Here is a 114,402-nt window from a genome sequence, read left to right as displayed (position 1 = left end):
TACGGAAGAACTTTCTCGCTTCTTCTTCGTAGGTAAAAGACCCTTCAAGATCTTGAATATTGTTGTCGATAGGTTTAATTTTTTCACCATTTAAGCGTCCAAACGTTATAGAAATTTCCGTATTTGTGTAATCAACTCCCTGGCTTCGTTCGCAATGCGGAAAGTAGCAAAGTGTTGCCTTTGCATAATAAGGATGTTTGTCATGGACGACTGGCACTGGAATGTTATGTGTATATGTGTCAAACAATTCAGATGTCCCACTTATGACGAACTTAATTTCATTGTCTGAAGTCGAGAGAATATCTTCGATTCGTTTTGGTACAGCTCCGTAACCGAGATAACGAGGATTTTCGCTTTGTTTCCAACTACTAGCTGAGTCAATAATCAATGCTTTTGCAATTTCTCTACTGAACCCGACGATGTGAATCAAATAAGCCAACTTTCTTGATATCCACGGAGCGGCGAACGAAGTTCCCGAAACCAGCGCTGTTCTATCTGGTTCCTGACAGACGCATATAGGCTGATCTTTATCACCGCCGTAGTAGCAGACATCTGGCTTTCCGAAAAACGAGAGCACCGGTCCTTTTCTTGAGTAGGAGCAAGGAGAGCCATCCATTCTCACGGAGTTTACGACAAGAGAGTTGATGGAGTCAGCAGGTGCCCCAATCCTTTTTTCCTTTGAATATTTTTTGTCGTTTGTGCCAGCAATCACAAAAATCACATCGTGCTCTACCTGGATTCTGTCAAGAGCGGAAGCTTCTACAGAGACAAAATTTTCTGGACATTCAAGGAATGATCCGAGTGACAGGTTCCAAACTTTAATTTCAGGAAATTTGATGACAGCTTTTTCGATTTCTCGAACAATCGTGAAGGAGCTAAACTTTCTATCTACTGTGATGCCGACGTGACGGACACGAAAACGTCCACATCCATCATCCATCTCTGGATTTAAGGAAGGACCATCTACGATGATAGAGCTCACTGCAGTCCCATGAGAATAATCACTAGGTACTATAAGTTCAGAGTCAACCTCCACAGTTGCCTTAACCCAATCAGAAAAGTAAACATTGTTGTTAAATGGGGTATCGAGCACACCAATCCATGGTTCACTGCTTGGTAATGGAATCGTTCCGCGGTCGTTTTCAATTCCCATAATTTCGTCATGTGGAATCTCGTTCATATCTTTTATTGCCATTGCAATTAACTGAGGTGCAGTATTGTAGAGAAGTTTGTACTGATCGGGAGTTAAAAGGTAAGTCGATTCATCATAGGTACGAAGATTTAGTTCTGATATTCCAATTTCTCTTAGGAATTCTGTATTGTTAATACCCGTTCCCTTATACAAGGTAACCATAGACGGTTCTTCAATCGATTCCTCAGGGACGTTTAGTTCAAAACATTCAATATGACATACGTCAACGACAAGTCTAGAGAAAGCGCTCCGGGACAAGGGCAAATGATTGAAAGAAGTCTTCTGCTCATTAATCTTTTTCAACTGCTCCGAGGTGACCTCTCCTCCACAAAGTTTATCAATGCAAAGGGCAAGGTTATACAAATCTTTGATAGCAGCTTTGAGAGAGTGTTTGCTTACACAATGAGTAATTACATGCTGTCTAAATTTGCCATTGTCATAAAATCTTACTCCGACGATAGTGTTATTAGATGAACTTGATTCTGATTCGGATAGTAGTCTTCTCACACGGCCGCTTTTCGCAATGATTCTCTCATATCGAATTGCAATAAGGGGTTTGTAATCGTGTTTGAAACCCTCCCAGTATTCCTGTATTTGAGCAAGAGAATTTCTAAGAGTCTTCACTTTTTTTGAAGATACAGTTTTTCGGGTGGGGAGCGATGGCGGACCAGGGCGCGACGAGTTTCGTTTTTGGTTAAAGGTACCTCGTAATTGTAGAATTGCATTACTCATCGTTTCCTCCATTCAACTGTCTAGAGAGCGTACTCTTAGAAATACCTGTGAGCTTCTCCATTTCCCTGATTGTAAATCCTTGTTTTTTCAATATGTCAATATCTATGGTCGCGGAATTTGCGAATTGTTTGTATAGGCGCTTGAGGTAGTCGTATTCGTTTTCTGGATCAGAAAAAGCTATAGCAGATTTAATTATATTCTTTAGGTCGCCTGGAAAAGGGAGGCAGTCAGATAGTGAAAGAATCTTTTTAAAAAGTCTCATGTCCCTACCAACATTTTTGAACTTTGCAAGTAGTTCGATTGTGATGGTTTCTGCAATTTCGATAAGGTCGTCCTGTGAATATCTATCAAAACTCACGCATGCGTCAAACCTTCTGACCAAAGCTCTATCGAAAGCATCGAAGAGATTGGTAGTTGCGATGAGGGCAATGGAGTCATCCAGCCGATCGAGTTCACGTAGGAGGATGGAGGTGGCTCGGCTCATCTCGCGAACGTCGTTGTTGCTGCTTCTATCTAGTGCAAGCGCATCTATCTCATCGAACAATACGATAACCTTTTCCGGGTGCCTAAAACTGGAAATCTCGGAGAATAAAGCGTCGATATTCTTTCCGGTTTGACCAAGCTTGCTATCTATGAGCAGGTCAAAGTCAACCATGAACATATCCCTGTTCAAGATTCGCGCAATTTGTTTAGCAGCTTCGGTCTTGCCTGTGCCAGGAGGTCCCTGGAACAGAAATTTGTTTACTCCAACATTGCCGCGAATGGCATTGGTGATGCCTGAGATGTCCGAAGCGATGACTTCCGGCAAGGGCAACGCCGACACTGCGGGACTTACCGCGCTCAGGAAGCATGGAGCCTCGTCCATCTGAGGGATAAAAGTGTTGACATCGGAGAGAAGAGCCATGATGTATTCGGAGAGCTGTGCATCACCAGCCTTGTCGAATTCCTGCGCGATAGCGAGAGCCTCGGCGCGAAATGCCGGCTCATTTCTCTCCGAATGGTATCGAATCAGATTGATCACGTTTCTTTTCTTCACGGCTTCCTCCTATTTCTTTCTAATTCGAATTGTACAATATGGGACACATATTTACAATATTGAGACACATAAGACTTGACTTTATATATCGAAGGATGTATCTTCATCCTGAGCGATGGTGAGCTGATAGCGTTAAACGTTATTCAGTCGTCAAAAACAAAGCCCCGTGGCAGCGGGGCTCCAGCAGTCTATTGTCGAACAAACGCAACTGACCGTTGCCATTATAAATCTGCTTTCGCGCAGAGGCAACAGGAAGGAGGCACTATGGCTTCCAAAAATCAACATGTAACACGGCGTTCCGACGGAACCTGGCAAGTCAAGACCGAGGGGGCGTCAAGGGCATACCGTGTAACCAACACCCAAGCCGAAGCAATTAGCATCGGTCGAAACGTCAGCCATAATCAAAATAGCGAACTCTACATTCATGGAGTTGACGGAAAGATTAGGGCACGCGACTCGCACGGAAATGATCCTTTTCCTCCTCGTGGGTAAATAGGCACAACGCTCCCATCGCTCGCCCTAGATGGCTTCTTCGTATTAGAGGAGGCCATTTTTACTCAAGGCTTTAGCCTGTTGAGCGTGAGTAACGCTCGAAACATAAAGCCACCCGCTATGCGGGTGGTTGTGATTATGGGTGTTAACTTGCAGAAATGCTCTTCACTCCACTGCGCTGGGGTGGCGCGTTGCTACTCCCTGCCAAGAGAAGCGACTAGATGCCAAAACATGCCAAAGCACGAAGAGTCTTTTCACCGCGTTTATAGCCGCACGCCTGTTTTGACCCAAGCCATGTTGTCAACTTTGTAGTCACCTTGCTTTTTCGGCCCCGAAAACCGGCATAGTAATGCGAGAGTGACGATTCTTTGTAATAGCTCTCTCATTGTGCGAAACAACCACTATCATGGAATCGTAGAAAGCGTACATGCTCGTCTGGGAGGTTTAATAGAAGGCGTAACGGAAAAAGATGTGCTTGTATATATACACAACCCCACCAGGATTCTTTTTCATTACATACGCCGCAAGTATCAGGCTGAAAATTGCAACCTTCAATTAATCGAAGAATCGAGATCCTCTCTTGCAGAAATATCCAATATTCAAATATGATAATATATACTATATTATCAGTATGATTGCTGTATATCTTACCATTGGAGGAAAAACGAAGAAGGACGACCTCATAGAGTTCATGCATGAAAGCGCCGGTCGCATCACCACCAAACAAGTGCGTGAGGCGGGCTTCTCATCGAGCATGTTGCAGCTGCTCGTCTCCCAGGGTGTAGCGATCAAGGAGAGCCGTGGGGTCTTCGCACTCGCGGATACACCGCTAGATGACTTTGCCGTCATCTCGCTTCGCTGGCCGAAGGTCGTCTTTCGTTGCAGTAGCTCGCTCTACCTCCACGGCATGACTGATATCGTGCCGGGTGTGTACGAGGTCTCGCTCCCCCGGGGATACAAGGAAGATGGCATAGTAGGGGAGTTCTCCAACTGCCTTGTCTCGCATGAGGGCAAGGGGCTCTATGGTCTGGGTGTGGTGCAAGGCGAGTCTCCCGCGGGTACACCGCTGCTGTTTCACGACCGCGAACGCAGCATCTGTGACCTTGTGATGGCGCGCAGACGCGGCGAGGCTGACACCCAACTTCTCGGACAGGCCATGAATGCGTACTTTGACTCTCCCGAGAAGGACTTGCCCCAGCTGATGCGCTATGCAAAGGTCATGAACGCAACCGCAGAGATTCAGATGTACTTGGAGGTGCTGTCATGACAATCCTCAGCGATGCAAGCCTGAGAGGTAAAGCGAAGACTCTGGCAAAGGAGCACGGCCTTTCAGCCCAGGAGATCATGCAACGCTATTTCTTCGAGCATCTTCTTATGAGACTAGAGAGGACGCAGTACCGTGAACACTTCGTCATCAAGGGAGGGCTGCTTCTTTCCTCGATGATGGGTGTGGTCCAGCGCACCACCATGGATTTAGATGCGACTATTAGAGCTCTGACGGTGAGTGAAGAGACAGTTGCGGCTGCCATGCGAGATATTTGTTCCATCAACCTGGGAGATGGGATTACCTTTGCGTTCGAGCGAGTAGAGCCCATCCGCAAGGACGACGACTACGGCGGATTGCGTGCGCATCTGACTGCGACATTCGGGCGTATGAGGACGCCATTGAAGGTTGATGTCACGACGGGTGACGTCATCATCCCGAGGGAGATTGAATACCAGTTCCCCACCCTGTTCGGGGAGGGATCGATTCATTTGATATCGTATCCGTTAGAGACGTGTATCGCAGAGAAGTTCGAGGCGGTAGTGAAGCGTGGTGTCGCTACCACGCGTGCCCGAGATCTGTACGACCTCGCCACGCTCGTAAGACTATACGAACAGACGATTGACTGGGAGACGCTGCGGGAGGCTGTACAGCGGACATCTGAGCATCGCGGTTCTTCAGACATTATGAAAGACTATGAGCTTGTTAGTCGAGAGATTGAAGGCTCCGATGTAATTGCCCGCATATGGAGCGCATATACGCGTCTGAATCCATATGCCTCCGCGGTCTCAGTGGTGGATGCCATGGACGCTGTTCGCATAATCGGGGAAAGAGCCAACCTCTGAGGAGCGCATGCGATTAGCGAGGTTTTGTTGCGACGAGGCATGTGAATTTGGAACTCATCTACTCGCGACGATGAAGCTTCACCATAAACAATAGGTATGTAGTCATCCGATGAGCTGAAAGCATCATTTCACCAGCTCATTCATCCTGTTGAGTACATGAAAACGGGCTACGCGATGATCGAGTGGGAGTAGTTGCAACTTAAAATCTCCGCTATTAACATTTTTACGTCTTTATTTTATCCAGTTTGTAGGTGAACAAAGTAGCAACGGGATGGGAGATACAGGAATTCAAGAAGCTCGATCCGCTTGACTAAAGGAGGCGCACTATGAAATTCCATAAGGTAAAGGATGTCTCTGCTTTGGCTGACCTAAAGTTGAGTGTTCAGTTTACCAACGGCACTACAAAAATCTACGATGTGTCTCCACTTATGCAGCGTTTTTCTGCCTTCAGAATACTGGAAGACAAGACTCTGTTCAGAGACGTAAAGGTGGACCAAGGAGGCTATGGTATTGTCTGGAATGACGACCTTGACCTCTCTTGTGATGAGCTGTGGGAAAACGGCGCGGAGGTGACAACGCCTTTCGACGGACTTATATCGTTCTCGGATGCTAGTGAGCTCTGGGACTTGAGCGAATCCACGCTGCGTAAGGCCGTTGCGTACGGTAAGATAGTTCCGGGTGTGGACGCCTGCAAGTATGGGAAACAGTGGATCGTTAACCGCGACGCTGTGTTGCGCGAGTATGGTGATCCGGTCGGTGTATAACTCATGACCTTGCAGGTTTTAAGCGTTGAGTCCGATTGACGAATGCATCCGTCTGGTACTTGGGGAGAAGCATCTGCTAAGACTGCTTCGGCTGAGTCGTGCAAATTCAAATTTGATGGGAGCGCAATCAAGGTGAATGAATTCAATGAATATGTTCGTGAAGTCTTTTCTGTAGCAGGCGATATCGTTATACGATCCATGATGGGCGGATATCTTGTGTATCTTAATGGCAAGTTGATAGGCGATATTGGCGATAATGAACTGTTTTTGAAGAGAACTCCTACATCGGATAGGCTACTTGCTGATTCAGAATTGCGTTATCCGTATGAAGGCTCAAAGACACTAATGCATGTATTTGATAGATTTGAAGATACGGCGCTTGTTCTGGAACTTCTGGATGGTATGTATGCTGAGCTTCCGGAAAAGAAACCCGCGAAAGCCAGAAGAGAAAGATAAATTTGGGAATATAATTCCCAAATTTGACAACATTGAATACCAATGAGAAAACGACCTCCTGTTGCTGGGAGGTCCTTGTATGTATATAAAGCGTGAAATTGAACCAACGATTGACGCAATGCTAAAGCAGGGAAAAGTTGTGCTTGTGACCGGTGCTCGCCAGGTTGGAAAGACAACCGTACTCAAACAGCATCTCGGTAATGACTTTAACTATGTTTCGATGGAAAATCCCAGGGACTATCTTCTTGCCAAAGAGGACGCTGTTCTCTTTTTCGAATCAAAGACCCTTCCGCTTATTATTGATGAAGTGCAGCGCGTGCCAGAGCTCTTCTCGCCGATAAAATGGATCGTTGATCAATCGGAGGAAAAGGGTCGCATTGTACTTACCGGTTTGCAAACATATCATCTTATGAAGGGTGTGAGCGAGTCCCTAGCTGGAAGGATACGGATTTTAGAGATGCCCGGTTTGAGTCTGAGGGAACTCTCCGGTAATTCTTCCAACCCCCATCCTTATATCCCAGAAGTGATGGCCGATTCTTTGAATTCGCCCTTGACGGACGTTTGGAACTTAATTCATCGGGGTTCGATGCCAGAGCTGCAAGATCCCAATATTGATTGGGATCTCTTCTACACTGACTGCGTGGCTACCTATCTTGAGCGCGATGTTCGCGAACTTGTTAGCGTAAAGAACGAAGCAAAGTTTTACAGCTTTATGGTTGCATGTGCAGCAAGGACCGGTCAGCTTCTGAATGCCTCTGATATTGCAAACGCCGTCGACGTGGATCATAAGACGGTCAAAGCTTGGCTCTCAGTTCTTCAGGCTTCCAATATCGTGCGCGTTATCGAACCGTTTTGGCCAAATATCGACAAGCGTCTGACGAAGACCCCGAAGATTTTTTTCATGGATACCGGTCTCGTATGTCATCTAACCAGATGGACGACACCTGATCAGTTGCGAAATGGCGCAGCAGCAGGTCACATCTTTGAGACGTTTGTCGTCTCCGAGATTCTTAAAAGCTTTATGAACTCAGGAAAAAGTCTGCACGATGTCTGGTTCTATCGCGATGCCAAGAAAAGAGAAATTGACCTCGTTATTCGAGATGGGCATATTCTACATCCTGTTGAGGTAAAGGTATCAGCGACAGTGAGAAAGGATGCTGTGAAGAATTTTGTCTGCCTTGAAAACCTTCCCGGTTATGAGGTAGGCTTTGGTCATGTTGTTTGCCAAACTTCAGAGCCATACCTCATCGCACGAACCGTTCAGGCAGTTCCCGTTTGGGGAATCTAATTTTTGCCAAGGTGAAATATTGCTCTGTAATTTTAGGCAGGAAGTGTATACCTGCGCTCAAGTCTTTTATGGTGATAGGCGATAAGAACGTTGGGAAGCAGAAGAATAGACTATGACTGCGTCAAAGATTTTAATACTTGAATACACAACAAATCACTGGTAAACGCGCTGCATAGTGTCCGCAATCACTACTTTATGATTTTGGCGTAAGGCTTTTATAGAAGTGGTGATTGGTAAATTATAATGTAATAAGGGGGGGTGCTACATTTGGATAAAAGAGCAATAGAAATTAGTTCCATTGAAATTATGGCAATCTTGGGATTGTTGATTTGGCTGATAACAATACTTTTAAGACACTATTATTCAATCAATTCAGTTGTACCTATATTTTATTTTACACCCAGTTTTGGAGGGGCGTGGATTGCAACAGCCATGTTAAAACAGCTCTTTAGTCCAGTATTTGGTGAAAGTAAGGCCTTCTCAAATATTGAATTTTCTAAGAAAGTGCTGTTTTGTATATGTGTTTCTGTCATATTCATGTCTTTTATTAACGAGCTATTGCCATGTATTAATACGAGTGCAGTATTTGATTTATACGATGTACTTGCTACGATACTGGCAGAAATCATAGCTTTTAGCATCCCTGTCATTCGGAAAGAAAAGATTTTAATAGAGAATCGTTGATGCTGAGAGATTTGGTGAAACGCGTGATGAAGGTCCTGTTGTCGGATAGATCTCAGATACACGAACCAATAGATGGGCTTCTCGCCCTATCAAGGCTTTCTTGTCTTAATGCGTTTCCAAAGCTACTATGGTTTTAACAGTCTGCCGGAGCCTTTGGCAAGCGCCGGTACGAGAAGGGATCAGGTGCATGAAGAACTAGCGATACTCATAAACCCGAATACACGTAACGTCGCCGACGGCTATTACGGGTGCAGCATCGCTTATTCATGTCTTAACACACGCTAAATAACGATATCTTTGCAGTTAGATATATTCAAAGGTAGATACAGTTGAAGCTCATAATTTGCATGCTGCTCCGCATAGCCTTCGGCAGAACCGAGGTAACATGCAGCTTAATCTATCGAATATTGAATATACCTATCCGTTGGCAGTTGAACCTACTATACGCAATGTGACCGCTACGCTTCCTGCAGGCTGGACTGGTTTTGTCGGCGATAACGGCTCCGGAAAAACAACACTTGCACGTGTTGTGTGCGGCTTTCTGCAGCCTGATGTGGGAGTTGTGAGTCCTTCGCTTTTCTCGACATATTGCGCTCAAAGCACAGAGGAACCTCCGGGCAATCTCGAAGACTTTGCTGTGGCCTACGATCGGGCGGCGATAAAGTTGAGAAATGAGTTGTCCATAGAAGACGAGTGGCCTTGGCGGTATAACACGCTCTCGTGCGGACAGCAGAAGCGACTCCAGGTTGCGTGTGCGTTGTGGTCCGCTCCCGATGTGCTTGTTGTTGATGAGCCCACCAACCATGTAGACGCATCCACTCGGCATGCTTTGTTTACAGCGTTGTCAAAGTTCAAAGGCATTGGAGTACTCATTTCGCATGACCGAGTACTTCTCGACGCACTTTGTTCGCAATGTCTGTTCATAGCAAACGGTACAGCTACCATGCGGCCCGGCGGATATTCACAGGCATTCTCTCAGGTCGCTTTAGAGCGTTCAAGCGCAATTCATGCTCGAGAAATAGCACAAAAAGAAAAGGTACGAACAGAGCGAGAAGCTCAGCGCCGTCGAGAAGAGGCGTCTCGGGTGCAAGCGCGTAGGAGCGGGAAGGGCATTACGAAAAACGATAGCGATGCGAGAGCAAAAAGGCGCCACTACATTATTTCCGGTCAAGACGGGAAGGCAGGCAAATTGTCCGCTCGTATGCAGAGCAGACTTGGAAAAGCTGAGGATGACGTTGCTGACAGTAAGGTTGAAAAACGATATGACGCTCACGTGTGGCTTAACGCCGAGCCGAGTAAGCGAGAGGTCCTTTTTAGGATGGGACCCGGTCGTATTGCCGTTGGTGAATCTTTGCTCAGCTTGCCGGCACTCTTTATTGGAAATACAGATCATATTGGACTTGTTGGAGACAATGGATCTGGTAAGACTACTTTGGTTAAGAAAATTATCGCGAGCATTTCCGCTGATACAAGCCTTATTAACACGAGTCTCATGGACGCAACCTCTGCAAATACGGGTTGCGCCGATACAAAGGTACTGTATATTCCTCAGGAACCGGATATGCTGCAGAAAGAAAAAACGTTGAAGAAGATGAGAGAGCTTTCAAGTGCCCAGCGTGGGCAAGTGCTTTCCATTGTGGCGCAGCTCAACTCAGATCCAGATTGTATTCTTGAGGGAGATACCGTAAGTCCAGGTGAAATGAGAAAGCTCATGCTTGCGTTAGGGATTTTGGAATCACCCGAACTTCTTGTGATGGATGAGCCAACGAATTATCTTGACCTTGGATCCACAGAGGCTCTTGAGCGACTGCTGTCCGTATATCCAGGAGCGCTTTTACTTGTTTCACATGATGCATCATTGGTGAGTTCGGCTACGTCCATAACCTGGAGAATACAAAAGTCAGAGGATGGCTACAAGCTTGTAGTGAATTAGCGTGTTGTCGTATGTCGTAACATACTTCGCGAAGATATGAACGGAGATATGGAGAATCTAAAATTTTCTGATTTATTAAATTTTGTTGTAACATATTAATTTGTTAGAAACTTATATTTTTTGCTTTGACACTGCACCCCTGAAAGGATGTTCTATGAAAAAGCGTCAAATGCTGTTAGCGTGTGTACTTGCGTTGGTACTTTCTGTAACAGGAGTACTTGCTGCGTGTTCTTCAGAAAACAAGGGAGCTGCCAAGGAAAACAAAAGTTCAGCCGGACAGATTGTAGGCGTTTGGGAAGCATACGATATCTATGATCCTAAACAAGGCACCATGGCTGAGGAGGGATACTCTAAGATCAGCGAACAGTTCCAGGCAATATATGCTTTTAATTTTGCTGAGGATGGTACTGGCACGTTTATCCGCTTTGGGGTGCAGAAACCATTTACTTGGACTGCTGACGGTGATGGTAAAATTACGGTTACCCTTGAAGGAACTGCAGGTACTTTTACAGGCAGCATCAATACAAGTACAGGTAGGTTAAGACTTAAGGGTTCGGATGAAACGGATGCTGAGCTTAAGCAAGTTTCAAAAACCGCAGGAGACTACTCAAGTGTTGCCTACGAACCTTTTGACCAGCTGACCAACAAGGGCACCATTCCCCATACGTCTACGTTTAATGACTTAAAAGAAAAGAAATTTGAAATAACTCGAGAGGTTAATAAGACTCTTATTGATACTGAAAAGTTACACATGAGCCTATATGCTGTTGCTCAGGTCCCGGGAACTTCTCAAGAGGGTTACGTTTTTGAGATTATCAATAAGTATTCAGATGTTCTCTATACAGAATTTTGGCTTGGCGACATAACGGGACCTCTCAATGCCAGCGGCAATACGTTTGTAGAGCCTGGCGAGAAATTCTATTTCTTTATACCTAATGTTTCAAAGACTCCAGGATCTCTTGTAGGAATTTCTAATCCAAAAGCCATTTTGACTACTGCTTATAACAGTGCAAAGGACGGTACTGTAACGGAACAAAAGCAGAAAACAGAGCTTGATTTGAACATTCCTCCTAAGTCTGAATAGTGAGCAATCACATTTATAAGCTTGGACTAGCTTCTCTTGCATGGCTCAAACAGCTTGTTGGAGTCTTTGGTAAGTGCCAGCAAGAGAAGGATTAGGTGCATGAAAAACTAGTGATCGGATAAAAGAAACGTGTTCAAGTTTTGAAGTACAGTTCAAAACCTGAGAACTGTGCCAATTATCAATGGCTACTTCTATTTTCAATAAAAGAAGTCAGCACTTGATCATAGGTTATCTCAGCCATTTGTTCCATTCGATTGGCAATCGTCTGATCGTTCCAGCTGGAACAATCTTGGTAAGTTCTTGTGAAGTCCTTAACAAAATCACTCTTTGAATCCTTGAATATTTTTATCTTTTCTTTAAAGTCCAAGGTATCCGCTTTTCCGTTGAGCGATCCTTCAATCATTAAAAGATTGCCAATTAAAATAGATGGAGATGTCCCATTGTCTGGCATTATATGTTCTACTGTTGGCTCCACTAAGGTATAGCCACTTGTATAGAAGTCAGACAACCTACGTAAAGCGTATTTTGCCTTCATATTTTCACTAGATTTAGTAGTTCTTTTCGAAGAATATATGAGTTTCTTATATCCAGCAATGAATTGATCTCTATCAGGATACTTTTCTGCTAGGTTAGCCCTTAACTTAGCTATTAGCTTCAGCGCCCTGTCTCTATCTGTAATTTTATGTAGCTCTCTAGCAAATGAAGAGAATTTCCCCGCATACCTATTGGCCCTGCCTGATGTAACAGATGTGTAAGCAAAGAGAAAATCCTCCAGTATGATGCCGACACTTTCGAGGTCTTTACGTTTAAGTATTGTTCTTTCATACGCATCGAATAAAGCAATCGAAACAATACGTGCTTGACGTATGCCCAATTCAGTATCAATGCGTTTCAAACTGTTTACAAAAGGTATATATGCTTTTTTATTCTTAAAGTATTTGAGATCTGGGTTAACGACTTGTTTGAGTAGGCTAGACGCTTTAACTAAACTCTCAAGAAACTCCTTGTAATCTTTTGTGTTCTTTTTTATTTCTTTTTTAAATGCATCGTACAGCTTATTCTCTGAAGTATTGTTATATCTAGAGCGCCAAAATAGATAATAAAAATCTGCCAATGACACCTGAGTTCCGGCCAAGTTGTTATGTAGTTCATTCCACATATTTGAAGCAAAATCAGAAGGCTCTGTTTCATTCAAAAGTTCAAAAAGTGCATTTTTAACCATATCAACGTTCGATAAAGGTTTTCCTTTGCTATTAAGACTCTCAAACAATCTATAACCTTCGCTTTGGCTGCTGACAACAATCGATATAAATTGAGTATTAAGAACTTGTTTACGTATTGCTTTTAAGATGTCACTATAATCGATTTTATTCAAATTACCTGAATTAAGTTGATTTGACAAATCACTCCTAACCCTCCTCTCTTCAAATGCCTTAAGAAAGAACTGATACGTATTATTAATTGTTTCTTCTTCCTCATTATTTGGTTGACATTGCTTCTCAATGGGAACTTTTCCTAGAGCGATGTTTTTTTGTTGAATTAAATCCGCGAAGTAGGGATCGCTAGTTTTTGTCCTAATAATACGTTGAGGGTCATCATCATCGTTAGATGGAAGTATGTAGTAATCGAAAATTCTACTTGCCTGTTTATTCATTCCAATGTCATTAAATGTTTTTGCAAGTGCTGAAAGAAGAATAGTGATTGTAGTAAGTCTTTGTTGACCATCTATTACATCAAGAAAGGAATCTTTATTATTTGCATCTTGAGGGGCAAACAACATATTTCCAAGGAAATAATTAGATACCATTAATTCGTCATTTTCTATCTGTAAACAATGATACATATCATTAAGATATTGCTTGTAATTCTTTTCCTCCCAAGAATATTCACGTTGAAATCTCGGTATTATTAAACGTGGTCTTGTACTAAAGAAATCATCAAACGACCACAATGACGGTTTAATATCCATGGTATCCCCTTATCGTCTATTTTGGTATATTGTATACATTAATAACACCTTAAAGATGCGTCATTAAATAGTAAGCGCTATACGTTTAATTTCTAGGAAAATCAACGTATTTATTTTTTTGTTAATCATTCTTATATGTTGTAGTGGCTATCCTCCGATATAGCCGGTGATTGCTACGACTAGAGCATTGTCCATTCAGAGTGTTCTATGGGTATCTCCGATGTTTGATCCGTGGTACTTTTTATAGATGCCCAATGCATACCCAATGATGAATAACAGGTTTCGTTACAGGATTGCCAAGGACAGTAGTTGTGAGTCATAGATTCTGCCTGAACTGCTAATGATTCGCGTTTAGGTTCTTCAAATTAAAGAAGCTTCTTGTTTTCACTTTTATTATAAAATTCTTCCGTAACACATGGGGTTGATTATCGCTTTCGGAACTCTGAAGGTGTCATGCCTGTTTCGCGTTTGAATGCGGCAGCAAATTTGCTTGGATTGCTGTACCCAGCTTCACATGCCGCAATCGAAACATGTTTTCCCTGCATGAGTGCTTCCTTGGCTAAGCGGATTCGCTGTCGACGCGCATACGAAGCGACTGTCATGCCGTACATTTTTTGGAAATAACCGTTAAGCGTGGTTGCGGAAATGCCCATATCAGAGGCTATGTCTCGCGCGTCATGAGGCTGGGTGGGTGAGGATTCTATTAGATCGTGTGCTGTCTTTGCCATGTGCAACTGTGCCGGTGTAAGCAACGTTCGCGGCTTAGCCAAGTTGTAGTCGCGACGAGAGAGCGTCCAAAGAAGCTCAAGTACTGCGAGTTTTGCTTGTACCCAATCGCTTGATTGGGCTGCAGAACTCGCACGTTTCATCTGGGCTATAAGCTCCTTGTCACCTGAAAATATTGCCGATGGACCTGCCTGACTCCATGCATAAACTACGTCGTTGCCCGGTTCACGCAAAAGACTGAATTCAGGTTCGTTGAGAACCTCGGTGCATACGAATACTTCGATGCCAACGTATCGTGCAAGGGGATAGCGAAACGAACGAGGCAGCTCGTAGTTTTCATTTGACGTATGAGAGAAGCTCACGCATACATCGGTTTCACTTACCACGGCAACACCTGCGTGAGGGATATCGGTCTCGCAACGACCTTCGATGCAGTAGTTAATTGAAAGCCACTTGTCGGCATCCGAGTTTTTGGTACTTCTCGGAACTGAATTAGTCTTGGTAGCGTTTTTAATATGCTCCACAATATCGTTTCCAGAAAACTGACTTCCTGGCATCATACTTGGACATTCTTCGCATGCAAAATCTACTAAACACACCACAACATGAGGAGAAAGTATATACCCGGTCATCGTACCTTTCCCGATAGGGTCGGAGAGCCTCAGTTCCACCACACGCTCGTTTTGGAAGGAAAGCGTCATACCCTTGCGGATAACTAAATCGGACAGCAAAGAGTTTTTCATAGATTCCTGCCTTGTTTTTCGTTAACAATACATCCGAGATATGGAGCTATTTTAGGATAAATGGAGTTGCATATATCTAACTTCTTGGATATTCTCCTTAATTAACAGGTGTTTAGCAATACATCTTACGTGATTAAAGGAAATAACATGAAACTCAATGAGATGGAAACGGGACAAAAGGGGATAATCACATCCGTTTTGGGAACAGACCGCTTCGTGTCACGCGTAACGGCCATAGGGCTTACCGAAGGTTGTTCCATTGAAATGGTGCAGAATGCCAAACGGAGGCCGCTTCTTGTGTTTGAACGAGACAGTGTGGTTGCCATTGATCGTGCCGATTGCAAAAACATCGAAGTGGAGGTTCTCTCATGAGCTGTGAGGCCTGCGCAAGTGTAAAATCCTCTTGTGAGCACTGCTCGCATGGTTCGGTTGAATTTACGAAACGTGGCGATGCGTGCATAGCGCTTTTAGGGCAGCCGAACTCGGGCAAATCAACCCTGTTCAATGGCCTCACGGGATCTCGTCAGCATGTGGGCAATTGGCCGGGAAAGACGGTTGAACGTAAAGAAGGCGAATTTTGTCGCGGTGATGCAACGTATCAGGTTGTTGATTTGCCCGGTGCTTATGGCCTCGCGGCGAATTCGCCCGAAGAACAGATAACTGCGGATTTTGTGACGTCGGGAGTGGTTGACGTAACCCTTGTGATGGCTGATGCTTCCCAACTTGAGCGCAGCCTGTATATGCTGGCTGACTTTGCCTGTATTGCTCCTGACGCGCCTTGTGTACTTGTACTCAATCTCATGGACGTCGCTGAGCAACAAGGTAAACGCATCAATGCGAAGAAAATTGAGCAGCGCCTTGGCATTCCTGTTGTGCCATTCGTGGCGGCTGAAAGTTCAAATTATGATGTGCTACTTGAGGCTATCGATTGCGCACTGAGCAAGAAGCCTCTTCTCGATACTAAGTTGTTGAACATTGAGATGTCTCACCGTGCTGACACCATCCAAGGGCGTGGTGCGGCAAAGTTTGCGTGGATCGAGAAGATCATTGAGGGCGCCGAGACTGCACCAGAGGCAACTCATACGCTTTCCCGTTTTGACCGCTTAGCCACTGCATCGCGCGCATCAAAACCGCTTGCCATTGCCATGATTTTGGTTGGCTTCGTACTTGCGTTCATTCCGGCGACACCTATCATGCTTTTGGGTGGCGGCATATCCAGTTTGGGTCAAATGGCAGCAGCGGCGCTTATTAATGCAGGGGCTCCGGCGATTCTTGCCAGTATACTTTGGGGTGTTGTTGCCAATAGCTTGTGCTTCGCGGTTATGATGACAGGCTACGTTTTTGGCATTAACCTCGTGTTTCTCGCATATGAGGAATGGGGATACATGGCTCGTATCTCCTATGTGTTTGATGAAACGCTTTCTCGTTTTGGTTTGCAGGGCAAATCGCTCATGCCGTTTCTTATGTGTTTTGGCTGTACCATGGGAGGTGTCTCAGGCGCGCGCGTTATTGACTCATGGGGTCAGCGTATGCTCACGATGATGATGGCTTGGGCTATTCCATGCGGATCTACGTGGGGGATTGTGCCCGTGCTGGCTGTGACTTTCTTTGGTGTAGGGGCTCCGCTTGTAATTGTTGCCATATTCGCGGTAAGCCTGTTGCTTATGTGGCTCATTGGTATTATCTTCGGACCGCATCTTGTTCCCAAAGGAGATCGATCCGGTCTCGTTATGGAGCTTCCGCCCTACCATAAACCACGTGCGAAGAACGTGTTGCGTGGAGCACTTATCAAATGTTGGAGCATGTTCCGCCGTGCATTTAAAGTGGTGGCGGTATTTACATTGGGAATTTGGCTGCTTACCTATACTGCAAGCGGCAACATAGAAGATTCCGCACTTTATGCCATTGGTATAGCGATTGAGCCGGTGACACGTATCTTTGGTATGGGTTGGGAAACATTTACTGCCTGGGTCTGTGCATTGGCCGTCAAAGAGTCGGCTGTGGGAGTATTTTCTGCGTTGTTTGCAGGTGGATCGACTCCTAACGCGGTTATTATGAGTGCCGTTTCAGGTTCAGCGACCGTAGCACCCAACATTGGCGAGCTTATCGCCGCGCGTATCTCGGCGCCAGAAGCGCTTGCATTTATCTTTGCATTTACGTTCAATGTGCCGTGTGCCGCAAGCTGTTCCATGACTGTTGCCGAGGCGCATTCACCAAAGTGGGTTGGTATAACTGCTGCCTTCTATATTTGTTCGGCGCTTCTTTTGGGATGTGCGGCCTACCACGTGGGATTGCTACTGTTTGGATAGACTCGGGAGATGAAGCAGTGGAGCATGTCCAGTGACCAAATCAATATCGCAAAGGCAATTCCGTTTTTGAACCATTTATGATACATGCGTTGTTGTTTTTCTCAGAACATGCTTGGGATCCTTGATAACAAGGTACACGGTCCAGGCCGCAAGGCCTACGATAGCAACGAGAAATCCGAGCATCGCGTCATTGAACATGACCGCAGCATCAACTATCTCGATGAACGGTTCTCCATCTAACAGGCGATACATACCATCGACAAGCCACATAAGCACGGCACCCCAATACATAAGAGCAAGAACGCCAAATCTCATGGAGTTGTCGGGAGCTTTTGCGTACCAAAGTACCGTAGCGACAGCCGCGCATGCAAGTGTAATAGCTAAGGTCATGGTTATGCTGCCTGAACCGTAAGAAGCGTTGTGTGCTTAACCGTATAGTCAGCAACAAGTGTGGTTACGAACCAGACAGTGGTGACGAGAATGGCCATACTCACGCCAACCGTTGCCATTTCACCAAGCATGGCCGGTATTTCTTCCGGAGTATTCATAGCCGTGAGGAAGGGAGGAAACGGTACAACCTCGCCGTGCCACATGTGCTCAATGCAGAGAAGCAACACGCCGCCCCAAAGCATGTTCATGAGCCAGCTCAGTTTGCGTGTCCAGCAGATTCCATGTTGAGAAGGATCTGTCAGCTGGTTGCCTTTGGCATCGACGATGCCTTCTTGCTCTTCCTTCTTCTTAACTTTAGCGCGAATAGCTGTGACTACGACGGCTTCTCCACCGCTGACAAGAAAGCATGCCATGATAGTTCCTCTCTCCTTGGTCTCGCAGAGTAAGTTGTAACACATAATCAATCAGCGACACCATAAGTTGTATACGCAAAACATACGTGCAAACGGAAAACTCTTGATAACAATAATATGCTATTTCAGATGCGAGCGATAGCGAGGGGCGATGGCGGTTGAGACTTAACCGCCATTGCTAGAGTCCGCTCTTTTTTGCTGTGCGGCTCCCTTAGTTAGTTCCGGTGAGTGCCGTGTCGTTTACGTACAATGTGTGTCCGTTAGCAATAACATTTGTTGCAGTACCCGTGAACTCGGTGACGTGGCTGTCTGCTGTCAAAGTCCAAGTACTGTTGGTGTCCAGCGTTACGGTAACGGTGCCAACTTCGGTGGAAACGGTCTGATTAGCGGCGTTAACAATATTGCCGTCAACGTAGCCTTCAAGCGTGGATCCCTCGGTAAGGTTCAGAGCAAGCGTAGAGTTATTTCCAACGAGAACGGCTCCTGTCAAATCCTGTGCCTTAGCGTTGAAGGTGGCCTTGTTGTTGCCGCCATTCCAACCGTCGTCGCAGACAGAAATAAGAACGTTGGCGGTGTCTTCGTTGGTCAACTTGACACCGTTGAGCTCAATGTCAGCGTTTGTATTAGTAACGTGGAACATGTGGCCATTCTTACTGGTAAGCGATCCGCCGGTCATAGCGAAGGTTGAATTACCACTTGCGGCGTCTCCGGACATGGACTGGTAAATCATAATGGTGTCCATGAAGGTTGCGTTGCCGTTGCACTTGGTGTTGTTTGCCGTGAGGTCGCAATCAGTGAGCTCGATGGAGTTCAAACCCTCAATACAAACACCCTCGGAGAGGTTGGAGACAAGTGCAGCGTTAGCAACGTGAATCTCTGCCGTGGAGTAGATGGCCGGAGAACCAAGACCGTTTGAGGTATAGGTACCGCCGTCTACGTAAACCGTTCCGCCACCTCTATCGGTGCGAATAGCTGCAGAAGACTGACCGTTGGTGGTAACCGTTAGATTAGAGGCATTGGTGATGCCACCACCGGTTGTCATAGTGCCGCCAGAGCCGTCGCCGGTTGTCGTGATGATGGAGTCTTTGATGATGACCTTGGTACCATCTCCGTCACCACCGTTGTGACCTCCGTTGCCACCGTAGCTGAAGATGCCGTTGGCACCCTTTGCGTCTGAAGTAACGGTGAGGTTTGTGAGCGTAGTGGTTGAACCTCCCTCAACGAGGACTGCAGCGTTTTTACCGTAGAAGTTGGAGTCGTCTCCGCCATCGGAATCACCGGTCTTGTCGACAGTTGAATTGCTTATAGTCACCTCATCTGCCGTGTTTACAAGAATTGCATTTTCATCAGCAGCAGTACTGGTGAATGCATAGCCATCCAGAATTTCGGCAGCAGTAATCTGTGTGGCACCGGATGCTTTTTTATCAGTTTCTGTGGTAGTTGCAGTTTCATCGTTCGTGGCGGCATTGGTCTTTGCCGTGCAGCCGATAAGGTTAAAAGCCATCAAGGTAGGCAGACCAAGCACTACGTCTCTTCTCGTCCATTTCATAATGAGCGCCTCCTTTGCGTCTCATTTGATGTATGCAAGGAAGTAAGTTTGTTACTTCCTTGCATCTGACGAGGACATAGTAAAAAACGAAGATTGAACAAAGATTGAATTTGCAAAATTTTTAAAAATGATGCTTTACAAGCCTGATTGGAAGCAAAACGGTAAAGGTTACCTTGCCTCCAGAGCAGGAAACTTCAATGCTTCCACCGTGCTTCTCGACAATCGCTTTTGCAATCGAGAGGCCCAATCCATAGTGATGATCCTCACTATTCCGTGCTTCATCAACGCGATAAAAACGGTCAAAAAGATGCTCCAATTTTTCAGGTGGAATCTCTTCACCGTCATTGGTAACGCTGAGAACGGCGTTATGTGCTCGCTTCTGTAGAATCAGGTCAATCTGATTTCCCGTTGTGTGTCTCATGGCATTGTCCAACAATACGGCCACAACTTGCGTAAGCTGATTCTGATTGCCGGTAAGAGTGATTTCCTTTTCAATAGTGCTCTGAAGTGTTTTCCCTCTCTCAAACGCAAGTGTTTCAAAGGCGAGAACCTCTCCTGTAACAACATGGGAGAAGTCAAGTTCTTCCATGGACACTTCTTTATTTTCTGCGCTCGACAGCTCAAGGAGCTGCTCGACCAGCTCGCCCATGCGATTATTCTCATACTGGATATTAGAGAGCCATTCGTTTTTGCCAAGTTCCCGGGACAATATTTCGGCGTTAACACCAATTACTGAAATTGGGGTCTTGAGCTCATGGCTTGCATTCGAGATAAACTGTTTTTGCTTCGTATCGTTTTCTTCCAGAGGGCGGATGATTCGTCCTGCCAGGAACACGGAAATGAAAAACAGTACAACAATGGAAGCTCCTCCTACGATGAGAACATTGCGCATCATCGTTCTGAGGCCGCCTTCCGATACCGTGTTGTCCATAAATGCTACAAGGGTATAGCCGTCTTTCTGACGTGTCACATAAGAGAGATTGTCTTTTCTTCCGGAAGGGTGGCCTTCGTCCAAAATTTGTCGTGCAAGCGTTGTCAGCTCATCATTTGAATAGATTGTTTTTTCTCCATCAAAAACAGAGAGAACGTTTCCGTCAGATGAAAAAGTAACAGAGTAGAACGTGGAAAGTTCGTAGTCTGGCTTGTCTTCCGGAGGCTGATTCTCAGGCTTGTTTTGCGGTTGGTTGTTCGGTTGATTTCCTGTTTGGTTCTCCGGTTTGCTGTCAGCGCGAGACTGACCAGCGGTCTCCGATTTCTGCTGCATTGAATACTGATCGGCATAACGGTTGAGCATGTCCATGTTTTTCTGTCTGATTTCCCGAGAACTGGCAAACAGGATTACGGACAGCGTCACCACGAACAACAGGACAAGCGACACCATAATGGAGAGAATGATTTTTCTTTTGGATTTCCTAAACAGTTTGTTCCCTCAATTCATATCCCAAACCGCGAACGGCTTTGATTTCTACCTTTGAGCCGACAAATGCCAGCTTTTTACGCGTGAAAGACATATACACCTCCACGTTGTTGTATTCAGCGTCGCTTTCAAAACCCCAGATCTTAATGGCAAGCTGGTCGCGCGTCACAATCCGACCGTGGCTTCCAATCATATACTCCAGGATGCGCAATTCTTTCTCGCTCAAGCGAACGCTCTGTCCCGAAGAATTGCAGGTAATCGTTGCGGTTGAAGTATCAAGCGAGAGGTCTCCAAAGTGCAGAACGCTATCTTGAAAGTTAGAGCTTCTCCGCCCTAGAGCGCGTAGGCGGGCGAGAAGTTCTGCGGTATGGAATGGTTTTGTCAGGTAGTCATCGGCACCGTTATCAAGACCCTCGACCTTATCGTCCAGCTGACTTTTTGCCGTCAGCATCAAAATGGGGATGGTGATTCCTTTACTCCGTGCTTTACGAGAGACTTCAAAGCCGTTCATTTTAGGCATCATGACATCAAGGATTGCGATGTCGTACATATTGCTTTCTAGGGCGAGAAGTGCGGATACGCCGTCCGCCATGTGATCGACGTCGTATTTTTCCTGCTTTAAGAGAGCCACAATGGCTGCAGCCATTCTTTTTTCATCTTCAGCTAGAAGGATCCGCATACTATCACCGCCTTTGACATTATGTTACCTAATAAGCGTAAGAATATCTTGGTGATAGTTAGGCAATATATTCCAAGATTCAGATTGAATTTCTTATCTTTTATCAGTCAGAATATCACCTTATCAAAACGGTATTCGTATAATATCAAGTTTATAAGTCCATAAGAACAGTGCAGAATTTTTTGTGCTCATTGAATCTTACATTTACGGCTGTTCTATATTTTTTAGTGTATTTTATTACACAATAGAAGCAGGTAAACGGCTATATAGCTACTATTCGAGTCCCAATTCGTCCCAATTATCAGCATATGAATGTAGCTTATAGGCTTCTGCGGCAGCCTTCGCGAGCATTTCTGCTTCCGGCTTATCGTAGTGGATCTCTGTGACGCTTGAACCTTTATGACCCATCATGCGCTCTATCTTCTCACGCTCAATGCCTAGCTCCCAGTGGGTGAACGTTTGCCACGAATTACGCAGCTTTCCCTTTGGATGATGCTTAACACCAGCATCGCGACAAACCATCTTCCACACACGAAGAAGTCTTCTCTGCGTCATTGGCATACCTTTTGGTCCTTGCAGTATCCATTCATCTTCAGACGCCTGTGCGAGCTCATAAAGACGCGCTCCAAGAGGTCCCGGGACAACAGCCGGATGGATGCTTTGCTTCGTCTTTAATGTATTCACAATCTCATCAGTTTGCGTCCATTGCTTTGTAATAGGTACGACCGCCACAGGCACTTCGTCAAACTCAACGAGTTCAATTTCTGAGTTACGAACCGCTAGAGCTTCCCCGATACGAGGTCCACCAAATGCGGCCAAAATAAACCAAGCTTCAAGGTATGTTCCGCGTAAAGTTGCATAGATCTGACGCAACTCTTCAAGCGTCCAAATTCCAGCATCACGCGTGGTCCCTGCTTTAGGCATGTGGTAGTGTCTTCGAGCAACATCTGCAGAACAGACATCGCGGAGCTCACACTCTGCGTAAATTGCGCCCAGTATAATTCTGACGAAGTGAGCCTGTGATTTGGTTATTTCGTCATACCAACCCTGTACAGTCATTGGACGAACGGTATCGACTGGAAGCGATGACCATCCACGGCTAACGAACACAAGGCGCCACGTGCGTGTGTAATTGGCATACGTCGAGTATGAGATTTCATGGTCGGCGCATCGTTTCTCTAGGCGTGGAAGCACCCACATACCCCATACTTGGCCAAGCGTGGGCGCCGGTGCGTCTTCTGAGTGGTTGAGCCTGAGCGCGGCCAGTCTGTCGTATGCTTGGCGCTTAGTACCGCGCACCGTCTCAGACGCACGCTTATAACCGTCTTTTGTTTCCGACCAATACCGGATACGGTAGCGCTTGTTTTTTTCGATTTCAGTTACGCTACCCCAGTTACTGCGCATTGGTTTTCGTGGCATAATTGTTTCATGCCTCCTTCGGTGGTGGCTGGCTCCCTTGTCGTCTTGGCGGATGTGAGGGAGCTTTTTTGTTGCTTAATTCGCGACCTGGTAGCTAACTTTGCGGTAGAAGACTACTTCTCCGGATGTATCGTCGCCCTTAAACTGGACTACCTCAACAGTGTGGTCGCCAGCCTTCAGTGCATCGCCTGAAAGGTCGATAGACTTCTGAGAATCTCCCATATTGCCTTTTGTATTCTCGATTCCGTCAACATAGATATGCGTTACAGCGGAACGGTCGAGGTCCTTTGTATCGACCTCAATCTGTGTCAGCTGAGTATCTTTCGAGATTGTTAGCTTTGGCACATTGCCATTCTCTGTAGTGCCGGCTGCGGTAGTGAGCATGACAGAGCCTTCTCCGACTTCTGCTTGCTTTGAGCCGTCAAAGTCTTTCTTGGCAGGCGCTTGCTGTTCCTGCTTCGTCTCTGTCTGCGTTGTGCCTTGCGTGCTCTGCTGTGGCGTACCACCGCAAGCCGTGAGAGCCAGCGAGAGTGCTAGTCCCGCGCCGACCATGACAAACTTCTGATACTTCATTTCTTCCCTTTCTCTTAGATTTTGAAATCAAATGGTATGGAGTACCACACCACTTCACCGATGATGGTAATACTTTCTGTGCCTTCTACCGTCTTATCGTAGACCTGAGCATGGAAGGTGGGGTCTTTAGAGTCTGGGATAAGCTCTACGCCGTTTTCCAGTTGCTTAATACGCTTGATGGTCGCGTCATAACCATTCACGCAGACCGCGTACGCTGTTCCATCCACAACGGGAGACTTCTTCTCCGGATCTACTAGCGCATAGCATCCATTTGGTAAGACGTTGTTCATGCTCTCGCCATCAACAGTCAAGAAGAACGCATTAGGATGACGGCGGCGGATTTCAGCCGGACAAAGAACAGTAGTCTCGACTAGATCCATTTTTATAGGAACGCCAGCTGCTATACGGCCAAGGAGGGGGACTTCGACGAATCCGCCATTTCTTTTATTGAGATATTCATCACGTTTCGCTCGCAAATCTTCGTAGTCATAGTCTGTTTCAAATCCTCTGACTGTGTAATGAAGGCCGAGTGTGTTGTATATCTTTTGGACTATCTCAAATCCAGAGCCACTGACTCCACGAGTCAGAACGTTATATACCGTAGTTGGCGGAAGACCAGCGCATTCAGCAAACTTTTTAACACTTCCATAATCATCAATCATAAATTGACGAAGACATTCTTCAATGGTCACTATTACCCCCTCTGGTAATCGATGTTTTCATAATTTACCCAAAATAGAAAATTTTTACAATATGTTGTTGCATAATTACCCAAACGGGTGTATAAACTTACACAGTTACCCAATTGGGTAATACAAAGGAGGTGAAAACATGAATGGTCAGAAGCTACGAGAGCTGAGAAAGGCAAGCGGCAAGACGGTACGTGAAATCTCGTATGAAAGCGGAGTAACGCAAGACACGATTTTTCGTATTGAGCGCGGAGAAAATCCGAACACCGCCGTTACAACCCTACTTGCCATTTGCTCTGCAATCGGTTGCTCAATTACCGACGTTCTCGGCGAGCCAGTAAAGCACTAAGCACTACCAAGCACTACTCGTACCTTGAAAGCTGAATACCAGATACGACGGCACAAACCGGGGGAGCCGGCAGTGTCCTCTATCTGTCACGTTGGCAGCCCTCATAGAAAGAACTGCACTGATTTATCGGAAGTAACTAGAGAAAGGAGCACGTATGCAGAACTCGAACTTTGCGGCTCCGGATGGGCCACTAACGCTTTCAATTTCCGAAGCGTCGGCGATCTCCGGATTCTCGCAGAAAGTAATCCGCACTGCCATCAGGCGTGCAGAGCTTCCGTCGCTTATGCCGCACGGATATGTACGCGGTCGGCGTGTCAGGCGCACAGACCTCTTTAAGTGGATGAAGGAGATGGTGGGATAGATGGACGAGAAGTCAAGTAAGTTGGCAGCAGCCTATATCTATATCGGTATTGCGGCTGTTTCTATTGGCGTGGGCGGTGCGTATGGATGGCCGCTTGGAGCCATTGTTGCCGGTACATGTATCGCGACACTCGGTGTTTTGTACCTGATTACGAAAGAGTAGGAGATCATGACAACCACTAAAAATGCTCTTGCAGTGGGCAAACACCACAAGAGCGTGTCATACGAGCCACCAGCCGATGACAAACCTATTTTACAGCACATAAAAGAGGGGTGCGCCCTTCTTCTTGCTGTACTTGCACTAACGGGAGTACTTCCCGCTTTCTTTCTTTTTATATACGACGCGTTCGGTGTCTATGCCTTCGCTGCTCTTTGTGGCTTAGTGCTTGCCGGTGCCTACTGCTGGAGGGATTAAATGTCTGTAAAGATATCATCGCTTGAGTTGGAAAACGTTAAGCGCATACGTGCCGTCGAGCTTGAGCCGACAAAAGACGGCTTGACTGTCATTGGCGGCAAGAACGCCCAAGGCAAAACGAGCGTACTCGATGCTATTGCATGGGCGCTCGGCGGCGACAAGCTAAAGCCGGATGACCCCAATCGCAAAGGCGGAGCAACACCCGCAAAGCTCCACATTGAGCTTGATAACGGGGTTGTAGTTGAGCGCAAAGGCAAGAACGGCTCGCTCCATGTCACCGACACCATGGGCAAGAAAGCAGGACAGCAACTTCTAAACGATTTTGTCAGTCAGTTGGCACTCAATATTCCGCGCTTCATGAACGGCTCGGACGCCGACAAAGCAACCGCGCTTCTGCAGACGCTTGGCATCGACGCGGAACTCGCAAAGATTGACGGATCTATTCGTGCAACCTTCCAAGATCGTCAGTTGGTAGGTCGCGACGCTAAGTCTAAGCGTGCACATGCGGAAAAGCTCCCACACTACGACGATGCTCCGGAAGAGCCGGTAAGCGCGTCAGAGCTTATACAGGAGCAACAAGCGATTCTTACACGCAATGGCGAGAAGCTTAAGGCTAAGCAGAACGCCGAAGAGACTGCGCGCAAAGCAACGCTCGCCGACGAAGCCGCGAAGACTGCAGTTGAGCGTGTGGACGAGTTAAAGCGACAACTGAAAGAAGCCGAAGCGAAGGCAAATAACCTACGTCTAGATGCGATACAGGCACATCATGACGCAGAAGTACTCGAGAAAAGCACGGCAGAAATCGAGCTTGAGAGCACCGAGGAAATTGAAGCGTCCATTGCAAACATCGAGACGATTAACGAGCGGGTTCGTGGCAATCAGGCGAAAGCAGAAGCAGTAGATGCGGCTACGCAAGCCGAAGCTGAATACGACGCGCTTACCGCAAAGCTCGATGATCTGCGCAATGAGTGCCGGTCTCTGCTCGATGGTGCACCGCTACCATTGCCGGAGCTATCCATTGATGACGACGGAGCGCTTACCTACAAAGACCACACGTGGGGAGATATGAGCGGAGCAGAGCAGTTGGTCGTTGCTACGGCTATTGTGCGCGCTACTAAGCCAGAGTGTGGCTTTGTGTTGGTCGATAAGCTTGAGCAGTTCGACACCGACGAGCTTAAGAAGTTCGGCGAGTGGGCGAAGGGCGAGGGACTGCAGATCATCGGTACTCGCGTGGCCACAGATGACTCATGCACCGTGATTATTGTGGACGGCCGCATTGAGGGCCAAGACCTCGCAGAGCCAGCTCCAAAGACGCCAAAAGCCATCGGATGGGATGGCGCAGAAGAAGCGTCTAAGCCTGCCAAGAAGGCTACCAAGAAGGCAACTGCCACCACCACGCATACATGGAAGGAACTCTAATATGAGTAAATACGATCTTATTTGCGGCGTGCAAAAGACCGCAATCAAAACGCTTATTTATGGCCCTGAAGGTATCGGCAAATCCACCCTTGCCGCGATGTGGCCAAGTCCTGTTTACATTGATATCGAAGCTGGTACAAAGCAGCTCCCCGTTGCACGTCTTCCGCGCCCTACATCTTGGTCGATGCTCTTAGACGAGCTGCGCGAAGTACGCGATGGTGGCGTGAATTGCTCGTCTGTTGTCATCGATACTGCAGATGCAGCAGAGCGCATGTGTGCGGCGCACATCATGGCACGCGACGGTAAGAAAAGTATCGAAGAATGGGGTTACGGGAAAGGTTATACCATCCTTCAAGAGGAATACGGCAAATTGCTTGACCTCTGCTCGGAGATTGTCGAGCACGGACGAAACGTTGTTCTGGTCGGACATTCTGATCTCCGGAAATTTGAGCGTCCCGACGAATCAGGAGCCTATGACCGATTCGAACTGAAGTTGACGAAAAAAGTCTCGCCAATGATCAAAGAGTGGGCGGATATGGTCCTTTTTTGTGACTACAAGACCTACGTCGAGACGACGAAGAGTGGCAAGGCTAAGGCTACCGGTGGACGTCGTATTATCCGCACGACGCACGCGACCACATGGGACGCAAAGAACCGCTTTGGACTGCCCGAAGAGCTGCCCTTGGAGCTTGGCAAGATGCCGAAAGAGCTTGCGGCAGCTATCCCCGATATGATGGCAGACGCAAAGCCACAGGAGAGCGTGAGCGATGCCGTAAAACCTGCTCCGGTTACTACTACCGCAGCACCTAAGAAAGCCGCAGAAACGCCATCACAGCCAGCCACGACACCTACCACCACCACTACTACAGCACCGGCGTATGTGCGTCCAAACTACCCGGCAAGCTTCAGCAATCTTGTTGACCTTATGGCAATCGATCATGTGACAGACGAAGAGCTGCGCTTTAATGTCGGACAGACTGGGAACTACCCGGAAGATTGCGCAGTAGCAGACTACGAACAAGGCTTTGTCGATTACCTCGTGGCAGGATGGCCGACATTCTTAAATCGCATCAAGTCCAATCGTGAGGTCGCACAGGCGAAGTCAATCCCTGTGCCGTTTAAGTAATCCAGCCATAGAAAAAAGGAGAAAAAATCATGGCAGAAGAAGTACGCGCTATCGGATGGGACGAAGAGATCACCGTCGAGAAGGAGCCGGAGTTTGTTCTGCTCGAACCAGGGGAGTATAACTTCACCGTCACAAGTTTCGAGCGGGGGCATTATGACGGTAGCTCAAAGCTTCCGGCGTGTTCAGTCGCAAAGCTGGCGCTTAAATGCTCGAATGGCATTCAGGAGACTACCGTCTTTGTGAATCTGTTCCTTGTATCTAATCAAAAGTGGAAGCTGACACATTTCTTTAAGAGCTGCCGATTGATTGCGGCGGACATGCCGGAAGGCGTTAATTATGCTATGCCGTGGTCGCGTGTCATTGGTGCTCAGGGAAGGGCGCTTATCAAAAATCGTGAATACAACAACAAGCAGTACAACGAGGTCGAGAAGTTCCTTTACGACAATTCGGCCACTACTGCAACTACTGCAACTGTTCCGGCGTATGTCACCGCTCCATCAGTTCCTGCGCCAGTACCAGCACTAGCACCAGCTACAGGCGCGAGTAAGTATGGAGCGTTGTAATCATGGAGCTAAGACCATATCAGGTCGAAGCGGTAGAGTCTGTATTTCGCGAATGGGAGTCCGGTAATCGCCGGACTCTTCTTTCTATGGCAACAGGATGCGGTAAAACTATCTGCTTTGCTGAGATTGTAAAGAGAGTGGCTGCAACAGGTGGCCGCTCTCTTATTCTTGCGCACCGCGGCGAGCTCTTGGAGCAAGCAGCAGACAAGATTCAACGCACATCCGGCCTAGAGTCCGCACTTGAAAAAGCTGAAAGCACATCGCTCAATTCATGGGCGCGTGTCACGGTCGGTTCAGTGCAGACTCTCATGCGACAAGACAGACTTAACGCCTTCGCACCGAACAGATTCGACGCGATCATCGTAGACGAAGCACATCACACGCTAGCGGAAGGCTACATCCGCATCCTCGATCACTTCAAGGGCGCGCGAGTACTAGGGGTTACCGCGACCGCCGACAGGGCAGACAAGAAAGACCTCGGAGAAGTGTACGATTCCATCGCTTTTGAGTATGGCATCGCACAAGCCATCAAGGACGGATATCTTTGCCCGATAGAAGCCGAGATGGTACCGCTTGAGCTGGACGTATCGAGCGTGTCAGTAACGCACGGAGACTACCAAGCGGGACAGCTTGGAGACGCTCTAGAACCATATCTTGACGCTATCGCGGACGCCATGGTTACGCGCTGCCAAGACAGACGCACCGTGGTGTTTCTACCGCTTGTGAGGACCGCAAAGGCGTTTGCCGAGAAGCTCAATGAGCGCGGCCTTATCGTCTGCGAAGTGGACGGACAAAGCGAAGACAGAGAGGAGATCCTCTCAGACTTCAACCGCGGAAAGTATCAGGTACTCTGCAACTCCATGCTGCTCACGGAAGGCTGGGACTGTCCCTCAGTGGACTGTATCGTGTGTCTTCGACCAACCAAGAGTAGGGGGCTATATTGCCTAGATGAACAAACAGAAGTCCTAACGCGTGATGGATGGAAACATGATGTAGAGGTTGGAGAAGAAGTACTAGCTTTTAATACCAAGACGGAAGAAACAAGATTTGTTCCCGCACTTGCTAAAGTACGTAGACCACTTGATGATGACGAATTTTTCTGCTCAATCAACGGACAATCAACCGATATCCGCATAACTAATCACCACCGCATGATCTATGACAACAAGCGCCGCAAAGGATGGAAGATTAAAGAAGCTCAAAATCTTGCTGATATGAGAGATGGTGCCTATATTCCGGTGTGTGGAAATGGAAAGTTTACAGGAGTTCCACTTTCAGATGCAGATCTAACATTCATCGGGTGGGTTATGACTGACGGCTCAATCAATAAGGCAAATGGTCAAATAACCATTACACAAGGTGAGCAACAAAAAAGCTATTGCGAGGAAATCGAACGTTGCATCAAAGAATGTGGATTTAAGTTTACTCGCTCAGTCAGAAAACGCACAAATATTCACTGGAATGCTCACGGAAATTGCGTCATATGGACTATTTCACATGGAAAGCCAAGAGCGACCGATAAAGACAAAACCGGATGGGGACGTCTTGAACCATGGTTGTCAAAAGATATGAGCGAGAAGCTCTATGACATGACACAGCGCCAGTTTGCTGTAATGCTCGAAGCAATTTTCCACGGTGACGGAAACAAGAGCAACACTCTCACCTACGATATCGGAAAGGGTAACAAAACCTTTATCGAAAGATTCCAAGCAATGGCAATACAGCGTGGATACCGTGCAAGTGTTTCAGTAGAAAAGGCCAATGAAGTAAGAAAATGCGATCTTTGGCATATTCACGTTAAAAAGCAAGGTTTTGTAAAAGTCGGTTCCATCTCGGGACAGCATGCTCAATGGACCAAAGAACAACATACTAATGAATCGTGTTGGTGTGTTGAAAACGAGCTAGGAACACTTGTAACACGCAGAAACGGAAAAATTGCTGTTGTAGGTAATTGTCAGATGGTAGGCCGTGGGACTCGATTATCTCCGGAGACGGGCAAAGAGAAGCTTCTTTTGCTCGACTTTCTGTGGATGACCGGACGGCACAATCTGGTGCGCCCGGCGGCGCTATTCGCAACATCTGATGACGTAGCTAAGCGCATTACCGAGATGACACAAGAAGTAGAAGGCGCGGTTGATCTTATGGGAGCCGAGCCAATCGCCGAGCAAGATGTTGCGCTTGAGCGTGAAGCGGCGCTTGCAGCAGAGCTCGCACGAATGCGTAAGCGCAAAGCGAAGTTTGTTGACCCTCTGCAGTATGCGGTAAGCATTTGTGATTTAGATCTACAGACCTTCGAGCCAGCTTTTGAGTGGGAAGAGCGGCCAATCACCAAGAAACAAACAGAACAACTGGAAAAACTCGGTATTGACCCTGAAGGCATAACGCAAGGATATGCGGAGCTTGTACTTGCGAAGGCGCGTGAACGCATCGACGCACATCTTGCGACACCTAAACAGGTGCGCATGTTGGAGCGCAAAGGCTTCCAACATCCGGGGCTTTGGACGTTTGAGCAAGCCAGCCACATGATGAGCCGCTTGGCCATGAACCGCTGGATTGTCCCGCACGATATTGACCCCGCAACGTATGACCCAAACAACTGAAAGGAATAACAATGAACATTGAAATAATGGCTGACGATCTAAGCGACAAAGAGACCATCAAGCTGCACAATTTGGTACGCAAAAATCCTCATCTGAAAGACCTTGTAAAGCTCATTAGCGAAATACAAGGAAAATCGGTTTTTCTATCCGGTCCCATAACCGGGGTAGATGGCTACAAAGACCGCTTCGCAGATGCAGCAGAAGTTATTAAAGCATTAGGCGCAAATACTGTCTTTAATCCTGCTGCAGAAATACCAGACAACACAGAGCGCGAAGAAGCAATGCGTATATGCACTGGCAAGATCATTACAAGTGATTGTGTAATAACGCTCCCCGGCTGGCAAGACTCAGAAGGTGCGTGCTTTGAGTATGTTGCATCTGAAATATGCGGCATAACTCACTACGAGCTGAAAGAACTTATCACCAAGTCAGTCTTGCAGCAGATAAAGGAGGACAAAGGTGACTCTGATGACCGATGAAATCACAACCAAAATCATAGACGAGATCGCAAAGCGCTTTGACGGCGCCTATAGCATCGCAGCAGAATCTATGTCTCAGTATGTACAGACGAAGATAGTGGATTCTTGGCGTTGCTTAGTCATGGTCGGTATAGCGATTATTTTATGTACTGTTTTATCAGTCATCGTACTTCGTATAGGCAATAAATCGCATGACGGCGACGAGGGTTTCTTTTTCGCCGCTTTCGTTTTTCTTGCCGGTATCGCTGGAATTTTTATAGCTGTTTTTATCTTTTCCGCTTTTGATACATACAACTGGATAACCTTCCCGCAGGGGATGCTTATCCACGAGATTTTAGGGAGGTAGGCAATGAGTGGTCACACTACACCTGAGGAGCGTCATAAGGTAGCGGAGCGGCTGCGCAACCTTACTCCAAGTAAGCACGTACACCCTGATTACACACCGTGGTATACAGACATTTGCGGCGCCATTGGCGGTGAAAAAGATTCCTGGCTTGGCATTTCGGCTCTTGCTGAGCGCCTAGCCAACCTCATAGACCCGACATGTGAGCTAGACCTTGATTTTTGCATGGAATACATCGTGTGTCAGTCGTGCGGATATGAGCTACCACATGGTACACATCTTGATGAGACTAAGTACTGTCCCAACTGTGGTTCAAGAGTGGTGGTGAGCAAGGATGAGTGACGAAATGCTTACCAAAGTCATTGATGAGTTATCAAAGCGTCTCGGCACAGCCTACGACATCACGGCGTCAGCCATTGAGCAGTATACGCAGTTGAGAGCCATGCAATCGATATATATCACAGTTATGTTCGGCATATTGCTAATTGTTGCGCTAATCGTTTTTGTCGTTCTTGTTTCATCACGCATCCGCAATGGAGATCCTGGTGATAGCAAACAATTCGCTGCCGCCTTTGTTGCTGCTATAGCCGTCATTCTGCTAATTGTGCTGGTGATTATGGTTTTTCAGCTTCTCGGCTGGTGTTTACATCCTCAAGGCATGCTGGTACAAGAGATTATGCAGGCGGTGAGATGATGACTTTACCACCAGCCCTAGACGTGGCCTGTGGGCCACGGAGCTTTTACTTCGACAAGCAGGACGCGCGCGTACTTAAGTGCGACGCGCATCCGAGACATCTCACGTTGTGCGACGGTCGTGCGCTTGATGTCAGTCCCGATATGGTGGCTGACTTCCGGGAGCTACCTTTCCCGGACGAAAGCTTTAACCTGGTAATTTTCGACCCACCGCATCTTATAGGTAAGCGCGGATGGCGAAGCGACTACTACGGCAGCCTTGATAGTCATACATGGCGCGAGGACTTGGCCAAAGGCTTTCGCGAGTGTCTGCGAGTACTCAAGCCATATGGCGTGCTTGTCTTTAAGTGGTGCGAGTGTGATATCCCACTCAAAGACGTATTGGCACTTTGTCCGGCAAAACCGATTATCGGCAATCGACGCCCTAAAGCGTCTAAGACGCATTGGATACTTTTTATGAGGGAGCCGCAAGAGCAAGCCGCTCTACCGGCAGGGGACTATATCGACAATCAAATACTTGCACTAGCGACGTAGGAGAAGAAAAAGGAGGAGCGATGACAGAAGGTGAATACATCGTTGGTACCGACGGCAACAGCGGGCATTGGCTCACTGACGAACCAATCGTGAGATGTCGAGATTGCAGCCACCAGCATTACAATCCGCTTTGTGGCTATATCTGCGATGGCTTTGGATTCGTAATCCCAGAGGATAATTTAGACGGCTTCTGCGCATGGGGCGAGAGGAAAGAAGATGCGTAGATGTGAAAACTGCGTACATGCAAGATGTTTCCTCGCGCCTGCTCCCGGCCTGCCTGATATATGGCTGTGCAAATCCCGTGGTGACGAAATACTGCTGTTTCCAATTCTACAGGCGCTCACATGTCGAGCGTATGAGAGTCGGTACAAGCTAAGAGTTAAGAAAAGGTGATCACAATAAATGAAAGAACAACATAGAGACCTGCTCGACGCACTCGATGCGATAGATCCTGCGGGACTTAGCTATCAAGAGTGGGTCGATTGCGGAATGGCACTCCACGAATCCGGCTTTACGTGGCAGGACTGGGACGAGTGGAGCCGTCAAGACAGCGCACGCTACCACGAAGGCGAGTGCGAACGTAAATGGAAGAGTTTTGGTAATGGTGTCGAGAGGATTACCTCCGGCACCATTATTCAAATGGCAAGAGAAAGAGGGTGGTATCCATCACAGGGTCCAGTACGAGCCATTGACTGGGACGAGCCAATTATGGTAGGCGGCATTACACCAGACTGGGTAGACGAAGAAGACGTCGATATCAACGGTGGCACGTGGCATCCAGCACGCGAGCTTTCGGACTACTTGCAAACGCTTTTCGACGATTCCGACCATGTATGCTACGTCAACGAAACGTACGAAAAAGACGGTCGGTATATGCCTAAGCGCGGACACTGGGACAGAACCGCCGAGCAGCTCCGCGAGGAACTATCAAAATGCAAAAACGATGATATTGGGGCCGTGCTGGGAGACTGGAACGAGAACGCCGGAGCATGGATTTGCTTTAATCCCATGGACGGTAAAGGACGAGGAAACCAGAACGTCACCGAGTATCGATACGCACTGGTTGAATCAGACACACTTGAAGTAGAGAAGCAACTCGGCATGATCAAGGCGATGAAACTACCGTGTGCGGCAGTCGTCAGCTCCGGACACAAAAGCGTCCATGCTATTGTCAGAATTGATGCGGGATCAGACTACGCGCTCTACAGAAAACGCGTAGAGAAGCTTTACCAATACTGTGCGACACATGGATTTAGTCCCGACACGGCTAATAAAAATCCATCGCGTCTCTCACGTATGCCGGGCATTACGCGCGCAGGAAACCGCCAGAAACTCCTAGAGCTCAACATTGGCTGCAAAGACTGGGACGAGTGGGAAGTATGGATTGACGAGTCTGAAGATGATTTGCCGGACGAGGTGGATTGCTCAGACTGGGACGAGCCTGTAGTGCTCAATGCGCCGCTTATAGGCACCGAGGACGCGGGACTGCTCCGGCAAGGACAGAAGCTTATCGTTACCGGTGATTCCAAGATGGGCAAGTCTTACGCGCTTATCGATTTAGCGGAAGCGGTTTGTACCGGCGGAGACTGGCTTGACATGCCATGCGCTAAGGGAAAGGTACTCTACGTCAATTTGGAGATTGAAGCAGACGAGTTCAGACAGCGTTTGCATACCGTCTGGAATGCACGTCGTGACCATGCTGACGCAGAAAAGATTAACAGTCTGCGTCAAAACTTCTACACATGGAATCTGCGCGGCAAGGCGCGACTTATGAAAGAGCTCACACCGCTTCTTATCCGGCGTGTGCTCAAACATGGTGAATCCGGTACATTCGTGATGATCATTGTTGACCCGGTCTACAAGGTCAACGGCGGAGACGATAACGATTCGCGTATGGTGGCAGAGTTCACGAATGCCATCGACCGTATCACAGAGGAGTGCGGATGCGCTGTAGTTTATGCGCACCATCATCCAAAAGGCACATCAGGACAGAAAAAAGCAATGGACCGTATGAGCGGCTCTGGCGTTTATGCGCGCGACGCAGACTCCATGTGCGACTTCACACCACTTGAGATTCCGGAAGAGTTCAGAAAGACGCATCTTTCCGGCGCTCCGGCGTACCGCGTGTCAATGACGACACGAAGCTTCCCAACACCTCCGGAGAAAAACGTCATCTTCTCGTGGCCGAGGTTTTACCTTGATCCAACAGGGAAGCTGTCGAGGTTCGAGACGGAAGGAGCGGATCCGTTCTCCAAAGCAAAAGAGACACGTAAGAAAGAGAGTAATCGTGTCAAAAAGGAAGCCGCAGAGCTTCTACAGAACGCTTTTGACAAAGCAATAGAAAATGGTTGCGGCGGTGAAGAAGGATACGTCTCAATGGGTGATCTGGTCGAGTATATCGGTACAAGAGATGACGGCGAGAAGCCAAAAGACCGCACTATTCGCGATTGGATCGCTAAAGAGTGGTCTCCGCTTGGTAAAAAGTCCGTTGAGTACATCGGCTACAAAGGAAAAACAAGCACTAAAACCGTCTATTTTGACCGCATGAAAGAAGTTGAAAAAGAGTTCTGGGAAGACGAAAAATAGGCTAGGTGGTGAAGTGCGGCGGCGTCTCTTATATATACGTAGGTGTTACCTACTACTCGTAGTGTCGTATCACTCCTGTGTGAAGGTAGGTCGTATGCACGGATGTGCGCATAAATGCGCGCACATCCTTGTGCGCAAAGCTACAGCATACGCCCCCCCTCACAGCATAAGTAATTAAAAGCCGCCGCCCGATGGCAACAATCAACAAAAATGAAGAAGGTGATTCGCGTTGAAAGACGCAAGAGTAATTCGCGCGTTTCTGCCGATCGATCCTCCGAAGGTGACGCACAACGCGCTCGAAGCATATGTCATTGGTGGAGGACCAAGGAAAGGCAGAGCCGCCATTAGAAAGTCAAACAGGCTCAAGAATGCAGAAGACGAGCTGTGCTCGTGGATACGTGCATCTGTTGGGAAAGACGTAGAGACTCTGCAAAGCCCGCTTAGGCTCACTGTGAGATGGATGTTTCCGGAAAGCATGAAGCACAGAGACGGCGAGCCGCACACAGGAAAGCCTGATATGTCGAATATGTTGAAGACGTTTGAAGACTGTCTCGTGAGATGCAGTGTTATCGATGATGACAGGGGAATTATCGACGAGCATCTCAGCAAAGGCTACGCAAAGACATACGGGATATTCTTCAAAGCTGAGGAAATCAGACGAGATTTTGCAGGTAAAGACGGTGATATGAGATGACAGCGCAAGAATGGTGGGAGGATGTAAGGAATGCGAGTCTGTCAATTTCTTCCGCACGTATCAGGCTAAACGCTATGAGAGAGCCTAGGAGCGCGTCTAATGGCTCTGGAAGTGTTGGAATGACTTCTGACCCGACAGCGAGTATTTCAGCCGCTATAATAAGCGCAGAGGAAGCTCTCGCGCGACTTGTGCGGGAGTTTGAGAAGACGATTGACGATGGTTATAAGGCATGTCATACAATCGGACTTGCCGTCAGTCAGGATGCGGCGCTTGTGATGCAGCTGTATTTTGTGGATGGGAAAAGCTGGAGTGAGACGAGTCGTATCGCGCATATGTCGCGCAGTTCATGTCTTAGGATGCGCAATCAGGTTTTCGAGCTGACAGATGATATAGGAGTGGCGCGGCTCGTGAATGGATGGAGTGGCGTTTAGAAAATTGGAACTGTTTGGTACTAGTTGGAACTGTTTGGAACTTGAAAAGACTAGGAAAAGCGGTATTGTGGTATCGTCAGGTGTGACTGACAGAGAATGACTCGGTAAAGCCCTTGCGGATGCGCAGGGGCTTTTTTCGTATGCAAAGGAGGCGAGTCGATGCCGCGTGGAAATAAGAAGAATCTTAAGACGCCAAGCACAGAAGAAGCACGAGTGCGCGGCCGTAAAGGCGGAAAGGCTTCCGGAAAGGCTCGCCGCGAAAAGAAAGACATGCGCGAGACGTTCTTGGAGATTCTCAATATGCCAATGAAGGCGGGAAAGCTTTCAGACGCCAAGACACTAGAAGGGCTTTTAGCTGCTAAAAATCTACGTGCCGGTCAGAAGATGGCGCTGAAGATTTTGGCGCAGGCACTCGACGGAGATGTGCGCGCTGCCGAGTTCGTCCGCGATACTTCCGGGCAGAAGCCCGTACAACAGATGGAAGTATCCGCCAACGCTAAGGAAGCTAGCGTCGCATTTAAGAGTTTGCTCGACGAGGTAGACAGTGGAGAAGGATAGAGCGCTTGCACACCTCATCAAACAACATCCGGTAAGGCTTGCCCATATGCTTGGCTATGACCTTCTACGCGAAGGACTCCACGACAGATGGATTCGAGATATCGCATACGGCAAGTACGATATGACACTGCAAGCGCATCGTGGTTCATACAAGACGACAAGTCTTGAAGTTGCTTTGTGGGTGATCATGCTTACACAGCCGGATAAGACCGTTGGATTTCTTCGCAAGAGTGAAGCTGATGTGTCAGAGGTCTTCTCAGCGGTTGAAAAGATGCTGCGTGCTGATGTGACGCAATACATCGCCGAGATCATCTACGGACGTCCCGTGAGAGTCACTACAGCGTCATCTACGGAGCTATCGTGCGATATCGCGTGTAATGTCTCAGGTGTGTCGCAAGTCTCGGGGTACGGTATTGGGGGGTCACTTACAGGTAAGCACTGGGACATTGTGTGCACAGATGATATCGTGACGGTGCGTGACAGATACTCGCGAGCAGAGCGTGAGCGTACGAAGCAGGTTTATCGCGAACTGCAAAACGTCAAGAATCGCGGCGGGCGTATCGTCAACACAGGAACACCGTGGCATAAAGACGATGCCTTCCAGTTGATGCCGGAGCCCGTGCGTTGGCCCTGGGATAAGACAGGGCTCGTTACGCAGGAAGAAGCCGAGACGCTTAAGAAGCAGATGACGCACTCACTCTTCGCGGCGAACTATGAGCTGCGGCATGTGGCCGAGGAAGGCGCGGTATTTGAGGGTGAATGTCAGAGCTTTACCGATAAAGAATTGCTTTATGACGGCTTGATGCACGTTGACGCGGCCTATGGCGGCAAGGATGGCACAGCTATTACGTGCATCCAATGGCGAGATAGTGAGCCATACGTTCATGGTGAGCTGTATCGCGAGACGCATGTCGATAAGTGCATGGCACGCATCTTGGAGCTACACCGCGAGCTAAGACTTGGCACGGTGTACATGGAGAAGAACGCGGACAAAGGTTACGTTGCCGACAAGCTTGAAGGTTACAGGTTGCCTGTATCGACTTACCAAGAAACAGAGAATAAATTCATCAAAATCTCAACGTTTGCACGTGGGCAATGGTCGCATCTACACAGGCTCCAAAGCAGTGTCAAAGCATCGCGTGAGTACTGGGACGAAGTAATAGATTTTACCGAGGGAGCAGAGCACGACGATGCGCCAGACTCACTGGCGTGTGCTATCAGGCTTCGTGAGAGCGCACCAATCATCCATCTATTCAAAGGAGGTATCTAGTGGCAGATACTACGGCTAATGCGGCCACGTATGAGCCTACAGGCGGTTATAGGCTTCCGGAAGACGTTACGCTTGACGGTAAGCGTCTAGCGGCTATGCTTACCGATTACATAGCTAACCAAGTTCCACGTCTCGTGTCACTTCGTGATGCGTATGAAGGCAGACACGCCATTCTCAGGCAAAAGGCTAAGGCTGCATATAAGCCTGACAATAAGCTTGTAGCGAACTACGCTAAACAAATCGTGGATTCTATGGTCGGATATTTTCTCGGTGTTCCCATTCGCACTACTGCAGATGATGAAGTTTTCGCACAATACCTTGAAGCATGGAGCGCGGCCAATGATTCCGACGATCTAGACGCAGAGCTTTCTAAGCTTGCTGACATCTACGGCGTTGGCTATGAGTTGATGTGGCGTGACGCTTCTGCTAATGCCCGCTCTGCAACGGTTAATCCGATGAATTGCTTTGTTATTCGTGACGATACCATCGAGAGTAACGTCATCTATGCTGTACGTTTTTGGAAAGATGACAACCGCTACGACGATAAGACAGACACTATACGCGGCACACTCTATGACAATGTTTACGAGACGCCGTTCACCTATTTTGGTGGTTCTGTAAGCTTTGGTGAGCCTGTTATACACGGCTTTTCAGGTGTGCCTGTGGTCGAGTACATCGACAATGAAGAGAGACAAGGGCTTTTTGAAGGCGTAATGTCGCTCATAGACGCTCACGATAAGGCAATTTCGGAAAAAGCAAACGACGTGGAATACTACGCTGATGCATACCTGAAGATTCTCGGCGCAGAGATTGACGAAGCAACGCTGAATTATCTGCGAGACAATCGCATCATCAATTTGAAGTCTCGAGACGGCCAAAACATTGTCATAGACTTCTTATCGAAGCCTGACGCAGATAACACGCAGGAACATCTGATAGACCGTCTAGAGCGGCTTATCTTCACGCTTTCGATGACGTCAGACCTCAGCTCTGAGAGCTTCAACACCAGCTCCGGCATTGCTATTAAGTACCGTCTGTTGGCCATGAGCAACCTTGCTATGGTGAAAGAGCGTAAGTTCCGCCGTTCGCTTTCTAAGCGCTGGAAGTTGCTTTGCGGTTATGCAGGTAACAACAAGCTTTCGCTTGATGCCTGGACTACTGTCCGTGCAACGTTCACACGTAATCTTCCATCGAACCTGCTCGAGGAAACGCAGATTGCGGGCAACCTCTCCGGTATTACGTCCGAGGAGACGCAACTGTCTGTCTTGTCGTGCGTTGATTCGCCGCAGGCTGAAATGCAGCGCATGGCCGACGAACGCGCCGAGCAGGCCGCGCAGTTAGTACCTGCGAGAAGTGACGAAAGTAATCTAATCAAAGCATAGGAGTGTAGATGTCAACTTACTGGCAGCGTCGGCAGAATATGGCAGATGCTGCCATGGAGCGTGACGAACACGCCTTGTCTAAGCGCGTAGAGCAAGTCTATACACGCGAACTGAAAGGGCTTGAGCGTGAGATAGCGAGCTACTATCAGCGCTACGGAGAAGACAACGTCATAGCGTATCGCCGTCTCATGGAGACGATGGACCCTGTAGATCGTGATTTGCTTATCCGAGATTGTGATAAGTTTTTGGCCGTACATCCAGATATGCAGTCTATCGTTGATGTGCGTAAGAGTATCTACAAGCTGAACAGGCTCGAAGGCTTACAAGCGTCTGCACGGGTGCATTTTTACAACGTGACATTTGAAGTGTCTGGGTATGTCGACAAGCATTTGTTGAAACAAAGTCTACGCGGTGCAAACACGGCGGCTGAAGCGATGGGATTTGGCAAATCGTTCTATAACATGGACTCTGACGCGGTCCGCCGTTTCGTTGATACTGTGTGGACGGGTAACACGTCATACTCTCAGCGCATTTGGGATAACACGGAAACCCTCGCGTCTTACGTGTCGCAGGACATGGCGAAGGCATTCGCTCGCGGTGATTCGTACCAGCGAATCGCGAAGGCGCTCGAGAAGCGCTTTGTGGACGTTCCACAGTCATCGCTCATGCGCTTGGTTTATACCGAGGGAACCTACGTATCACGCATGGCACAAGCTGAAGAGCTGAAGCGTGAAGGCTTTGACTCTTATACCATACAGGCTGTACATGATGGCAGGACATGTGAACAGTGCCATGGTGTCGAAGGTAAGACGTTTCGCTTTGAGGATATGCAGGTGGGCGTGAACTTCCCGCCACTCCATCCATACTGCAGATGTCAGATTGCGCCAGCTGTTGACGATTGGGACGCATGGCAACAGAAGCAGGAGGAGTTTGGCCAAAGGCAAAAACTAGCTCGAGTTGAGGAGAACGAAGCTTTCGTTAAAGCTAAGAAAGGTGGTAAAAACCGCTATAGCGTTAATTACAAGAGAGTTAATACGAAGGAGTACCACGATAAGTTTGGACAGTTGCCAGTCCCTAAGCCAGTACAAGAGCAGTTGTATATTCAGACTGGTCGTATGCTACAAGAGTTGGATGGAACACCTTATGAAAGACTTGTCGCTCTTGATGCTAGAACAGGAGATTTAGTAGCTGATACTTATTCTCATGAACTTGTTAAGCTAGCGGCAAATTTCAATAAAGATGAATTAAAGATAGTTCGGAAACATAAGAACGGCATTGTTCTTTTACATAACCATCCGGGTGATTCTTATCCGTCGCTTTCTGATATTTATTCTGCAATGATGACTGAAGGTGTATCTGGCTCTTTAGTATCTGGGCACGGTGGAACCGTGTATTATATCGAACCTATTAAGTTGCATGGTTTTGAGGAAAGATATAGTATTCTGCTTGAAGAAGCTAAGCAATTTACTACTGAAATAGAAAGAGCTCAGTTAATTGCTTTTATTCGTCTAGAAGAAGAAAATGAGGTGAAGAAATGGTACAGAGTATTAAAGATCTAAGAAAAAGAAAAGATATCCTTTTGATAGATGATGCTAGCTCTGAGCGTTATGCCAACGACCAAGACTTCGCCAAAAGTGTTGATAAATTATATGGTGAATTTAGTAAACATATTGAAGAGTTAGACGCCAAGCGGAATAAATAATTCACCAACCAACTAGCTTTTACAAGCCACCTCCGGGTGGCTTTTTTATTGAGAAAAACTGAACGGAAAAGCAAATCAATGAAAAAGATTATTCGTTGCTCTCAATGTTCAAGATGTGCGTGCATTATGGAATGCGGATTTACAGGTTGTTTACGTTTTTACTGTACGGACACTAAGTGCTATGTGGACAGTGATGATGGTTGTACTTTTGGTTGTACTGGTAAGCCGATGACTGGCACAGAACACATAAATGTTTATGACATTACACAGGCTAAACAGTCGATAGTAGATGATGAAGGGTGGTGAACCTATGCCCAAAGTGATGATCTATGTCGCTGATTGGTGCGCGCTTTGTCGCTCTACGATTCGACGCATTGTGCCGCAACTGTCAGAGGAAGACATCGAATATGTGGTGGTAGATGTCGGCTGGCATCCGAACGATGCGAAGGAGCGAGACATTGAACACTTGCCGACTATATGTGTGGTCGACTCCGGCGAGAACGAACTCATGCGCTGTCGGGGGTGTCCGACAGATGAAGTTCTGGAAAAGATTATTGAATTGTGTATTGAGAGCGACTAGGGATAGTCGCTTTTTTAATGCGTGACCAGGACGGGAAGTCACTAAAAGCTCGTGAGAAAAGGTACGCCGACAGCCTGGGAATGTCGGGAGAAAAGGAGAAATGAATTATGGCAGATGTAAACACAAACGGGGAGCCAACGCCACAGGCACAGACTGAGCCAAAGCAAGAGCCAAAGCAAGAGCCGACCAAGCAAACCGAACCGACAAAAGGCGATCCTAAACAGCAACCAAAGTACACGGACGCTGACGTAGACGCGCTTATCGGTAAGAAGTTTGCTAAGTGGCAGGAGCAGCAGGAAGCGAAGATCGCAGAAGCGGCTAAGTTGGCGGAAATGAACGCTCAGCAAAAAGCCGAATACGAGCGTGATCAGCTGCAAAAAGAGCTGGACGACTTGCGCCGTAAAGATGCAGTGTCTGGCATGATGGCTGAGTCTCGCAAGCAGCTCCAAGAAAAAGGCATCTCTGTTGATGATGCGCTTCTCTCTCGTCTTATTGCTGACACTGCCGAGGAAACCAAAGCATCGGTCGATGCTTTCTCCGAACTCTTTAATGCTGCCGTTGAAGCAGGAATTAAAGAGAGATTGGCGGGCAAGGCTCCCAAAGCTACAACACCTGCCAAAGCAATGACGCGCGATGACATTATGGCCATCCAAGATACGGAAGCTCGTCAACGCGCGATTCACGAACACATGGATTTGTTTTCTAACTAAAGAAAGGCGGCAACTATGCCAGCAGAAACAGGACTTACCGTAAAGACCGACATCGCTCCTGAGATTTCCATTGACTATGTCAATCGATTCACTCAGGGTATCCAGGAGCTTCAGAAGGTTCTCGGTATTACCAACCTTATCCCTGTAGCTCAGGGCGGCACCATCAAGACATACAAGTTCATGAAGGACGTCAAGAGTGGCGTCGTCGCCGAGGGCGATACCATTCCAGCGTCTAACATCAAGCGCCAGCTTGACCAGACCATCGAGCTTCCGCTCAATAAGTATCGTCGCGTAACCTCCGCTGAGGCTATTCAACTTCGTGGCCGCAACCGCGCAATCAACGAGGCAGACGCACAGCTTATCGGCACCATTCAGAACGGCATTCGCAACGATCTGATTGCAAGCGTCTCCACCACTACTGCTGCAGCAAAGAATGGCAAGACCCTTCAGGCAACTATGGCCAACCTCTGGGCTTCTTTAACTGCTAAGTTTGAAGGCTATGACGGATTTGACACTGACGCAGCTAACCCATTCGTCTTCTTCGTCAATCCTCTCGATGTGGCTGATTACCTCGGTGTTGCAACTGTAACCACCCAGAATGCTTCAGGCATTACTTACCTCAAGGACTTCCTCGGCTTGGGTACTGCAATCACCTCTTCCAAGGTTAAGACAGGCACTCTCTTTGGTACTGCAGCCATGAACCTTAACCTGGCCTACATCCCAGCAAACGGTTCTGACCTTGCTTCCACCTTCGGCCTTACCTCCGACAAGACCGGCTTCGTTGGTATTACCCACAATATCGACACCAAGACCGCAACCTGCGACACCCTTGTTATGTCTGGCGTCAAGATCTTCCCAGAGATTACCGACGGCGTTGTCAAGGCTGAGATTAAGGCAGCCTAAGCTAAGGGGGTGGGCGTATGGATGCACTTAGTCGTGTAAAGGCTCGCCTTGATGTCTGGGAGGATATGCCATCTGATGTATGGCTAAAGGAAGTTATTCAGACTCTTATCGATCGTGTGTGTATGCGCATAGGTGTGTCTGATCTTCCTGTGTCTGCTGAGTCCCTTGTGGTCGATGCAGCCGTGAAGATGGTCAATCGACGCTTTGATGAAGGCATTACGTCTGAGTCGGAGGGACAAGGCGGCACTATGGGATTGCAATTCGTAGACGATGTGCTCGCTGAGTATGACGCTGAACTCTCCGCTCTTGCTGATATGGCGAGGGCGGAGGGCACCTCCAATCTCCCAAAAGTGAGGTTTCTATGAAGTGGCGGATGTGTGAGCTTATCGAGCTTAGAGACACGGGCAAGCGGGACAAGCTTGGGAATCGCATCAAAGAGCGCATAGTTCTCGGAACCGCGCGTGTAAGAATGTGTCCTGTGGGGGTTCTCGCTACGTCTAACGATGGCAACAACTACAAGGCAGGTGATTTAACGCTCATTACGATTACGCCGCTTAAAACGGCTCTCAGAGCTTCGCTTGTGCGCTTCCCGATTACCGAACCAAGCAGTGTCTATGAAGTCATACAAGTGTCAGAGCTCGGGCGACGGCGCGTACTAACGCTTCGTCTACAGAAAGGCAGTGTGTCATGAGTATTGATGTCACGCTTGATGCAGACGACTTCACTGCTAAGCTGACAGACCTCCAAGAACTAAGAGTCGATACAGCCATCAAGCGTACGGTAAACGAAGTTGCCGAAGATCTACGCAATATCACTCCACGTCGTACAGGTGAGCTGGTCGGCTCCATTCGTCAGTCTGTCAGTAAAAGCGAGGGTGAAGTCGGCTTTACGAGCGAGTACGCGCCACACGTTGAGTATGGCCACCGTCAAAACGTTGGCCAGTACGTCCCGAAGCTCGGTAAGCGCTTAAAGGCTCCCTTCGTGGAAGGCCAGCACTTTTTCTCTCGTGAGATGGAAGCCACGCGACGTGTGCTCAAGAAACGCATACAAGATTTATTGAGAGAAGGTGGCATGTGAGAAAGACATTAAAGCGTTTGCCGCTCTCTGAGCTTATTGCAGCTGTCGTGTCGCAGGTGGAAGACTCTACCGGCCTTCGGTGTGTAACGGACGCGAACAACGAGCCGTCGCCTTTCTACTCGATCGGTGCGATAACGACGCGTCCGGACAAGTCTAAGACGATGTATCTGGACGTATTTACACTGCAGATACACGCTATTTCAAAGCCTGGTGAAACTCGCGAAGAGGTTTTTGAGATGCTTGATGCGCTCTCAGAAGCTATGAGCACGCGCGTAGAGCTTGCGTGTCCGTACAGAGTCGTGCGACAAGTCGATGACGGCGTGCAAACAATCAAGCGAGATGAGACGGGGGAATGGCACGCGATATCTGAGTTCGAGATTACTGTCTCGTATGGACTAATCATTAAATAAAAAAGAAAGGGGCATATCATGCCAGAAGGAACACCAGTTTCTCCAACTGCATATGACAGTGGCGCATATTGCGATACTGGAGCAGGTGGCGTAGCTGCTATTAACGGAGCGGATGTATTGCTTGGTCTCTTTAACGCCGACGGCAGTAAGTTACTTGCCGTCTCAGGAGAAAAGGACCACAAGATTTCTCTTTCCGCAGACACTACAAGTGTCTCGTCTAAGGACGTAAAAGGTGCATGGAAGATCCAGCGCGCTTCTACGCGCTCTTTTGAGGTGTCTGTTGACACTATCGTTGTTAAGGATGCCGAGAGCGACAAGCTAATTCGCCAAGCTTTCGAGGAGGGCACGGCGCTTTGCGTCAAGGAGTTCTACGACGATAAGGACTTTACGCCTATCGGTGGTGGCTCTGTATACGTGACGAAGTACGAAGCCGATTCTCCATCCGATGACGTGCGTACAGCTTCTGTATCGCTCTCCGGCAGTGGTAAGTGGACGTGGTTTGACATTAACGAAGCCGCAAAGGCTAAGGCAATTACCAAGCCATCTAATCGCACAGCCGCTAAGTAAGCGAAGTAACTATTCAACTAACAATTCGGGGTGCCTTAGGGCGCCCCGTTTTTCGTATAAGGAGTAAAAATGGCAGAACCAACTACCTTCGAGGTTGAAGGCGTCCAATATGAGATTGTCTATGCGCTGAAACGCATTGAGATGGCAGAAGCAGCAATGGGCAATAAGTCCATCATGGCAGTCTTTAATAGCGATTCTCCGACCATCAGAGAACTTGTGACGATGCTTGCCTATGGCATTCGTGAAAGTGGACGCGCGGCTTGGGTTAATCCCACAAAAGGCGTCGAGATTGCCGAGAAGCTTATCGAGACAAAAGAAGGCGGATACGTTGACGCGATCAACATGTTTGTTGACGCGGCACAGCGTGACTGCGCTTTTTTATTCCCGAAAGCCTAAAGCGTCCACGCTGGAAACGCCACGGCGAGAAGCCTAGCCAGCCACAGACTACAGAGCCTAAAGATGGCGTAGACGAGTCAGAAAAGCTTTGGGCATGGGCGGCAGTGCGTTTTGGATGGTTGCCTTCGCAGTTTGCGGAGCTCACACCCTCACAGCTCGTCTTGCTAAAACGGGCGCGTGAAGATTACGAGGTTTTATCGGTTTCGGCTGTGCGTGATGCGATAGGTAATGCGCTCGCGAATGCGTATCAAAAGAAGAGTGCAAATCCGATTCCGCTTTTCGATGAAATCGACTATGACAAGCCGGCGCGCACTATGAGCACCGGTGAAGCAATGCAAAAAATGGCGGCTCTCGAGAAGATCGAGGGACGCCGTAATTTTTTTAGAGAGGGGGTAAACCCTCGTGAGTGATTACACTCTTAACGCAAAAATAACGGTAGACAATTCCCGTTTTGTAAAAGGAATGGAAGAAGCTAGAGCGGCTACCGAGCAGCTAAAGCAAAGTGTCGGTAAGACTTCGCAGCAAACGTCAAGCGAAGCCGGCAAGATGGAATCTTCCGTGTCCTCTAGTTGGGACAGACTAAAAAACAAAGCACAGAATAGCTGGCAAAGCGTCTCCAGTGCGGCTGTAGGTGGTGTGTCTCGAGCGTGGAATGCAGTACGCACAAATGCGTCAGAGCTTGTCGGTGTGATGGGCAATGTTGCAGGCGCAGGGGTCGCAGCAGTTGCGGGGATTGCCGTACAAGGCGGCTTTGACCGCGCTCTTGCTATCGACAACGCAAAGAAGAAGCTTGCTGGCTTTGGCCATGATGTGCAAGACATTGAGTCCATCATGAACTCGGCCACAACTGCTGTGCGCGGTACGGCCTTCGGTCTTGGCGATGCGGCTACTACGGCTGCTACGCTTTCCGCAGCAGGCATTAAGTCCGGCCAAGACATGACGAACTCTCTGCAGTCTGTCGCCAATGTGGCGTCTGCCGCAGGACGTGACTTTAATAGCGTCGGAACTATCTTTAGTTCCGTGGCTGCGCGTGGCAAGCTCATGGGCGATGACATGCTGCAGCTGACAAGCTCGGGCGTACCGGTACTGCAGCTCCTTGGTAGCTATCTTGGTAAGACTTCCGAAGAAGTTTCCGATATGGTGTCTAAGGGTCAAATTGACTTCCAGACATTTTCAGATGCTATGCGCGTCGGTTTGGGCGATTCTGCCCAGGCTTCCGGAAACACATTTCAAGGAGCAGCAGCAAACGTCCGTGCGGCACTGTCTCGCATGACTGAACCTCTCATGAACGGCGTTATTCAGACGGCTGTTGGAGTGTTCAAACAGCTTGCTCCGGCGATTGATGGCATTACCAAGGCAATCGGTCCCGTTATGCCTGCACTCGCTCCGGTAATTGCTGGCTTTGTGGCTCTTAAGGGTCCGGCCGCGCTTGCCGGTGTCATTGCGCACATACCTGTACTCTCCGGTATGCTCGGACCTTTGTCCGGTGGTCTGTCGGCACTCTCTGGCCCCGTAGGTATCGCTGTAGCGGCTTTTCTTGCGCTTGCAGCCACGAATACCGATGTGCAGAATGCGCTTGGTGAGATTGGCTCTGTACTTGGTGCTATAGGCTCAGATATTGCGTCTGCGTGTGGCCCGGCTCTGCAGTCTCTTTGGGAGTCTTTTCAGAAAATTGGTGATGTGGCCGGAGGTATCGTTGTAGCAGCCCTGCAAGGTATCGCTGATGTGCTTGGCAGGCTCTACGATACGGGAGTTGTATCATCTGCCATTGGTGGTATTGCTAATGTTCTTGCTGCCGTAGCTGATGCGGCGGCAAACTTCGCGCAGACGGCAGCACCATATATCACAGGCGCTATTGACGTAATTGCCGATGCTTTTTCTAGCGCAGTAGATTTCATAGCGCCATTTATCGATTGGCTGACAAGTGCACAGGGTGCAGGCGAGACCTTCCAGAACGGCCTACAAGTAGTCGTTGACTGGTTTACATCGACCTTTGCGCCGGTATTCGATGCGGTACAACCAGCTATACAGATGTTTAGCGATGCGTTCGCGACAGTTGGAGATCTCATTACAGGCACCGTCATTCCAGCATTTGAAATGGCGTGGCCAGCAATACAGGTGGTTGGGCAAATTCTTCTCGGCATCGCGGGAGTTATCGGCGGTGTCGTGCTTGCGCAGCTTCAGATGCTCGCTAACTTCGTCGGTACCGCGCTTGGCACAGCCTTTACAGTAGCATCGTCTGTCATCACAGGCGCTATGACGGCTATTTCCGGCATCATCCAAGCGGTTATCGGAGTTATTCAAGCTATAGTCGGTACATTTGTCGGCATTTTTACAGGCAACTGGCAGATGGCATCAACCGGCGCGCAAAACATTATGAATGGCCTGTCCGGAGCGCTGCGCGGCATCATGAACGGCATTCTAGGCGCAATAACAGGCGTGCTTAATGGCATCGAAAGCGCCTTTTCAAACATCCTGAATGGTGTCGCCAGTACGGTATCAAGTATCTTTTCCGGCATTGCGAACACCATTGGCAATATCATGGGCAATGCGAAAAACACTGTCTCGAATGGTCTAAACGCCATTGCTAATTTCTTCCGTGGACTGCATATCGAATTTCCAAAAATCAAGCTTCCGCATTTCCATATTTCCGGAAGTTTCTCGATCGCTCCACCATCAGTCCCGCATCTTGATATTGAATGGTACTCAAAAGGTGCTGTGCTCACGCAGCCGACTATCTTCGGCATGAATGGGTCTAATGCCATGGTTGGCGGAGAAGCAGGTCCGGAAGCCGTTGCGCCTATCGATACGCTGAAAGGCTATATCGCCGATGCGGTGTCAGTGGATGACACAGGGACAATAACTCTCGTTGAGGAGGTGCGAGCTCTACGCGAAGACGTGCGGAATATGAAGCTCTATATGGATGGGGAAACGGTCGGTGGAGTTATCGCTCCGGAGATTGATAAACGTCTTGGAGAGTATAAGGTGGTGGCAAGCCGATGAAGTATGAGGGATATGAACTTACAGTAGACGGTACGCCACTGTGTGAGACGTATGGGCTTGTGCTTGACAGCTACTCTGACAAGCCGCCAGCACTCAAAACGGCTAAGGTGGCTATACCGGGGCGTGATGGCACTTTAGACTTGTCAGAGTGGCTTACAGGCGCTCCTGTCTACAATGACCGAACGATAGAGTGCATCTTGTATCCGGTCGAGACTTTTAATTGGCTGGATATCGAGGATTGCTTGACGCGCTTTCGTAACTTCTTACATGGTCGGCGTTTTAGCTTCGTCCCATCGTGGGACGCTGACTACACCTATACGGGGCGCTTCAGCGTTGCTACGCAGAAGCTCTATGACCAAACAGTAGAAATCAAACTGCAAATTACCTGCGAACCGTACAAGTCAAAAGGCATCATCGAGTATCTCCTTAACGGCGAACTCGGCAAGACTTATACGCTTAATGGTCCGGCAAAAGAGACGGTACCTATCGTCACATGCACGTCTCCCACCATCATCAACCTAAACGGCCAAAGCTTTGTTTTCGAGCCGGGCACATGGACGAACGAAGACATGGTTTTGCACCATGGAAAGAACATCGTCCATGTAAACACAACGCTCGATTATGGCAAAGCTGTATGGACGGACTATACAGGTGATACATGGGATAAGTACGCAGGCTTCCGCCTAGGCTATCTCGTGCGAGCCGGTACTAATCGCCTGAAATCTCTTAAATGGTCCGAGCTCCAAGTAAGGACATGGGACCAGCTACACGGTACATGGCGTGAAAACATCTATGTAGGCGATACGGAAGCCCACGAAGGTAACGACGTAAAACTTACATTTGAGTGGAAGGACATCTAATGTCATCGAAAACCAAGAATATGGGCTTAACAAAGCCCGACGTAACAGACGAAATCCAGCAGAGCATCAAGGATATCGCTAAGAACTTCGACCTGCTCGATGCCATGTGGCCGGTAGGCAGCATCTACCAGTCTACCAAGCCAACCGACCCTAGCACCTTCCTCGGCGGTACATGGTCGCCTATCAATGGCGTCTTTTTGCTGGCTCAAAGTCAGAAGCATCCCGTAGGCTCTACCGGCGGCGAGGAAGAGCACACGCTTACTGTGGCTGAGATGCCTTCGCACAACCACGATACTTCAATGCTCTATGGCAATACTTGGGGCAGTGGTAACCAATGGACGGCATACTCCAGTGGCGATGTAACAAACTACCGCTTTAGAGTAGACGCGACCGGTGGCAACCAGCCGCATAACAACATGCCACCTTTTCGTTCGGTCTTCATGTGGGAGAGGACGGCGTAAATGTATGCCATGAACTACGCGGGACAGGTACTCCACAATCCGCGTACTGATACACAGATTTTAAGCGCAGAACTAAAAGAAGAGTCGGGACAGTCCCCGACTCTTACTTTTAAGATCGCACCCACACACCCACTCTGGTCTGCTTTTGGCCATGATGCAGTTATGGCCATTGAGCGTGAAGTGGAGTTAAAAGAAGTCGAGAGCGGCGAGGTACTTTTTCGTGGCCGTGTGCGCTCGGTGTCTATGCCCATGGATGGTGCGAAGAAAATAGTCTGCGAGGGGTCACTCGCATATCTCAATGACACGACCGTGCGGCCTTATAAGACCTACGACACGACTGAGATTGATTGTCCCATCAATGCGCCAGCAGAAGCCGACAAGCTTTTTCTTTGGTTTATCGACCAGCACAACACGCACGTCGCTAACCGCTGTAAGCGCTTCCGTGTCGGTATCAATGCCGGCATAAACTACGGACGTCTGAGCCGTGGTACCGGGAGCCGTCCAACCACAATTAAAGAGATGCGCGATAAGCTTACAAAGCTCTGTGGGGGCTATTTCCGCGTGCGATATGATGACTACGGCTCTCTTGTCGATTGGCTACCTTCTCGCGGTGCTGCGGAGTCTACACAGGCCGTAGAGCTCGGACAAAATCTCTTAGATCTTTCAACTGGGACCGATGGCAAGGATCTCTTTACCGCCATTGTGCCGGTAGGCAAAGCCGGCGAAGGAGAGCATGAGCACGATGTCACGATCGATGACGGGGAGCAAGACGGTGTGTATGTAGCCGTCAGTCCCGACTACTATATCCTTGGTGATGCCATCGTCGATAAGGCTAAAGCAGAGCGCTATGGAGTTATCGAAAAGACTATCCAGTATCACGATATTTCTGACAAAAAGCAGCTCGCCGAGAAGGCTATGGCAGAGCTTGCAGCAGCGCGCTTTGATGATGCTATCGAAGTGTCGGCTTTTGACCTGCACTATGCAGATAAGAGCATTCGACCCATTAACTTCCTTGAACGCGTAAGTGTCAAAAGCAAGCCACACGAACTGTCTCGCATGATGCTTTGCGTGGGCCGTACGATTGATATCTGTGACCCCACTCACAGCAAATACAAGTTCGGTGCCATTGCATCTACCCTCACTAAGGAAGGTACGACAGCGCAAGACGACGCAGACGCTCAGCAACGCCGCGTCACAGCACTCTCAGCGTCCACGCGAACTATCGCGGAAGATGCTAAGAAAACCACTATTAAGGTGGCAGAGGTAGATGACCGTGCGGTCAAAGCAACCACGACTGCCGAGGAAGCTAAGAAGACCGTCGTTAAGGTTGAAGAGCAAGTCACTACGGCGGCTAAGAAGGCGGATGCCGCAGCGTCTAAGGTGGAAGAGGTAAGTACCAAGGCCGAGAAGGCAGCACAAGCCGTTACGACGGTTGTATCTGATGTTGCAGCGGCTAAAGCAGCAGCCACGGAAGCTAAAAAGACCGCAGACGCAGCTGGCCAAGAAGCACATGACGCTAAGACACAAGCCAAGACTGCAGCCACGCAAGCTGCAGCTGTAGACGGTAAGGCAACAGAAGCGAAGCAAATGGCCAGTGCAGCCGGTACAGTTGCCACACAAGCAGAAGAGACAGCCACAGCTGCTAAGCAAGCAGTAGATAAGCTCAGCAACGCCTTTTCGACCGATGCTGAAGGTGCTCATGTCGGGAGCAAGGCAGCCGCCCACACGACGATTGATGCACAAGGTTTACACGTGATGAGCGGCGCAAAAGAGATTGCTACGATTGCTCAAAACACTGTGGCTCTTGCTAAAGGAGCGACAGAAGCAGAAATATCAATGGTTGATTCTGCTTTTAACCTTAATGTTAAGCGTGAAAATAATCCTGATATTGGCGTTATACAAGATGCAGTTTTTACGGGAGAGTCATTTTCGTTTAATCCGCACTACTCATATACGACTATGTCAAGCGTTCTAAAATTTGCAGCGATTGAGAGCGAGATTAATCGAGGCATAGAGGTCTTCATTAAGCCACAAGGGTATGAAGTGGCATATATAGCGAACGAAAATGTACTATCAAGTGCCACGGGTACACATAAGCATCTAATCAATCTTCTCACTGTCACGCCATGGGTAACTATGAGAGTCACAGACGGCTCAAATGTCATACCAAAAGCGTATGTCAAGTGGCGCATCTATGGTGGTTTTCTGCTCTTAGATGTGTATGTCCCGGCCGGATACTCCGGCGTACATACCGTCGAAAAGCTTCCGGAGAAGTGGCGTCCGGCTGACAGCAACTACGTCGTACTCGCAACACAGCAAGCAGAAGGCACTGCTGGCGTATGGGTTGATGGCGTAGGCGGCTCCTACGGGGACATATGGATATACAACTCGGCGCGGGGCTACTGCTCAGGGCTGGCGTTCGTCATGCCTAAGGCTTTCGCATAGGGGAGGTGAGTATATGGAGACGAATATAGACAAGCTCGAAGCTGACCTCAGCGCCTTGCGAGGTGAGGTCATCCGAATCCAGTCAACCGTTGACGACCACGAGAAGGAACTGCGAGCACTCCGCGAGGTATACATCCGGCACGATGAAAAACTAGACAACATCAACACGAAGGTTGGTGAGGTCTTACTAAAGGTTAATAGCCTGACAGAGCTACCCGCTCAGCGGTGGAATGACACCGTTAAAACCGTCATTAGCATTATCGTCACAGCAGTCGTGACGTTTGCAATTACAAAGTTAATCGGTCAGTAAAGGAGATTAAAGATGATTAACGTAACCGTACGTATGAAGAACAAAGCTTTTTGGCTGGCAATCGTGCCGGCCGTACTTTTGCTTGCGCAGGTATGTGCGGCACCCTTTGGCTATAAGTGGGATTTCGTCGTGCTCAATCGCCAGATTGCAGACATTATCAACGCCGCTTTTGCGGTGCTTTCCATCCTAGGCATCGTCAATGATCCAACTACGCAGGGTCTCGGCGACTCTGCCCGAGCTATGACCTATACAAAGCCAAGCGAGAAGCCCACTCATACTGCTATGGAGGGCGGCAATGCTTAAAGGAATTGACGTATCCGGCTACCAGTCCATAAGTGGCGGTACCTACGACAGTAGCTTTGTGGAGACCGCTTACAGCGGCTCTGATTTCGTGATTGCTAAGGCCACACAAGGCACACGACCGATGAACTCGTATATGACGGCTCAGCTTGAGCGAGCACTTGCAGACGGTAAGCTTATCGGGGTCTACCACTATGCCGACGGCGGAGACCCCGCAGCTGAAGCTGACGCTTTCCTCGACCGTGTTAGTGGCTACATTGGTCGTGCTCTTTTGGCGCTTGACTGGGAGACCACCGATAACGACGCATGGGGCTCTACTACATGGCCGCGTCGCTTTGTGGACCGAGTGCACGAGCGTACCGGTATATGGCCAGTGGTATATACCTATCCGGCAGGACGCCCACACGTGGCGTCGTGCGCGAGTGATTGTGCGCTTTGGATTGCAGGATATCCCGACAATCGCTTCTCGTGGGAACTTCCGGAGATGATCTACAATACCGGCGCATGGCAAGATTGGACCATCTGGCAATTCTCAAGCTCAGGCGGTCGATGCGACCTTAATGTGGCGCAAATCGAGCCTGCTGGCTGGGCTAGAATCGCAGGTGGTAATGACACTGCATTTACGCCGCACTGGGTACACAACACACACGGCTGGTGGTATGCACTAAGCTCTACGACGTGGTACTACGACTGCTGGGCATTTATCGATGGCTATTGGTATGCTTTTGATAAGGACGGCTACGCCCGCAAAGGCTGGTTCTTTAACAGTAATAACTGGTACTACCTCCGCGAAACTGATGACGGCTACGAGTGCTCTATGGCTATTGGCTGGCAGGATGTCGGTAAGTATCGCTATTACCTCAAGCCAGACGCGGGCGCTCCTATGGGAGCTATGGCTACCGGTCTTTTTGAGGTTGACGGCAAGATGTATCTTGCCGGAGAAAATGGCAATCTCTTAGACAAGGGTGTACATGTGCTGGACGGCCACGCATACGCCGTAGCTGAGGATGGCTCGGTACTGTCTGATAGCACGGTACAGGCTGACACAGACGCCCAAGGACGCTTAACGGCATTGCACTAAGGCTCAAGTGGTATACTGTAACTGTTGATTTTTGGGGGCAAACTTTCCTCAAATAAACCCCCTCTCGCTGCCACGAGAGGGGGTATTTTCATGTCCCAAGCGCGTCCTAAGTATCGGTTTTAGTGGGAAATTGCGAACATTACCGAATACAAACAAGCAGTTAGAACGCTTATGTGTATAATAGAATACTATTCGCTACACTTTTAGATTATAAATCTTCAATCATATTGCGAATATTATTCACAATAGAACAAAGCAAATCAAAACTTTTTCCACTTGCGTATGTGCAGGCCGATAAAGTGCATTTGTCTCTATACGTAGACGCAGCAAGCTGAAAATATGGCACTGGTTTATCTGCAGTAACAATGAAAGCATCCGAAATAGGAATCTCTTGAAATACGAGACGTTTTTCATCTATTTTTCCTAAATTTGTATATGAAGTCATAGGAACAGAAATCACTTTAGAAAGTATTTCTTTTACAATTGAAGGAGGAAGTCCATGGTCTAAGATATGTAACAACAGTGGTTCTTTAAGACAAAAACTATTGTTCTTTTGTATATGCATCTGTGCAGAGATTTCACGACAGATTTCTTCAAAGGTACTATTTTTATTAAACTTGATACGACAGTAGTAATTTCCCGTCAAATTGCAGATAGAGTTACTTGCATCTGCGTTAAATCTACGGAGGTCAACTGGGCATGGAATGATAATGTCATCCCATTGAAACATCTCATGCAACGTTAGCATATATGCTGAAAGCAAAATATCATTTATGCTAGGTCTATATTCATCTATACAAGAACGATATTGTTCTAATTTGGATATATCAATTTGCTTAGTTATAAGGTTTGGCTTTTGGCTACTCTCAGTGAGCGGTAAATGTAGCTTTTCGTTACTATGTTCTTGCGTTTTTGAACATATAATTTTTATTTTTTGCAATGTAGTAAATCCATTAATTACCTGGGAGAAACTTCTATCTTTATTTATTTGCACTCTTGTTTCTGTATTCGAGTAGAACTCAGCTAAAAGATATAATATCTGTTCAAATCCCCTTCCATCACAAAGTAGATGACTTGCGATTATACAAAGAGAGTCTTTTTTCTCGCCGCATATCCAGTAAATTCTTAGAGGTGCATCAATTCCAATTTCAAGTGATTCTAATAATGGATTACTTTTGAAAGTCGAGAAATCATTTTTAGCATGTATGATTGTTAATAAATCCTCATACGAAGTATTGGGGTTTGCAATCCATGTTCTCTTTTGAACATTATACCTACACAGTAAAATTGGATAAATTGAAGTCAATGCCTTTATTGCATGTCTTAACTTACTATCCTGCAATTGCCCATTAAAACGAATACATCCTCTAATAATGGGCTTTTGGACAAAGCTATAAATGTATTGCATGTAATCAAAAGGCTGACCTTTTAACTCCATAAGATATCTACGTCCTTAAAACATCACTACGCTACAGGTGCACTATATCACCTTTTTGATCGTTGGTTCTTTGTTGATTAAGTAATCGAACACACTCTACAATAACAGGTAAACATTACGACATATTAAAGCATCAGTATATGTGTTAAGCATAGTAGCCTATCTCTCCGGCACTATCAACAAATTGTAATGTGCAAGCGCCAAGAACTTCCTATACGAAATAGATACTATCTTGCTGTGGACGATGTCTATAACATGTTTACTATACAAATAATAATCTAGAATTATTTGTCCTGAGTAATTGCCAAGTCGATATCTTGTTTCTTGTTATCTTCTAAACTTTTACCATCTTTGATGTGGTAATACTCGATAACTCCTTCAGCTTTGGTAAGATCGGCAAGAGGTATTTTTTTATTGGAGTTGTTAATAACAAAGGCATAGACTCTCTCACCACGCTCCAGATAGTTAGAATCATAGGACCAGAGCGTGTTATCTGAATTATCTAATTGAAAATTGCAAGCAATCCATGTATCAGACTTATTTATAATCTCAAAGACATAGCCTTCCATATAACCGTCTGGACTTTTAGCTATGCCAACATACCTGACATAAATATCATCGTTATCAACAAGTACTTTATCTACCTCGGTTTTCAGCTTAAAGCGCATAGAGGATTCAATTTTGCTAGAGAAATTACGGCCAATAGTACCTCTATCTGCCATTGCATCAAAAGGTTTATATTTCAAACTCGAATAATCACCAGATATTTTAGTCACCTGCGTAAGAACAGCCTTTGATCCATCGGAACCTTCAATGGTCATCTGACCTGTACTGGAATCTACGGCTGCAGTGTAGCTTCCGGCGTTTCCTGCAAGCGTTATTGTAAGTTTACCGTCAGCATCGACAGACCAAGTAAATGGCTTTTGAGCACCAAGGCGAATAAACAAACCGGTACCGTCTTCAGCAAAATCGTAACCATAAATTGCCTTATATGTATCTCTTGCAGTTGGATAAACGCTCTCAACAATGTCTCCCTGATCCGGGTCGTTGATGGACTTAGCTTCCCAAATGCCTACGAATGGAGCCATTGCAGCTTTCTTCTCTTCTTCTGCTTTCTGAGCCGCAATCTCTTCAGCAGATGGTTCAGGGGTTTTTGTAGAACAAGCAGTAAATACAGTGCCAGAAGAAAGTACAAAGACAAGTACAAGTGCCAGCACCAACCGACGTTGTTTCATTGAGCATCCTTTCAGGGGAGGGGTGCACTATTAAAGCAAAATAAGCTTTTTAACAGTCAATATGTTACAACAAATCTAGCAAATTCAATAATTTTAGATTCGTATAGACTGGTCAAAAGGTAGACGCCGGGCTTATTGAACCAGATATTTACAAATCAATACGAACGACGGTGTTCTGCGTATCTACTCAATACGAAGGATCTTGTGTGTGCGGTATACTTACTTGCGTACAGTTAGATAATACTAACATTACAATATATTGAGTGGAGTTAAGGCTATGACACCTCAAAAAGACAAGAAGGATCATCTCCCCGTGCTTGGAGCTGGACCTGCATATGTGATTACCATTGTAGTTCTGACCACGACTTGCATTGTATTATCTCAGATGGGGGTTTTGCCTTACCTTCGTATTCGGGCGACCATTGCGGTGCTTCATACTGCAGGAACAATCTTTTTTGCGGTGGGTATTTGGCTTTGGGTTTTGGCCGCAATTAAAGAAAAACTTCAGGACAATATTATTGCGAATAAATTGATAACTACGGGCGTATATTCAGTGGTGCGTAATCCCATTTACTCTGCATTCGCCTTTGTTCTTACTGGTGTTTTGCTGATTTATAGCAATCTCTATTTGCTTCCACTGCCGATTTTATATTGGGCTCTATTGACCATAATGATGCGAGCAACGGAAGAAAAATGGTTACTAGAGCGATTTGGTGATGAATATAGAGATTACTGCAAGCGAGTCAATCGTTGCATTCCGTGGTTCTCAAAATCTAAATAGTGATTTAGTTAGGGAGCACTGTGCATAAAGAGTCGATCTTAATGGGCAGCGGCTACTAAATATATAAGAGGCGAGAAGCTCGTAATATAGTTCTAGTTAAGCTAAGTGTTAGCGAGCATGAGAATCCTATACGCACAAAAGTCGTACGAGAAATGTGCGAGACTTTCACAAAAGTCGTACGACTTATGTGAAAGGATTGATAAGACGTTGTAAGCTTTAGAGAAAACGCTGCTATTTCCACCCTTGGAGAAGGGCGTCAAGCCCTCTTTCAAATTGGGTGCTGAAGTCCCACTTACCTTTCATTATGTCTCCAATGAGCATACTGAGCGAATCAAGCTCATCAGCCGGCAGAGATTCAATTGCTTCAGAGAGACTAGGAGCATCTTCTTCTGAGGTGTTTCCTACAGGAGGCACAGCTTCCGAAGCAGAAAAACCTGTGGTATATACCGTAACAGCGGTTGCAATTCCAAGCATATCCAAAGGTGCAGAAAAACCAGTTTTAGAGAGATTTGCGAGCATCTTAGCAAAAAGCGAGAGCTGCCCAGGAGTAGAAATCGGGTGAGTAAGCACTAACATAATGGCATTTGGATGCTGTAGAAGCGTGTCATGTAATGATACCGCATAAGCACGTAAGTAGTTCTGCCAGCTCATTTGACTATAAACTTCTGTATTACACTCAATACCAGAGATAAAACTTTCCAGAGCACGTCTCAGCACCTCTTCAGAGACGCCTTCAAGCAGTGCAGACTTGTTTGGTACATGCCGATAAAAAGCAGCTTGGGAAACACCAAGACGTTGCCCAAGCGCTCGAAGAGAAAGAGAGGACAGGCCCTTTTCGTCTACAAGAGCAAGTGCTGTCGAGAAAATCTTTTTCTTTGAAAGCGTGCGGCTCTTGGATGAACTTTTAGTCGAGCTTTTTGTAGCGCTCTTTGCGGAACTTTCAGCTGGACTCTTAAGCGACTTACTAGGCACCTGTCCTCTTCCTTATTTAACGGGATCGTTGACCTTTCTTAAGCGTAAATTGTATCACCACAAGTATCGCAAGAATTACAAAGAATACCCCAAGCATGCCAACTTGAGGCAATACGTCAGCTACACCAGCACCATCTAAACTGACTGCATGAACTGCATTAAGAGCCCAGTAAGCTGGTGAGAATTTTGCCACGGATTGAGCCCAGTCTGGAAAGCTTGAAACTGTACAGAAGGATCCACCGATTCCTGCGGCAAGCATACCTACGATGTTAGAAAGAGACAAAGCAATGTCTTCTGTGGGCGTCCAAAGAGCAAGCGCTACACCTAAAGCAGCAAGAACTGCAGAGAATGCAAGGATTACTAGGATAAGTGCCCCAACATTTCCGGTTGGTCGATACCCAAAAATTAGTGCGCCAAGACCAAGAACGGTAAGAACTTGGACAGCTTGTATGAGGTAAGCGACAAACGCTTTTCCTGCAAGAATTGCGCCTTGAGGAGTTGAGGATGCTTCCAGACGAGGCCACATACCCCAAGCATATTCACGGAAGAAAGATTGAATGATAGTTTGAACTGAGAGGAAAGAGAAAAATATAGCCATACCAGGTATTGCTTGCTCTACTCCTGTGACGTTGGTATAACCATCGGCTAAAAGCATAGATTTAAAAGCAGGCTCCATAAAAGGAATCATAACAAGAGGGAAGATGCTCAGAATGAGCGTAGGAGTTGGGTCCATCAGTTGGAGGCGAATATTGAGTCGTACGACTGCTGCAAATTTCTTAAGCGTTGTCATGATTTGTCTCCTCTCCAACAATCGATAAATATGCGCTTTGAAGGCTTGCCTGTGATATGTGTACGTTTTCTAGGGTGTTTTCTCTTAAAGCAGGATTGGCGAGAAGATCAGCAATGGCGCTTCCTGCATCGTTTGCATTGTTTTCTCGCAAAAGTTTCACGCCGTTGCTTTGCCAACCGTCAATAGAAGGAACAGGTTGTGAGAATTGCAGACTGATTGAGCTACGTGCGTAGTTGGCAATAATCTTTTCAAGCGAGCCTTCTGCTGTAATGTGACCGTTATGTATGATTGCAATATCAGCACCAAGTTCTTCAAACTCAGCTAGGTAGTGGGAGGTGTAAATGATTGCTGCACCGTTTTTGGCAAGTGATTGCATGGTGTGCAAAATGCGGCTACGCGCTTCAACATCAGCTCCCACCGTTGGCTCATCCATAAAGATAACCTTTGGTTCGTGCATGATGGCCATACCTGAGTGCAGCCTTCTTTTTTGTCCACCGGATAGATGACGGGCCCGCTTGGTTTTCTCGCTTGTAAGTCCTAACAGCTCCATCACCTCTTCTGCTCGTGTAAACGAGCGTTTGCGAGAAAGTCCTTCAAGCTGTCCGTAGTACGTAAGGTTTTCTATGACGGTAAGGTCAGGGTAGATTCCAAGGTCTTGCGGAGCGTATCCAATAAGATGACCTACCGATTCTTTTGTAGGATCCATTCCACAGACGGAGATTAATCCGGAATCTGCTTGCCTAAGTCCGCAGAGTATTTCAATTAAGGTTGATTTTCCAGCTCCGTTTTTGCCGAGAAGACCAAGTATTTGACCGGGCATAACTTTGAGGTCTACTCCACAAAGTACATGGTGGTCTCCATAGCTCTTTTGTACCGCGCTGAGTTGCAGGGCGGGGGAGCCTTTCTTTACGTCAGACACAAAAACTCCTTTTAGTACTGCTGATAACGGTTTATTGCTTTCGTCATCAGATGTTTCTTTTCAATAAGTTAACACTGTTAACTTATACCGGCGAGTAATATGTTAACAACGTTAACTTAAATGTCAAGGAGTATTTTGGATTTTTGAATTGAGATAGTAATGGAGTTAATTATATGCGTGTTTGCAGGTATTTAGACCTATAAGGGCTCTGTTAGTGTAGAGGAGACTCCATTTTCAACAATGATTGCTTGTGAGTTATTTAGCGGAATCAAATTGATCTTCTCGCCATAGACTTTGATTGTTTGAGCAGTTGTTTCAACAAAAGGAAACTCGCCATTATGGGGGAGGACATAATAGTCTACAAGTCCCATGCCTGAGTAGTTTGTGAGCTCTGTAGCAATTGTCTTGTCATCCATGATTTGATTATACGAGATATCTGGACAAGCAATTATCGCTCCTGCAGATTCACCAATATAGAGCATGTCGTCTTGGATCTTTTGTTTGATAAGGTCGAGAAGACCGTTTCTTTTCAGTTCTTGTAAAAGATAGAAGGTATTTCCACCGGATATGCATAGGCATCCGGAGTTTTGAATGGCTTGCATACTCTTGTTATGTGGAGTTGTTGCGACGTCAAGGATGGCTACGTCATAGCCGCTTTCTTTCAGTGCTGCTATTCCCTCATCAACATAGTCTCGGTATTCTTCTACATTAGCGGCTGTAGGAATGAATAAGATTTCCTGTACATCATTTTGGGTGAGGAAGTTCTGAACAAGTTCTTTTGTACCTGCTAAGTAGGATGTGAGAAAGAGTTTCATTGCATTCCTTTGCTGTGTATTACGTGAGTAAGATTCTTTGATAAAAAGATAAGTTTTATGATATTTATACTATAGTGAGTCAATTTCATTTAAATAAAGTGTCCAACCAATCAAAAACGACATTATGGGCAAGTCTCAAATTGTTAACTTGACAATGAGCGTCTGCACCACTTTCCGCTTCAAATACTTGAATTTTCGTTTGTGGGTTTTTGAATCTAAGCGCTTCATAGATTACCTTAGTTTGGTGTTGTAATTCAGCACTTTCACCTTCTCCCATAATAAACAGGCAAGGACATTGAATCTTTTGATAATCTACAATCTTTGCACGGTCGAACACCTCATCGATAGCGTTCTTAAAATCAGAGGTGCCAAACTGCCAAGAATATTTTTTAAGGTTTAAATTTGCAGATTCGTTTAAATTTCCAGCTAACTTTAAAATGGTATTCATTAACCAACTGGGAGTTTTTAAGCTTGATCCAAATTCTTTTCTGAACACTTCTGCAACGTCGTAAATGGGTGTACTAGCAATCCAAGCATGAATTCTTAGATCTTTTTCAACGGCTTGCGCAGTAAAATACCCTCCTCCACTGACACCATAAATAGCTAGGTAATTCAGCTTAGAATTTCTATTTTCCAACCAGTCTATGCATAGCGAAATTGGAGCAGAGGCATCCACATCAAAGACTAGCCCTCTACTAGGGTTGCTCCCTTGACCAGGAAGGTCAACCATTAGAACATTATATTTTCGTATCCATCCAGGATATCCTGCAAAGTAAAATAAGTCTTCACGATAAGTATCACCGCCGCCAATCATAATCAGTGTTGGACAATCATCGCCGGTGTGAAGATAGTAACCAGGCAAATAGGAATCTTGATAAGTAATGGTTAGTTTTTCAATTGGTGCACCTAGCGAATGAATTGCGTTAGAAAACGCTTGCTCCATTTGGTGAACGGTAGACAAGTATTCATCAGAAAATGGATTTATAAACTGGATTGCCGAACGAAGGGAATAGGTTTGTGCTAGATAATACTGAGCTTTTGTTTGTTCACTTAAATCTGAATTGCTTGCTTTTTGTTTAAGATAGTTTCCATGTGATAAGAAGATATTTTTCCAGTCATCAGGTTTTGGTGATTTTCCTAGCTTTTGAGTAAGAAAGTAAAGTTCTCCGTGAGAAAAGCCAAAAACTTCACCAATTCCCAACAACCAATTAAAGAAGAAATCCGTATCACCATTTTTAAAATATATCCGAGTAGACTGTCTTTTTAAAATGACTTCGTTCTTCTTCATTATTTTCCTCCTTTTTAGGTTATTTTAATTGCTTATGATACCGAATCAATAGTCTTTATTAGATAACTAGATGTATTGATTGCAATCCTACGCTTAGCATTTTTGGAAATAATGAGATAGATGTTCTTTAATGAAGTCTCATTAAAGAACTCTTACTTGTTGTATAGTACTATTTCATATTTGTTATATCTGTTCTATAACAAATATGGTAAAATAAGCTAAATTGATAGAACATGCAGACTATTACCCTATTTGATATAAAAGGGAAGAGGATTGTGTGATTATACGTATTGATCAGATGGATCGAACACCTGTTTACCAGCAGATTCGCAATCAAATCGTTGCAGCCATTGGGCAGGGTGAATTGTGTCCTACAGATAGGCTCCCGAGTGTATGCTCACTTGCAAGTGACCTTGGCATAAATATTCATACGGTAAATAAGGCATATGCCGTATTAAGGGATGAGGGATATCTTTTTATGCGGGGACGTTCAGGCGCAATTGTGGCAGATTTTAAGCAAACTGCTACGCCTGAGCGTATTGCAATAAATTCAGAAGAACTTGCAGAAAAGCTCCAACAGCTCGCTTTAGAACATCGTGCTCAAGGGGGAACTAAGGAGTCATTTCTAGAGATTGCACATACACAAGCTAAGTATGCGTTTGTCTAAGGGGGGGCGCACTGGTAATGAACATCATTTCAATTAGTGCACAGACAATAGTAACGTTTGTAGTTGGATTATTTCTTGCTTTCATTCCGTATATAACACGACATAACGAGTGTTTTGCTGTGACGGTACCAGTTTCTGCTCAAAAAGATTCACGTATGATTTCTTTAAAGAAACGCTATGTTGTAGAAATGCTTCTTACAACAATACTAGCAACCATTTCTTCTGTAATAGCAGGGAAGTTACTAACAACTAATCAAACTATAGCTGGCTTAACTCTTCTATATAGTGCTTTAGTGATTCCTGCAATTGTCTCTTTTGTGTTGATGTTGCATGCCCGTTCTAAGGTAGTAGCCCTTAAGAAATCTGAAGGTTGGGATTTCGAGCAACATAAGATGACTGCTAGTGTTGTCGAAAAAGACTTCCCGAATCCGATTTCTTTAAGATGGAACCTTATGTATATTCCTATTATTTTGGGAACAGTTTGCTTGGGATTCGTTCTTTATCCGAGCATGCCTGATATGTTGCCTATGCACGCTGATTTCACAGGAACGGTTGATAGCTACACGCCAAAAACGTTTGGTAGTGCCCTTGGGTTCCCTGTTGCATTTGAAGTCTTCATGGCGGCGTGCTTTATCTTTTCTCATTGGATGATTGTGCATTCAAAACATGCGGTTGATCCTAGTGAGCCAGCTACTTCTGCATTTTCATATGGAGTTTTTGCTCGTGCTCAGAGCATATTCCTTTTCATAATAGGCTTACTTATAAGCGGTGGTCTTGGTGTTTTGATTGTTCTTTCATCAGCAGGGTGTATTAGTCTTGGACAAGTGGGATTTATCGCTGAAATTTTTGTTGTGATTACCGTCGTTGGTATTTTGGTACTTTCAGCTGTCTATGGTCAGTCAGGTTCGCGAGTATTTAGGAAGTTAGACTACAATGAGAATGATCTATCAGATGAGGATAGACATTGGAAACTTGGCGTCTTTTATTTTAACCGTGAAGATGCAAGCATCTTTTTACCAAAACGATTTGGTGTTGGATGGACTATGAACTTTGCACGACCAGCTGTTTGGGTAATTATTGTGGGTCTTATTATTTTCCCTATAGTCTTTGTTGTACTTGTTTCTTATTTGGCGGGGTAAGGATATAAAGGATATTCCAGGGCCTGGTACGCATACCGATCCTCTATAAAGAAGTTTCGGAAGCGCTTACCTATATGAAGGTTCAGATGGCATGTGTTGTGGGCAATTATGTAGTAACACACGCGGGCATAACAAGGGAGTGGGCTTATCGCTTTCTTACGTCAGACCAAAGGGAAACTCCTCGTACGCTTTCCGATGCTCTCAATGAAATGTTTCGACGCGGAGATGATAAAGCTCTTGCGGCACTTGACAGTGCAGGGCCAGGTCGCGGTGGAAATGAAATTGCCAGTCCACTTTGGGCGGATCTGTCAGAACTCTATCAAGATCCGCTTCCTGGTATCAATCAAATTGTTGGACATACTCCCGTTGAATCCATTGATATATGGGAGATTCCCACCAAAGATGGTACACGTACAAAATCAAAGTTGATTTTTTGTGATACGTTCAGTCTTACGCCACGTTTGATAGCCGTTGGGGATGGCAGTATGCTTTTGGTTGAGGGTACGTCGGCCAGAGTCGTAACTTCAGAAGAGCTGGATTTGAAACCATGGGATATGGCTTCTTGGAACTGGATGGATACCTACGTATTGCCATTTTTGTAGAGCGATTAGGGCGACAATAAAAAAGGAGTAGACGAACTGAGTGTGCTTAACACGCTGGAAAAGGAACACTCTTTAGTCTCTTGAATCTCGATAAACCCCTGACGTTTCCAACCATTTCTGCAATTCGTCAAAGCTGTAACCGCCTTTTAGAGCGATACCCTTCTTTATATGGGACGCACCGCATTCTCTTTTGTAGTCCTCAAGCATGTGGCCGAAGCCTCCACCACCATGTGTGCAAAACGGAATAATTGTCTTCCCGCTTAAATCCGTTGTTCTCAAAAACGAAAGAACAGGAGGAGCAAACGTTTTCAGCCAGTTAGGAGAGCCTATGAAGATTGTTTCAAAATCATTTATATTTGTAAGACCTTGTTGCAACGGAGGACAGTACCCCTTTTCAATTTGAGCTCGTACCTCTTTTACTGCCGTGCTATATGAAAAGGAATACGGATTTTGAGGTTTCAGCTCTTGCAATTCTCCATCCGTAATGAGTGCAATGTCTTCCGCGAGCTTTCTTGTTATGCCCGAATACGAGTAGTACACAATCAAAGGATTCATACAAGGATTCCTGTCAGTCGGCTGATGTAATGTAATGCCGGCACATTATATCACCAAATTATCCTTTCATGGCTACGTGCGAGCACATGGTTTGCGTCGATATACAATGAAGCCAATGACGAAGGCTATACCAAGCGCTATACCAAGCGCGAGGTTTGAGCCCATGGCAAGAGTCGGTATTCCCATGAGCATGCCGCAAATGTAAGGCACAAGCCACACAAGCCAAACTCCAATACTGAGACGATGAAACCGAGCGAGTGTTGTGGGATTTTTCTTGGAATACACGATAGTTGCCCATACCGCATGCACGATCATAAGGATAATCGCAAGTGCTCCGGTCGTTGCATGTACCGGACTCTGAGAGCCGTTTTGTGCAATAAAAGACATACATGCTGTCCCCGTTGTGTCACACGCAAGCCCCAGGTAAAAAAGCACGATATGACTCAGTTTAAGTGTGCCCGACTGGCGTTCGGCAAAAACGCCAATAGTATAAAAAACAAGCGCACCCGTAATTATCGTCGTAGCAAATCCAAGCATAAAGACACCGTCCCATACTGTTGCTTCACCTTTTGGTTTAAGCATTTGGTCGTGATTCATGGACGGTATTGATGCTAGTTGCCATAACGTGAACAACAATACGGTTTGGTTCACGATGCTTTTGTCAGACGCTGTTTCAGAGATTATGCCGGTCGGTATCGTAAAGACCACGTTCAAGGAGCGTAAACAGTACCGTGCAATCGGCGTTTTTCTCGCGTAGGGAATCCAACATGGAACGTACGGTAAACGTCGTAATAGATGCTATATCTATTTCTGCCGGTAGTGTTTTCCAATTAATATGCTCATCTTGTGTGAGAACTTTTTCAAGTCCTGATTTTGCATGTTCAAGCATGGTATCCATGCGAATTTGGGCGGCGAGAAGATCGGCTTTTGGAAGATCTTTCCAGTCCCTTAGCCAGTCTCTCCTAAAGACAGCAACTGCTGCAGAGGCGCAATCCCAAAGTCTCTTGCAATACTCAACGTATGATTCGTCCACGTTGATATGACATATTTCGTGGAAGAGAGCGTGCTCGAAGTAACGCTCAGCGGCTGCGACCATGATGTCGCTCTTTGAAGGAAAGAGTTTGTACAAGTAACCAACTGAAACATTCGCATTCCGTGCGACTCCTCGTGCGGAAATTGCGGCAAGTCCTTGTTTTGCCCCAATAGAATAGGCGGCTGCAATGATTCTTTCTTTTTGAGCGGCACTGTCATCCACCTCTTTGGATCGGGTTGTATTTTGCTTGTGCGCAGCATGACCATGCTCACTCATAAAACACAGATCCCTCCGCTTTTATAATTGCTGTATACGTATGGCGTACGCACTTTATAACACCGGCTATTATACCTTGTGAAATTGCGCTAATATTTTCGAAGTTGGAGAAACAACGGACTTCTTGCCGGCGAATTTCAGGGGGGGGATAACGGCGTACAGCAATTCCTTCACTGTGGTTAATCCTCGAAAATCATAAATGGAAATTCTCAAAAATCATCGATGCTGCTCGGTAAGGGGACGATGGCGCGTAGACGGCGCTCGAATGGGATATATGTTATTCTGATCGATACTTTGGGGGCATAAGAGATTGTGGGGAGGAGTATCCGAGTAAAGCGCGTTTGAACTCTAGCGTCCCCATCTCACACGTGCCTTTCAACTGATTCTAAATAAAGCTATCTTGTATATAATGAAATTCATACAGCACTTGCTTAACCCTCCTATACAGGATACGAATCGGAGAAGATGTGGCACTCTTTGGAAAATCAGTTTCTAAAAAACTGGCCGATAAGGGCTTTTCAGTTACAAAAGCCATCTTTGAAGCACCTAAGTTCTCTGCGGTGCCGTCCATCTATCAAGATGAGACACATCAGCAATGGGCCGTGTCGCTTCCGGGAATGGAACCTGCTATTCACGAGTATGCTGACATATTGGATTGCAAGGTCATCGAAAACGAAAGCATTGATGTCAATAAGGATATGAGCCGTAAAGATTTGTTTGAGAGTGTGCTCATGAACCCCGCGGCCGTTTCTCGTGCCAATGCAGGAAAAGATGGCAAGTATTGCACCTCAATGAACGTCATGCTCACCGTTAAAGGAATCGACGGTAAAGGGTTTGTCTTGGGCATTCCTTTGGTGAGGCGAGAAATATTGCGTGCATCGCGTATGTATAAGCTGCTTCGTGAAGGAGCTGATAACGTCTGCGAAGATATACTCGCCATGCGAGATCAAGCGGACAAGAGTAAATCGGGAGGCAGGTAGTGTCACGTAAGAAGATCCCGCCTCTTGATAATGCACTTGAGAGCGTTAAGAATTACATCATGGTCAACCATCTTAAGGAAGGTGACAGGCTTCCTTCCGAGCGGGATATGTGCGAAATGTGGGAAATCTCGCGTTCTGCCTTACGGAGCGCCGTGCGCTATCTCGCTACCATGCATGTTTTAGAGAGCCGTCAGGGGTCAGGTACGTATATGGCTCCAGAACGTCCAATCTCGGTTACGGGAACGGTAGAAACATACGGATTTAGCGACAATGTCAGAAAATCCGGACATACACCTAACTCTATGGTGATTAGTCAAAAAATCTGTTCGGGTAATGCTCACGTCGCTCGAAAACTGACTATAGATCGAAGTTGTAACGTCCTGCAGCTTATGCGTTTGCGCTATGTGGATGGCCTCCCCTGTATGATTGAGACTTCCTATGTGAATGAAGCATTATGTCCTGGTATCGAGAGTCATGATTTCTCAAAAGAATCTCTCTTTGATGTGATGAGAAACGAATACGGGTTTTCTCTCACACACGGCACGGATACCCTTTCCATTACTCATCTTGATTCTCAAGAAGCCGATCTTCTCGACATGTACGAGGGAGATGCGGTCTTTTTCCAATCGGGCATTAACTTTGGGAGAGATAAAGAGCCTCTTGAGTACTACAAGTCCGTCATACGGCCCGACAGGTATACGTTTGTCAGTTTATGCGGTAGGCCAATGAGCCTTGAGAGGACATTTTGGTGACGCAGGTGAACTTACAACATATCGAGAAGCCCAAATACCTTCAAATACGTGAAGCCATCCGTGACGAAATAGAGGATGGTTTCTATCAGCCCGGGAGTGCCATACCTTCGGAAAATGAACTTGCCGAGCGCTTTGACGTAACACGTTTGACCGTGAGAAACGCCGTCGATGCACTTGTGGCGGGAGGTCTTTTACGACGTGTTCAGGGCAAGGGTGTCTATGTCATGAACGAGCATTTGGGGGAGTCGGATGCGGTAAAGCTTGCGGGGTTTCGCGAGAGCGTTCGTGCACGTAGTGCGGTACCTTCGGTCAAGGTTCTTTCAAAGACCGTGAGGCCGGCAGGCGAGTTCTTTGCACATCTTTTTGAAATAGATTGCAACGCCGATCTTCTCGTCATCAAGCGCCTGAATTATGCAAACGATGCTCCCCTTATGATAGAAAAAACCTATATTCCCATCCCATTATTTCCCCAGATAGAGAGTGTGGATGTCGGAGTGTTTTCACTGTATGAAGCCTACAGCATGTTTGGCCACCCGGTGGTATCTGCAGTTGAGCATCTGGATATGGTTCGCTTGGGTGTGAGAGATGCGCATCTTTTAGGTGTGAGCGAGGGTGCACCTGTTATTTCATACGAATGCGTGAGCTATGATGAAGACGGCAAGGCCGTTGAATACGTTTCGGCATTCAGAAGAGGGGACTTGGGCGGCTATTCGGTTTCCCATTGATGGTCAGGTATTTTGCCAAGCAGCCAAACCAATATATACCACTGAGCGACAATTTAATACCATTTACCCGTATGGACACGGGTAAATGATCTTTTTTCGTTAAAGTGGTTCGGTATTTTGCTATCTTATACATAAAAGTGGTAATAAAAAGTATGAACTTGTAGCCCTATGGTTCTTTGGAAGGTCAAAGCGTTTTGAAGGCCGCACATGTGCATTCACAAGGCGCTTTAATTGGTAAGACATTGCGGTTATGAGGAAGAGCAATTGGGATGTTTTGCGGGGAAGGAGAGCAATATGGAAGAAACCGAAAAAGTTGAGATTATGCACTTTGATCAAGAAGGTTATCTTGAGGACGGAGAAGAGCTCTACGCCGTAGGTCAGCGTATGAAACAGTTTGCCGACGATGTCTGTAACGAGGGGTTTGATCGGCTGTATCTTTTGGGTGTGGGTGGCACATGGGATGAATTTTTGCGTATGCAGTATCTTATGAATAAATATGCGGATGCTGACCATCAAGTTACGCTGCTTCATGCAGCTGAGTTTAATGTCATGGGTGACAAAACCATGACCGAGAAGTCCGTTGTTCTCACTTCATCCGAGTCCGGTACCACTCCCGAGGTGCTGCAGGCGCTCAAGACCATGAAAAACAAGGGCGTAAGAATATACGCCATGACTCAGGCGGACAGTCCTATCGGACAAGTTGTTGGCGCCGATCGATGTGTGTCTATGAAAAACGATCACGGAAGCGGCGGTTGCGAAAAGGGCTACTATCTGGCCGACTGCTTTGGCCTGCGCATTCTTAACCGCGAAGGCTTCTTCCCCGATTATGACGCCTTTATCGAGCAAACCAAGAATATATGGTCGGCGTTTCTCGACATTCGTAAAAGATTTGAACCCAAGGCCGAAGAGTTTGCCAAAAAGTATGCTCTTGCGCCGTATACCATGTTTATCGGCTCCGGTGCGCTGTGGGGCGAGACAATCCTCTTCTCCATGTGCATTCTTGAAGAAATGCAGTGGAAGCGTACACGCTATATCACTTCAGCCGATTTCTTTCATGGAACGCTTGAGCTTGTGGAGCCCGGTGTACCCGTGGTTCTCTTCAAAGGCGAGGACGAGTGCCGTGCGTTGGATGAACGTGTCGAGAAGTTCCTTATGAGCGGCCGTACCGGTGATACCGATATTACCGTTATCGATACCAAAGAATACGCCATTCCCGGACTTGACGAGAAATTCCGAACGATCGTTTCGTCTTATATTATCTCGCTTCTTACGACTGATCGTTTAGCCAGACACTACGAGATGGTAACCAAGCACAATCTCAAATATCGCCGCTACTACCATCAGTTTGAGTATTAGTGTTCGAATGGTACGGAGATTGGAAAGGAGGTTGGTATGGGTCCTGATGTGCGATTTCGTCCGGCGGCAATGAATTGCTCCCACAGGTTCTTTTCGCTGGAAGCGTTTTTTGCGTCTGCGGCAGATTTGGGGTTTGAAGCCGTTGAACTCTGGACTGGACCCATGCACTTCTTTCTTGATTATGCTTCAAACGATACGCCTGAAAAGATTACCCGTCTTGCCAATAGTTTTGGGTTAGACGTATGTGCGCTCTGTCCCGAGCAGAACAATCCCAAACCGGCCAACATTGCTGCCAGAGGAGAAGAATCAATTAAAAGAACCAAGGATTACTTTCTCCGCGCCATTAATGTTGCTTCCGAGTTGGGAGTGGGAATAGTTGTCGTGACTCCGGGCTGGGGCTTTCTGGATGAAGAACGCACGGAAGCTTGGAAGCGCAGCGTTTATATGTTGGGTAATTTGTCATCATATGCCGCTTGCAAAGGCATCGTACTTACCGTGGAGGCGCTTCAGCCGGAAGAGTCAAACCTTTGCAACAGGTGTGAGGATCTTCGCAGGTTGATTGATGAGGTTGGAAGCAGCGCCCTCAAGGTTCTACTTGATACGGGTGCCATGTGGCGAGCCCATGAAACGATGCAGGATTATTTTGATGCCTTTGGAAAGGATGTTGTGCATTGTCATTTCACAGATGCGGGAACCGTATCGCATTTGGCGTGGGGAGACGGTGAGAGGAACCTGGAGGCCGATCTTCTCGCTTTGACAAGAAATGATTACAAAGGCTACCTGAGCCTTGAGATTGTTGGTTTGCAATACTACGCCGATCCCGCATCTGCGGACAGAAGATCACTTGCGGCTTATAGAAGGGCACTGGAGGAGATTCATTCATGAACAGGCACTATATCATTGCTTCTCATGCACACTTTGCCAAAGGTCTTTACGAGAGCGTGAAACTTTTGGTTGGAGAACATGCTGACGTAGACATACTTAACGCATTTGTAGACGGAAATGATGACATTGAGAAAGAAGCCCTGGCTCTTGTAGATGCTTGCTCCGCCAACGTGGATGTGGTGGTACTTACGGACCTTATGGGAGGAAGCATAAACAATGAGTTCACCAAACTCATGCTTTCTCGCAAAAACGTGTATCTGGTCACAAATATAAATCTTCCGCTGGTACTTACGCTCTTTCTTTCCAATGAGACTGAGGATACGGCAAATCTTTTGAGACAACTTGTAGCAGACAACGATGTACACCCGAAGTTTGTAAACGATGTATCGATAGTTGAAGAAGATGAAACCTTCTAGCTTTTAAGAAAAGAGGCTGAATATGATTTTGCTTACGAGAGTCGATCATCGCCTATTGCATGGGCAGGTTGCAGTTTCCTGGGTTCAGGGTCTGCAGGCCAACTGCATTTTTTGTGTGGGAGATCATGTGGCAAATGATCCTATTTGGAAAATGACACTTAAGATGGGCAAACCAGCCGATTGCAAGCTAGTTATTAAGGATATGGCTCACGCAATCGAGGCAATCAATTCAGGCGTAACGGATACGTATCGCATGCTCATTTGTGTGCAGACCATTGCAGAAGCCAAGCAGCTTATTGACGGCTGTCCACAGATCACAAGTCTCAATTTAGGCAATACCAAGGGAAGCCCAACTACGCGTGAAGTTGCGCGTCAGGTTTTCCTTGAACCTGAAGAGGAGAAGATCATCTACGAGTTGCTTGATAAGGGGGTGGAGGTGGAGATACGACCCCTTGCTGACGATCCCAAGGTTGATATCAAAGATGTCCTTGGTAGGTAGTCCCGCATGATTTTGCACGACCAACGTAACGTTTGAGACAGTTTGATTGGAGGAAAGATGCTTGTACAGACACTGCTGATATCGCTCGTTACAGCATTTGCGATGTTTGACTATCAGCTCGGCACACTCTATGCGTTCAGACCCATTGTCACGTGTCCCTTGATTGGTCTTATTCTGGGAGATCTGCCGACGGGATTAGCCATCGGTGCCAGTCTTGAACTTCTTTTTATGGGAAATATTTCCATCGGTGCATATCTGCCGCCTGATGAAAAGGTAGGCAGTATTCTCGCCTGTGCCTTTGCCATTACGTTGGGTAAGGGTACTGAGGCAGCGCTTGCACTGGCTATGCCTATTGCTACGCTTTCACTTGCCATCAGTAACGTTATCAATGGTGTTATGCCAATCATTGTTGACAAGGCCGACGTATGTGCATCAAAGGGTAATCTTAAAAGCATTTATGCAGCACACTGGGCGATTGGTCTTATCGGCCTTGCAAAGAACGTTCTTCTTGTTGGCCTAGCATATTATCTGGGTGCCGGTGCCGTACAGAACCTTCTTGACTGGATTCCGACGTTCATTATGGACGGCTTTGGTATTGCCGCCAATATTCTTCCTGCCATGGGTTTTGCTATGCTCGGCAGACTTGTTCTCAAGCGCGAAATCCTGCCCTTCTTCTTCCTGGGCTTCTTGCTTGCCTCGTATATGAATGTTCCGTCGCTGGGCGTTGCTCTTATCGCGATTATTATTGGTATCGAGAAGTTCGGCCTGCTGAACTTTGGTACTAACTCCGGTGGTCCCCAGCTTGTAACGGAAGGAGATGACGACGATGACTTCTAATGAGACCAGAACTGCTACGGCTCAAACTGACGTATCTGCGAATAATAATCAGTATAAGATTACCAAGAGCGATCTTATCAAGTCTTCGCTCAACACGGGTGCTTTGGGTATGGAGTTTTCTTGGACGTACTATAAGCAGATGAACCTTGCATTTTGTCTTATGGTTGCCGGAATGCTCAAAAAGATTTATCACGGCCGTCCTGATGACTATGCGGCAGCCCTTCGTCGTCACGCGGCATTCTTCAATATTACGGTACAGTTTGCCCCGTTTGTCGGCGGCATTGCAATGGCCATGGAGGAACGTGTTGCTCGAGGCGAGATTGAGCCCGATTCGGTCAACGATGTCAAAGCCGCTCTCATGGGTCCGCTTTCCGGCATTGGAGATGCCATTTTCCTTACTACCATCCGTGTTGTTGCGGCAGCCGTAGGCATTTCACTTTGTCAGGCCGGTAACGCAGCCGGACCTATTGTCTTTTTACTTATCTACAACATTCCCGCGTTTTGGCTTCGTGTTTGGGGCGTTCAGAAGGGCTACTCAATGGGAGTAGGCTTTCTTGAGAAAGCATCGGAAAACGGGCTGATGCAGAAGGTCATAGCTGCCATTGGCATCGTGGGTGCGATGGTTATTGGTGGTATGACAAAAGACATGTTCTGGGCAACCATTCCCGTGCAGATTGGTCAGGCCGTTGAGGGCCAGGATCCAACCACCATTCAAACTGTACTTGACAGCATCATGCCTGGCATTGTTGGTATGAGTGCGTTTTGGATCTATTACCGGCTTCTTGCCAAGAAGATCAATCCCATGTGGCTCATTTTAGGCACCATGGTTTTGGGAGTCATTGGAGCGTATTTTGGCTTCTTGGCCTAGAGCGTAAATTGTACTTTGACTTGTTTGTACTTTTTGGGTAAATAGGCAGCAGCAGGGTAGTCTTGCTGCTGCCTTTATGTTAATAACGTTCTGACAATTACCGTTCACCGTAGATTTTACGGAAGACAAAATTTCTTGCCGAGAATTTCTATAAGATGTGTATCAACTGAACAAACACTGAATAAACGCATACGTTCGGAGGAGTTATGTTTCATTTTGATCGTAAGCTCCAACAGGGGAAAGTTGATACGTCATCTGGCGACAGCAACCCCTTATCTGGCGGCAGTGCTTCGCCAGATGACAACGCATCACCCGATAACGAGCGACATACCGTTAGTGCTCACAAGGTGCCGGACGTTACCGACAAAACGGCGGATATCAATTCCCGCATAGAGGTGATAACTTCAGCTGAGGATAAAGAGGATGCCGAAGCTCGTGAAGCCTATGAAAGCCTCATGCGTCATCGTAAGATCCGCCTCAGAAAGAAATTCATAAAAGTGGGCATTGCGCTGGGCGTCGTTGTACTTATCGGCATTGCGTTTGTCGCACGTTTATTCCAGAGTGAAAAACAGGTTGAAGCTCCTACCGCAAGCACCGCTTTCATTACGCGCGGGGAATTCAGCGATTCCGTATCGGCTTCAGGTTCCATCAAGCCCATCTCTTCAACAGTGGTGACCCCCGAAGTTGACGGCATCATACAGGATGTTCAAGTTGCGGAGGGTTCTGTTGTTAAAAAGGGCGATAAGCTCTTTACCATTAAAAACGACGAACTTGATAAAGCTGTGCGTAAAGCCGCGCAGCAAGTGAAAGCGGCAGAGAATGAAGTGAGTAAGGCAAAAGCCGCTTTGGAGGCCGCCCGTAGTGGAGTTGCGGGTGTGGGTGAAGATGATCAGGAAAACGGCGGTGCCAATGCCTCTTCGGTCGAGGCATCGGTTGAAACAGCGCAGGCGAACCTTGAAAGTGCACAAATCGCTCTTGAAGAGGCTCGCTCAGCTCATAATGACGCAGTCGCTCAAGCGGACAAACGCACGGTAACGGCTCCTTGCGATGGTACGGTCATTGTCATGAATGCGGTCAACGGTGCATCGGTTGGATCTTCCGGAGGCGCTGGGGCAGGTTCGAATTCCGGATCAGGTGCGTCAGGGTCTTTGATCACCATCGCCGATCTCTCAAAAATGAAGGTAAATGTTCAGATAAATGAAGTGGATATTTCCCGTATTGCCGTTGAACAAAAAGCGCAGGTAACGTTTGCAGCTCTTCGGGAACTTAGCTGTGGGGCAATCGTTACTCATGTCTCTACCGTATCGTCTTCAGGTGGGGACACCTCAGGGATGAGCTATGACGGTCGGGGACGCGCCATTGTTACGTATGATGTTGAGCTTCTGATAGAAAACCCCGATGCCTCCATAAAGCCCGGTATGACTGCCAGCGCAGACATTATGATCCAGCATATGGAAAACGTGCTTACGGTACCTCTCTTTGCATTGGCAGAGGATGAGACGGGAACCTATGTGAACGTCGTCACTTCTCGTGATGACAAGAACAATCCTCAGGTTAAACGAGTGCCCGTTACGGTCAAGGCAAAGAGTTCGACTACCGCCGTCATTGAGGGCGAAGGCATCAATGACGGTACCGAGGTACTTCTCGCCGGCGGAACAGGAAATCCCGATGTAGGTATTTTGGACAATCCCGATGGCGGCGAAAAAGACGGCTCAAGCGGTAGTGCAAGTGGTACCTCAAACGGTTCAAGCAGCGACTCTTCGAGCGATAAAGACGTGACAGGCGGCGGTAGATAAAATGCCAAAGGTAATCGAGGCACATAAGCTGCACCGCATATATGAGACAGCTGCAGGACTTACTCATGCTTTGCGTGGCGTATCTTTAAGCGTCGAGAAGGGCGAGTTTCTCTGCATTATGGGCCCTTCAGGATCGGGCAAATCAACCCTTATGAATATCCTCGGTTGTCTTGATACGCCTACCTCGGGTTCTTATAAGCTTGAAGGTCTTGAGGTTGCCAATCTTTCCGATGATGATCTTGCTGAGATTCGCGCAACGCGTCTTGGCTTTGTATTCCAGTCGTTTAATCTTCTGCCCCGAACTACCGTGTTGCGCAATGTTGTTCTTCCGCTCATTTACTCCGATATACCTGTTGCAGAAAGGGAACTGCGCGCCTGGAAGGCGTTGCGGTCGGTGGGCTTACCTGAGGATTACTATGACCATAAATCCAATGAACTTTCCGGCGGTCAGATTCAACGTGTGGCCATTGCGCGTGCCTTGGTTAACGATCCTGCAGTGATTCTTGCCGATGAACCCACGGGCAATCTTGATTCCGCAACGGGCGAAATGGTACTCAAAACGTTTCGAACCATGCAGGATCGCGGCAAGACCATTGTACTCATTACTCATGATCCCGAAATTGCCACATGGGCTGATCGCGTTGTGCATATCCGCGACGGGCGCTTGCTTACGGCTGAGCAGGAACGAGAATATGTATTGCATCATGGTGTGCAGAGGATGGCAGGAGGTGCATCTCTATGAGGCTTCGCGACCTGCTTCATGAAACCCTCTCTGCTTTCAATGCCAATCGTGCGCGCAGTCTATTGACCGTGCTTGGAATTGTAATTGGAATCAGTGCGGTCATTGCCATGACGGCTCTTATCGATGGCATTAAATACTCCCTGGTGGGCTCACTGGGTCTCAATCAATCACGAATGGTGAGCATATATGCGTGGCCTGATCGAGGAGTGACGCAGCAGGATTTAGATCAGCTGGCAATGAGTGTTCCCGGCTATGAATTTGTTACCGGTATTGACTCCAGTGCCGGCCGCATTGATTCTATCGAGAAGCAGTTTGACACGCAGATTATCGGCTGTCAGCCTGAGTACTTCACTGCAATGGGATTCAAGGCTTCGGCCGGCTCGCTCTTCTCGCAATCGGATGTGGACAATGTGGCAAAAAACGTTGTTCTTGATCGAGTGGCTGCCGAGAAGCTCTACGGAAGCGAGAAAGATGCCATTGGTAAGACAGTCCGTATCGATGACAATACCTATACCGTAATCGGCGTATGCGACAGTGGTCAAAGGATGGGAGGAGGAAACGATACTCTTCTGTGTTATCTGCCGTATTCAACGTTTACGACGCGCGTTTCGGGTACCAAAACAATCAGTCAGATTTTTGGATATGCACGCGAAAATGTTGACATGAAGTCTCTGGCGGATCAAACAAAGGCCTGGTTGTTTGATTGGTTTGCCATTCCTGAAGGGGAAGATGATCGTGTGTATGTTATGACATTGTCCTCCATCATTGACCAGCTCAACTCCACAATGGCTTCATTTCAGATACTTGTAACAGCCATCGCCAGTATTTCACTTTTGGTTGGCGGTATTGGCATCATGAATATGATGCTTACCAATGTGACGGAGCGAATTCGTGAGATTGGCCTGCGTAAGGCGCTTGGCGCGCGTGCCGCCGATATTACAAAGCAGTTCTTATGTGAATCGATACTGCTCTGCATCTCGGGTGGTGTTATTGGAGTTGCTCTCGGTTACGCCGGAGCGTTGGCCTTGGCGGGATCGGCTTCAACCCTTATGCACTTGGAGACCGCGATTACGCCTATCATTACCCCGTCAATCGTGGCTGTGACCTCAGGAATTTGTATTGGAATTGGGCTTGTGTTTGGCTGGTGGCCCGCACGACGGGCAGCAAAGCTCAATCCGATAGAATCGCTCCGCTACCAGTAGAGATTTTACAGCAGCTGAACTCCGGCCTCTTGGCATGCCTGGATGGTATCACTATCCCAAATGGATGCCTGTACTTCTCCCACATGCGCCTTGCCTAAAAGCAGCATACAGAGGCGGCTTTGACCGATACCGCCGCCAATGGTACAAGGCAGTTTATTCTCAAGAAGCATCTTATGAAACGGCAGTTTCCGGCGGTCATCACAGCCGGAGACGGAGAGCTGCCTATCAAGTGATGCGGGGCTTACGCGGATGCCCATGCTGCTGATTTCAAGGGCACAGCCGAGAACATTATCCCAGAAGAGCAGGTCACCATTAAGGTGCCAGTCGTCATAGTCAGGGGAACGTTTGTCATGAGGCTTGCCTGAACGCAGAGTTTCTCCGATGCCGACAATGAAGGTGGTATGGTGTTTGGCGACAAAGCGGTTTTCTCGTTCGGTGGGCGTAAGCTCCGGATAGAGGTCTTCCAACTCTTGTGTGGTTATAAAGGTAACGGTGCGGTCGAGTTCCGTTTCCAGCTGAGGATAGTGCCACTTCAACTCGTCAAGTGTTCCGCAGATGGCTGTGACAATACGAGTAACGGTATCTTTGAGATAGGCAGGTGTGCGGTCCTTCTCGCCAATGACCTTTTCCCAGTCCCATTGATCCACGTAAATAGAGTGTAAGTTGTCAAGTTCCTCATCACGACGAATGGCGTTCATGTCACATACGAGGCCTTTCCCCACATTGAAGTCATAGCGGTGCAGCGCATAGCGTTTCCACTTTGCAAGCGACTGCACAACCTCGGCGTCTTTGCCAATGGCCGGCGTATCAAAGCTTACCGGTCTCTCAGTACCACTGAGGTTGTCATTCATGCCTGTTTCGGGATCCACTATAAGAGGCGCCGTTACACGCACGAGGTGGAGTGCGGCACAGAGCTTTGCAAGAAAAATGTACTTGATGCGCTCTATGGCACGCTGGGTGTCATAGAGAGACAACTGCGATTCATAGTCCTCAGGGATGGAAGTCATGTATGCTCCTTGACGTAAATAGCTTGCAATCATTGTAGATAAATATTTGATTACATAAAGCCCTAACGTTTCATACGTATGAGTTTCCATGTTGAGTACACCCACAAAGCTTTGGGCCAGCTTGAGAAGATGGATCACTTTACTGCCCGATTGATTCTCTCTTGGATAGAGAACAACCTTGAAGGCTGTATATATCCCTGCCGGTTAGGAAAGGGACTTACGGCAGATTGTTCCGGTGAATGGCGGTATCGCGTGGGGAATTACAGAATTCTTTGTCTGATTCAGAATGACAAATTAATCATCGAAGTGTTCAGCATCGGCCATTACAAGGATATATACAGAAAGCACAGATAACAAACTTGTTGTTATCATGACCCAAGTATTCCGTATGATAAAATTTTTTATGAAGGTTTATTTCCGAGAAGGGAATGCTATGAAGGCTTTGCTTGTCGTTGATGTTCAAACCAATGTTATGAAACGTCGTAATACCGAAGGTCTTATTGAAGCATGTAATGACATAATCAGCCAGTATGAACCCGAACAGGTTATATACGTTGTACACAAGCTTCCTTGGGAGCGCGCTTCAAAAAAGAAAGAATTTGGTGCCGGACTTTCGGTTGTTTCTGATTACGTATTTGACAAGCGTGAAGGCGATGCTTTTTCAAATCCCAAACTGTTGCAGAGGCTTCAAGAACTAAACGCTGATGAGGTTGAGATTATTGGCCTCGACGGTAATTTTTGTATTAAAGAGACTGCTCTCGGTGCTTTGAAAAACGGCTTGAAGGCAACAGTTAATGTGCGCGCGGTTGTTTCAAAAAATGAGAAGGCGTTTGAGGATACCAAGCATGAGCTACGTGATGCCGGAGTAAATGTCGTTTAGAAGGGCACGGATTTTCTTCTCTTACTCTATTAATTGCTATTTGGATATATGCAATATCGCCCTATGGTACGTGTGGTGTCATAGGGCGATATTTGGCTCATATCTTCGTGAAAGACAGTTACGTGCATTCTTTGACGTGCATAATTTGGTTTGTCTTACGCGCTTGCACCTGATGTTGCGTCTACGCTTGCACTTGGACCGCTTGCGCTGGGACCCCCTGCACTCGGTGCACCGGTTCCAGGCATCGTTGGTGTATTGCCTCCAACAAGGTGCTGACCAGTAGCCTGTAGATACCAATCAAGCCACTCTTGGAAGTTGAAGACAATTTCGTTGATGCCGGCATATGATCCGTCTGGATAATACATTGCCTGATAATTATGGGTGTTAATAATACCTTCAGGGCTTGGGACAATGGCGCGAACATATTCTTGGTCGCCGTTTCTTAAAACTCCGATGACTCGTTCGACGTTTTTGATACGTGCTGGAGGAAGAGAATTGTGAACGGTAGACAGACGATTGCCGGATTGCGAGGGTACACGCTTTGCAAGCATGCTATCTGGATTTTCATGAGCGTTATTGTAGTAGAGGAATTGATTATTGTCGTCTGCATAAGTCAGCTCAAATGGCATGGCTTTCAGGAACATATCAATCTGGTTAACGGTTAGAATGCCGTGGTCCAACTTGACATACGTATCTCCTGAGACCGCCCCGACTTTTTCCGCGGCCTTCTCGACCCAATCCGGATCGTCGGGATCGATGCCTTCGATGGTAGTTGAAATAGAACCTGTGACATCAAGATCCTCAGGTGTAAGTGGTTTTGGTTTTTTCAATTTAGAAACTACCTCTACATATTTAATGAAGTTATTCATGCAGAATTCGAGGAAATTGACAGTGCCCGCATCGACAATGTCGCCCTTGTCGTTAAAGGCCTGTTTTGCTTTCCCCAATAAAAACTCGTTTCCCGGAAGTACATAGGCGTTGACCCCCGGAGCGTCGAGAATTTTCCTCAGATGAATTTGCGCGCGAGAAGTTCCTTGGTCGTAGTAAGAAGCGCCGACAACCATAACGGGCTTATCCTCAAACGGATGTACATCATAGGAGAGCCATTCAATAGTACTTTTGAGAGCCGCAGAGATAGTGTGGTTATGCTCGGGAGTTGCAATGATAACGCCATCTGCACGTGTAATCTTGTTGTAGAGAAGACGTAGCTGGAAAGAATCATGCCAGTTTCCGTCAGGGTTAAAAAGAGGAATCTCATCAATCTCTAAAATTTCTAATTCAAATTGTTCCTCGAAGTGTTTTTTGATGAAGTGCAGTAACTTGCGATTATATGAAAGCTCCGCGTTCGAGCCAACGATTCCAACAAACTTCATAACAGGTGTCCCTTCCAATTCCTATAGATTTTCCCAGTTGAAGTTCTCGGCTTCTTTATGGAGAAGCACTTGTGATGCGGACAATTTTTCGGCAATTTTGACAAACAGACGAAAGTCATCAAAGAGTACATTCAATTTTTTTACTGTCGTTAAATCTCTTAAATCGCCGTTTTCATCAAAAGCCTGGAGCGAACGAGGGAGTAGAAATTCAGAGCCCGGCATAACTGATGCCTTAAGTTCTGGTGCATCCAGGATTTGGCGCAAGTGTAGTTGTGCTCGGGAAGAGCCAAGTGCGCCGTGGGAAGCACCGACAATCATAACGGGCTTATTGACCATGGGATAAATACCATAGGAAAGCCATGCCAAGATGTTCATAAGAGCAGCGGGGATAGAATGGTCATATTCAGGGGTTGCGATAATGACACCGTCTGCGGCTTCAATTTTCTGCGCAATTTCAGTGATGACTTCGGGAACTTGCATGTCAGCTGGTTTATTAAAAAGCGGAATATTATCTACCTCAATAAGCTCAATATTCGCTTTATCTGCAAAGTGCTTTTGCATGTATTTGAGAAGTAAGCGGTTAGTTGACTCTTTTGAGTTTGTACCAACAATGCCGATGAGGTTGAGCATAGCAAGATCCTTTCTAGACCTAGAAGAGAAATTCCGGAATGAGGCCGGATGAGTAATGAATGTGATTATTTTCCGTAACAATGAGCGCATCGATACCTGTTTCTTTTTCAACTTGTTCGAGGATGGATTGAGGACTCTCGCCAAAAAGACGCGTCGTCCAAATTTCCCCATCGATAGATTGATTTGATACAACGGTGAGGCTGGTGAGTTGGGTATCGATAGGATAGCCCGTATCTCGATCAAGGATATGATGATAGGTTTTACCGTTTGCCTGCAGCTTTCTTTCATATATTCCAGACGTGACAACGGACTGATTTTTGATCGGCAAGACGGCCACATTGGTTCCTCGAGGTAAGCGTGGGTGCTGTATACCGATTCGCCATGGACGATGTGTTTGTTCGTTGATGCCGATTGTCAAAATATTGCCGCCAAGATTGATGAGAGCGGAAGTAACTTCTTCTCCGTGCAAGAATTCGGCAATTCTATCTGCAATATAACCCTTTGCAAGTGCCCCTAAGTCAAGAGACATCCCTGTTTTTGTAAGATAAACACTGGAAGTTTTGGAATCTAATTCAATGCAGGATGGATCTGTTAACAAAAGGGCTTGTTCAATTTCTTCTGGGCTAGGAACCCGCGCGTCAAAAAATCCTATTCTCCAAGCTTTGACCAAAGGACCAATGGCTATATTGAGATGGCTTTGCGATGCAAGGCTATGTTTCTTACCCAATTTAATGAGCTCAAACAAATCAGGATGAACGGAGACAGGATTTTTCCCAGCCGCTTTGTTGACCTGCATGAGCTCTGATGTTTCATCATTGGCACTAAAGCGCTTTTCATAGAGATGCAGAAGTAAAAAGACATCGTCCAAAAGTCGGTCGGCTTCTCCATGTGAGATTGAAATGGTAATGGTTGCACCCATCAGATGAGCAGATCTGGAAGTGAGGTTTGTTGTGCTTGTAAATGTGTGTTGTATAGAGCCAGACGTCATTAACCATACCCTTCAAAACTACCTTCGGGCAATAGATTATAGATGCTAACCAGTATGTCTGATGTAGGGAATTTAATATCCTCAAACTTTCTAGAAATCTTTGCTTTAAGAACAGAGTAATTGGATATATGACGAGCATGTCTCTTATAATCAATTCGAAAGTAAAGATGTATTGTTTACAAGTGGGGAGAAGAGCATGAAGACTGCGATAGTGTATTACTCCAAACACCATGAAAATACAAAAAAGCTGCTTGATGCAATAGCACAAGAAGATAAAGTCACTTTGATTGATGCAACACATCCGGAAATAGATGACTTGTCAGGATATGATGCAATAGGTTTTGCATCAGGGATTTATTACGGAAAGATGCACAAATTGGTGCTTCAATATGCGGAGAAGAATCTTCCCAAAAATAAAAAGGTGTTTTTTATTTATACCTGTGGAAGGGTAAGCGCAGCACATACGAATGACATTCGAAAGATAGCAGAAGAAACGCATGCAGAAATTCTTGGCGAGTACGGATGCATCGGATTTGACACCTTTGGTCCTTTGAAGTTGATAGGTGGGATGAGAAAGGGCCATCCCAATGCGGAAGAAGTTCGTGGTGCCGTAAAGTTCTACCAGGGTATTGTACGTGCTCAAGAGGAGTCTGAGAAAGACTGAAAATCGATGCACTTGTCTGCAATCTGGGATTGTAAAGAGAATAATAAACATTAAAGAGGTCGGGGAGTTATCCTCTGATTCAAAGTAGCATTTTTAGCGGCGATACGTACAATGGAAGAGTTAGAATTCGTAAACTCTTCTCGAAAGTCTTGTTCAGATGTTTAATAAGCAACTTATCGCCATGGTTGGCGAAAGTAAAAAGTACATTGCCGTTCATGTTGCCTTACAGTGGATTTCCCTTTTGGCAAACATCGTCATGATGTGGGAGATAGCCCATCTGCTGCAAGGCCTCTATGAAAAGACGGTCAGCCAAAACCAGATAATCTCTGTCGTTGCCATAGCGGCTGGGGCTGTTGTGGTACGTTTTTTCTGCAGCACCCTGTCAAGTCGCATGGCATATCTCAGTTCAAAATCGGTCAAAAAGATTCTTCGTGAGAAGATTTACGGTAAGCTGCTCAGGTTGGGTAGCTCCTATAACGAGCAGGTTCAGACCAGCGAAGTCGTCCAAGTTGCCGTTGAGGGTGTCGATCAACTTGAAACGTATTTTGGTCAGTATCTTCCGCAATTCTTTTACGCCATGCTAGCTCCACTGACACTGTTTGTGGCGCTGAGCTTTGTAAATTTGCCGTCGGCGGTAGTTTTGCTTGTCTGTGTACCGCTCATTCCGCTTACCATTGTGGCGGTGCAGCGCTTTGCAAAGAAATTACTGGCAAAATATTGGGGTCGTTATACCGCTCTTGGCGATACGTTTTTGGAAAATCTGCAAGGTCTGACAACTGCCAAGATTTATCAGGCCGACGAGTTCAAGCACAAAGAAATGAATGAACAGGCCGAAGAGTTTAGGCGCATTACCATGAAAGTGCTGACCATGCAGCTAAATTCCATTACCGTAATGGATCTGATTGCCTATGGGGGTGCAGCTCTTGGCGTCGTTTTTGCCGTGACACAATTTCGGGCAAACGCCGTTGATTTGGCGGGCAGCTTATTGATAATCCTTTTGGCGGCCGATTTCTTTTTGCCTATGCGCATGTTAGGTAGTTTTTTCCATATTGCCATGAATGGCATGGCAGCAGCTGACAAGATATTTCGCTTGCTTGAGCTTCCTGAGACGGAAGAAAAATCAGGCGAAGTTCCCGCGGATGCTACGATTACGTGCAGAGCCATTCATTTTTCCTATAAGCCAGAGCGTGAGATTCTCCATGGCATTAATCTGTCTTTTCCAAAAGGAAGTTTTACGGCGTTGGTTGGCGAGTCAGGTTGTGGAAAATCTACCATTGCCTCCATCCTTATGGGGCGTAATAAAGGTTATGAGGGGTTAGTACTTTTCGGCACTATGCCTTTAACTGAAATTTCCGAAGCCAGCCTTATGAAAAACATTACGTATGTCAGTCATCAGAGCTATCTCTTTAAAGGTAGCGTTCGTGACAACCTCCTGATGGCACGTCCGAGTGCCCAGGATGAAGACCTTTGGTGTGCCCTTGAACAAGTTAATCTCGCAGGGTTTTTACAAAGCGAGAAGGGTCTTGACACAAAACTTGACGAGTCGGCTTCTAATCTCTCCGGCGGGCAGCGTCAGCGGCTGGCACTTGCAAGGGCTCTCCTGCATGACAGCTCCATTTACATCTTTGATGAAGCGACGTCAAATATTGACGTTGAAAGCGAGAATGACATCATGGATCAGATTCATGCGCTGGCAGCAAAAAAGACGGTCATCCTCATTTCCCACCGACTTGCAAACGTTACGGATGCGGATAAGATCTACGTCCTTGATCGAGGGAGCATTGTTGAAAAGGGAACCCATGCGGAGCTTCTCGCTAAGAGTGGATCCTATGCAAGACTCTGGAGTGCCCAGCAAGAACTTGAGTGTTATGCGCAAGGGGGTGATGCCGCATGAAACAGGATACAAAGCAAGAGAGTAGGAGTGGTTTTGTGGTGATGGCATCGCTCATTGGTCTTGTCAAACCGCTTATGGGTTATATGGTGCTGGCAATATGTATGGGTGTCGTCGGCCATTTGTTTGCCGCTTTTATTACGATATTTGGAGGTTATGCGGTTTTAGTCGCCCTGCAGCAGGAGATAACACTGCCGTTTGGGGCACATCTTTCTCTGACGGGGATTTTTATCTGCTTGGGTATTTTTTCGGCAGCTCGCGGATTTTTACGATATGCAGAGCAGATGTGTAACCATTTTATTGCCTTTAAGCTGCTCGCACTTATCCGCGATAAGGTGTTTAGCGCTCTCAGAAGACTCTGTCCTGCAAAGCTTGAGGGTAAAGATAAGGGCAATCTGATTAGTGTCATTACTTCAGACATTGAACTCCTTGAGGTGTTTTACGCCCACACCATTTCGCCGATCTGTATTGCTTGTGTGTTCAGCTGCATTATGGTGGTGTTTATCGGTTCGTTCCATGTTGCACTTGGAGTCTTGTCAGCCGTTGCATATATAACGGTAGGAGTAGTTATTCCGTTGGCGACGGCACGGCTCAGTGGTAATGAAGGTCTGAAACTTCGCCGTAAATCAGGGGAGCTCTCGTCGTTTGTGTTTGATAGCTTGCGTGGGCTTTCCGAAACCATTCAATACGGGCAGGGCGACACTCGCTTGTCAGAGATGAATCGTATGACCGACGCGCTTGCCAACGACCAGGAACGGATGAAGCGAATAGCCGGGCGTAACACTGCGGTGACAAACAGCATCATCCTTTTGTTTGACCTTGGGATGCTTGCGTTGTCGGCGTCTCTATGCAGTTTTGATGAATGCCTCATAGCTACTCTGGCTCTGATGAGTTCTTTTGGTCCCGTTGTGGCGCTGGCAGCGCTGGGGGCCACCTTGCAAAGTACCCTCGCAGCCGGTAACCGTGTACTTGCCATTCTTGATGAAGAGCCCGTTGTGGAAGAGATTGAAGGTAAGACTTCGGTGGAGTTTAGAGGTGCTGCGGCAGAGCGGGTCACGTTTGCTTACGGCAAAGAGACAATTCTTGACGGTTTCTCCGTTGAAGTACCCTCCAATAAGATTGTCGGCATTGTAGGAAAAAGCGGAAGCGGGAAATCCACACTGCTTAAACTTTTTATGCGATTCTGGGAGGTTCAAGAGGGACGTATTCAAATTTCCAGTACAAGTGTCAATGAGATTAATACTTCCAATCTACGCGACATGGAAAGCTTTGTGACGCAGGAGACCTATCTGTTTCACGATTCAATCCGTAATAATGTGAGGCTTGCCAAGCTTGATGCCACCGACGATGAAATCATTGCCGCTTGCAAGAAAGCGTCCGTCCATGACTTCATCATATCATTGCCGGCCGGCTATGATATGCCCGTAGGTGAGCTGGGAGATACGCTTTCCGGTGGTGAACGTCAGCGTTTGGGACTTGCACGCGCGTTTCTCCATAATGCACCATTTGTGCTGCTCGACGAGCCAACCAGTAATCTCGACAGTCTTAATGAGGCCGTGATTCTGAAGGCGCTCCATGAAGAAAGGTCGGGTAAAACCGTTGTGCTGGTTTCGCACCGTGCGTCGACCATGGGGATTGCGGATGAGGTTTATTCCGTTGAACACGGGAGAACCAGCTGATGTGTGTGATGAGTAAATCCAGCGGGAAGGCGCTTGCAGGGCGTTCAAGGTCAAATCGATCACCTGCGAAGGTGGCCAACAGTCGTGCGGTCGCGAAACGAGATCGAGAGAAGAGAGTCGTTTCGCTCATGATCTCGCTTTACTGTCATAAAAAGCACGGCAACTTTTGGAAGAGTTATCGTGGAAACTCTTCCTTGTGTGCCGAATGTGCCGAGCTTGACCGCTATGTTCGTCAGCAGACTGATCGATGTCCCGTTATAGCGACAAAGACCTTTTGTTCAAATTGCAGAGTGCATTGTTATACACCTGAGATGCGAGAAAGAATCAAAACGGTTATGAGATTTTCCGGTCCACGGATGCTTTTTTATCATCCAATTAAAGCAATCCGTCATGTAATCGAATCAAAAAGGGAAAAGAAGCGACTTGTGTAGCGAAGGACAAAACGTATGAGTATCAAGAAAATTCTGTACATCGTTATCGGGTGCATCAGCGTGGGACTTGGCACAGTGGGAGCCGTTACCCCATTTTTACCCTCCGTTCCCTTTTTGCTTCTTGCGGCCTTTTGCTTTGCAAGAAGTTCCGAGAGACTGAATACGTGGTTTACCGGCACAAAGCTGTATCAGGATAATCTTGCTGATTATACGGCAGGTCGCGGCATGACCAAAAAGGCCAAGGTTCGCATCATGGTTACGGTTACCTTACTCATGAGCATCGGCTTTATTTTGATGGGACTAAGAGGCATCGTAGTTGGCTGTGCGGTACTCTTGTGCGTATGGGTGTTTCACCTTGTCTATTTTGTCTTTATGGTCAAGACGATTCCCTCGTCATAGGACGGTAATGGAGTCGTATTAAAAGGTGAGCTCTTTATATGCAAGATGGTGCTTCTGTTCCATCCAAGTAAAGAATTGCTGACAGGTATATACGGGAAGTGAACTCAGGGTAAAGTCTTGAGTATTTCTGGTAATAATGCAGCGAGCTCCCAGGCTCATTGCTGCTTGATAGAGCAGGGCATCTTCAAAATCGCTCCATGTTGACTCAAGGGCTTTATCTGTCTCTTCTCCTCCTGGAGCGCAAATTTTAATTATGCCTCGAAGACTTATAAGAGCGGCTTTTGCTGCGTCTGTCTTAGAAGCTTTCCCACCCTCACTTAAAACATAAAAAATATCGCTTATTTGCGAGGCGCTTGCCCAGAGTTCGTAGTCTCCCATTGCCGCAAATACGAGTAGCTTGCGAGCTTCATCAAAGAAAGGAGCTCGTTGAGCAAGAAAGTCGATAAGCACATTGGTATCAACAAGGACGCGCATCATAGGTACTCCTGATTGCCATCTTTGGTATGGCTAAGTCCTTTTTTATGAAGCCGTGCGAGACGAATCTCGTTATCACTCAGCACGGAGAATTCTTTGCTTACTGACACCTTGGGAATATCGTTGATACGTTTGACTGCCTGAGCAAGTCTTTCTTCTGTAGTTAAGGTGCTGTCTTCTGGCAAATCAAAGGGGAGCCGCTCGGTCTTGATTATGTAATCATACAGTTGGTTGATTGCTTCAGAGGCGGATATACCCAAGCTTTTTAACAGCTTGGCTCCAGTTTCTTTTTTCTGTGCGCTCATTCGCGCGGTAACCATTGCATCAGGCATGGATTCTCCTAATGTTGTACGTTGTACACATCATATCATGAGACAGAAATACTGCAAGGAAAATGAGAATATATCCGATCCGTTGGGATATTCTGACATCATTCTTTTAACAAAAATAACGGTTTGAACATTTCTTCCAAAAAGTACCTTCTTTTAGTTTCCCTAAGCTAACTTATTTGATAAGATACTACAGCTCAAAAAAGGAATAAAAATGCAAAAGTCCTGTTCAAAGCATATGGCCTACGAACGGGTAACTAAGGTTAGGAGTGAATATATGCATAAAAAGTGCGTACAGAGGGGGCTGCACGCTCGTCTTGCCGTTGCGGTGGCAGTTGCTATCTGCTGCTTGTTCTTCTCGCCATTTGCTACAAAAGCACTGGCAGATGGTTCGTTTGAAATTAGTGACTGGTTGTCGGGCTATGGATCTAGCAGCCTCCAGTCAATCTACAAGAACAACAAGCCTGCAATGGATGCGGCATCTACATGGAAGTTCACCACGTCCAGAGTGACTGTCGGTGGCAGTTCATCGACCACGACGGATTTTGTGTTTCCTACCACCGTTACCAATGTTACCAGCACTTATTCTAGTAGCTATTTGGGTAATGGTACACGCGTTCAACCCTACAGCAGTTACGTTGCAAAGGGAACGCGTGTGGTATTTCCCGCCGGTTTTAATGGAACGGTATCGAACATGATCTTCGAAGGCGAAGTGAGCGTTGAGGCGGGCGCGAACGTAACTTTTGACAACGTTACCTTCTACAAAGGCCTTGATAACAAAGGTACCTCGACTGTCAAGAACTCAACTGTTGTCCAGCAGGACCTTACCACTACCGATGACGGTGTTCTCAACATTGAAAACACGAGATTCCAGAATTCCGACAATTCCGCCGGGATTACTTTGCCTTCAAACAAGATTTCTCCCGCCAAGGTTGGTGCGGCTTACAACGAGTCCGTTACCATTCCGTGGGCGGCTGCTTCCAAGGGTTACGATACGTTTACGATGGCAAACCTGCCGGACGGTTTAACGTTGAGCCCGATGGAAAATGATGCCGCGGCACGTAAGAGCACGGCTACCATTTCCGGTACACCAACGACTGCTCAGAAGAATCACGTCGTTCGTGCGACCATCAAAAATGGTGCCTCCTATGACTTTACGATTCCCATGATGATGGATGTCGAGAAGGGCACCGTTGCCGTTCCTAAGGCTACAAACTACGACTACGACGGGCAGGAGCACAACGGCTACGATATCTCTGTTCACCTTAATGTGGCTATCAACGGAACTATCGCTGCAACTCACGCCGGTACCTATGAGGCTGTGATGGATCTTATCGACCCTGTTAACTACACATGGGAGGATGGTACGACCAGCACCAAGACGGGCAGTTGGACCATTCGCAAGGCTCACTTGACCGCTACGTATGAGGGCGAGACCGTCGAAGAGGGAGAGGCTCCCAAACTCAAGCTTACCGTTACCGGATTTGTGAACGGTGAGACTGCCGACACAGCCTATCGGTATACTGCGCCAACCCTTACTGCCCCTGACGTGAGCGTTGGTGATCACGAGCTGACCCCAACAGGAGGCGCTGCAGGTGATTATGACTTTACCTATGTTGCAGGAACGCTTAAAGTGACGAAAGCTGCCGTTCAGCCCGGTGGGCAGGGCAACAATCAGGGTGGTAGCCAAAACGGTAGCCAGGGTGGCAGCCAAGGCAACAACCAGCAGCAGAACGAGACTGGAAAGGCCGGGAAGACCGGGAAGAAGGTTAAGTCGGGCAAGAAGAGCGTCATTCCTGATATGTCCGATCCGGCGGTCATCTCAACGGTAGCTGGTTTTACCGTTGCTTCCATCGGGAGCATTGCTGCCGGTATTGCTCTGCGTAAGCGTGCGTAGAAAAGTGAATATGGCCTATCTGAGCTGATGTAGTTTTTCAGTTAGCAGAATTACAGGGGAAGACGGGAATGCAGAAATGCGTTCCCGTCTTTTTTCAAGGCTCTAGCCTGTTGAGCAGGAGCAACGCACGAAATATAAAGCTACCTGTCATGCGGGTGGTTTTGATTTTTGTGCGAGATACCTGGAACTCTTTGATTGCTTTAGTGCTGGCAAGATAGTGCTGCCAAAATGACGCCAAGTTAGAGTCGTCATAATAGCACTGCCAAAAATGCGCCAAGTTGGGCACGAGTTGCCAAACTTGCAGCAAGTATGGTTAATATATGCCAAACTTGCAGTAAGTATGGCAATATAAGCCATACTTGGCGCATTTCTGGCAGCTCTAGGCAATATTGTCAAGATAGGCAGCGCTATAAGGCAAGTTCATAGAGGTTGAAGTCAATATAGCCTGCACTTTCGTAAAAACGAGTTTCCTTTGAAACAAGATGATAGCCGCATTTTCGATAGAGCTTATTTCCGGGAACGTTTTCCGGAAGCGCATCAAGTCGGATAACCTTGTCGCCTCTGTCTCGGCAAAGGTTTTCTGCAAATTTCATGAGCTTAAAACCAATGCTTCTGCCTTGGAGTTTTGGATCGACAGCAAGTAAATGCAACGTTGTTATTTCATTTTTAGGGGCAGAAACGTTCCATGCGATCTGTGTATGATTTTCGTCGCTGTCATGCACTATCATCACGGATCCAATGATTTTCTCTTCCCTGACAGCAAGGTAGCATTCTTCGTTGCCGCAGTATCGCTTGATATCATCAAGTGAGGGATACACTCCCTGTATCCATTTTGGGCGATAAGGATCCTGACTCATGGTGGTTATCAGTGAGTCATAAAATGTCATGATATTCTTTACGTCTGATGTCTTTGCTTTAGTGATATTCATGATGGTTTCTTCACATCCATATACTCTGCCTTCTTTGGTATATATTTTCAGAGAAGTATCCGTATCAGCTTCGTTGTCAGTATACTGCTGGTACACTACGAAGAGCCCAAGAGAGCTCAAAAGAGCTCAAGAGATCGTTGCCGTAAAAGAAGCGGAGGTCTGATGCTAGATATCCGACGGGTTCTTGCCAGCGCGCCGCAGAAGCACAAAGCTGAAAATCTCAATTCTCTCACGACCGTATGGGGAGAAGAGTCTGATCCCTCGGACGTTCTTTCCGAGCATCCGCGTCCGCGCATGCGGCGGGATAACGTTTTGTCGCTGAACGGTATGTGGGACTATGCGATCGTTCCCTTGAGCGGAATGTCCGACACGAAGGTCCTTAGGGAAGCTCTTATGCAGGCGCGAATACCTTTGCGGTGGGACGGCAAGATCACCGCGCCCTTCTCGCCCGAAGCGTCTCTTTCCGGTGTTAACCGTACTTTGCATCCCAATGAACTCCTCTGGTATCGACGTTTGGTTGAATTGCCGGAATTGTCGTTGCAACAGAGATTTATTTTGCATTTTGAAGCGGTTGACTGGATGTGCGCATGCTTTGTCAACGGACAGCTTGCCGGAACACATACAGGGGGTTACTTACCGTTTTCTTTCGACATCACCGATTTTCTCGGCATGTCAAAGAAAACGGAGATAGCCGTTTGCGTCTATGACCCCAGCGATGCTGGAGTACAGCTGCGCGGCAAGCAAACGCTCTCGCGTGGCGATATTTGGTATACCGCGCAGAGCGGCATTTGGCAGAGCGTTTGGTGTGAGGTGGTTCCGGAGACGCATCTTGAGTCGCTGACCCTGAAGGGCGATATGCACGGAATCCTTCAAGTACGGGCGAGAAGTACCTTTGGGCTGAGAGATGCCTTTGGGTTAGGAAACGAGCTGCGCACCGATTCGCTTACGAATTCTCTTGCGCTTGAAGTGACGGTTTTGGATGCTCAGAAACAGGAAGTATTGCACGCCACACTACCGGTGGGGAAGACAGGGGAGACTTGTGCTGAGTTACACGTGAATTCTCCGCGCCTTTGGTCGCCTGAAGACCCGTATCTGTACGCAGTGACGGCGATGCTGCGGTCGGGAGATGCGGTGGTAGACGTTGTGCAGAGCTACTGCGCGTTTCGCACGGTCGAAGTGGCGCCTGATGCCGAGGGAATCGCCAGAGTCCATCTGAACGGGGCTCCTTTCTTTGTGCGTGGAGTACTTGACCAGGGGTATTGGCCTGACGGTCTTATGACGGCGCCATCCGATGAAGCGCTGATATATGACATAGAGACTATGCGCGCGGCTGGCTTCAATACGCTGCGCAAACATATCAAAATTGAAAGTGAACGCTGGTATTATCATTGCGACCGGCTCGGTATGCTGGTGTGGCAGGATTGCGTTTCGGGCGGAGATGCCTACAGTTCTTGGCATACCAGTCAAAAACCGACGCTCTTCAGTTTTACGTGGCGTCATTTTCAAGACACGACACCCCGCCATCACAGAGCGTTGGCGGCAAGTGACGAGAATTACAAGCGAGAATGGATTGAGACGTGCCGAAGCATGGTCGAACTTCTCGACGGACATCCATCAGTTGGGTTTTGGACGCTCTTTAACGAAGGCTGGGGCCAGTTCGACGCGCAAATAGCGGTGAAAGCCGTTCGCAAGCTTGACGCAATGCGGCCAATCGACGCCACAAGCGGTTGGTATGATCAAGGTTGTGGGGACTTTATCAGCATTCATAATTACTTTCGTCCGCTTTGTGCGGGTTGGCGTGATATATGTAAGGCGCAGGCGAATCGCCGTAGAGAAGGTGTAGAACAACGTGCCGTCATAATCTCAGAGTTTGGCGGGCTGGCGCAGATGGTGCCGGAGCATACATCGCTTGACCATGCGTACGGCTATGGTAATTTTGCCACTGCCAACGATTGGTGCGCTGCGGTTAAGCAAGAACTTGCAAAGGCGGAAGCTTTGCAGGAAGAAGGACTTTCCGGCTATATCTACACGCAGCTTTCCGACGTTGAAGAAGAAGTGAACGGTCTTCTCACCTACGATCGAAAAGTCAATAAGCTTGGCCGATCTACTGGCTGATTGGTTAGCCGGCCTGCCGACCTGTGAGGTAGGTCCTAAAAGCTGTGATGTACTTCTTGCGACCTGTGATGCACCTTTCTGCTTCAAAAGCTGGGGCTGTGATGTACATATAGCGAGAAAATCGCTCTTCTCGCCACAAAAAAGTACCTCACAGCTCGGCAAAACTGCATCACAGGTCTGTGTAAGCCAGCTTATATCTACCGAAAATACGCCACGTAAGCATCCGCTGGAGACTTGTCTGCGTCAAGTAAACCTAAGCCGAGGCTGGCGTAGCGGCGTTTCAACAACAGCAAAGATCTCAACAACAGCATAAAATGTGTCGTTACGACATACCATTACGACATGCGCACGTGTTGCCTAGCTCCCACTATGTGCAACGACCATGATTACGTTTCCGCCGATTAAAAGAACGACGCCTGCGAAAGTCAGTATGCCCTGCAGTGGCTCTGCTATAAAATCGGAGGGCAGATAAAGACCACCTATCAGCAAAAAGACGCTTACGATGATCGCACATAAACCAAGCATTTTCTGGGAAGTCTTGCTCATCGTGGGTCTCCTTGTGTTGATCCTTCTTGGGGCAAAGGTCGCATTAGAGGCTGCTGAAAGGGTGTGTTCCATCCACCGGCTTTCTCGCTTGCTTCTATCATGCGCCGATAAATGCCTCCTTGCGCCAGTAATTCGGCGTGTGACCCGCATTCAAGTATGGTTCCCTCTCCAATCACTGCGATCTTATCGGCGTTCCGAATAGTAGGCAGTTTGTGAGCAATTACCAAGGTTGTTTTGTTGCGGCACAGCTCCGTCATAGCCTGTTGAATATGACGCTCGTTATCGGCATCGATGCTAGCTGTTGCTTCATCAAGTATGATAATGGGAGCATCTTTGAGGATTGCTCGGGCAATAGAGATACGCTGAGCTTCTCCACCCGAAAGGGTGGCGCCGCCTTCGCCGATCATGGTGTCAAAACCATAGGGCATCTGCATGATGAAATCGTAGCAGCATGCTTTTTTGGCCGCTTCATACACTTCTTTGCGTGTGGCGCCGGGCTTGCCCATGGCGATGTTGTTATATGCAGTATCTTGGAACAGATAAACGTTTTGAAATACCATGCTGATCTGTTCCATAAGTGACGACAAAGGAATCTGTCGCACATCAATTCCGCGTATGAGCACGCTCCCTTTGGAAACATCCCAAAAACGTGCAAGCAGATTCGTTAACGTGGTCTTGCCGCTGCCGGATTGTCCGACTAAAGCTACCATCTGTCCACGGTCAGCTGTCAGACAGATATCATTGAGAACGTTTTTCTCGCCGTAGGAAAACGAGACATGCGAAAATTCGATCTCGTGTTGAACTGTACCTAAAACAGGTGAGGTGCTCTCTGGAGTCGTATCTGAAGCGAGAGAAATGTCCTTTGAAGCTGGAAGGATTGTTTGACCGTTATCGTCCAGCTCTTTTTGGGCAAACAGTTTTTCTATGCGGTCAAGAGCGCTTTCCATGATGGTGAGGCGAGTGCTCTGCTGATAGAGATCTTTCAGCGGACCAAAGAGTTGAAATAAAAACAGTACGATGCCGATGAAGGTACCAAGCGCCATAGCGCCCTGTTCAAATTGCCAGACGCTCAAGGCAAGTACCGCTGCGGATCCCAGCCCATATATCGCCATGAGTGCGGCTTCATAGGGAGATTGTTCGCAGGCAAAGCGAAAGCTGGCATCTTTCATGGTTGTGAAGCTATTACGCAGGTCATGAGCACTTTTTCCAGTCAGATTGTAGCTTTTGACAACCGCAAGGCCTTCCGTATATTCAAGTACAGCGTCGGTTAGCTGTTCAATCGTCTGCTGCCGGATATCCGAATTACGCCGAGCTTGGGCAAGCATGGGCTGAGCTATCAAAATGGCGAGAAGTTCAACCGCCAGTACAACTGCCCCGATAAGAGGGCTCATGATAAAAAGGAAGCCTGTAAGGATCGTCTGGGCAAACACGTCGCTGACAACGTTTGCAACTATCGACATGCTCTGTTCTTCGATATAGACCATGTCAGCCGAGAGGATGGAACTGATACGTCCGATGTTGCCGGCGGTGAAAAACCCCATGGGAAGGCGACGCAGATGTCTCCCGAGTTCTGCACGCTTATCGGCAAAGATTTCGTAGCCTGTGCCCGATTGCAGACGGTCGGTAAGGTATTGAAAGACGGATTGTGCTACCAAAAGCACCACCATACCTGCTGCTAACAGGCAGCAAGTCAAAGGTGTAGTCTCATCGGCAAGCAAGAGATTCAGCGCATAAACAGCCAGCATAAGTGGCATATTGATGCAGAAAGCCCGTAGAAATGTAAAGAGGTAGGCAAGCCTGATGTGTCGCGCATAGGAGCCTGAGAAGCGAAGGATGCGATGAACAAGACCTAGCATGGAGCCTCCTTGCGACTGCCTTCAAGCGCTTTATCTTTAAGCGTCCAACCGGATAGTTTCTCGGAGGCGTCCCACAAAGCATGATATTCAGGACAAGATGCAATAAGCTCGTCTTGTGTCCCTTCGGCAAGGATCCGACCTTGCTGTAGCATGATGATCTTGTCGGCACCTGCGATGGAGCGGAGCTTATGGGCAATGACAATGACCGTTTTGCCGTCAATAATCTCATGAATGGCACGGTTCATCTTTTGTTCATTTTCGGGATCAACAAAGGCCGTAGCCTCGTCAAGTACGACGATAGGTGCATCCTTTAGAATTGCGCGTGCAAATGATATGCGCTGACGCTGACCGCCTGACAGGCGATTGCCTGCAGTGCCCACATTGGTTTCGTAGCCGTTCTCAAGATCTTTGATAAATTCATCACACTGCGCCCGCTTGGCAGCTTCATATACTTCCATATCGGTTGCACTTGGACGGCCAACGCGAATATTTTCCAGAATGCTTCTGTCAAAAAGGAAAAGATCCTGGGATACGTAGGATATTTGGTCGTTCAAGGATTGCAATTCCATATCATCGATATGTTGGCCTCCAATGGAAATGCTTCCACTTGTGGGGTCGTAGTGGTAAACTAAGAGACGCGCAATCGTGCTTTTACCGCTTCCACTTTCTCCCACAAGGGCTGTCATATGTCCTTCCGAAGCGGTAAACGAGATGCCTTTGAGAACTTCGTTATCATGGTAGGAAAAACGGACATCTTCAAATATCACGGTATGTCCGTTGCCTGAAAAACTTTCGTTTCCGGTTTGGAGTGGCGTCTGGTCAAGCGCTTTTTCAAGCGCTTGAATCTTGAAGTTCACCTGGGGAATAGCGCCGATGAATGTCATGCAGTGTAAAAGCAGTGGCCCTATACCAAAGCTCAAGCAGAGTACCAGCACACACTGAGGGACGGTTATCTGGCCGAGAAGTACTGACAAGATTCCAAATGGTAACGAATACAACATGATGTTTGAAAACAGGCTGCTGTACAGTGCCATCCAAGGCCAGCAAATCTTGTACCAGCCCAGTGCTTGGTCTCGGTAGCTCGCTACGGCATGCTCGAACTTCTCACCGGAATCCTTTTGTCGATTAAATATGCGTACGACCTCCATGCCGTTTACATATTCGATGATCGTGTTATTTAGGCGTTTGGTTGCGGCAAAATAACTGCCCATCTTATCAATGCCTATGCTGTACATTTGTTGAGATACGATGACTCCGAGTATCAATACGATGATAGTGCACAGTGCCATTTGCCAATCAAGGGCAACAATGGTCAAAAGCACAACGGCGATAACGGCAAGATTGGATATGCCCTCGGGGATCATATGTGCCAGTAACAGCTCGATTGACTCGATATCGTCGGTAAACAGTTTCTTTATTGCTCCCGTGCCCAAGTCTTTGACAGAGCCAACGGGTTGTGTTTCCAAGCGTTCTTGCAGGAACTTTTTCAGGTTTTCCAACGTTTCGAAGGCGGCTTTGTGGGAAAGCACCAGGCCTGCCGTATAGCTTACGGCATGCACGAGTTCGCAGAGGGCTACTGCGATAACGGCGGGAACGGCAGACAGAAACGTGACGTTTTTACCGACAAGTGCCGAGCTAATAAGATCGTAAATGAACAGGTACGGTGTGATGCTGGCTATTGCCCCGATGATCATCAGGAGCACTGCCACAGCGATAGTCGTTTTGTGTTCTCCTGCATAGCGCAAAATCTTGCCGATCGCTCCGGAACGATCCCGTTTTTTGCTGCTGTTTGTATCACTTGGTGAAAGGAAGTAAGCCCGTACACGCACAATTCCTTCGTTGTCAAGCGGATAAAACGCTACGGCACGTCCGTCACGTACATGCAGTATATGAGTACAGCACTGCATGATCAGCTCAGGATCGTGCGTGATGATGATTGAGCACTGCACTTCGTTGCGCATGCTCTGAAGGAGAGAGCCAAAACGCTCCATGCCTCGACGGTCAAGGCCGCTCGTAGGCTCATCGTAAAATAAGATCTCCTTACCGGCACAGAGTGCTGAAGCAATGGCTACGCGTTGCTTTTGTCCGCCTGAAAGCGATGCGGGGTGGCGGCCTTTGTATTCCAGGAGTCCCAGACCAGCAAGAATGTGGTCAATCTCTTCTTCCGAGACCGAGGCATTCAGACTGACTTCTTCAGCTACATCCTCTGCAAATAGTTGACGATTGACGTCCTGCATTACCATGAAGCTTTTCTTGGAGCGCTCCCGTGCGGTTTTGAAAGCGCCGGCAAATGCCACCGAACCGTCGGAGGGAATGATGCCGCACAGCGATTCGGCCAAAGTACTCTTGCCACATCCGTTGTCCCCTATGACGGCAATAACGCTATGCCGTGGAAATGCAATACGATCTACGTCAAGGATACGCGAGTTGCCTCGACTACAGGTAAGATCGACCGCTTCAAGTGTCGGATATTGTTCCGTTGGAGTGCCAGGAGTCGGTGCATCGATGGTTTGGCATCCTTCAGGTTTGTCTTTGTTTAGATTGCGTAAGTCGGTACAGCGCAGGCCCAGTTCTGACAGCTGCATATCATTAAGCGAACGCATCTCTTGGGACGAGAAGATCTTCTCTATATGGCCGTCCTTGACGTAGACGAACTGATCGGCGAGATCCATAAGGTAGTGAAGACGATGCTCAGACAAAACAATGGTCTTACCCTCTTTTTTCATCTTTGCCAAGATGTCGTGCAGACGGCGTATCGCTTTCTTGTCAAGATTAGATGACGGCTCGTCCATGACGTATACGCGAGGCTCGGATGCATAGACTGAACCACAGGCGATCTGCTGCTTCTCGCCACCGGAAAGCTCAAAGATATTGCGGTTCATAAGCGCGTCAAGCTGCATGTCGGCGCAGGTTTTATTGAGTCTGCGGCGTATCTCTTCACGCGGTAGTGCTTGATTCTCGCAACCAAATACCAGCTCGCCGGTGGTGTCTACGTTAAAAAACTGGCTTTTGGGATTTTGGAAGACACTACCGATGTGCGCGGCCGTGTCGTGAAGCGCCGCAGTGGTGGTGCAGAGGTCGTCCACATAGACGACACCCTCCATTTCTCCCTCATAAAAATTAGGAGCCAAGCCGTTTATCAGTCGTGTAAGGGTTGTCTTACCGCAGCCGGATTCACCGACAAGTACGGTGAACATTCCGTCAGCTATTTCAAGATCAATGTGATCAACACCATCGCCGGTGCCGTTTTCAGCGTCATAGTGAAAGCTTGCGTCTTCGAAACGAATCATAGGACTGCCAATCTCATCGTCCTGAAGTAAAGCATCACGGTGGCGGCAGCAAGGAAAAAGGTAATCGCGATGAAGTCCGCACCGCGAAGCTTCACTTCTTCAAATGAGGTGCGCGCTTGTTCACTGTCCATTCCACGGGCCAGTGAAGCTGCTGCCAGCTCTTCCATAACGCCGACGGAAGAGAAGAGCAGTGGAACGAGAATGTATTCGATGGTTTGGAATGGGTGGCGAAGAATGGCTCCCGGGGTCATGGAAATGCCGCGGAATGCCATTGCTTTGCGAACGCCGTTCCATTCGTCTTGTACGGTCGGAATAAAACGGAACATGACGGCCAAAGGAATAACGATGGTCATGGGAAGATGCATGGCCTGAAAAGCCGAAAGGAACTGGCTCACCCGTGTGGTGCGCACAAGCAGGATAAATGAGATGAAGATGGGAAAAAAGAATATGAAGAGTGAGATAAGTCCCATACACAGCGAAGTTACCGCTTCCGCAGCTTGTCGTTCTGATGTTTCGATGCAGTGACGGATAAACAGAACAACAAGCAAGCTTGCAAGGCATTTAGCTGCCAAGAATCGTTTGCCGTTCAGAGCGAGCATGGCACACTGTAACGTACAGAGCGTCAGTATGGGAAGGGTGCTGTGTACGGAGAGACTCAGGAGACAGCTGACAAAAAAGACCAGCAATTTGGTACGCGGGTCAAATCGAATGAGCGCCCCTGAGTCGTCTCCATAAAGTTCAAAATCCACTTAAATGATCCCGGCCTTGGCAAAGTGCTTTTTCACAAGTCTACTTGCGATAAGGGCACCGATGATTCCGCCGGCGAGAGCGAGTGCTACGGTAAAGACAAAGAAACCGGATCCAAAGAGAGTTGCATATACCTGAGCGCGGGCTTCTCCGTAATAACTTTTTGTTATTTCAAGAGAGTCTTGAAGATTGAAGACGAAGCTCAAGAACGGTGCTGCCATGGTGAGATTAAAGAATACATAAGAGAGCATATACATTTTCTTTGAGGTATATTTACCAAGGTAAATGATGAGTTCGGCAAGAAGTGAAGCACCGATAACCACTGTCAGCGAATACCATGTCAAATGCCCGGTTGCCAAAAGAAAAAGGATGCCCAAGATGAGCGCGGCACCAAACTTGCGGATCTTCATGACATAAAGCATATATACCGTGCCGGCTACCGTACCGACAGTGAGGGGTGCTATGAAGTACAGGATGGGAAGGATCATGCCGGAACCCATGACAACAATGAGCATCACAATGATGTAGAGCGCACAAAACGCACCGGCGTAAATAAGATCTTTCGTGTTCAGCTTTTTACTGCGTGTACCGGTGGCTTGAACCGGAGCGTTATCAGCCATGGGATCTCCTTTTCCATTGCGAGGGATGTTCTCAAGTGAGAAGTTCTCTCAATAGTGTTTACCATATCTAACTTATTGTAAACTAAACCGTAGACATTTTGGTTAGCTATGTCAATGCGTGCCATACAGTTGTCTGCAAGGATTGGGTGTTTTCTGGTTACCACATCGGGTGAGTGCTGGTTGTAGTAATTTGGTGGGGATCTGCATATTACTGCGAAGGAGGTTTACAAATGGCAAGAAAGGATTCAGAAAATCAAAAGAAATTCATGAGTCGCATGTTTCGCGGTAAAGAGATCTTTAAACCTCTGAATACGGGATGGATTGATGAGCATGTTGCCTGCGTGAGGGAATGGGTCGCGAATATTTTCTTCTATACGAAAAATGGCAAAACAATCATGGTTGATGCCGGATACAACTATGAGCGACTGGGTGAAAAGATGGGGTGGCTGGATATTGATCCGTCATCGATTCGGCATATTTTGATTACACATCAAGACACAGACCATGTCGGTGCACTGGAACAGGACAGTGAGCTTTTGTTTAGAGATGCAACTATATATCTCAGTGAGGAAGAAAACCGCTATCTGACCGGTGAGATAAGACGAAAAGTAATCTATGGACTTTATAAGCTACCTATGGTGAAGATAGACAACAGACGTGTTCTTCTAACGGACGGACAGATTATTGATATTGACGGGATTAAAATCGAATGTATTTTAGTGCCCGGCCATACATGGGGACATATGGTCTATCTGATTGACGACCAATATCTGTTTACGGGCGATACGATCTGGTTTGGCGCGGATGGCGGCTATAGCTTTATCAGTACTTTGGCAGAGAGTAATAAGCTTTCAGTAAAATCGCTGGCTGCGCTTGAAGAAAACTTAAAAAGAAGAAATAAACCCATAAAAATCATTACCGGTCATACTGGTTGGACGGATAATTTGGAATTTGCTTTCCGTCATAGAGCAGAGCTTTGTGCACCTTTTAAGAAGCGTATGCATGATCCGAATGCACCTTATGATGGATATGAAGAGTCAGAGGATACGGAGCAAAGCGCACGCAGCGCAAGGATTGCCAAACAGATTGACTATGCGGCAAAGTAGCATAGTATCCAATTTCATTTGGTATAGTAATACGGTCTGCAAACGTTTGACGTAAGGATAAAAATGCGTATTTCTGCACGTAACCAGCTTAAAGGTACCATCGTTAAGGTCGTTGAAGGTGCCGTTAACGGCGTTGTTACGATTTCTTTGGGCAACGAGGAGATTAAAGCCAACATTACTCGCGAGTCTATTAAAGAGCTCGGTCTGACCGAGGGTAAGACAGCATATGCCGTCATCAAGGCAACAAATGTTATGTTTGCCACCGGTACAGAGCGTATCACCAACATTTCCGCTCGCAACCAGCTTGCCGGTACCATTGTCAAAGTAACTGAAGGTGCCGTAAACGGTCATGTCTCCCTTGAAATGGCTGACGGCAATGTTATTTCCGGCTCCATTACCAATGAAGCGATCGAGTCTCTTGGTCTGAAGGTGGGAGATCCCGCACTTGCAGTCATCAAGGCAACCGATGTCATGGTTGGCATTGAGTAGTTTTACCGCATAAATAACTATGTGATAGGCACAAATTCTGTGGCGAGAAGAACTTCTTGAGAGGTTCTTCTCGCCATTTTGTGTTAACGGTAGAGACTGCTTTCTTGAGGTCGAAGATTCCGCAAAAGTAATTTTATAATTTAATATGAATATATGTGCATACGTTCACCAAAAGTGTTACACTCTGATTGGTAAGGAACTCGCATTTTCTGCTTTATGTCGGCTACCTTGCACTATAAGGAGAACGTTATGGAACGCGAAGCAAAGATTAAACTCGGGCGAATTATTGCGTCTGCAGGTATGTTAGTCATAGCTCACCTTGTAAGTTCGAGTGTACAGCTACTTTGGCAGCAACTCTTGATCTATCTACCGGCGTATTTGGTTGCCGGATATGACGTGGTGCTTGAAGCGTTCGAGAGTATCAGGGAAGGAGAGGTTTTTAGCGAAGACCTTCTGATGAGTATCGCTACCATTGGCGCGCTTATTATCGGCTTTGTCCCCAATGGCTCTCCGATGTTTCCCGAGGCTGTATTCGTTATGCTTTTCTTCCAGGTTGGCGAGCTGTTTGAAGATATGGCCGAAGATAGGAGTCGCCGTTCGATTGCTAAGATGATGGACATCCGCCCCGATACTGCAACAGTTATCCGCAGTGGTAAAGAATGCACGGTTCATCCGTCGGAACTTGAGCTGGACGAGTACATCATCATCAGGCCAGGGGATCGCGTACCCGTAGATGCAGAAATTACTGAGGGATTTACCAGCTTAGATACCGTTGCTCTTACGGGTGAAAGCGTTCCTCGCTCGGTTGGCGTGGGAGATTCCGTCATTTCCGGCTGCGTTAATCTTTCCGGCGTGGTGCGCGCGCGTGTGACGCATTTGTTTAGCGAATCTACGGCAACACGTATCATCAATCTTGTTGAAAGTGCCAATGAGAATAAATCCAGAAGCGAGAGCTTCATTAAAAGATTTGCCCATGTGTACACCCCCATCGTAGTGTTTGGTGCTCTTGCGCTGGTGGTTTTTCCGCCTCTTCTTACGGGGAACTTTTACGAGAACTTTGCAACGTGGTTTGTCCGTGCGCTTACGTTTTTGATCGTATCGTGTCCCTGTGCTTTGGTGGTTTCGGTACCACTGACGTTCTTTGGAGGTATTGGTGCGGCTTCCAAGCAGGGCATTCTCATCAAAGGATCAAATTATATTGATGCTCTGTCTACGCTTAGGATCGTGGCATTTGATAAAACAGGCACGCTCACCGAAGGCGTCTTTGAAGTCATGGCAGTGCACCCGGAATCTATTGGCGAGAAGAGCCTTTTGCATCTTGCGGCTCATGTGGAGCGCCACTCAACGCACCCCATAGCCGCAGCTCTCAGGGCTGCCTATCCGAATGAAGATGATAACTGCAAAGTCTCTGAGGCAACTGAGGTTGCGGGCAGAGGTGTGACGGCGCAAGTTAACGGAAAGACGGTGGCGGTAGGAAGCGCTCTCTTTATGAAAGAAATGGGCGCAATCACGCGTGAGTGTCGGCACCATGATGTAGGCACGGTTATTCATGTTGCCGTTGACGGCGAATACATGGGCCACATCGTTATTTCGGATCGTGAAAAACCAGACGCTCAAGCTTCCGTTTCTGCCATCAAGCAGGCAGGCGTTTCTCGCGTGGTTATGCTCACGGGAGACAGAGAAGAGGTAGCGGCAGATATGGCATCTCGCCTTGGTATTGATGAATACCGCTTTGAGTTGTTGCCGCAGGATAAGGTTTCTGCCGTTGAGCAGTTCCTTTCCGAGAATCCCGCAGGCGCTACGCTGGCATTTGTTGGCGATGGCATAAATGATGCGCCTGTGCTCGCAAGAGCTGATGTGGGTATTGCAATGGGAGTTCTTGGATCTGATGCGGCCATTGAGGCAGCTGATGTGGTCCTTATGGATGATTCACTCGGAAAAGTTGCAACGGCTATCAGACTTGCTCGAAAGACACTCGCGATTGCTCGACAAAATATCATCTTTGCCATTGGTGTAAAAGTGGCCATTTTGGCTCTTGCGGCGTGTGGTTATGCGCCAATGTGGTTGGCAGTGTTTGGTGATACGGGCGTGCTTATCCTTGCGGTGCTGAATGCTTCAAGAGCGCTTCGTATCAAGTAAGCTGCGCTCAGGTGGCGTCAAGAAATCTTGAAAGACGGCATTTGTAAGGTCCAATTGTTGCAAAGCTCAGGTGTGTAGGACTCAACCGCCTTCCTACGATTGCGGCACGTTTTTCCAGTGATGGTGACCCTTCTTATTCTTGCGATTAATCATGTTTTTGATGGTGCTTTCCATCCCATGCGGCAAATACGTTAAAGACTCAAGGTCTTTTGGCAGGTAGTCAACAAGGCTTCCGGGCTCAATGGGCGAGAAGTGCTTGGGAGCTTGGCCGGGGGTTATGCAAAACCCTAGGACTTTTGCTCCTTGGGCACCTAAGCGCTCTTCATACTCGGATGCAATATCATTGGGAAAATCCATATGGGCATCGCGTGTTTTCCACAAAAACTCATAGCCGGCGGCAACTGCCTGTTCACAGGAGAAATCGTAAAGTGGCTGGCTATCAGTTTTAAGCCGTATTGTACCGGTATTCGTTAAAACATTCCTATATTGCATGAAGCGTTCAGCGTTGGTGACGCGCAGATGTGCTTGGCGCTTACGCGGAAACGGCGTAGGAAAATTAATGTAGAGAGTGGTAATTTCACCTAAGGCAAAGTACTCATCCAGCTTCATACCGGTGCCGGGGACTACGACGGCATTGGAAAGGTTTGCTTCGCTTATGCGTCCTGCGGCATAGGCAATGCAGATAGGTTCCGTGTCGATGGCAATATACAGCGTTTCCGGATGAGCCTTGGCCATGGCGCAGGTAAATGAACCCTTTCCACAACCCAAGTCAACGCATACGTGTGAGAAGGGAGCTGAGCCTATTCCGGCACATGCTTCTGCCCAGTGACCGTGCAAAGCTTCGGGGTTCTTCTCGATAACGTCTCCATAGCGCTCAAGGCGTTCTTCGAGATTGAAGGTTTTTGGAAGGCGCGCGTGCAGTCCGTGCATAGAGCCCTACAGGAGTTGGTCGAGAGTCTCACCGTATGAAGGCAAGAACTCGTTCATAAAATCACGGACTTCAGGAAGATCTTGTGCCATATCTATAACGATGCTCCTTGTCGATGCCTCTGCGGTAACAAACTCAGAGTTGCCTGCCTGAGCCTCATCGATGCATTTTATGAGAGCGGAGAGCTTATCGGCTGCTTTGACAAGCTTCAGTGTATATATCTCATCAGCGTCTTCGGATGCCTTGCGCGGATTGAGAATATCTTGGTACATAGGGCGTAAATCATCGGGAAGGGTATCTAAAAGCGTTTCTTGTGCGGTGTCTTCCACTTGGTGGTATGCGTCGCGAATTTCCGGATTGGCATACTTGACCGGAGTGGGCATGTCTCCCGTAATGATTTCCGAGGCGTCATGGTAAAGGCCAATGAGCGCTGCCCGATCTGCGTTCAAATGTTTCCCGTAGCGCACATTTCCAAGCGTTGCGAGACAATGCGCAATAAGTGCCACGTCAAGCGCGTGCTCTGAGAGATTTTCAGGGCGAGAATTGCGCATCAATGACCAGCGCTCAATATAGCGCATGCGCGAAATGATGGCAAAAAAGCTTGATGGGCGTCGCTTTGGTGAATGCTGCTTGGGCGAGCGCTCTTTTGGTGTAGATATATTCATGCTGTCTCAGTCGTTCTTTCCGCTTTTAATCCTCGTCATCGGTAAACTGGAGTGCCGACATAAGCGATGGCACAACCTGCTTTTTACGGCTGACAATACCCGGCAGAACCGCAATACCGTTATCGGGTGTTACGTTGAAAGCCCTTTCAAGTACCTCCTGAGCACCGGCTCCGTAATAAAGCATTTCAGTAACTTGGCTCTTGACGTCGGTAAACATGTAGAAGACCATCGGGAGCTCTTCGGACTCGGCAGCGGTTTTGAGGAAGGGTCCAACCAAGGCTTCCGCGGCCTTGCGGCTGTTTTCGGTCATAAACGAACCTTGGCCAACGCCAAATTTCGCATTGCCGCGGCTGAAAATCTTGTAATCACCATGGAAGACTTCCTCGGCAGTGCGGCCGGTGAGGTCGGCACCCGCATCAAACATCTGCTCTGAGTACTTCTCGATATCCTCGCCGCAAATTTCTGCCAAGGCCTTGCCTGCGGCAACATCGGTTGGAGTGCAGGTAGGGGAGCGAAATGCCAGCGTGTCAGAAAGGATTGCCGAAAGCATAAGGCCGGCTATGTTCTTGGGAATCTCAACGCCGTATTCACGATAGAGCCCAAAGAGGATTGTGCACGTACATCCTACGGGTACGTTGCGGAACGTAATGGGGTTTGTGGTCTCCACAGAACCGATACGGTGGTGATCGACAATTTCCATTATCTCAGCCTGATCCAGGCCGTTTACGGCTTGAGTGCGCTCGTTATGATCTACTAAAATGACGTGCTTTTTGCGTACCTTTAGAAGACCGGGAGAGCTTATAAGGCCGGCATACGTACCATTTTCATTCAATACGGGGAAGAAACGGTGACGGCTCTTGGCCATTGCTTTACGAGCATCGTCGATGGAGGTATTGACACTAAACTTCAAGATATTGCTGGTAAGCATTTTTGACTTAACGGGGACTGCCATAGTGAGAAGACGGGCAACTTCAAAAGTATCGCGAGGCGTGGTAATAATGACGCATCCCGCCTGCTTTGCCGCTTCAATGACGTCATCGTTAACTTCACCGTCGCATGAAACAATCAAGCACGAGGCACCCTGTTTGATGGCAAGTAATTGATTCTCGTGGTTACCGGCGACGACTACAATATCTCCCGCTTCAATAATCTCAGTCATACTTACCGAGCATGTACCCACTCGAATACCGCCTTGAGAGACGAAACCGTTTGGATCTCCCACAAGCATGGTTCCGCCTAACGTGGAGAGAATGTTTTTATAGCTGGTATGTGTCTCGGAGAGCATCTTTGACTCCATAAGACCCATATTGGCGTTCGCAATGTCTTTAACGGCGATAAGCCCTTCAAGGTGCTCAGTGCTATCGGTAACCACAAGGGTATCCAGTTTGACATCTTGCATGAGGTTCCAAGCGTCAAAGAGGCTCATGTCTCCGTCAACTTTTGGTTGCTTTTGAATTTCAGCGTCCTTAATTTGAGGTGTTACCGTGGTAATGAGCTGCGGCTCTTCAAATCCAAAGTGCTTGAGGACAAAGGCCGTTTCGCGGTTTAGAGTACCGGCACGACGAGCCTCGTAGATAGGACTGTCGATTTTGTTTTTGAGATACGCATAGGAGATAGCTGCGCAGATACTGTCTGTATCGGGGTTTAAGTGACCAATAACATTAACCTTGCGAATTGCTTCCGGCATGATCCCTCCTTGTGAGTGCGTTGCATCTTCGTACAGCTAAGAGTTTACCCGCTCGAACGTACTCTGTCGCCGATTTATTGAAAAATGATGAAAGAGCCGTAAATTGCTACAATAAGTCTGTTTTTAGATATAAATTATTGATAGGTAGTTTGTTGGAGTAAGAAACAAGCATACGTAGTCGTTAAGCAGGAGATTTTGAGCAAGTCCAGAAGATTTTCAGCAAGCAAGAGAAATGCCCATCACGCAAATCGTAGTGTGCGAGAGGGTTCTAACGGCGTATCTGCATCTACAAGACAGACGCCGAATAAATTTTCATCTGCCGGCATGGGAGTACTCGCCGATTCAGTAACGCGTACTAGAAGCACTTCTCGCGTGATTCATGCCTCTTCGACTCCATTGTCGCTTCGCTCAAAGGTAGAGTTTTTAGTGGTAGGGCTTCTCGCTTTGTGTGCGGCTTATGCATTAATAGTAGTATCGCGCCCCAGCTCAGGAGTGCTTACGCTGGCTGACGGAGCCATTACTTATGAGGGCGGCATCCTGCACGGTCGTATGGATGGCGCGGGTACAATGACCTTTGATAACGGCGACACATACAAAGGCCAATTCAAAGACGGTGCGTTTAACGGATCGGGTACGTTTATCTCAAAGGACGGCTGGACATATGAGGGTAATTTTGTCAATGGAGAGCCGGACGGAGAGGGTACTCTTACTACCGAGGATAGTATAGTGTATCAAGGCGTCTTTAAGCAGGGGATATATCAAAGTGCGAATTAAATGGTTTTCCTTCGTCCGCATAACGGGACTGCTTCTGGTTCTGGTGTATCACTTCTTCAAACCTGCCCTGCCAGGCGGCTTTGTAGGAGTCGATGTATTCTTTACCTTCTCCGGATATCTCATTACCGCTTTGCTCATTGATGAGTTTGCTCGCGATACGCGCATCGGCCTTGTTGCATTTTTAAAGAGGCGCTTTTACCGCATTGTTCCGCCACTGGTTGGTATGGTACTGGTGGTTACGCCGTTGGCACTGTTGGTTCGCAATGACTTTACCGCCGGTATTGCTCAGCAGGCAGCGGCGGCCGTGGGATTTGTGACCAATTATTATGAAATTCTTTTAGGCGGAAGTTATGAGACTCAGTTTGCGCCACATCTGTTCTTGCATACATGGAGTCTTGCCGTAGAAATGCACTACTACATTTTATGGGGTGTAGCGGTCTTTATATTGTCAAAGCTTTCGCGCTCCGTAAAAGGTTTGCGCATCCGCATTGGTATTGTTTCCGGCGTATTGCTTGTGGCCAGCTATCTTGCCATGGCCATCGGAGCTCAAAGCTCCTCTAATCTGTCCATCCAGTATTTTTCAACGCAGACACACATTTTTCCGTTCTTTATTGGCGGAGTGCTTGCCTGCTTTGCCGGTATTGCGACAACCAGCACTGCATTTGTCCGCATAGTTAAAAAATACGCCACTAAACAGGTTCTTCTCTGTGCAATTGCCAGTGGAGCACTATTGTGCGCTTTAGGGGTATTTCTCAAGTTTGATGATCTGCATACCTACCAATTTGGTTTTTTGGTGGCCTCTTTGGCGGCTGCAGTGATGATTCTTGCCATGCGCATTCTTCACGAGAAGACTCCTCACGTGAAAGAACCAAAGGTTGTCTCTTATATTGCGGATACCAGCTACAGCGTATATCTCTTTCACTGGCCTCTTTTTAATCTGTTGTCGGAGAGGTTTGATCCCGGTACGTCTGCAGGCATAACGGTTGTGTCGTCTTTAGCATTTGCGAGCATATCGTTTTATATCATCGAGCCGCTTTTGGCCGGTCGCGCTCCACGCATCGCAGGTTTTAAGATCAGTCCGGAGCGAGCAATAAAGCCGCTTGCCATTGTTGGCTGCGTACTCTTAGCGGCAACAATATATACGTCAGTAGCGTCTCCTGCGATTAGTACATTTCAGCTCAGTAATTTGAGCAACGGCGCAATTCAGGCAGACAGCCATATGTCCGTTACGCGAAAAATGGCTGACAGTACCCAAGCGAGCAATTATAACGTGACTCCTGGTGTTACCTACATCGGAGATTCGGTTTCCCTGCGAGCCATTTCATACCTACAGAAGGCTCTTCCGGATGCTCAAATTGATGCAACGGTTAGTCGTAACGTGAGTATGGGTGCCGATGTGCTTGAGACTAACCTTGCCAATAATGCCGTCATGCAAGATGTGGTGATTGCGTTGGGAACCAATCCGGTAGGCGGCACTGACGCTATCGATAGAATCGTCCAGATGCTCCCCAAGGGTCACCGTCTCATTTTTGTAACTCCTCATGATGGTCGTCATACCGATCCATCATCAGGTGCTGCCGCCATTCGAGAGTATGAGTTACAACTTGCCGAGAAGTACGACTACATCTATATTGCCGACTGGCATCAGACGGCCGTTGACCACCCCGAGCTTTGGCCCGGCACCGATGATGTTCACTTTGGCAGCAATTCGGAAACCATTAATGCAGGCGGTGAGCTTTTTGCTCAAACCGTTGCCGATGCAATTGCGAAGGCAGATCAGGGCCACGTGAAGCCATAGGTACAATCAAGAAAAGAGAAATGCTTGTTTTACGGGTCATAAAGGACGTCTTTTGTGATGAAATCTCCGGCTGAAAGTTCTCCCAGAACAGAGTTCTCCGTTCTTCTCGCAGCGGATTCATTTAAGGGCTCGGCATCAAGTGAAGCCATAGAGGAGTATCTTGAGGCTGGCGTGCTCCGTGCATTGCCTCATGCGCAGATAAAGAAAGTTCTTATCGCCGATGGAGGTGAAGGAACCGTTGATGCGTTTATTTCTGGATGTGGTGGCGAGATTAAATCAGTACAGGTAGAAGATCTCTTTGGGCGCCCCATTGTTGCTCGGCTTGGCATGCTTCCCAATGGGAACGCCGTGGTTGAGATGGCAGAAGCTGCAGGCATAAGATTTTCGAGCTGTACTGATGAGGACGCGAGACGAGCTTCAACGTATGGAGTAGGGCAATTACTTCGAGCGGCTCTAGACCTTGGCGTTCATCGAATATATGTTGGTCTAGGCGGAAGCGCTACTTCTGATGGCGGATGCGGGATGGCTGAGGCTCTCGGCGCGCTGTTTTTAGATGCGTTGGGAAAACCGGTTATTCGAGGTCTAGAAGGTCTGCCGCATATTGCTCACGTTGATATGAGCCACTTTGATAGGCGCGTGTATGATACTGAAATTATTGCTTTGAGCGATGTCAATAACCCGCTTTCTGGAAAACACGGTGCTATTTATACCTTTGGACTACAGAAAGGACTTCTTTTTTCGCGTCTGCGTGAGTATGACGACTGGATGCGGCACTATGCTCATACGGTATCGGCTGCTACAAAAGATAATCATGCATTGTCAGCCGGAGCCGGTGCGGCAGGTGGACTTGGTTTTGGACTTCTTTCATTTTGCGGTGCTTCGACGATGTTGGGTATTCAGGCTCTTCTTGATGCCGTTCACTTTGACGAGCAACTGCGGGGTGTTAACTTGGTAATTACCGGAGAAGGTCGTATGGACAACCAAACAGCGTATGGAAAAGCCCCGGTAGGGGTTGCACGACGTGCGACGCTGCAAGGTATTTCAACGTATGCCGTTGTGGGATCACATACAGAGGATATCTCCAAAGTACATGAGGCCGGCATTCAACAAGTTTTTGCGTCAGCACCAGCAGGTCTTTCACTGGAAGAATGCATAAAAAGGACGCCGGAAGACGTTGCGGCTGCGGCTGAACGTGCAGTAAGGTTTTTTATACGGAGATTTTGACAGGCATCGCTTTATTAGGGTTTGATGAGCACTCCCGAAACAACATTAATCGCAAACCATATGTCAAAAAATGTTAGTGCAAGGGCGATAACGGTAAATGCGGCCGGAAGGTAAAAACGCTTCTTCGTTATCACGTGGTTCTTTCTGTCCTTGAGCCACCAAATAAGTGTGCGTATAAGACTGATCGCCACTATAGCCCATGCAATAAAAATCAAGATAGCGATAGGAAAGGCCCAAGAATTAACTAAAGCATCAAGGGATTCGATCGTATAGCCAAAAATGGCTGCAACGAATATGACGGGAAAATAAAAAAGCAGAAGGAACATCCCCATGACAAACCTCCTTGTGTATCGTATTTCTGGCTGCTCTTTTAAATAGTATAGTTCGCTCGGAGTGTCGTTTTCTTAAGAATAGATTAAGAGTTAATGACGTTATGGTGAGTTTGTCATGTGCCGTTTATATCGGTTGTATGACCGCTTATGAATCTGTCTGATGTATTGCTTTCGTTTCTTTTTTATACTCAATTTAAGAAGTATTGGTATTTACCAAGTGTGGCAGAAGAGGTTTTGTGGCCTCTTCTGCCAGTGGTACGTGCGGTAAGGATATCCTTACGAGAATCTTATTTTTTGATGGTTATGCACCTAAAGCTGCGCGACCATATGCATCGGCGGCCAAAAGAGCATTTGCAACCTTCTCGGGCGTGACTTCAAACGGCATGTTATGAAGCGTGTCATTTTCAGCACAGGCAAGCGTAGCTACTTCAAGTACGCGCTCATAGGTAACATCCGTTACGCCAAGCTGCTTGAAAGTAACAGGCAATCCAATCTCAACGCAGAAATCAAGAACATCGTAGAGCTCATCAGCATTCTCAAGGACGAGCTGTGTAATCGTGCCAAAGGCAACCTTTTCTCCATGGTACATGGCATGTGTTTCGCTCATGGCAGTCAGGCCGTTGTGAATGGCGTGGGCGCCTGCGAGACCTGCTGATTCAAAGCCAAGCCCGGAAAGCAGCGTATTTGCCTCGATGATCTTCTCGACAGCTTCCGTACAAGCGCCGGCTTCAAGTGCAAGCTTAGCTTTAACGCCTTCATCCATAAGGGTCTCATAGCAAAGTGTTGCCAAAGCCATTGCGGCATTGGTAACTTTGCCGCCAGCGCATGTACCTGCATCGGAGCGCTGGCATGCGCGAGCTTCAAAAAATGTGGCAAGTGCATCGCCCATGCCGGAGACGGTCAGACGAACGGGGCTCTTGGCAATTACCTCGGTGTCCATAAGTACCAGGTTAGGATTTTGCTTAAAGAATTGATACTCTTTGAATTGACCTTCGTCAGTGTAAATGACAGAAAGGGCAGAGCATGGTGCGTCCGTGGCTGCAATGGTTGGAACGATAATGACAGGAAGATCTTTTGTAGCGGCCACGGCTTTTGCGGTATCAAAGATTTTACCGCCACCGACACCGACTACCACTTCGGCGCCACAGGTATCAAGCACTTGCACAAGGCGGTCAATCTCAGCCTGTGAGCACTCTCCATTAAAATTGTCATAATGAAGTTCAACTTTTGCATCCTCAAAACTCTTTGAAATCACATCGCCGGAGCGCTTAAGTCCACCGGCCGTGATGATAACAAGTGCGCTCTTTCCGTAGGCTTGAGTATATTCTCCCAGCTTGGCAAGCTCCCCCGGACCTTGAATGTACTTGCTTGGACTAATAAAGATACGTGCCATTTCCCACTCCTTTCAGTTGAGACATTCCGTATGCCTCAAAATGACTATAAAAATGATAGTTCTTCTTCTCCGGTTAATTCGTGAGATATGTATAACGTCCATATTGCAAAAGACTCTGTGCCGTATGGTTATGTCAACCTGTTTTCCCTCTTTTGTTTCTTCATGCGATAATAGAGCGAGAGATGCGTCCACGTGCCTACCATGTATGTTCTTCTCGACACGTCTGTTGCAGTGTCGATGGTATGGTCAGATCAAAGGAAATACGCCATGGCAGAGTTTGTTTACCAAATGTACCAAGCAC

The 114,402-nt window shown here is 47.3% G+C and carries 121 protein-coding genes (2 of these 121 running past the window's edge); 82 read left to right on the top strand and 39 right to left on the bottom strand.

Annotation, left to right across the window (positions count from 1 at the left end; all coding sequences use genetic code 11):
• Positions 1-1,924 carry the 5' portion of a S8 family peptidase gene (locus ATORI0001_RS05825; protein ID WP_003150029.1) on the bottom strand. Its footprint begins 296 nt before the window's first position, so the window shows 1,924 of its 2,220 coding nt (coding positions 1-1,924); its start codon is at positions 1,922-1,924; the stop codon falls past the left edge of the window.
• Complete coding sequence (locus tag ATORI0001_RS05820) at positions 1,917-2,960, bottom strand: ATP-binding protein (RefSeq protein WP_003149899.1); 1,044 nt, start codon at positions 2,958-2,960, stop codon at positions 1,917-1,919. Before ATORI0001_RS05820 ends, ATORI0001_RS05825 begins: the two co-directional genes overlap by 8 nt.
• Positions 2,961-3,224: 264 nt before the next feature.
• On the opposite strand from ATORI0001_RS05820, the gene ATORI0001_RS05815 reads away from it, so the two are divergent.
• From ATORI0001_RS05815 to ATORI0001_RS08000, 9 genes are all read left to right on the top strand, one after another.
• Positions 3,225-3,452, top strand: a complete 228-nt coding sequence (locus tag ATORI0001_RS05815) for a DUF2188 domain-containing protein (protein ID WP_040324597.1) — start codon at positions 3,225-3,227, stop codon at positions 3,450-3,452.
• Positions 3,453-4,083: 631 nt separating this feature from the next.
• Positions 4,084-4,719 (top strand): type IV toxin-antitoxin system AbiEi family antitoxin domain-containing protein, encoded by a 636-nt coding sequence (locus tag ATORI0001_RS05810; protein ID WP_003149980.1) that lies wholly within the window; start codon positions 4,084-4,086, stop codon positions 4,717-4,719.
• Positions 4,716-5,561: a nucleotidyl transferase AbiEii/AbiGii toxin family protein gene (locus tag ATORI0001_RS05805; RefSeq protein WP_003149925.1), complete on the top strand. Its 846-nt coding sequence runs from the start codon at positions 4,716-4,718 to the stop codon at positions 5,559-5,561. The genes ATORI0001_RS05810 and ATORI0001_RS05805 overlap by 4 nt, the downstream gene beginning before the upstream one ends.
• A gap of 326 nt (positions 5,562-5,887) precedes the next feature.
• On the top strand, positions 5,888-6,325 hold the full coding sequence (locus tag ATORI0001_RS05800; RefSeq protein ID WP_003150102.1) for a DUF2442 domain-containing protein: 438 nt from the start codon (positions 5,888-5,890) through the stop codon (positions 6,323-6,325).
• A gap of 132 nt (positions 6,326-6,457) precedes the next feature.
• A complete protein-coding gene (locus ATORI0001_RS05795) occupies positions 6,458-6,781 on the top strand; it encodes a TfoX/Sxy family protein (RefSeq protein WP_003149861.1) in 324 nt (107 codons plus the stop codon).
• Positions 6,782-6,860: 79 nt separating this feature from the next.
• A complete protein-coding gene (locus ATORI0001_RS05790; RefSeq protein WP_003149877.1) occupies positions 6,861-8,069 on the top strand; it encodes an ATP-binding protein in 1,209 nt (402 codons plus the stop codon).
• A 267-nt stretch (positions 8,070-8,336) separates the two neighbouring features.
• On the top strand, positions 8,337-8,753 hold the full coding sequence (locus tag ATORI0001_RS05785) for a hypothetical protein (protein WP_040324639.1): 417 nt from the start codon (positions 8,337-8,339) through the stop codon (positions 8,751-8,753).
• A 385-nt stretch (positions 8,754-9,138) separates the two neighbouring features.
• On the top strand, positions 9,139-10,686 hold the full coding sequence (locus tag ATORI0001_RS05780; RefSeq protein WP_003149997.1) for an ATP-binding cassette domain-containing protein: 1,548 nt from the start codon (positions 9,139-9,141) through the stop codon (positions 10,684-10,686).
• 154 nt (positions 10,687-10,840) lie between these two features.
• Positions 10,841-11,770, top strand: a complete 930-nt coding sequence (locus ATORI0001_RS08000) for a lipocalin-like domain-containing protein (protein ID WP_003149840.1) — start codon at positions 10,841-10,843, stop codon at positions 11,768-11,770.
• A gap of 178 nt (positions 11,771-11,948) precedes the next feature.
• Here ATORI0001_RS08000 and ATORI0001_RS05770 read toward each other — a convergent pair whose 3' ends face one another.
• Positions 11,949-13,739 carry a GmrSD restriction endonuclease domain-containing protein gene (locus tag ATORI0001_RS05770; protein ID WP_003149716.1) on the bottom strand — a complete coding sequence of 597 codons (1,791 nt, stop codon included), beginning with the start codon at positions 13,737-13,739 and terminating at the stop codon, positions 11,949-11,951.
• Between the two features lie 425 nt (positions 13,740-14,164).
• Entirely contained in the window at positions 14,165-15,208 is a 1,044-nt protein-coding gene (locus ATORI0001_RS05765; RefSeq protein ID WP_003149905.1) for a helix-turn-helix domain-containing protein, read from the bottom strand.
• A gap of 147 nt (positions 15,209-15,355) precedes the next feature.
• On the opposite strand from ATORI0001_RS05765, the gene ATORI0001_RS05760 reads away from it, so the two are divergent.
• On the top strand, positions 15,356-15,580 hold the full coding sequence (locus tag ATORI0001_RS05760; protein ID WP_003149845.1) for a FeoA family protein: 225 nt from the start codon (positions 15,356-15,358) through the stop codon (positions 15,578-15,580).
• Positions 15,577-17,517, top strand: a complete 1,941-nt coding sequence (gene feoB, locus ATORI0001_RS05755; RefSeq protein ID WP_003150056.1) for a ferrous iron transporter B — start codon at positions 15,577-15,579, stop codon at positions 17,515-17,517. The genes ATORI0001_RS05760 and feoB overlap by 4 nt, the downstream gene beginning before the upstream one ends.
• 75 nt (positions 17,518-17,592) lie before the next feature.
• On the opposite strand, the gene ATORI0001_RS05750 is transcribed toward feoB, so the two are convergent.
• From ATORI0001_RS05750 to ATORI0001_RS07685, 8 genes are all read right to left on the bottom strand, one after another.
• Positions 17,593-17,907 carry a hypothetical protein gene (locus ATORI0001_RS05750; protein ID WP_003150008.1) on the bottom strand — a complete coding sequence of 105 codons (315 nt, stop codon included), beginning with the start codon at positions 17,905-17,907 and terminating at the stop codon, positions 17,593-17,595.
• A gap of 2 nt (positions 17,908-17,909) precedes the next feature.
• The gene (locus tag ATORI0001_RS05745; protein WP_003149807.1) at positions 17,910-18,320 is read right to left on the bottom strand and encodes a hypothetical protein; all 411 of its coding nucleotides are present in this window, start codon (positions 18,318-18,320) and stop codon (positions 17,910-17,912) included.
• Between the two features lie 211 nt (positions 18,321-18,531).
• On the bottom strand, positions 18,532-19,869 hold the full coding sequence (locus ATORI0001_RS05740; protein ID WP_003149969.1) for a hypothetical protein: 1,338 nt from the start codon (positions 19,867-19,869) through the stop codon (positions 18,532-18,534).
• Positions 19,870-19,990: 121 nt separating this feature from the next.
• Complete coding sequence (locus tag ATORI0001_RS05735; RefSeq protein ID WP_003149738.1) at positions 19,991-21,250, bottom strand: sensor histidine kinase; 1,260 nt, start codon at positions 21,248-21,250, stop codon at positions 19,991-19,993.
• Between the two features lie 31 nt (positions 21,251-21,281).
• On the bottom strand, positions 21,282-21,965 hold the full coding sequence (locus ATORI0001_RS05730) for a response regulator transcription factor (RefSeq protein WP_003150119.1): 684 nt from the start codon (positions 21,963-21,965) through the stop codon (positions 21,282-21,284).
• A gap of 273 nt (positions 21,966-22,238) precedes the next feature.
• A complete protein-coding gene (locus ATORI0001_RS05725) occupies positions 22,239-23,384 on the bottom strand; it encodes a tyrosine-type recombinase/integrase (protein ID WP_003149882.1) in 1,146 nt (381 codons plus the stop codon).
• Positions 23,385-23,459: 75 nt separating this feature from the next.
• On the bottom strand, positions 23,460-23,957 hold the full coding sequence (locus ATORI0001_RS05720; protein ID WP_003149880.1) for a DUF1533 domain-containing protein: 498 nt from the start codon (positions 23,955-23,957) through the stop codon (positions 23,460-23,462).
• A gap of 14 nt (positions 23,958-23,971) precedes the next feature.
• A complete protein-coding gene (locus ATORI0001_RS07685) occupies positions 23,972-24,649 on the bottom strand; it encodes a LexA family protein (RefSeq protein ID WP_003149752.1) in 678 nt (225 codons plus the stop codon).
• A gap of 139 nt (positions 24,650-24,788) precedes the next feature.
• Between ATORI0001_RS07685 and ATORI0001_RS05710 the strand changes: the two genes are divergently transcribed.
• The 39 genes from ATORI0001_RS05710 to ATORI0001_RS05525 all read left to right on the top strand — a co-directional run bounded on the left by ATORI0001_RS05710 (position 24,789) and on the right by ATORI0001_RS05525 (position 55,253).
• On the top strand, positions 24,789-24,995 hold the full coding sequence (locus ATORI0001_RS05710; RefSeq protein ID WP_003149987.1) for a helix-turn-helix domain-containing protein: 207 nt from the start codon (positions 24,789-24,791) through the stop codon (positions 24,993-24,995).
• A 154-nt stretch (positions 24,996-25,149) separates the two neighbouring features.
• Entirely contained in the window at positions 25,150-25,356 is a 207-nt protein-coding gene (locus ATORI0001_RS05705; RefSeq protein ID WP_003149816.1) for a helix-turn-helix domain-containing protein, read from the top strand.
• The gene (locus tag ATORI0001_RS07885) at positions 25,357-25,518 is read left to right on the top strand and encodes a hypothetical protein (RefSeq protein ID WP_003149885.1); all 162 of its coding nucleotides are present in this window, start codon (positions 25,357-25,359) and stop codon (positions 25,516-25,518) included.
• A 6-nt stretch (positions 25,519-25,524) separates the two neighbouring features.
• Positions 25,525-25,770, top strand: coding sequence for a hypothetical protein (locus ATORI0001_RS07995; RefSeq protein ID WP_003149747.1), 246 nt, complete (start codon positions 25,525-25,527; stop codon positions 25,768-25,770).
• The gene (locus tag ATORI0001_RS05695; protein ID WP_003149953.1) at positions 25,771-27,189 is read left to right on the top strand and encodes an AAA family ATPase; all 1,419 of its coding nucleotides are present in this window, start codon (positions 25,771-25,773) and stop codon (positions 27,187-27,189) included.
• Position 27,190: 1 nt separating this feature from the next.
• Positions 27,191-28,315 carry an ATP-binding protein gene (locus tag ATORI0001_RS05690; RefSeq protein ID WP_003150058.1) on the top strand — a complete coding sequence of 375 codons (1,125 nt, stop codon included), beginning with the start codon at positions 27,191-27,193 and terminating at the stop codon, positions 28,313-28,315.
• 29 nt (positions 28,316-28,344) lie between these two features.
• Positions 28,345-28,878 carry a hypothetical protein gene (locus tag ATORI0001_RS05685; RefSeq protein WP_003149859.1) on the top strand — a complete coding sequence of 178 codons (534 nt, stop codon included), beginning with the start codon at positions 28,345-28,347 and terminating at the stop codon, positions 28,876-28,878.
• A 2-nt stretch (positions 28,879-28,880) separates the two neighbouring features.
• On the top strand, positions 28,881-31,478 hold the full coding sequence (locus tag ATORI0001_RS07680) for a DEAD/DEAH box helicase (protein ID WP_003150072.1): 2,598 nt from the start codon (positions 28,881-28,883) through the stop codon (positions 31,476-31,478).
• An 11-nt stretch (positions 31,479-31,489) separates the two neighbouring features.
• Positions 31,490-31,957, top strand: a complete 468-nt coding sequence (locus tag ATORI0001_RS07675; RefSeq protein ID WP_003150002.1) for a DUF4406 domain-containing protein — start codon at positions 31,490-31,492, stop codon at positions 31,955-31,957.
• Positions 31,947-32,303: a hypothetical protein gene (locus tag ATORI0001_RS05665; RefSeq protein ID WP_003150095.1), complete on the top strand. Its 357-nt coding sequence runs from the start codon at positions 31,947-31,949 to the stop codon at positions 32,301-32,303. Before ATORI0001_RS07675 ends, ATORI0001_RS05665 begins: the two co-directional genes overlap by 11 nt.
• 3 nt (positions 32,304-32,306) lie before the next feature.
• Entirely contained in the window at positions 32,307-32,642 is a 336-nt protein-coding gene (locus tag ATORI0001_RS05660) for a TFIIB-type zinc ribbon-containing protein (protein ID WP_003149746.1), read from the top strand.
• The gene (locus ATORI0001_RS05655) at positions 32,635-32,994 is read left to right on the top strand and encodes a hypothetical protein (RefSeq protein ID WP_155811565.1); all 360 of its coding nucleotides are present in this window, start codon (positions 32,635-32,637) and stop codon (positions 32,992-32,994) included. The genes ATORI0001_RS05660 and ATORI0001_RS05655 overlap by 8 nt, the downstream gene beginning before the upstream one ends.
• On the top strand, positions 32,994-33,527 hold the full coding sequence (locus tag ATORI0001_RS05650; RefSeq protein WP_050768533.1) for a class I SAM-dependent methyltransferase: 534 nt from the start codon (positions 32,994-32,996) through the stop codon (positions 33,525-33,527). The genes ATORI0001_RS05655 and ATORI0001_RS05650 overlap by 1 nt, the downstream gene beginning before the upstream one ends.
• A gap of 20 nt (positions 33,528-33,547) precedes the next feature.
• On the top strand, positions 33,548-33,751 hold the full coding sequence (locus tag ATORI0001_RS05645) for a hypothetical protein (protein WP_040324594.1): 204 nt from the start codon (positions 33,548-33,550) through the stop codon (positions 33,749-33,751).
• A 178-nt stretch (positions 33,752-33,929) separates the two neighbouring features.
• Positions 33,930-36,113: an AAA family ATPase gene (locus tag ATORI0001_RS05640; RefSeq protein WP_003150006.1), complete on the top strand. Its 2,184-nt coding sequence runs from the start codon at positions 33,930-33,932 to the stop codon at positions 36,111-36,113.
• A 229-nt stretch (positions 36,114-36,342) separates the two neighbouring features.
• Positions 36,343-36,807, top strand: coding sequence for a RusA family crossover junction endodeoxyribonuclease (locus ATORI0001_RS07670; protein ID WP_050768529.1), 465 nt, complete (start codon positions 36,343-36,345; stop codon positions 36,805-36,807).
• A gap of 119 nt (positions 36,808-36,926) precedes the next feature.
• Positions 36,927-37,238: a hypothetical protein gene (locus ATORI0001_RS05630; RefSeq protein WP_003149782.1), complete on the top strand. Its 312-nt coding sequence runs from the start codon at positions 36,927-36,929 to the stop codon at positions 37,236-37,238.
• A gap of 159 nt (positions 37,239-37,397) precedes the next feature.
• Positions 37,398-37,796 (top strand): hypothetical protein, encoded by a 399-nt coding sequence (locus tag ATORI0001_RS05625; RefSeq protein ID WP_003149901.1) that lies wholly within the window; start codon positions 37,398-37,400, stop codon positions 37,794-37,796.
• Positions 37,783-39,066 carry a hypothetical protein gene (locus ATORI0001_RS05620; protein WP_003149795.1) on the top strand — a complete coding sequence of 428 codons (1,284 nt, stop codon included), beginning with the start codon at positions 37,783-37,785 and terminating at the stop codon, positions 39,064-39,066. The genes ATORI0001_RS05625 and ATORI0001_RS05620 overlap by 14 nt, the downstream gene beginning before the upstream one ends.
• Entirely contained in the window at positions 39,066-40,448 is a 1,383-nt protein-coding gene (locus ATORI0001_RS05615; protein WP_003149929.1) for a phage portal protein, read from the top strand. The genes ATORI0001_RS05620 and ATORI0001_RS05615 overlap by 1 nt, the downstream gene beginning before the upstream one ends.
• Positions 40,449-40,456: 8 nt before the next feature.
• Positions 40,457-42,007 carry a minor capsid protein gene (locus ATORI0001_RS05610; RefSeq protein WP_003149754.1) on the top strand — a complete coding sequence of 517 codons (1,551 nt, stop codon included), beginning with the start codon at positions 40,457-40,459 and terminating at the stop codon, positions 42,005-42,007.
• Positions 41,983-42,150, top strand: a complete 168-nt coding sequence (locus tag ATORI0001_RS07880) for a hypothetical protein (RefSeq protein WP_003149911.1) — start codon at positions 41,983-41,985, stop codon at positions 42,148-42,150. The genes ATORI0001_RS05610 and ATORI0001_RS07880 overlap by 25 nt, the downstream gene beginning before the upstream one ends.
• Before the next feature lie 310 nt (positions 42,151-42,460).
• Entirely contained in the window at positions 42,461-42,730 is a 270-nt protein-coding gene (locus ATORI0001_RS05605) for a thioredoxin family protein (RefSeq protein WP_003149723.1), read from the top strand.
• A 107-nt stretch (positions 42,731-42,837) separates the two neighbouring features.
• Positions 42,838-43,440, top strand: a complete 603-nt coding sequence (locus tag ATORI0001_RS05600; protein WP_003150120.1) for a DUF4355 domain-containing protein — start codon at positions 42,838-42,840, stop codon at positions 43,438-43,440.
• A 15-nt stretch (positions 43,441-43,455) separates the two neighbouring features.
• The gene (locus ATORI0001_RS05595; protein ID WP_003149967.1) at positions 43,456-44,343 is read left to right on the top strand and encodes a hypothetical protein; all 888 of its coding nucleotides are present in this window, start codon (positions 43,456-43,458) and stop codon (positions 44,341-44,343) included.
• Between the two features lie 17 nt (positions 44,344-44,360).
• Positions 44,361-44,708, top strand: coding sequence for a phage head-tail connector protein (locus ATORI0001_RS05590; RefSeq protein WP_003150089.1), 348 nt, complete (start codon positions 44,361-44,363; stop codon positions 44,706-44,708).
• Positions 44,705-45,034, top strand: a complete 330-nt coding sequence (locus tag ATORI0001_RS05585; RefSeq protein ID WP_040324592.1) for a hypothetical protein — start codon at positions 44,705-44,707, stop codon at positions 45,032-45,034. Before ATORI0001_RS05590 ends, ATORI0001_RS05585 begins: the two co-directional genes overlap by 4 nt.
• Positions 45,031-45,420: an HK97 gp10 family phage protein gene (locus ATORI0001_RS07990; protein WP_003150116.1), complete on the top strand. Its 390-nt coding sequence runs from the start codon at positions 45,031-45,033 to the stop codon at positions 45,418-45,420. Before ATORI0001_RS05585 ends, ATORI0001_RS07990 begins: the two co-directional genes overlap by 4 nt.
• Positions 45,417-45,830 (top strand): DUF5072 family protein, encoded by a 414-nt coding sequence (locus tag ATORI0001_RS05575; protein WP_003149889.1) that lies wholly within the window; start codon positions 45,417-45,419, stop codon positions 45,828-45,830. The genes ATORI0001_RS07990 and ATORI0001_RS05575 overlap by 4 nt, the downstream gene beginning before the upstream one ends.
• An 18-nt stretch (positions 45,831-45,848) precedes the next feature.
• Positions 45,849-46,397, top strand: a complete 549-nt coding sequence (locus ATORI0001_RS05570; protein WP_003149977.1) for a phage major tail protein, TP901-1 family — start codon at positions 45,849-45,851, stop codon at positions 46,395-46,397.
• 69 nt (positions 46,398-46,466) lie between these two features.
• Entirely contained in the window at positions 46,467-46,793 is a 327-nt protein-coding gene (locus tag ATORI0001_RS05565; protein ID WP_003149749.1) for a hypothetical protein, read from the top strand.
• 104 nt (positions 46,794-46,897) lie between these two features.
• Positions 46,898-47,203 carry a hypothetical protein gene (locus tag ATORI0001_RS05560; protein ID WP_003149991.1) on the top strand — a complete coding sequence of 102 codons (306 nt, stop codon included), beginning with the start codon at positions 46,898-46,900 and terminating at the stop codon, positions 47,201-47,203.
• On the top strand, positions 47,196-49,796 hold the full coding sequence (locus ATORI0001_RS07660; RefSeq protein ID WP_003149810.1) for a phage tail protein: 2,601 nt from the start codon (positions 47,196-47,198) through the stop codon (positions 49,794-49,796). The genes ATORI0001_RS05560 and ATORI0001_RS07660 overlap by 8 nt, the downstream gene beginning before the upstream one ends.
• Positions 49,793-50,656 carry a hypothetical protein gene (locus tag ATORI0001_RS05550; protein ID WP_003150011.1) on the top strand — a complete coding sequence of 288 codons (864 nt, stop codon included), beginning with the start codon at positions 49,793-49,795 and terminating at the stop codon, positions 50,654-50,656. Before ATORI0001_RS07660 ends, ATORI0001_RS05550 begins: the two co-directional genes overlap by 4 nt.
• Complete coding sequence (locus ATORI0001_RS05545) at positions 50,656-51,117, top strand: phage baseplate protein (RefSeq protein ID WP_003149793.1); 462 nt, start codon at positions 50,656-50,658, stop codon at positions 51,115-51,117. Before ATORI0001_RS05550 ends, ATORI0001_RS05545 begins: the two co-directional genes overlap by 1 nt.
• Positions 51,118-51,126: 9 nt before the next feature.
• Positions 51,127-53,562 (top strand): phage tail protein, encoded by a 2,436-nt coding sequence (locus ATORI0001_RS05540; protein ID WP_244851843.1) that lies wholly within the window; start codon positions 51,127-51,129, stop codon positions 53,560-53,562.
• Between the two features lie 13 nt (positions 53,563-53,575).
• Positions 53,576-53,872, top strand: coding sequence for a hypothetical protein (locus ATORI0001_RS05535; RefSeq protein ID WP_003149879.1), 297 nt, complete (start codon positions 53,576-53,578; stop codon positions 53,870-53,872).
• Between the two features lie 12 nt (positions 53,873-53,884).
• Positions 53,885-54,175 carry a phage holin gene (locus ATORI0001_RS05530; RefSeq protein ID WP_003150076.1) on the top strand — a complete coding sequence of 97 codons (291 nt, stop codon included), beginning with the start codon at positions 53,885-53,887 and terminating at the stop codon, positions 54,173-54,175.
• Complete coding sequence (locus tag ATORI0001_RS05525) at positions 54,168-55,253, top strand: GH25 family lysozyme (protein WP_003149831.1); 1,086 nt, start codon at positions 54,168-54,170, stop codon at positions 55,251-55,253. The genes ATORI0001_RS05530 and ATORI0001_RS05525 overlap by 8 nt, the downstream gene beginning before the upstream one ends.
• 208 nt (positions 55,254-55,461) lie before the next feature.
• Here ATORI0001_RS05525 and ATORI0001_RS05520 read toward each other — a convergent pair whose 3' ends face one another.
• Both ATORI0001_RS05520 and ATORI0001_RS05515 read right to left on the bottom strand, forming a co-directional pair.
• Complete coding sequence (locus tag ATORI0001_RS05520) at positions 55,462-56,691, bottom strand: condensation domain-containing protein (RefSeq protein WP_003150001.1); 1,230 nt, start codon at positions 56,689-56,691, stop codon at positions 55,462-55,464.
• A gap of 284 nt (positions 56,692-56,975) precedes the next feature.
• Positions 56,976-57,926 carry a hypothetical protein gene (locus ATORI0001_RS05515; protein WP_003149799.1) on the bottom strand — a complete coding sequence of 317 codons (951 nt, stop codon included), beginning with the start codon at positions 57,924-57,926 and terminating at the stop codon, positions 56,976-56,978.
• Positions 57,927-58,203: 277 nt separating this feature from the next.
• Between ATORI0001_RS05515 and ATORI0001_RS05510 the strand changes: the two genes are divergently transcribed.
• Complete coding sequence (locus tag ATORI0001_RS05510; protein ID WP_003150043.1) at positions 58,204-58,707, top strand: methyltransferase family protein; 504 nt, start codon at positions 58,204-58,206, stop codon at positions 58,705-58,707.
• 231 nt (positions 58,708-58,938) lie between these two features.
• Here the strand turns inward: ATORI0001_RS05510 and ATORI0001_RS05505 are convergent, their stop codons facing one another.
• The 5 genes from ATORI0001_RS05505 to ATORI0001_RS05485 form a co-directional block, all read right to left on the bottom strand.
• Entirely contained in the window at positions 58,939-59,679 is a 741-nt protein-coding gene (locus tag ATORI0001_RS05505; RefSeq protein WP_003149894.1) for a TetR/AcrR family transcriptional regulator, read from the bottom strand.
• Positions 59,680-59,695: 16 nt separating this feature from the next.
• A complete protein-coding gene (locus tag ATORI0001_RS05500) occupies positions 59,696-60,469 on the bottom strand; it encodes an ABC transporter permease (RefSeq protein WP_003149904.1) in 774 nt (257 codons plus the stop codon).
• Positions 60,456-61,388 carry an ABC transporter ATP-binding protein gene (locus ATORI0001_RS05495; protein ID WP_003149727.1) on the bottom strand — a complete coding sequence of 311 codons (933 nt, stop codon included), beginning with the start codon at positions 61,386-61,388 and terminating at the stop codon, positions 60,456-60,458. Before ATORI0001_RS05495 ends, ATORI0001_RS05500 begins: the two co-directional genes overlap by 14 nt.
• A gap of 197 nt (positions 61,389-61,585) precedes the next feature.
• Positions 61,586-62,203, bottom strand: a complete 618-nt coding sequence (locus ATORI0001_RS05490; protein WP_003149998.1) for a Type 1 glutamine amidotransferase-like domain-containing protein — start codon at positions 62,201-62,203, stop codon at positions 61,586-61,588.
• 85 nt (positions 62,204-62,288) lie between these two features.
• Entirely contained in the window at positions 62,289-63,491 is a 1,203-nt protein-coding gene (locus ATORI0001_RS05485) for an alpha/beta hydrolase family protein (protein WP_003149871.1), read from the bottom strand.
• Between the two features lie 277 nt (positions 63,492-63,768).
• Here ATORI0001_RS05485 and ATORI0001_RS05480 point away from each other — a divergent pair, with 277 nt between their 5' ends.
• The 3 genes from ATORI0001_RS05480 to ATORI0001_RS05470 all read left to right on the top strand — a co-directional run bounded on the left by ATORI0001_RS05480 (position 63,769) and on the right by ATORI0001_RS05470 (position 65,899).
• Positions 63,769-64,158 (top strand): GntR family transcriptional regulator, encoded by a 390-nt coding sequence (locus tag ATORI0001_RS05480; RefSeq protein WP_003150003.1) that lies wholly within the window; start codon positions 63,769-63,771, stop codon positions 64,156-64,158.
• 17 nt (positions 64,159-64,175) lie between these two features.
• Positions 64,176-65,297: a DUF1648 domain-containing protein gene (locus ATORI0001_RS05475; protein ID WP_003150036.1), complete on the top strand. Its 1,122-nt coding sequence runs from the start codon at positions 64,176-64,178 to the stop codon at positions 65,295-65,297.
• 74 nt (positions 65,298-65,371) lie between these two features.
• Entirely contained in the window at positions 65,372-65,899 is a 528-nt protein-coding gene (locus ATORI0001_RS05470) for a hypothetical protein (RefSeq protein ID WP_050768528.1), read from the top strand.
• A 72-nt stretch (positions 65,900-65,971) separates the two neighbouring features.
• Here the strand turns inward: ATORI0001_RS05470 and ATORI0001_RS05465 are convergent, their stop codons facing one another.
• The 3 genes from ATORI0001_RS05465 to ATORI0001_RS07655 all read right to left on the bottom strand — a co-directional run bounded on the left by ATORI0001_RS05465 (position 65,972) and on the right by ATORI0001_RS07655 (position 67,763).
• Positions 65,972-66,454, bottom strand: a complete 483-nt coding sequence (locus tag ATORI0001_RS05465) for a flavodoxin (RefSeq protein ID WP_003149762.1) — start codon at positions 66,452-66,454, stop codon at positions 65,972-65,974.
• 72 nt (positions 66,455-66,526) lie between these two features.
• Positions 66,527-67,051: an HsmA family protein gene (locus ATORI0001_RS05460; RefSeq protein ID WP_003150103.1), complete on the bottom strand. Its 525-nt coding sequence runs from the start codon at positions 67,049-67,051 to the stop codon at positions 66,527-66,529.
• A 76-nt stretch (positions 67,052-67,127) separates the two neighbouring features.
• Complete coding sequence (locus tag ATORI0001_RS07655) at positions 67,128-67,763, bottom strand: TetR/AcrR family transcriptional regulator (RefSeq protein ID WP_050768527.1); 636 nt, start codon at positions 67,761-67,763, stop codon at positions 67,128-67,130.
• Between the two features lie 467 nt (positions 67,764-68,230).
• Between ATORI0001_RS07655 and ATORI0001_RS05450 the strand changes: the two genes are divergently transcribed.
• From ATORI0001_RS05450 to ATORI0001_RS05395, 12 genes are all read left to right on the top strand, one after another.
• A complete protein-coding gene (locus ATORI0001_RS05450) occupies positions 68,231-68,743 on the top strand; it encodes a hypothetical protein (protein ID WP_003149764.1) in 513 nt (170 codons plus the stop codon).
• Complete coding sequence (locus ATORI0001_RS05445) at positions 68,743-69,495, top strand: GntR family transcriptional regulator (RefSeq protein ID WP_003149957.1); 753 nt, start codon at positions 68,743-68,745, stop codon at positions 69,493-69,495. The genes ATORI0001_RS05450 and ATORI0001_RS05445 overlap by 1 nt, the downstream gene beginning before the upstream one ends.
• Before the next feature lie 5 nt (positions 69,496-69,500).
• A complete protein-coding gene (locus tag ATORI0001_RS05440; protein ID WP_237755918.1) occupies positions 69,501-70,220 on the top strand; it encodes a GntR family transcriptional regulator in 720 nt (239 codons plus the stop codon).
• 294 nt (positions 70,221-70,514) lie between these two features.
• Positions 70,515-71,576 carry an SIS domain-containing protein gene (locus ATORI0001_RS05435; protein ID WP_003150014.1) on the top strand — a complete coding sequence of 354 codons (1,062 nt, stop codon included), beginning with the start codon at positions 70,515-70,517 and terminating at the stop codon, positions 71,574-71,576.
• A gap of 36 nt (positions 71,577-71,612) precedes the next feature.
• On the top strand, positions 71,613-72,461 hold the full coding sequence (locus ATORI0001_RS05430; protein ID WP_003150051.1) for a sugar phosphate isomerase/epimerase family protein: 849 nt from the start codon (positions 71,613-71,615) through the stop codon (positions 72,459-72,461).
• On the top strand, positions 72,458-72,877 hold the full coding sequence (locus tag ATORI0001_RS05425; RefSeq protein WP_003150042.1) for a PTS sugar transporter subunit IIA: 420 nt from the start codon (positions 72,458-72,460) through the stop codon (positions 72,875-72,877). Before ATORI0001_RS05430 ends, ATORI0001_RS05425 begins: the two co-directional genes overlap by 4 nt.
• A 22-nt stretch (positions 72,878-72,899) precedes the next feature.
• Entirely contained in the window at positions 72,900-73,376 is a 477-nt protein-coding gene (locus ATORI0001_RS05420; protein ID WP_003150000.1) for a PTS sugar transporter subunit IIB, read from the top strand.
• A gap of 57 nt (positions 73,377-73,433) precedes the next feature.
• Positions 73,434-74,213, top strand: coding sequence for a PTS mannose/fructose/sorbose/N-acetylgalactosamine transporter subunit IIC (locus ATORI0001_RS05415; protein ID WP_003149741.1), 780 nt, complete (start codon positions 73,434-73,436; stop codon positions 74,211-74,213).
• The gene (locus ATORI0001_RS05410; RefSeq protein WP_003149919.1) at positions 74,203-75,081 is read left to right on the top strand and encodes a PTS system mannose/fructose/sorbose family transporter subunit IID; all 879 of its coding nucleotides are present in this window, start codon (positions 74,203-74,205) and stop codon (positions 75,079-75,081) included. Before ATORI0001_RS05415 ends, ATORI0001_RS05410 begins: the two co-directional genes overlap by 11 nt.
• Positions 75,082-75,287: 206 nt before the next feature.
• Positions 75,288-76,877 carry an efflux RND transporter periplasmic adaptor subunit gene (locus tag ATORI0001_RS05405; protein WP_003149791.1) on the top strand — a complete coding sequence of 530 codons (1,590 nt, stop codon included), beginning with the start codon at positions 75,288-75,290 and terminating at the stop codon, positions 76,875-76,877.
• Position 76,878: 1 nt separating this feature from the next.
• The gene (locus ATORI0001_RS05400; protein WP_003149933.1) at positions 76,879-77,619 is read left to right on the top strand and encodes an ABC transporter ATP-binding protein; all 741 of its coding nucleotides are present in this window, start codon (positions 76,879-76,881) and stop codon (positions 77,617-77,619) included.
• The gene (locus ATORI0001_RS05395; RefSeq protein WP_003149733.1) at positions 77,616-78,821 is read left to right on the top strand and encodes an ABC transporter permease; all 1,206 of its coding nucleotides are present in this window, start codon (positions 77,616-77,618) and stop codon (positions 78,819-78,821) included. Before ATORI0001_RS05400 ends, ATORI0001_RS05395 begins: the two co-directional genes overlap by 4 nt.
• Positions 78,822-78,826: 5 nt before the next feature.
• On the opposite strand, the gene asnA is transcribed toward ATORI0001_RS05395, so the two are convergent.
• A complete protein-coding gene (gene asnA / locus ATORI0001_RS05390) occupies positions 78,827-79,828 on the bottom strand; it encodes an aspartate--ammonia ligase (RefSeq protein WP_003149854.1) in 1,002 nt (333 codons plus the stop codon).
• A gap of 78 nt (positions 79,829-79,906) precedes the next feature.
• On the opposite strand from asnA, the gene ATORI0001_RS07780 reads away from it, so the two are divergent.
• Together ATORI0001_RS07780 and ATORI0001_RS05385 are read left to right on the top strand one after the other, a co-directional pair.
• The gene (locus tag ATORI0001_RS07780; protein ID WP_081450682.1) at positions 79,907-80,182 is read left to right on the top strand and encodes a type II toxin-antitoxin system RelE family toxin; all 276 of its coding nucleotides are present in this window, start codon (positions 79,907-79,909) and stop codon (positions 80,180-80,182) included.
• A 79-nt stretch (positions 80,183-80,261) separates the two neighbouring features.
• Positions 80,262-80,708, top strand: coding sequence for a cysteine hydrolase family protein (locus ATORI0001_RS05385; protein WP_003150034.1), 447 nt, complete (start codon positions 80,262-80,264; stop codon positions 80,706-80,708).
• Between the two features lie 155 nt (positions 80,709-80,863).
• On the opposite strand, the gene ATORI0001_RS05380 is transcribed toward ATORI0001_RS05385, so the two are convergent.
• Genes ATORI0001_RS05380 through ATORI0001_RS05370 form a run of 3 tightly spaced genes read right to left on the bottom strand, consistent with a single transcriptional unit; the run spans position 80,864 to position 83,630 of the window.
• On the bottom strand, positions 80,864-82,081 hold the full coding sequence (locus ATORI0001_RS05380) for an NAD(P)H-dependent oxidoreductase (RefSeq protein WP_003150027.1): 1,218 nt from the start codon (positions 82,079-82,081) through the stop codon (positions 80,864-80,866).
• A 21-nt stretch (positions 82,082-82,102) separates the two neighbouring features.
• Entirely contained in the window at positions 82,103-82,711 is a 609-nt protein-coding gene (locus tag ATORI0001_RS05375; protein WP_003149975.1) for an NADPH-dependent FMN reductase, read from the bottom strand.
• 19 nt (positions 82,712-82,730) lie between these two features.
• Positions 82,731-83,630: an FAD:protein FMN transferase gene (locus tag ATORI0001_RS05370; RefSeq protein WP_040324621.1), complete on the bottom strand. Its 900-nt coding sequence runs from the start codon at positions 83,628-83,630 to the stop codon at positions 82,731-82,733.
• A 265-nt stretch (positions 83,631-83,895) separates the two neighbouring features.
• On the opposite strand from ATORI0001_RS05370, the gene ATORI0001_RS05365 reads away from it, so the two are divergent.
• The 5 genes from ATORI0001_RS05365 (at position 83,896) to ATORI0001_RS05350 (ending at position 88,763) form a co-directional block, all read left to right on the top strand.
• Positions 83,896-84,363 carry a flavodoxin family protein gene (locus ATORI0001_RS05365; protein WP_003149931.1) on the top strand — a complete coding sequence of 156 codons (468 nt, stop codon included), beginning with the start codon at positions 83,896-83,898 and terminating at the stop codon, positions 84,361-84,363.
• Between the two features lie 157 nt (positions 84,364-84,520).
• Positions 84,521-86,257: an ABC transporter ATP-binding protein/permease gene (locus tag ATORI0001_RS05360; RefSeq protein ID WP_003149852.1), complete on the top strand. Its 1,737-nt coding sequence runs from the start codon at positions 84,521-84,523 to the stop codon at positions 86,255-86,257.
• A complete protein-coding gene (locus ATORI0001_RS05355; protein WP_003149855.1) occupies positions 86,254-87,933 on the top strand; it encodes an amino acid ABC transporter ATP-binding/permease protein in 1,680 nt (559 codons plus the stop codon). Before ATORI0001_RS05360 ends, ATORI0001_RS05355 begins: the two co-directional genes overlap by 4 nt.
• Positions 87,933-88,364, top strand: a complete 432-nt coding sequence (locus ATORI0001_RS07775) for a nitrous oxide-stimulated promoter family protein (protein ID WP_338043054.1) — start codon at positions 87,933-87,935, stop codon at positions 88,362-88,364. Before ATORI0001_RS05355 ends, ATORI0001_RS07775 begins: the two co-directional genes overlap by 1 nt.
• Positions 88,365-88,379: 15 nt before the next feature.
• Entirely contained in the window at positions 88,380-88,763 is a 384-nt protein-coding gene (locus ATORI0001_RS05350; protein WP_003150049.1) for a YbaN family protein, read from the top strand.
• Positions 88,764-88,781: 18 nt separating this feature from the next.
• On the opposite strand, the gene ATORI0001_RS05345 is transcribed toward ATORI0001_RS05350, so the two are convergent.
• Entirely contained in the window at positions 88,782-89,240 is a 459-nt protein-coding gene (locus ATORI0001_RS05345; protein ID WP_003149973.1) for a type II toxin-antitoxin system VapC family toxin, read from the bottom strand.
• Positions 89,237-89,569 (bottom strand): type II toxin-antitoxin system RelB/DinJ family antitoxin, encoded by a 333-nt coding sequence (locus ATORI0001_RS05340; protein ID WP_003150032.1) that lies wholly within the window; start codon positions 89,567-89,569, stop codon positions 89,237-89,239. The genes ATORI0001_RS05345 and ATORI0001_RS05340 overlap by 4 nt, the downstream gene beginning before the upstream one ends.
• Before the next feature lie 274 nt (positions 89,570-89,843).
• Here ATORI0001_RS05340 and ATORI0001_RS05335 point away from each other — a divergent pair, with 274 nt between their 5' ends.
• The gene (locus ATORI0001_RS05335; protein WP_003149909.1) at positions 89,844-91,463 is read left to right on the top strand and encodes an MBG domain-containing protein; all 1,620 of its coding nucleotides are present in this window, start codon (positions 89,844-89,846) and stop codon (positions 91,461-91,463) included.
• 407 nt (positions 91,464-91,870) lie between these two features.
• Here ATORI0001_RS05335 and ATORI0001_RS05330 read toward each other — a convergent pair whose 3' ends face one another.
• Positions 91,871-92,392 (bottom strand): GNAT family N-acetyltransferase, encoded by a 522-nt coding sequence (locus ATORI0001_RS05330; RefSeq protein WP_040324591.1) that lies wholly within the window; start codon positions 92,390-92,392, stop codon positions 91,871-91,873.
• A gap of 162 nt (positions 92,393-92,554) precedes the next feature.
• Here ATORI0001_RS05330 and ATORI0001_RS05325 point away from each other — a divergent pair, with 162 nt between their 5' ends.
• Positions 92,555-94,507 carry a glycoside hydrolase family 2 protein gene (locus tag ATORI0001_RS05325; RefSeq protein ID WP_003149841.1) on the top strand — a complete coding sequence of 651 codons (1,953 nt, stop codon included), beginning with the start codon at positions 92,555-92,557 and terminating at the stop codon, positions 94,505-94,507.
• 357 nt (positions 94,508-94,864) lie between these two features.
• Here the strand turns inward: ATORI0001_RS05325 and ATORI0001_RS05320 are convergent, their stop codons facing one another.
• From ATORI0001_RS05320 to ATORI0001_RS05300, 5 genes are read right to left on the bottom strand one after another with little or no spacing between them, the layout of a single operon-like run.
• A complete protein-coding gene (locus ATORI0001_RS05320; protein ID WP_003149971.1) occupies positions 94,865-95,053 on the bottom strand; it encodes a hypothetical protein in 189 nt (62 codons plus the stop codon).
• Positions 95,050-96,909 (bottom strand): ABC transporter ATP-binding protein, encoded by a 1,860-nt coding sequence (locus ATORI0001_RS05315; RefSeq protein ID WP_003149863.1) that lies wholly within the window; start codon positions 96,907-96,909, stop codon positions 95,050-95,052. Before ATORI0001_RS05315 ends, ATORI0001_RS05320 begins: the two co-directional genes overlap by 4 nt.
• Positions 96,903-100,199: an energy-coupling factor transporter ATPase gene (locus tag ATORI0001_RS05310; protein ID WP_003149948.1), complete on the bottom strand. Its 3,297-nt coding sequence runs from the start codon at positions 100,197-100,199 to the stop codon at positions 96,903-96,905. Before ATORI0001_RS05310 ends, ATORI0001_RS05315 begins: the two co-directional genes overlap by 7 nt.
• Positions 100,196-100,948 carry an energy-coupling factor transporter transmembrane component T family protein gene (locus ATORI0001_RS05305; protein WP_003149734.1) on the bottom strand — a complete coding sequence of 251 codons (753 nt, stop codon included), beginning with the start codon at positions 100,946-100,948 and terminating at the stop codon, positions 100,196-100,198. Before ATORI0001_RS05305 ends, ATORI0001_RS05310 begins: the two co-directional genes overlap by 4 nt.
• Entirely contained in the window at positions 100,949-101,566 is a 618-nt protein-coding gene (locus tag ATORI0001_RS05300) for an MptD family putative ECF transporter S component (protein WP_003149886.1), read from the bottom strand.
• 230 nt (positions 101,567-101,796) lie between these two features.
• Between ATORI0001_RS05300 and ATORI0001_RS05295 the strand changes: the two genes are divergently transcribed.
• The 3 genes from ATORI0001_RS05295 to ATORI0001_RS05285 all read left to right on the top strand — a co-directional run bounded on the left by ATORI0001_RS05295 (position 101,797) and on the right by ATORI0001_RS05285 (position 105,300).
• On the top strand, positions 101,797-102,672 hold the full coding sequence (locus ATORI0001_RS05295) for an MBL fold metallo-hydrolase (protein WP_003150031.1): 876 nt from the start codon (positions 101,797-101,799) through the stop codon (positions 102,670-102,672).
• Positions 102,673-102,735: 63 nt separating this feature from the next.
• Positions 102,736-103,161 (top strand): TOBE domain-containing protein, encoded by a 426-nt coding sequence (locus ATORI0001_RS05290; protein ID WP_003150099.1) that lies wholly within the window; start codon positions 102,736-102,738, stop codon positions 103,159-103,161.
• Between the two features lie 249 nt (positions 103,162-103,410).
• Entirely contained in the window at positions 103,411-105,300 is a 1,890-nt protein-coding gene (locus ATORI0001_RS05285; RefSeq protein ID WP_003149834.1) for a heavy metal translocating P-type ATPase, read from the top strand.
• A gap of 93 nt (positions 105,301-105,393) precedes the next feature.
• On the opposite strand, the gene trmB is transcribed toward ATORI0001_RS05285, so the two are convergent.
• Genes trmB through ATORI0001_RS05270 form a run of 3 tightly spaced genes read right to left on the bottom strand, consistent with a single transcriptional unit; the run spans position 105,394 to position 108,580 of the window.
• The gene (gene trmB / locus ATORI0001_RS05280; protein WP_003150097.1) at positions 105,394-106,230 is read right to left on the bottom strand and encodes a tRNA (guanine(46)-N(7))-methyltransferase TrmB; all 837 of its coding nucleotides are present in this window, start codon (positions 106,228-106,230) and stop codon (positions 105,394-105,396) included.
• Between the two features lie 6 nt (positions 106,231-106,236).
• On the bottom strand, positions 106,237-106,893 hold the full coding sequence (gene yfbR, locus ATORI0001_RS05275; RefSeq protein ID WP_003149775.1) for a 5'-deoxynucleotidase: 657 nt from the start codon (positions 106,891-106,893) through the stop codon (positions 106,237-106,239).
• Positions 106,894-106,918: 25 nt separating this feature from the next.
• On the bottom strand, positions 106,919-108,580 hold the full coding sequence (locus ATORI0001_RS05270; protein ID WP_003150093.1) for a putative manganese-dependent inorganic diphosphatase: 1,662 nt from the start codon (positions 108,578-108,580) through the stop codon (positions 106,919-106,921).
• A 324-nt stretch (positions 108,581-108,904) separates the two neighbouring features.
• Here ATORI0001_RS05270 and ATORI0001_RS05265 point away from each other — a divergent pair, with 324 nt between their 5' ends.
• From ATORI0001_RS05265 to ATORI0001_RS05255, 3 genes are read left to right on the top strand one after another with little or no spacing between them, the layout of a single operon-like run.
• Complete coding sequence (locus ATORI0001_RS05265; RefSeq protein WP_081450687.1) at positions 108,905-109,354, top strand: MORN repeat-containing protein; 450 nt, start codon at positions 108,905-108,907, stop codon at positions 109,352-109,354.
• Complete coding sequence (locus ATORI0001_RS05260) at positions 109,344-111,152, top strand: acyltransferase family protein (RefSeq protein WP_003149992.1); 1,809 nt, start codon at positions 109,344-109,346, stop codon at positions 111,150-111,152. Before ATORI0001_RS05265 ends, ATORI0001_RS05260 begins: the two co-directional genes overlap by 11 nt.
• Positions 111,153-111,209: 57 nt before the next feature.
• Complete coding sequence (locus ATORI0001_RS05255) at positions 111,210-112,376, top strand: glycerate kinase family protein (protein ID WP_003150106.1); 1,167 nt, start codon at positions 111,210-111,212, stop codon at positions 112,374-112,376.
• A gap of 14 nt (positions 112,377-112,390) precedes the next feature.
• Here ATORI0001_RS05255 and ATORI0001_RS05250 read toward each other — a convergent pair whose 3' ends face one another.
• On the bottom strand, positions 112,391-112,708 hold the full coding sequence (locus tag ATORI0001_RS05250; protein ID WP_003149965.1) for a hypothetical protein: 318 nt from the start codon (positions 112,706-112,708) through the stop codon (positions 112,391-112,393).
• Positions 112,709-113,009: 301 nt separating this feature from the next.
• Complete coding sequence (locus ATORI0001_RS05245; protein WP_003149759.1) at positions 113,010-114,101, bottom strand: glycerol dehydrogenase; 1,092 nt, start codon at positions 114,099-114,101, stop codon at positions 113,010-113,012.
• Between the two features lie 267 nt (positions 114,102-114,368).
• Here ATORI0001_RS05245 and ettA point away from each other — a divergent pair, with 267 nt between their 5' ends.
• Positions 114,369-114,402, top strand: the 5' portion of a protein-coding gene (gene ettA / locus ATORI0001_RS05240; protein WP_040324590.1) for an energy-dependent translational throttle protein EttA. 1,646 nt of this gene lie beyond the right edge of the window; only the first 34 of its 1,680 coding nucleotides appear in the window; the start codon lies at positions 114,369-114,371; the stop codon falls past the right edge of the window.

It is taken from the genome of Lancefieldella rimae ATCC 49626 (assembly GCF_000174015.1).
Taxonomy (GTDB): Bacteria; Actinomycetota; Coriobacteriia; order Coriobacteriales; family Atopobiaceae; genus Lancefieldella; species Lancefieldella rimae.
Note: the sequence above shows the minus strand (reverse complement) of the source record. Positions and strands in the feature narration are given on the sequence as shown.

Bases quoted from the DNA above. Each gene is read 5' to 3' on its own strand.
- ATORI0001_RS05815 (WP_040324597.1), top strand. From the start codon at position 3,225: ATGGCTTCCAAAAATCAACATGTAACACGGCGTTCCGACGGAACCTGG.
- ATORI0001_RS05810 (WP_003149980.1), top strand. From the start codon at position 4,084: ATGATTGCTGTATATCTTACCATTGGAGGAAAAACGAAGAAGGACGAC.
- ATORI0001_RS05805 (WP_003149925.1), top strand. From the start codon at position 4,716: ATGACAATCCTCAGCGATGCAAGCCTGAGAGGTAAAGCGAAGACTCTG.
- ATORI0001_RS05800 (WP_003150102.1), top strand. From the start codon at position 5,888: ATGAAATTCCATAAGGTAAAGGATGTCTCTGCTTTGGCTGACCTAAAG.
- ATORI0001_RS05790 (WP_003149877.1), top strand. From the start codon at position 6,861: ATGTATATAAAGCGTGAAATTGAACCAACGATTGACGCAATGCTAAAG.
- ATORI0001_RS05780 (WP_003149997.1), top strand. From the start codon at position 9,139: ATGCAGCTTAATCTATCGAATATTGAATATACCTATCCGTTGGCAGTT.
- ATORI0001_RS08000 (WP_003149840.1), top strand. From the start codon at position 10,841: ATGAAAAAGCGTCAAATGCTGTTAGCGTGTGTACTTGCGTTGGTACTT.
- ATORI0001_RS05770 (WP_003149716.1), bottom strand. From the start codon at position 13,739: ATGGATATTAAACCGTCATTGTGGTCGTTTGATGATTTCTTTAGTACA.
- ATORI0001_RS05765 (WP_003149905.1), bottom strand. From the start codon at position 15,208: ATGAAAAACTCTTTGCTGTCCGATTTAGTTATCCGCAAGGGTATGACG.
- ATORI0001_RS05760 (WP_003149845.1), top strand. From the start codon at position 15,356: ATGAAACTCAATGAGATGGAAACGGGACAAAAGGGGATAATCACATCC.
- feoB (WP_003150056.1), top strand. From the start codon at position 15,577: ATGAGCTGTGAGGCCTGCGCAAGTGTAAAATCCTCTTGTGAGCACTGC.
- ATORI0001_RS05750 (WP_003150008.1), bottom strand. From the start codon at position 17,907: ATGACCTTAGCTATTACACTTGCATGCGCGGCTGTCGCTACGGTACTT.
- ATORI0001_RS05745 (WP_003149807.1), bottom strand. From the start codon at position 18,320: ATGGCATGCTTTCTTGTCAGCGGTGGAGAAGCCGTCGTAGTCACAGCT.
- ATORI0001_RS05740 (WP_003149969.1), bottom strand. From the start codon at position 19,869: ATGAAATGGACGAGAAGAGACGTAGTGCTTGGTCTGCCTACCTTGATG.
- ATORI0001_RS05735 (WP_003149738.1), bottom strand. From the start codon at position 21,250: ATGGTGTCGCTTGTCCTGTTGTTCGTGGTGACGCTGTCCGTAATCCTG.
- ATORI0001_RS05730 (WP_003150119.1), bottom strand. From the start codon at position 21,965: ATGCGGATCCTTCTAGCTGAAGATGAAAAAAGAATGGCTGCAGCCATT.
- ATORI0001_RS05725 (WP_003149882.1), bottom strand. From the start codon at position 23,384: ATGCCACGAAAACCAATGCGCAGTAACTGGGGTAGCGTAACTGAAATC.
- ATORI0001_RS05720 (WP_003149880.1), bottom strand. From the start codon at position 23,957: ATGAAGTATCAGAAGTTTGTCATGGTCGGCGCGGGACTAGCACTCTCG.
- ATORI0001_RS05710 (WP_003149987.1), top strand. From the start codon at position 24,789: ATGAATGGTCAGAAGCTACGAGAGCTGAGAAAGGCAAGCGGCAAGACG.
- ATORI0001_RS05705 (WP_003149816.1), top strand. From the start codon at position 25,150: ATGCAGAACTCGAACTTTGCGGCTCCGGATGGGCCACTAACGCTTTCA.
- ATORI0001_RS07885 (WP_003149885.1), top strand. From the start codon at position 25,357: ATGGACGAGAAGTCAAGTAAGTTGGCAGCAGCCTATATCTATATCGGT.
- ATORI0001_RS07995 (WP_003149747.1), top strand. From the start codon at position 25,525: ATGACAACCACTAAAAATGCTCTTGCAGTGGGCAAACACCACAAGAGC.
- ATORI0001_RS05695 (WP_003149953.1), top strand. From the start codon at position 25,771: ATGTCTGTAAAGATATCATCGCTTGAGTTGGAAAACGTTAAGCGCATA.
- ATORI0001_RS05690 (WP_003150058.1), top strand. From the start codon at position 27,191: ATGAGTAAATACGATCTTATTTGCGGCGTGCAAAAGACCGCAATCAAA.
- ATORI0001_RS05685 (WP_003149859.1), top strand. From the start codon at position 28,345: ATGGCAGAAGAAGTACGCGCTATCGGATGGGACGAAGAGATCACCGTC.
- ATORI0001_RS07680 (WP_003150072.1), top strand. From the start codon at position 28,881: ATGGAGCTAAGACCATATCAGGTCGAAGCGGTAGAGTCTGTATTTCGC.
- ATORI0001_RS07675 (WP_003150002.1), top strand. From the start codon at position 31,490: ATGAACATTGAAATAATGGCTGACGATCTAAGCGACAAAGAGACCATC.
- ATORI0001_RS05665 (WP_003150095.1), top strand. From the start codon at position 31,947: ATGACCGATGAAATCACAACCAAAATCATAGACGAGATCGCAAAGCGC.
- ATORI0001_RS05660 (WP_003149746.1), top strand. From the start codon at position 32,307: ATGAGTGGTCACACTACACCTGAGGAGCGTCATAAGGTAGCGGAGCGG.
- ATORI0001_RS05655 (WP_155811565.1), top strand. From the start codon at position 32,635: ATGAGTGACGAAATGCTTACCAAAGTCATTGATGAGTTATCAAAGCGT.
- ATORI0001_RS05650 (WP_050768533.1), top strand. From the start codon at position 32,994: ATGACTTTACCACCAGCCCTAGACGTGGCCTGTGGGCCACGGAGCTTT.
- ATORI0001_RS05645 (WP_040324594.1), top strand. From the start codon at position 33,548: ATGACAGAAGGTGAATACATCGTTGGTACCGACGGCAACAGCGGGCAT.
- ATORI0001_RS05640 (WP_003150006.1), top strand. From the start codon at position 33,930: ATGAAAGAACAACATAGAGACCTGCTCGACGCACTCGATGCGATAGAT.
- ATORI0001_RS05630 (WP_003149782.1), top strand. From the start codon at position 36,927: ATGACTTCTGACCCGACAGCGAGTATTTCAGCCGCTATAATAAGCGCA.
- ATORI0001_RS05625 (WP_003149901.1), top strand. From the start codon at position 37,398: ATGCCGCGTGGAAATAAGAAGAATCTTAAGACGCCAAGCACAGAAGAA.
- ATORI0001_RS05610 (WP_003149754.1), top strand. From the start codon at position 40,457: ATGTCAACTTACTGGCAGCGTCGGCAGAATATGGCAGATGCTGCCATG.
- ATORI0001_RS07880 (WP_003149911.1), top strand. From the start codon at position 41,983: ATGGTACAGAGTATTAAAGATCTAAGAAAAAGAAAAGATATCCTTTTG.
- ATORI0001_RS05605 (WP_003149723.1), top strand. From the start codon at position 42,461: ATGCCCAAAGTGATGATCTATGTCGCTGATTGGTGCGCGCTTTGTCGC.
- ATORI0001_RS05600 (WP_003150120.1), top strand. From the start codon at position 42,838: ATGGCAGATGTAAACACAAACGGGGAGCCAACGCCACAGGCACAGACT.
- ATORI0001_RS05595 (WP_003149967.1), top strand. From the start codon at position 43,456: ATGCCAGCAGAAACAGGACTTACCGTAAAGACCGACATCGCTCCTGAG.
- ATORI0001_RS05590 (WP_003150089.1), top strand. From the start codon at position 44,361: ATGGATGCACTTAGTCGTGTAAAGGCTCGCCTTGATGTCTGGGAGGAT.
- ATORI0001_RS05585 (WP_040324592.1), top strand. From the start codon at position 44,705: ATGAAGTGGCGGATGTGTGAGCTTATCGAGCTTAGAGACACGGGCAAG.
- ATORI0001_RS07990 (WP_003150116.1), top strand. From the start codon at position 45,031: ATGAGTATTGATGTCACGCTTGATGCAGACGACTTCACTGCTAAGCTG.
- ATORI0001_RS05570 (WP_003149977.1), top strand. From the start codon at position 45,849: ATGCCAGAAGGAACACCAGTTTCTCCAACTGCATATGACAGTGGCGCA.
- ATORI0001_RS05565 (WP_003149749.1), top strand. From the start codon at position 46,467: ATGGCAGAACCAACTACCTTCGAGGTTGAAGGCGTCCAATATGAGATT.
- ATORI0001_RS05550 (WP_003150011.1), top strand. From the start codon at position 49,793: ATGAAGTATGAGGGATATGAACTTACAGTAGACGGTACGCCACTGTGT.
- ATORI0001_RS05545 (WP_003149793.1), top strand. From the start codon at position 50,656: ATGTCATCGAAAACCAAGAATATGGGCTTAACAAAGCCCGACGTAACA.
- ATORI0001_RS05540 (WP_244851843.1), top strand. From the start codon at position 51,127: ATGAACTACGCGGGACAGGTACTCCACAATCCGCGTACTGATACACAG.
- ATORI0001_RS05535 (WP_003149879.1), top strand. From the start codon at position 53,576: ATGGAGACGAATATAGACAAGCTCGAAGCTGACCTCAGCGCCTTGCGA.
- ATORI0001_RS05530 (WP_003150076.1), top strand. From the start codon at position 53,885: ATGATTAACGTAACCGTACGTATGAAGAACAAAGCTTTTTGGCTGGCA.
- ATORI0001_RS05525 (WP_003149831.1), top strand. From the start codon at position 54,168: ATGCTTAAAGGAATTGACGTATCCGGCTACCAGTCCATAAGTGGCGGT.
- ATORI0001_RS05520 (WP_003150001.1), bottom strand. From the start codon at position 56,691: ATGGAGTTAAAAGGTCAGCCTTTTGATTACATGCAATACATTTATAGC.
- ATORI0001_RS05515 (WP_003149799.1), bottom strand. From the start codon at position 57,926: ATGAAACAACGTCGGTTGGTGCTGGCACTTGTACTTGTCTTTGTACTT.
- ATORI0001_RS05510 (WP_003150043.1), top strand. From the start codon at position 58,204: ATGACACCTCAAAAAGACAAGAAGGATCATCTCCCCGTGCTTGGAGCT.
- ATORI0001_RS05500 (WP_003149904.1), bottom strand. From the start codon at position 60,469: ATGACAACGCTTAAGAAATTTGCAGCAGTCGTACGACTCAATATTCGC.
- ATORI0001_RS05490 (WP_003149998.1), bottom strand. From the start codon at position 62,203: ATGAAACTCTTTCTCACATCCTACTTAGCAGGTACAAAAGAACTTGTT.
- ATORI0001_RS05485 (WP_003149871.1), bottom strand. From the start codon at position 63,491: ATGAAGAAGAACGAAGTCATTTTAAAAAGACAGTCTACTCGGATATAT.
- ATORI0001_RS05475 (WP_003150036.1), top strand. From the start codon at position 64,176: ATGAACATCATTTCAATTAGTGCACAGACAATAGTAACGTTTGTAGTT.
- ATORI0001_RS05470 (WP_050768528.1), top strand. From the start codon at position 65,372: ATGAAGGTTCAGATGGCATGTGTTGTGGGCAATTATGTAGTAACACAC.
- ATORI0001_RS05465 (WP_003149762.1), bottom strand. From the start codon at position 66,454: ATGAATCCTTTGATTGTGTACTACTCGTATTCGGGCATAACAAGAAAG.
- ATORI0001_RS05460 (WP_003150103.1), bottom strand. From the start codon at position 67,051: ATGAATCACGACCAAATGCTTAAACCAAAAGGTGAAGCAACAGTATGG.
- ATORI0001_RS07655 (WP_050768527.1), bottom strand. From the start codon at position 67,763: ATGAGTGAGCATGGTCATGCTGCGCACAAGCAAAATACAACCCGATCC.
- ATORI0001_RS05435 (WP_003150014.1), top strand. From the start codon at position 70,515: ATGGAAGAAACCGAAAAAGTTGAGATTATGCACTTTGATCAAGAAGGT.
- ATORI0001_RS05430 (WP_003150051.1), top strand. From the start codon at position 71,613: ATGGGTCCTGATGTGCGATTTCGTCCGGCGGCAATGAATTGCTCCCAC.
- ATORI0001_RS05425 (WP_003150042.1), top strand. From the start codon at position 72,458: ATGAACAGGCACTATATCATTGCTTCTCATGCACACTTTGCCAAAGGT.
- ATORI0001_RS05420 (WP_003150000.1), top strand. From the start codon at position 72,900: ATGATTTTGCTTACGAGAGTCGATCATCGCCTATTGCATGGGCAGGTT.
- ATORI0001_RS05415 (WP_003149741.1), top strand. From the start codon at position 73,434: ATGCTTGTACAGACACTGCTGATATCGCTCGTTACAGCATTTGCGATG.
- ATORI0001_RS05410 (WP_003149919.1), top strand. From the start codon at position 74,203: ATGACTTCTAATGAGACCAGAACTGCTACGGCTCAAACTGACGTATCT.
- ATORI0001_RS05405 (WP_003149791.1), top strand. From the start codon at position 75,288: ATGTTTCATTTTGATCGTAAGCTCCAACAGGGGAAAGTTGATACGTCA.
- ATORI0001_RS05400 (WP_003149933.1), top strand. From the start codon at position 76,879: ATGCCAAAGGTAATCGAGGCACATAAGCTGCACCGCATATATGAGACA.
- ATORI0001_RS05395 (WP_003149733.1), top strand. From the start codon at position 77,616: ATGAGGCTTCGCGACCTGCTTCATGAAACCCTCTCTGCTTTCAATGCC.
- asnA (WP_003149854.1), bottom strand. From the start codon at position 79,828: ATGACTTCCATCCCTGAGGACTATGAATCGCAGTTGTCTCTCTATGAC.
- ATORI0001_RS07780 (WP_081450682.1), top strand. From the start codon at position 79,907: ATGAGTTTCCATGTTGAGTACACCCACAAAGCTTTGGGCCAGCTTGAG.
- ATORI0001_RS05385 (WP_003150034.1), top strand. From the start codon at position 80,262: ATGAAGGCTTTGCTTGTCGTTGATGTTCAAACCAATGTTATGAAACGT.
- ATORI0001_RS05380 (WP_003150027.1), bottom strand. From the start codon at position 82,081: ATGAAGTTTGTTGGAATCGTTGGCTCGAACGCGGAGCTTTCATATAAT.
- ATORI0001_RS05375 (WP_003149975.1), bottom strand. From the start codon at position 82,711: ATGCTCAACCTCATCGGCATTGTTGGTACAAACTCAAAAGAGTCAACT.
- ATORI0001_RS05370 (WP_040324621.1), bottom strand. From the start codon at position 83,630: ATGGGTGCAACCATTACCATTTCAATCTCACATGGAGAAGCCGACCGA.
- ATORI0001_RS05365 (WP_003149931.1), top strand. From the start codon at position 83,896: ATGAAGACTGCGATAGTGTATTACTCCAAACACCATGAAAATACAAAA.
- ATORI0001_RS05360 (WP_003149852.1), top strand. From the start codon at position 84,521: ATGTTTAATAAGCAACTTATCGCCATGGTTGGCGAAAGTAAAAAGTAC.
- ATORI0001_RS05355 (WP_003149855.1), top strand. From the start codon at position 86,254: ATGAAACAGGATACAAAGCAAGAGAGTAGGAGTGGTTTTGTGGTGATG.
- ATORI0001_RS07775 (WP_338043054.1), top strand. From the start codon at position 87,933: ATGTGTGTGATGAGTAAATCCAGCGGGAAGGCGCTTGCAGGGCGTTCA.
- ATORI0001_RS05350 (WP_003150049.1), top strand. From the start codon at position 88,380: ATGAGTATCAAGAAAATTCTGTACATCGTTATCGGGTGCATCAGCGTG.
- ATORI0001_RS05345 (WP_003149973.1), bottom strand. From the start codon at position 89,240: ATGATGCGCGTCCTTGTTGATACCAATGTGCTTATCGACTTTCTTGCT.
- ATORI0001_RS05340 (WP_003150032.1), bottom strand. From the start codon at position 89,569: ATGCCTGATGCAATGGTTACCGCGCGAATGAGCGCACAGAAAAAAGAA.
- ATORI0001_RS05335 (WP_003149909.1), top strand. From the start codon at position 89,844: ATGCATAAAAAGTGCGTACAGAGGGGGCTGCACGCTCGTCTTGCCGTT.
- ATORI0001_RS05330 (WP_040324591.1), bottom strand. From the start codon at position 92,392: ATGAATATCACTAAAGCAAAGACATCAGACGTAAAGAATATCATGACA.
- ATORI0001_RS05325 (WP_003149841.1), top strand. From the start codon at position 92,555: ATGCTAGATATCCGACGGGTTCTTGCCAGCGCGCCGCAGAAGCACAAA.
- ATORI0001_RS05320 (WP_003149971.1), bottom strand. From the start codon at position 95,053: ATGAGCAAGACTTCCCAGAAAATGCTTGGTTTATGTGCGATCATCGTA.
- ATORI0001_RS05315 (WP_003149863.1), bottom strand. From the start codon at position 96,909: ATGCTAGGTCTTGTTCATCGCATCCTTCGCTTCTCAGGCTCCTATGCG.
- ATORI0001_RS05310 (WP_003149948.1), bottom strand. From the start codon at position 100,199: ATGATTCGTTTCGAAGACGCAAGCTTTCACTATGACGCTGAAAACGGC.
- ATORI0001_RS05300 (WP_003149886.1), bottom strand. From the start codon at position 101,566: ATGGCTGATAACGCTCCGGTTCAAGCCACCGGTACACGCAGTAAAAAG.
- ATORI0001_RS05295 (WP_003150031.1), top strand. From the start codon at position 101,797: ATGGCAAGAAAGGATTCAGAAAATCAAAAGAAATTCATGAGTCGCATG.
- ATORI0001_RS05290 (WP_003150099.1), top strand. From the start codon at position 102,736: ATGCGTATTTCTGCACGTAACCAGCTTAAAGGTACCATCGTTAAGGTC.
- ATORI0001_RS05285 (WP_003149834.1), top strand. From the start codon at position 103,411: ATGGAACGCGAAGCAAAGATTAAACTCGGGCGAATTATTGCGTCTGCA.
- trmB (WP_003150097.1), bottom strand. From the start codon at position 106,230: ATGCACGGACTGCACGCGCGCCTTCCAAAAACCTTCAATCTCGAAGAA.
- yfbR (WP_003149775.1), bottom strand. From the start codon at position 106,893: ATGAATATATCTACACCAAAAGAGCGCTCGCCCAAGCAGCATTCACCA.
- ATORI0001_RS05270 (WP_003150093.1), bottom strand. From the start codon at position 108,580: ATGCCGGAAGCAATTCGCAAGGTTAATGTTATTGGTCACTTAAACCCC.
- ATORI0001_RS05265 (WP_081450687.1), top strand. From the start codon at position 108,905: ATGGGAGTACTCGCCGATTCAGTAACGCGTACTAGAAGCACTTCTCGC.
- ATORI0001_RS05255 (WP_003150106.1), top strand. From the start codon at position 111,210: ATGAAATCTCCGGCTGAAAGTTCTCCCAGAACAGAGTTCTCCGTTCTT.
- ATORI0001_RS05250 (WP_003149965.1), bottom strand. From the start codon at position 112,708: ATGGGGATGTTCCTTCTGCTTTTTTATTTTCCCGTCATATTCGTTGCA.
- ATORI0001_RS05245 (WP_003149759.1), bottom strand. From the start codon at position 114,101: ATGGCACGTATCTTTATTAGTCCAAGCAAGTACATTCAAGGTCCGGGG.